The sequence below is a fragment of the Curtobacterium sp. 458 genome, assembly GCF_030406605.1.
In the GTDB taxonomy this organism is placed as follows: domain Bacteria; phylum Actinomycetota; class Actinomycetes; order Actinomycetales; family Microbacteriaceae; genus Curtobacterium.
In genome coordinates this window covers 2,103,639-2,218,981 of record NZ_CP129104.1, presented here as the reverse complement: position 1 = coordinate 2,218,981, position 115,343 = coordinate 2,103,639, and the positions used below count along the sequence as shown (strand labels likewise).

Sequence of the window (115,343 nt, the reverse complement as noted above, 5' to 3'; positions counted from 1 at the left end):
CTGGTCCGGCGCGCCGTTCGCGAAGTGGTTCGCCGACGGGGAGCTCAACGTGGCGGAGAACTGCCTCGACCGGCACGTCCGCGCGGGCAACGGCGACCGGGTCGCGATCCACTTCGAGGGCGCCCCGGGCGACACCCGTCGGATCACGTACGCCGAGCTCACCGCCGACGTGCAGCGGGCCGCGAACATGCTCAGCGACCTCGGCGTCGGCGAGGGCGACCGCGTGGTGGTCTACCTCCCGCTCATCCCCGAGGCCGTCGTGACGATGCTCGCCGTCGCCCGCATCGGCGCGATCCACTCGGTCGTCTTCGGCGGTTTCAGTGCGGAGAGCCTGCGCGCACGCATCGAGGACGCCGAGGCGAAGCTCGTCGTCACGGCCGACGGCGGCTGGCGTCGGGGCGCGGTCTCGGCGCTGAAGCCCGCGGTCGACGAGGCGCTCGAGGGCGAGGGCACCGACAGCGTCGAGCACGTCCTGGTCGTCAAGCGCGGCGGCAACGAGATCGCGTGGAACGACCGCGACCTCTGGTGGCACGACGAGTTCGCCAAGGCCGCCCCCGAGCACGAGGCGCAGGCGTTCCCCGCCGAGACCCCGCTGTTCATCCTCTACACCTCGGGCACGACCGGGAAGCCGAAGGGCATCGTGCACACCTCCGGCGGGTACCTCACGCAGGCGACGTACACGCACCGGAACGTCTTCGACATGCACCCGGAGAAGGACGTCTACTGGTGCACGGCCGACATCGGATGGATCACCGGACACTCCTACGTCGTCTACGGCCCGCTCGCGAACGGCGTCACCCAGGTGCTCTACGAGGGCACCCCGGACGAGCCGGAGCCGGGCCGCTGGTGGGACCTCGTCGACTCCTACGGCGTCACCGTGCTGTACACGGCACCGACGGCGGTCCGCGCGGCGATGAAGGCCGGCCGGCAGATCCCCGAAGCCCGGAGCCTCGAGACCCTCCGCCTCCTCGGCAGCGTCGGCGAACCGATCAACCCCGAGGCGTGGCAGTGGTACCGGCAGGTCATCGGCCACGACCGCACCCCGATCGTCGACACCTGGTGGCAGACCGAGACCGGCGCGATCATGATCTCCGCGCTTCCCGGCGTCACGAAGCTCAAGCCCGGCGCCGCACAGACCCCGCTCCCCGGGATCACCGCCGAGATCGTGGACGAGGACGGCCACCGCGTCGCACCCGGCGAGGGCGGCTACCTCACCATCGCCGACCCGTGGCCGTCGATGGCGCGGGGCATCTGGAACGACCCCGACCGCTTCGTCGAGACCTACTGGTCACGCTTCCCCGGTCGGTACTTCGCCGGCGACGGCGCGCGCCTCGACGGGCAGGGCGACATCTGGGTGCAGGGCCGCGTCGACGACGTCATGAACGTCTCCGGCCACCGCCTGTCCACGGCCGAGATCGAGTCGGCCCTCGTCGGCCACGAGGGCGTCGCCGAGGCCGCCGTCGTCGGCGCGGCCGACGAGACGACGGGACAGGCCGTCGTCGCGTTCGTGATCCTCACGGCGGAGGCCGCCGAGGGCGTCGACCGCGACGCCACGGCGAAGGAGCTGCGCGACTGGGTCGGCAAGCGCATCGGCGCGATCGCGAAGCCGCGACAGGTCGTGATCGTGCCGGAGCTGCCGAAGACGCGCTCCGGCAAGATCATGCGGCGGCTCCTCCGGGACGCGGCCGAGGGCCGCCGCATCGGCGACACGACGACGCTGGCCGACCCGACGATCATGGCGACCATCGCGGAGCTCATGTAGCAGGAACGACGCGAGCCGCGCCTCCAGGTCGACTGCCTGGAGGCGCGGCTCGCGTGACGTGCGCGGCTGACGGTCCGTCAGTCGGCCAGCTCCACGACCAACTCGACCTCGACGGGTGCGTCCAGCGGCAGGACCGCGACGCCCACCGCGCTGCGCGCGTGGACGCCGGCGTCACCGAAGACGTCGCCCACCAGGGTGGACGCACCGTTCGCGACGGCCGGCTGCCCCGTGAACGACGGGTCGGACGCGACGAACACGGTCACCTTGACGACGCGTGCGACGCGGTCGAGCGAGCCCGCGACCGACTGCACGGCGGCGAGGGCGTTGAGGGCGGCGGTGCGGGCCTCGGCGGTCGCGGTCTCCGGGTCGACGCCCGCACCGACCTTGCCCGTGACCGGCAGTGCGCCGTCGACGAAGGGCAGCTGCCCGGCGGTGTACACGTACCGCCCCGTGACGACCGCGGGGACGTACGCGGCGACCGGTGCGGCGACCGCGGGGACGGTCAGGCCGAGTTCGGCGAGGCGCTCCGCGACGCTCATGCGTCGGCCTTCGGACGCTTCAGGTACGCGACGAGTCCACCCTCGGGACCGGTGACGACCTGGACGAGCTCCCAGCCCTCGTCGCCGAAGTTGTTGAGGATCGCCGTGGTGTTGTGGATGATCAACGGCGTCGTGAGGTATTCCCAGCGGCTCATGCGGTTCCTTGCCAGCCTTTCAGTCGGCGGTGTCGTTTAGGCTGCATCCTATGTCTGCCCAGAAGACGTCTGCCTCGCGGACCAAACCTGTCTCCGCAGTCGGTGCCTTCGTCGGATTCGTCGGCTTCAGCGTGCTCGCCGGGCTCCTCGTGACGATCGGCGTGACCCCGGCCATCGCGGTGGCCGGCGTGACCACGACCTCGACGATCGGCGTCTTCGAGTCGCTCCCGGAGTACATCGAGATCGGTGACCTCCCGCAGCGCAACGAGCTCTACGCGTACCAGGGCGGCAAGAGCGTCCACTTCGCGACGGTGTACGACCAGAACCGTCAGGAACTCAAGTACGACCAGATCAGCGACAACCTGAAGAACGCCGCCATCGACGGTGAGGACAAGCGCTTCTTCGAGCACGGCGGCGTCGACATGACCTCGCTCGTCCGTGCGGGTGTCGGCAGCCTCGCCGGCGGGCTGGGCGAGTCGGGTGGTGGCTCGACGCTCACCATGCAGCTCGTCCGCAACATCAAGATGCAGCAGGCGCTCGAGCTCCCCACGGAGAAGGAGCGCCTCAAGGCGTACAACGAGGCCACCGAGACGACCATCCCCCGCAAGCTCGAGGAGATGAAGCTCGCGATCGGCCTGGCGAAGAAGTACTCCAAGAAGGAGATCCTCACCGGGTACCTCAACATCGCGTACTTCGGCGACCAGACGTACGGCGTGCAGGCCGCCGCACAGCACTACTTCAACAAGTCGGCGACCGACCTCACGCCGGCCGAGGCCGCGTCGATCCTGGCGATCGTGCAGTCGCCGAACACCCGCAACCTCTCGACGTCGAAGAACTACGAGGCGAACAAGGCCCGTCGCGACGTCATCCTCAAGTCGATGTACGCGCAGAAGCACATCGACAAGGAAGCCTTCGACAAGGCGATCGCGTCGAACCCGAAGGACTACGTCCGGCTGACCCAGCCGACCCAGGGCTGCCGCGCCTCGGTCGGTGACGGCTCGCAGTTCTTCTGCGACTACGCCGTGAAGGTCGTCAAGGGCATGTCGCAGCTCGGCGGCACGCAGAAGGAACGCGACACCGCCTGGCGCAACGGCGGCTACAAGATCCAGACGACGCTGGACATCGGCCTGAACGCCCAGCAGAAGCAGATCCTCAACACGTACGACAACAAGGCCGAGACGCGGATCGCCCTCGGCGCGACGCTCGACTCGGTCGAGGTCGGCACGGGTCGCATCCTGACGATGGCCCAGAACAAGGACTTCGATGAGGCGCTGAAGTCCGCGCCGACGTCGACCTCGCTGAACTACTCGGTGGACGACAAGTACGGCAGCTCCAAGGGCTTCCAGACGGGTTCGACGTTCAAGGCGTTCACGCTGCTCGACTGGATCAAGGCCGGGCACGGTCTGAACGAGACCGTCAACGGCACCGCTCGCGTCGTGTCACCGTGGACGATCTGTGGTCAGCAGGACTACACGCAGTTCGACGTGTCGAACGACTCCCCGGGCGAGAACGGCAACTACAGCGTGATCGGCGCGACCGCCGGCTCCATCAACGGTGCGTTCGCGTCGATGGCGCAGAAGCTCGACCTCTGCGACATCAAGACGATGGCCGAGAACTTCGGTGTGCACCGCGCCGACGGTACCGAGCTCCGCAAGAACCCCTCGTTCATCCTCGGGACGAACGAGATCGCCCCGCTGACGATGGCGGCCGCGTACGCCGGCATCGCGAACAACGGCACGTTCTGCGAGCCGGTGGCGATCGACCAGGTCACCGACGCCACCGGCAAGAAGCTCGGCGGCCAGCCGAAGGACTGCTCGCAGGCCGTCGACCCCGTCGTCGCCCAGACCGCGATCTACGCGATGAAGCAGACCATCACGAGCGGCACCGCCCGTGGCGCCCAGACGTACGACGGCACGCAGATGTTCGCGAAGACGGGTACCACTGACGAGGCCGAGCAGATCTGGCTCATCGGCGCCTCCACCCGGGTCGCCACCGCCTACTGGCAGGGCAACACGGACGGCAAGAAGCTCAACCTCCGGCACTACAGCAACGGCGTGAACGGCACCTACGCAGGGGTCCGCGCCGACGTCTGGCGGCAGGCGCAGACCCCGGTGAACGCGGCCTACCCCGGTGGGACGTTCACGGACCCGTCCTCGACGGCGATCCGAGGCAACAGCGTTCAGCTCCCGGACCTCGCCGGCAAGTCCGCCGATGAGGCACGGTCGACGCTCTCCTCCGCCGGGTTCACGTACGTGGACGGCGGCACCCAGCCGGGCGCCGGTGAGGCCGGACAGGTGTCGAAGACGTCGCCGGCTGCGGGCTCCTACCTCTCCAAGGGTGCGAGCGTGACGGTGTACACGAGCGACGGCTCGCAGGCCTCGGTGCCGAACGTCGCCGGGAAGAGCGTCGGCAGCGCCCGCTCGCAGCTCGAGTCGGCCGGTCTGAGCAACGTCTCGATCTCCGACCAGTACGAGAAGGGCGGCGGCTCCAAGGAGTGCAAGGTGGCGTCGACCGACCCCGCCGCTGACTCCGTCGTGGGCAAGGACTCCGCCGTGACCGTCAAGCTGTACGGCACGAAGGACGGCAAGGCGCCGAAGGACTGCAAGTGACGCGCGGCCGCGCCGCGCTCGGGATCCTCGCAGCGGGCGCGGCCGTCGGCGGCGCCACTGCTGCGTGGGGCTCCCTCGTGGAACGACGCCGGTTCGGCATCCGGTGGGAGACCGTCCCCGTCCTCGCGCCGGGCTCCCGCGACATCGTGGTCCTGCACCTGTCGGACATCCACATGGCGCCGTGGCAGGCAGACAAACAGCAGTGGCTGCGCGACCTCAGCCTCGTCGAGCCCGACTTCGTGGTGAACACCGGCGACAACCTCGGGCACGCCACGGCGAACTCCGCCGTCGAGTACGCGCTCGAGCCGTTCCGCGGCGTCCCGGGGGCCTTCGCGTACGGATCGAACGACTTCTACGGTCCGACGCCGCGCAACCCGTTCAAGTACTTCGGCGGGCCGAGCACGCACGGCGGCGGGGGTGCTCGTCCGGTCGAGCTCGACATCGACCGGCAGACGGCGTTCTTCGAGTCGCTCGGGTGGCTCGACGTGAACGACCAGGCCCACGCGATCGAACTCCGCGGCTCGCGGCTCGAGCTGTTCGGCACGTCCGACGCGCACCGTGACTGGGACCGTCTCGACCTCCTGCCGACGAACGTCGACGAGATGCGCAGCGACGTGCCGTGGTCCGAGGACGAGCACGGCCCCGCGCCGGTGTCGATCGGGATCACGCACGCGCCGTACCGTCGGGTGCTCGACGCCTTCGTGACCCAGGGTGCGGACGTCATCTTCGCCGGGCACACGCACGGCGGGCAGGTCCAGGTGCCCGGGGTCGGTGCGCTCGTCACGAACTGCGACCTCCCCCGTCGCTACGTCAGCGGGCTGCACAAGTGGGAGCACCGGAACCACTGGTCGTGGCTCGAGGTCTCCGCCGGACTCGGAACGTCGATCTACGCGCCCGTGCGGTTCTCGTGCCGCCCGGAGGCCGTCGTCGTCACGCTCACCGCCCGCACCGACTGACCGCGGGCCCGACGCGCCCGGGCGTCACGGAGATGGTCGTGAGCACACTCGATCATCCGGTAGACTTCTGGGGTTGCTCCGGTTCGGAGCGATCACACCGCGGGGTGTGGCGCAGCTTGGTAGCGCGCCTCGTTCGGGACGAGGAGGTCGCAGGTTCAAATCCTGTCACCCCGACAGTAAGGCCCTGGTCACACGACCAGGGCCTTCTTCGTTGCGGCGCCTTGCTCACCCAACGCCGTCCCATCCCCACGGGGTCGTGTCTCGATTCCCCCTGCGGGCGACGGCCTGCCGCGGTCACGACACCCCGCTCACCCGCGGCCAGTGGTCGCACAACGTCGTCCTGCGGCGCGCAGGACGACGAGCCGCGACCGCTCGGCATCACGCAGGCGGGGAGTCGTGACCGCCCGCCGTCGTCGGCGATTCGCATCGCACCGGTCCAGACCGCCCGGCTGCCGCTGCCCCCGCGCCGAGGTTCCACGACTCGCTGCGTGACGCCCGCCGAAGTTCCCCGCACGACGACGACGCCCGCCGAGACTCCACGATGCTGGAACCTCGACGGGCGTCGGGACCTGCGCAGGCTCGGCCGCGCGCACGCACCGGGGCTCAGGCGACCGCAGCCCCCGCCCGCGCGAGCCGCCCCTCCGCGTGCAACCGCGCCACGACGTCGAGCGCCTGGTGCCGGTACCGCGCCTGCGCCGCCCCCGGAGCCACGATGACACCGTCCGCGCCGGTGGACTCGACGAGGGCGTTGATCTTCGCCGCGACCTCGTCGGCGTTGCCGTACGCCTGGCGGGCCGTGCGGGCCTCGATGAACCGCCGCTCGAGGTCGGAGAACTCGTACGCCCGGGCCTCCTCCATCGACACCGGCTCGGGCTTCGCGCCCTGCCGCATCCGGATGAACGAGATCATCCCCGGCGCGGACTGCTCGGAGATCACCGCCGGGTCCTCGTCGGTGACGACCTGCACGCCGATGAGCGCGTTCGGCTCGGAACGGAAGCGCGAGGGCCGGAACGAGTCGCGGTAGAGCGCGAGCGCCGCCTCGGTGTTGTCCGACGCGAAGTGGTGGGCGAAGGCGAACGAGACACCGAGCGCCCCGGCCACCTGGGCGCTGTAGCCCGACGAGCCGAGCAGCCAGAACTCGGGGACGTCGCCGTACCCGGGCACGGCCCGGATGCGCGACAGCGGGTTGTCGGCGTCCATGCCGGTGAAGAAGCCGATGAGGTCGGCGAGCTGCTGCGGGAAGTCGTCGACGTCGAGGCGGTCGGTTCGACGGAGGGCCATCGCGGTCGCACCGTCGGTGCCGGGTGCACGTCCGATGCCGAGGTCGACTCGGTCGCCGTAGAGGGCGCGCAGCGTGCCGAACTGCTCCGCGATGACGAGCGGTGCGTGGTTGGGCAGCATCACTCCCCCGGAGCCGATGCGGATCGTCGACGTCGCGGCGCCCACCGCGCTCAGCAGCACCGCCGGGGCGGAGGAGGTGATCCCCGGCATCCCGTGGTGCTCGGCGACCCAGATGCGCTCGTAGCCGAGCTTCTCGGCGTGCACCGCCATGTCGATCGACCCCTGCAGGGCGTCGGTGTTGGACTGGCCGTACTCACGGGTGGCCAGGTCGAGGACGGACAGGTGCACGGATGCGTCGCTCATGTGGTCGCCAACGCCGGCCGGCCGGCGTGCATTCCGCACCGACTGTCGGCCGGGAGGCGCGGGGCGGGCCCGCCACGAGCCTCCAGACGGGTCAGTGGTGACCAGGCGCGGAGGCGACCGTCAGTCGCCGTCGAGGTGCCCGCCGGACTCCGTGAGGTAGCAGTTGGCGCAGAGGGACTCGTAGGTGACGTCCTCGCCGTCGATGGCGACCTGGGAGCCGTCGAAGACGAAGCGTCCGGCGATCAGCCGCGCGTTGAACACCGCCTTGCGGCCGCACCGGCAGATCGTCTTGAGCTCTTCGAGCGAGTGCGCGATCTCGAGCAGCCGCGCGCTGCCCGGGAACGCCTCGGTGCGGAAGTCGGTGCGGATGCCGTAGGCGAGGACCGGGATGCCGTCGAGGACCGCGATGCGGAGGAGGTCGTCGACCTGCTTCGGCGTCAGGAACTGCGCTTCGTCGACCAGCACGCAACTGACGGGCCGGACCATGCCGTCGAGCCGTCCGGACTCCGGGTCGGCCGCTCCGGCGGCGGACACGGCGGCGCGCACGTCGTCAGCCGGCGCGAACACCACGTCGACCGCACGTGTGACACCGAGGCGGGAGACGATCTCGTGGTCGCCCTTGGTGTCGACCGCGGGCTTCGCGAGCAGGACCCGCTGACCGCGCTCCTCGTAGTTGTACGCCGCCTGCAGCAACCCGGTGCTCTTGCCGCTGTTCATCGCGCCGTAGCGGAAGTAGAGCTTCGCCACTACGCGAGGAACCCGTCCTCCGCCGCACGACGGATGAGGTCGGACTTCTTCGACGCCGGGCGCCCGACCTTGCTGTACTTCTCGCGCACGCGGCGCAGGTACGTCTTCGCGGTCTCGTACTGCACGTTCATCTGCGCGGCGACCTCGTTCGTGGAGTAGCCGGACACGTACAGGCGCAGCGCCTCTTCCTCGCCGTGGCTGAGCTTCGGTCGCTGGTGCGCGTTCGCCCCGGTGGGCAGCGGCCGCCAGTCACGCTGCGGCGGGGTCTCGCGGGCGACGCCCATGATCTCCCGGGCGACGTCCATGACCTCGCGCATGGGCAGCGACTTCGACAGGAAGGCTGCGGCGCCGGCGGCGAGGGCGCGGTCGCGGGACTCACGGCTGTCGACGCTGGAGAGGACGATGACCTTCGCCCCGGCGGCGCGGCAGGTGCGGACGCGGGCCTCGATCGACACGGGCTCCTTGAGCTGGAAGTCGAGGAAGACGAGGTCGGTCGGGAAGCTGTCGCTGTGGACCATCTCGAGCCAGGTGTGCGCGGTGAGGGCCAGGTCGAAGTCGAACGCGTTGACGGCGATCCAGCTCGACAGGGAGTCGAGCAGCACCTCGTGGTCGTCGAGGATGGCCAACCGCACCCGGCGGGTCCCCGGGGTCGGGAGGACGGGACCGCCCTCCGAGAGCCGGTTCGGGTCAGTGCTGGTCATACGAGAACCTTAGTGCGAGGGCGGAGGGTCGGACCGCGACGTCGAGGTCGGGGAACGTGACCCGGAGGACGGCGAGGTACGGGTCGAACGTGCGGTGGATCCCGACGTCGGAGTCCGCGACGACGACGTCGACGGCGACCTCGACCCGGTCCCCCGGTGCCGGACGGGCACGGACGGTGAGGCCAGCCGGATCGACCGCGGCGGCGCGGAGCGTGGCACGGAGGAACGTCCGGACGACCGTCCGCTGGTCGACGTCGAGCGTCGCGAGCAGCCCGTCGGGGTCGTCGACGACGGACCGCCCGCCGCCCTCGGTCCTGATCGCGTGCTCGAACCACGTCCGGTCGGCGTCGGCGACCATCCCGCGGCGCAGACCGTCGGCGATCGCGCGGGCCCGGGCACGGTCGACGTCGGTGATGACGTCGCGGGTGCGGAGCTCGGCGAAGAACGGTGCGACCTCGTCGGCGAGGACGGTCGACCGGTCCTGCTGCACGCTCGCGGCGATGCCGTCCTGCTCGGCACGTTCGACCGAGTACGACCCGGCGCGGATCTGCACGCGCTCGGCGAGCCCGGAGAACGTCGACGCGAACACCGCGGACGCCCCGGTCAGCACGAGGGTGGGTGCCGCGGCCAGGAAGGCCGCGACCGCCACCGGGACCTGGTGCGGGAACACCGCGGCCCCCACACCCCAGGTGACGCCGTTCACTGCGGCGAGCAGGAGTCCACCGACCGCGAGGTCGGTCCACGGCCGGTACGGCGCCGCCATCACGATGCCGGTCGCGGTGAGGAGGCACATGAAGTCGTTGAGGGCGTTGCGGTCCGGCCCCCACTGCGCTGCGACGCTCGTCACCGAGGCCGCCGCGAGGAGCGCGACGTGCGCGACGAACGCACCGCGGGTGAACGGGGCGCGGAACGGACTCGAGGCAGCGATCACCACGGTCGCCGAGGCCGCGACCAGCAGCACCGTCAACGCGCTCAGTCCGGGGCTGCCGGCGACGTCGCGGTCGAACACGGACACCAGCAACGCCCACAGCGTCCCCACGGCGCCGATCACGACCGCGAACGGTCGCGATCCCATGGCGCCGAGCGGGTCGTACTGCTGGGCGGTCCGGCGGGCGGCCGTCACCGTGCACGCTCCGGTTCGTCGTCCTCGACCGAGCGTGCGGGCGCCACGCCGAGGTCCGACGGCGCCGCCACGGGGACCGTCATCATGATGCTCGTCCCGGCGCCCGGCGAGGACCACACCTGCACGGCGCCGCCGACCCGCTCGATGCGCTGCCGGACCGAGCCGCGGAGCCCCATCCGGTCCGCGCCCGTCGAGGACTCGTCGAACCCGCGGCCGTCGTCCACGACCATCACCGTGGTCGAGGCGCCGTCGTCGAACACGCTGACCTCGGCTGCGTCCACGCCGGCGTGCTTCCGGACGTTCGCGAGGCACTGCCCCACCGCGCGCACGAGGGCGTCGAGGGTGCGGTCGTCGAGGCGCTCGAGCGAGGTCTGCTCGCCGGTCATCGCGATCGCGAGGCCGCGGTCGCGCTCGTCCTCCAGCAGCTGCTCGAACGCGCGCACCGGGGCACTGGGACCGTCGGCCACCGATCCCTCGTCGGAGCCCGGTGTGGCGAGCCACTCCCGCCCGGTGAGGACCGCGATGTCCGCGTCCACCGTCCGGGCGAGCTGCCGGTCCATCGGGCCGTCCGGGGCGATCGCGATCGCGCCCAGGTGGTTGAGGACGGTGTCGTGCAGGATCGCCGCCGCCTCGGCCTCGACGCCGGCCCGGTACGCGGAGACGTGCTCCTCGCGTGCCGAACGCAGCAGTTCGGGCTGGACGCGGGTGGACCGGGCGGTGGCGCGGCTGGTGAACAGCACGAGGGCGACCACGAACGCGAGCGTCACCCACGCCAGCACGAGCGGCTGCGGGGTGCCGTTCGTCTGCACGAGGGCGATCAGCGCGGCACCGCGACCGACGAGGAACCCGCCGACCGACCACAGCACGACCCGTCCGGGCACCGCCCCTGCCCCACCGACCAACACGAGCGGGATCACCGCCAGGGACAGCAGGTACGACGCCACCCACGGCACCTCGACCTCGCGTTGCACGACCGTGGCGAACCACCAGACGCACACGCCGCCGACGACCAGGAACGCCACGGCCGACCGCCAGGTGCCGAACTGCACGTGCACGCCGATCATCCCGAGCATCGGCGCGAGCGCGAGCACGGCGCCGATCACCCGGGCGTCCGGGTCGCTCGCGCCGAGCAGCAGGAGCGCGATCGCCGCGGCGGCGATCGATCCCACCGCAGCCGCGTGGAAGGCGCGCACGGTCGACCAGGCATTCACGCGCGGCGCGAGGTGCGTGGGGATGCCGAGCACGGGCGGGTCGTCCTTCCGGGATGTGTCGCCGCCGTCCGTGTACCCCGAAACGAGGTGGCGACAGCGACCCGCCCGATGATACCGGCCCGCTCCGACATCGGGTGTCCCCCGAACGCGGAGCGGATGTCAGAACAGCGTCGGCGATGTCCTGGTCACGGTACGCCGCTCGGTGAAGTCCGGTGCCGCCCGCTTGAGCGGCATCACCCGCTTCCGGTCGACGCTGTGTCCCATCGACCCGGTGGCCGGGTCGACCGTGCCGAGACCGACGCCGTGCGCGCGCAGGATCGGTCGGATCCGCTCCCCCAGCCAGCGTCGGTAGTCCTTCGGGGCGTACGTGTTGTCGAGGTACATCGACCGGTACCGCTCGACGAGGTCGGGACGGTTCTGCCGCAGCCAGGCTGCCCACCACGGCTTCACCCCGGGCCGCAGGTGCAGCGCGGAGTACATGATGCTCGTCGCACCTGCCGCGACGGCACGCCCGACGGCGTCGTCGAGGTGCGCCTTCGTGTCCGTGATGTACGGCAGGACAGGCATGAGGAACACGGCGCAGTCGAGCCCGGCGTCCCGGATCGCGCGCACCGTGGCCAGGCGTGCGGTCGTGGTGGGCGTGCCCGACTCGACCGACTGCTGGAGGTCGTCGTCGTACACCGCGATCGACATCGCCAGGTCGACCGGCACGCGTTCGGCCGCCGCGGCGAGGAGCGGCAGGTCACGGCGCAGCAGCGTCCCCTTCGTGAGGATGCTGAACGGCGTTCCCGCGTCGGCCAGCGCCTCGATCACGCCGGGCATCAGGCGGTAGCGGCCCTCGGCCCGCTGGTACGGGTCGGTGTTCGTGCCGAGGGCGACCGGGTGCCCCGCCCACGTGGGCTTGGCGAGCTCACGCCGCAGGACGTCGGCCACGTTGGTCTTCACGACGATCTGCTGGTCGAAGTCGGCGCCGCCGTCGAACTCGAGGTAGGTGTGCGTCGGACGCGCGAAGCAGTACACGCAGGCGTGACTGCACCCGCGGTACGGGTTGATCGTCCACCCGTAGGTGCCGTCGCCGTCAGCGCTCGGCACCCGGTTGAGCGCGCTCTTCGCCAGGACCTCGTGGAACGTCACCCCGGCGAACTCCGGGGTCGTCACGCTCCGGACGAACCCGCTGTTCGACTCCATGCCCGGCAGCGCGTCGCCCCGGGACGCATCGACCGCCTGTCCACTCCACCGCATGCCGTCATTCGAACACACGTTCGAACGACGCGCAAGCCGTGGGCCAGCTCAGTGGTGCAGACCGAGCACCTTCGCGGTGCGCTCGAGCGTGCGGTCCGCCAGCTGCGGGTCGTCGCCGAGGGCCGTGCCGTAGGTGGGGACCATCTGCTGGACGGCGGGCTGCCAACCGGCCCAGCGGTCGGGGAAGCACCGTTCGAGGAGCTTCAGCATGATCGGCACGGCCGTGGACGCCCCCGGGCTCGCGCCCAGGAGACCGGCGATCGAGCCGTCGGCGGCCGTGATGACCTCGGTGCCGAACTGCAGCACACCGCCCTTGTCCGCGTCCGGCTTGATCACCTGGACGCGCTGCCCCGCCGTGATGCGGTGCCAGTTCTCCGGCTGCGCGGACGGCATGAAGTCACGGAGCGCATCGAACTTCGTCTGCTTCGAGGCGAGCAGCTGACCGATGAGGTACCGGACGAGGTCGAAGTTGGAGAACGCGACGCTCAGCATCGGGCGGAGGTTGTGCGGCCGGATGCTCTTGAACAGGTCGAGCACCGAGCCCTGCTTGAGGAACTTCGGGCTGAACCCGGCGTACGGCCCGAACATGAGCGAGGAACTGCCGTCGACGATGCGGGTGTCGAGGTGCGGGACCGACATCGGCGGCGCCCCGACGCTCGCCTTGCCGTACACCTTCGCTGCGTGCTTCTGCACGACCTCGGGGTCGTCGGTGCGGAGGAACTCGCCCGACACCGGGAAGCCGCCGTAGCCCCGGATCTCCGGGATGCCGGACTTCTGCAGCAGGTGCAGCGCTCCGCCACCGGCACCGACGAACACGAACTTCGCCGCGATGCGCTGCGTCGACCGCCCGATCTCGTTCCGGACGTCGAGCACCCACCCCTCGCTGATCTTGGAGCGGGTGACGTTCGTGACCTGGTGGGAGGACTCGAACTCGACGCCGTCCACCTCGAGCTGGTCGAAGAGCTGGCGGGTGAGCGAGCCGAAGTCGACGTCCGACCCGGCGGCCGAGTACGTCGCCGCGATCGGCTGGTCCTTCTTCCGCCCGGGGATCAGCGCGGGCGCCCACTGCCGGATCTGCGCCGGATCGTCCGAGTACTCGATCCCGGCGAACAGCGGGTGGTCCTTCAGCGCCTCGTACCGCTTGCGCATGTACTCGACGTTCTCGGCGCCCCACACGAAGGAGATGTGCGGCGTCGGGTTGATGAAGTTCGACGGCTCGGGCAGCGCGCCCTGCTCCACGAGGAACGACCAGAACTGCCGCGAGACCTGGAACTGCTCGTTGACCCCGACGGCCTTGCTGATGTCGACGCGTCCGTCGGCGAGCTCGGGCGTGTAGTTCAGCTCGCAGAGAGCGGAGTGCCCGGTCCCGGCGTTGTTCCACGGGTTCGAGGACTCCTGCGCGACACTGCCCAGGCGCTCGTAGACGCGGATCTTCCAGCTCGGCTCCAGCCGGTGGATGATGGCGCCGAGCGTGGCGCTCATGATGCCACCCCCGACCAGGACGACGTCGATCGGATCCACCTGCTTCACTGCCACCCGTCGATCCTACCGTCGCGCGGTGGGAGCGGGGTGACGACGGGACGGACGGGAGGCACGATGCGGACCCGCACCGTGCCTCCCGTCCGTCCCGTGGCGGCGTCCGGAGCAGCCGTCGCTACGCGGCGACCGCGCGGCGCGCGACGATCGCCTCGGCGATCTGCACCGCGTTGAGCGCGGCGCCCTTGCGGAGGTTGTCGTTGCTGACGAAGAGGGCCAGGCCGTGCCCCTCCGGCGCGGACTGGTCGGCTCGGATGCGGCCGACGAACGACGGGTCCTGCCCGGCTGCTTGGAGCGGCGTCGGGACGTCGGAGAGCTCGACACCGGGCGCGCTCGCCAGGATCTCCGTCGCGCGCTCGGGCGACAGCGGCCGGTCGAACTCGGCGTTCACCGAGATGGAGTGACCGGTGAAGACGGGGACGCGGACGCAGGTGCCCGCGACGAGGAGATCGGGCAGCTCGAGGATCTTGCGGCTCTCGTTCCGGAGCTTCTTCTCCTCGTCGGTCTCGCCGAGACCGTCCTCGACGATGCTGCCGGCGAGCGGCACCACGTCGAAGGCGATCGGACGGACGTACTTGACGGGCTCGGGGAACGTCACCGCGGCGCCGTCGTGCGTGAGCTGCGCGGTGTCCTGCTCGAGCGCGGCGCGTGCCTGGCCCAGCAGCTCCTCGACCCCGGCGAGCCCGGAGCCCGACACCGCCTGGTAGGTCGTCGCGACGAGGCGACGGAGCCCGGCCTCGGCGTCCAGCACCTTCAGGACCGGCATGATCGCCATCGTCGTGCAGTTCGGGTTCGCGATGATGCCCTTCGGGGCGTCGTCGATCGCGTGGGGGTTGACCTCGCTGACGACGAGCGGCACGTCGGGGTCCATGCGCCAGGCGCTGGAGTTGTCCACGACGACCGCACCGGCGGCGGCGAACTTCGGCGCGAGGGCGCGCGAGGCGGTGGCACCGGCCGAGAAGAGCGCGATGTCGATGCCCGACGGGTCCGCGGTCTCGGAGTCCTCGACGACGACCTGCTCACCGCGGAACGGGAGCGTCGTGCCGGCGGAGCGGGCGCTCGCGAAGAAGCGGACGCGGTCGGCGGGGAACGCGCGCTCCTCGAGCAGGCGACGCATGACCGCGCCGACCTGACCGGTGGCGCCGACGACGGCGACGGTGGGGTTGCTCATGGTGTGCTCCTGGTGGATCTGCGGGCTCAGCGGCCGGTGCCGGCGTAGACGACGGCCTCGTTCTCGCCGTCGAGTCCGAACGCCTCGTGCACCACGCGCACGGCGTCGTTGAGGGTGTCGGCGCGGGTGACGACCGAGATGCGGATCTCCGAAGTCGAGATCATCTCGATGTTGATCGAGGCCTCGTGGAGCGCACGGAACAGCTGCGCCGAGACGCCCGCGTTCGTGCGCATGCCGGCGCCGACGAGTGCGAGCTTGCCGATCTGGTCGTCGTACTGGATGCTCTCGTACCCGATGTCGGCCTTCGCGACCTCGAGCGCGGTGAGGACACCCTGCCCCTGGTCCTTCGGGAGGGTGAACGAGATGTCCGTGCGACCGGTCACGGCCTCCGACACGTTCTGCACGATCATGTCGATGTTCGCACCGGCGCGGGCCACGATCGTGAAGATCTCGGCGGCCTTGCCGGGGGTGTCGGGCACGCCGACGACGGTGATCTTGCCCTCGGAGAGGTCTCCGGCGATGCCGGTGATGATCGGTTCTTCCATGGTTTCCCCCTCTGCAGGGTTGTAGACGATGGTGCCCTCGGCGTTGGAGAACGACGAGCGGACGTGCAGGGTGACGCCGTGCCGACGGGCGTACTCGACGGCACGGATGTAGAGGACCTTCGCGCCGGACGCCGCGAGCTCGAGCATCTCCTCGCTCGTGATGCGGTCGACCTTGCGGGCGCGCGGGACGACGCGGGGGTCGGCGGTGAAGATGCCGTCGACGTCGGTGTAGATCTCGCAGACGTCCGCGTCGAGCGCTGCTGCGAGGGCGACGGCCGTCGTGTCGGAGCCGCCACGACCGAGCGTGGTGATCTCGCCCGTCGTGCGGTTGAAGCCCTGGAACCCGGCGACGATCGCGACGTGCCCGGCGTCGAGCGCCTCGCGCACGCGCTTCGGGGTGACGTCGACGATGCGGGCCTTGCCGTGCTGCGCGTCGGTCAGCATGCCGGCCTGGCTGCCCGTGTACGACGACGCCTCGACGCCGAGGCTCTTGATCGCCATCGCGAGGAGGGCCATCGAGATGCGCTCCCCCGCCGTGAGGAGCATGTCGAGTTCACGTCCGGCGGGGATGGGTGTCACCGAGTGCGCGAGGTCGACGAGCTCGTCGGTGGTGTCGCCCATCGCGGAGACGGCCACGACCACGTCGTTGCCGGCCTTCTTCGTCTGGACGATCCGCTTCGCCACGCGCTTGATGCTCTCGGCGTCCGCGACGGACGATCCACCGAACTTCTGCACGATCAAGGCCACGGGTTGGTACTCCTGGGGACGGGGCGGACGCGCGGAGCGCGCGGTTCCGACAATCGTAGAGGGTGTTTCGTGGATGTTGCGTCGGGGCGGCCCTCGACGCAACGATCCTGCGCGGGCGTCAGCCGCCGACGAGCCGTCGGCCCTCGAACGCGCGGCCGAGGGTGACCTCGTCGGCGTACTCGAGGTCACCGCCGACGGGGAGCCCGGAGGCCAGCCGGGTCGTCCGGATGCCCATCGGCACGAGCAGGCGGCTGAGGTACGTCGCCGTCGCCTCCCCCTCGAGGTTCGGGTCGGTGGCGATGATGACCTCGTCGACGGTGCCGTCGGCCAGGCGCGTCATCAGCTGCTGGATCCGGAGGTCGTCCGGCCCGACGCCGTCGATCGGGCTGATGGCGCCGCCGAGCACGTGGTACAGCCCGCGGAACTCCCGCGTCCGTTCGATGGCGGCGACGTCCTTCGCCTCCTCCACGACGCAGATGACGCTCGGGGACCGTCGCGGGTCACGGCAGATGCTGCACTGCACGTTCTCGGTGACGTTCCCACAGACCTCGCAGAACCGGACCTTCTCCTTGACCTCGGCGAGGAGCTCGGAGAGCCGCGTCGGGTCGAACGACTCGGTCTGGAGGATGTGGAACGCGATGCGTTGCGCCGACTTCGGGCCGATGCCGGGCAGGCGGCCGAACTCGTCGATGAGGTCCTGGACGATGCCGTCGTACATCAGGCACCGTCCTCGTGGAGGGCGGTCTCCTCGATGAACTGCGCACCGAGGATCTCGCGGACGACGGCCTCGCCGTAGCGACCGGCGACGGCGGTTCGGCGGACCTGCGGGGCGGGCGCAGCGGCCGTCCGGGCGGCCTGTTGCGGCGCCTGCTGCTGCGGCGCCTGCTGCTGCGGCGCCTGCTGCTGCGTCGGGGCCGCGGCGCGCTGCGCGGATCCACCGCTCGGGGCGCCGGACCCCGGGTCCGGGAAGGGCGCGCCGTCGTCGTACGGTTCGTCGTCGAGCGGGTAGTCGTCCATCGGGACGTCACTCGACGGCGTGGCCGCCGAGGTCGTGGCGGTGCCCGCGGTGGGAGTGCCAGCTGCGGTCGCCGTGACCTGGTCGGAGCTCGTGGCGGCGTCGTCGGTCGGGGCGGGCTCGACACCGCTGCCGGACGGAGCGGCACGAGGCGCCGGAGCCGAGAAGGACGATGCCGGGCGGAGCTGCGCGGCGAGCGCTGCGTCGGCCGCAGGGTCCGGGCGCTGCAGTTCTGCCGGTGCGACGGGCTCGTTCGGGTCGGTCTGCCCGAACGGGGCACCCCAGGTCGGTTGGACCGACTCGGGGACGGCACCCGCCGTCGGGTCCGTGGTGGGGATCGTGGCGACCGCCCACTCCGTGACGGGCGCACTCGGCTCGGCAGGCTGCTGTGCTCGCTCTGAGCGCTGCTCCTGCTGCTGTGGCTCCTGCTGCTCCGGCACTGGACGCTGCGGCCGCTGCGGCTCCGGCGCCGGCCGTTGCTGCTGCTGATCGGGCGCCGGCGCCTGCTGCTGCGCGGCCGGCCGCTGCTGCTCCGGGGCAGGACGCTGCTGCGGGGCAGGACGCTGCTGCGGCTGCTCCGCGGCCTGCCGCTGCTGCTCGGGCGCCGGACGCTGCTGTGCCCCAGCCGCCGCCGGACCCCGCGCGACGAACTTCACACGGATGCCGAGCACGTCCACGATGGCCGCACGGAGCAGCTCGCTCACGCTGGCGGACGGGTCGGACATCTCCTTGAAGGACGCGACGTCCTGCTGGCTCGGGAACGTCAGGGTCAGCACGTCGTCCCGCAGCGCCGTCACCTGCGCGGTCACGACGACGGACCACGCCGAACGCTTGGCACGCTGCACGTGCTCGACGACCTGCGGCCATGCGTCACGCATCTGCTGGAAGCCGACGACACCGACCGGCTGCACCGCGGGTTCGTCGCCGACGGCCGTGCCCTGCCCGGTGGACGAGGAGCTCACGGGCTCCGAGGGCCGTTCGGACTGCGGCGCGGCCGCGGACGACGGACCCGGGTCCTGCGACGGGCTCGGTGCGCTCGGCACCGCTGCTGCCCAGGACGCGGCGGCGTCACGGGCCGCGGTGCCCGGCGCGGTCGATGACTCCTGCCCCGGAGCGGCGACGGACGACGCGGGCGCACCGGCGGAGCGCGGCGGCTGCGCCGGACCACCGGTGGCCGGGGCGGTGGCGGCCGGAGCGACGGCGGCCGGGGCGGTGGAGGCCGGGGCGGTGGAGGCCGGGGCGGTGGGCGCGGCCTGGCGCGCGGGGGACGTCGTCGGTGCCTGGGTCGGCGTCGGAGCAGCGGGGGCCTGGCCTCGGCTCGACTCGGCACCGCCGGCAGCCCGCACGGGCTCGGCCTGGTGCCCACCGGCGTCACCGACACCGATGCGTCGCTCGAGCCGCTCGACCCGGGCGAGGGCGCCCCGCTGGGTGTCGTCGCTCTCGGGTACGAGGATGCGCGCCGTCATCAGTTCGAGGTGCAGGCGGGGCGAGGTCGCGCCGGTCATCTCGGTGAGCGCCCGGTTCGCGATGTCGGCCGCCCGGGAGAGCCCGGTCGCGCCGAACACGCCGGCCTGCCGGGTCATCGTGTCGAGCTCTTCCGGCGAGACCCCGCGGAGCACGGCGGCCGCGCTCTCGTTCGTGGCGGCGACGACGATGAGGTCACGGAGACGCTCGAGCAGGTCCTCCACGAAGCGCCGCGGGTCCTGCCCGGTCTGCACCACGCGGTCGACCGCGGCGAACGCGGACGCCGGGTCGGCCACGGCGAGCGCGTCCACGACGTCGTCGAGGAGCGCGGCGTCGGTGTAGCCGAGCAGGGCCACAGCGCGTTCGTAGGCGATCGCACCGTCCTCGCTGCCCGCGATGAGCTGGTCGAGCAGCGACAGGGTGTCGCGGACCGACCCCCCACCGGCACGCACGACGAGCGGCAGCACGCCGGGAGCCACCGACACGGACTCCTGCTGGCAGAGCTGCTCGACGTACTCGAGCATCGCGGCGGGCGGCACGAGTCGGAACGGGTAGTGGTGGGTCCGCGAGCGGATGGTGCCGATGACCTTCTCGGGCTCCGTGGTCGCGAAGATGAACTTGACGTGCTCCGGAGGCTCCTCCACGAGCTTGAGCAGGGCGTTGAAGCCCTGCGGCGTGACCATGTGGGCCTCGTCGAGGATGAAGATCTTGTAGCGGTCGCGGGCGGGGGCGAACACCGCACGGTCGCGGAGGTCGCGCGCGTCGTCGACGCCGTTGTGGCTCGCCGCGTCGATCTCGATGACGTCGAGCGACCCGCCGCCGCCGCGGGCGAGCTCGACGCAGCTCGGGCACACGCCGCACGGCGTGTCGGTCGGCCCCTCGGCGCAGTTCAGGCAGCGCGCGAGGATGCGCGCCGACGTCGTCTTGCCGCAGCCGCGGGGGCCGCTGAAGAGGTAGGCGTGGTTGACCCGGTTCGTCCGCAACGCGGTGCGCAGCGGATCGGTGACCTGGGACTGCCCGATCAGCTCGGCGAAGTTCTCGGGCCGGTAACGGCGATACAGGGCGGTGACCACGCGACCAAGGGTAGTCGGCACCGCCGACACCACCAGCCGTCTCCACAGGACCCGGCCGACCGACGGACGGGAGGCACGGTGCGGGCGTGCACCGTGCCTCCAGTCCGTCTCATGGTCGCGTCGCGACCGGCGTCAGCCCCTGCGGCGACGCACCCCGCGCGCGAGTCGCGACAGACCGAGGAGCAGGAACCCGAGCACCACGAGTCCGGCTGCCGCGCTCGCGAGCGGCGCCACGTCGGCCCCGGTGAAGGCGAGACCGCCGCCCGTCCCGACACCGCCGCCGCTGCCGGGCGCCCCCGGAGTGCCTGGAGCACCCGGAACACCCGGGGTGCCGGGCGTGCCCGGCGTGCCCGGCGTACCCGGCTCACCCGGCGTGCCCGGCGTGCCCGGCGTGCCCGGCGTGCCCGGCGTGCCCGGCGTGCCCGGCGTACCCGGCGTACCCGGCTCACCCGGCGTACCCGGCTCACCCGGTACGGACGGCGCCGCGTCCACCACCACGCGCACGGACTGCGCCGCGGACGTCGCTCCCGCGACCGTCTGCGTGACGCTGATCGTGTGCGGACCGACGAGCAGCCGGAGCACGACGCTCCAGGAGCCGTCCGCCCCCGCGGTGACCGTGACCGGCGCCCCGCCGTCGACCGACAGGGTGATGGTCGAGCCGGGGTCCGCCGTCCCGGTCACGCGCCAGTCGGTGTACCCGGCCGCGTTCGCCTGCTGGTGCGCCCCGGGCGTCGGGGCCGTGATCGCGAGCGGGTCCACCGCGGCGACCACGACCGCGACCGGCTCGGCCGCGGTGGCGACCCCGTTCACGCTCTCGGTCGCGCGGATCGTCCACTCGCCCTCCGGCACGCGGTCGAAGGTCACGCTCCAGGCCCCCGCGGCGTCCGCGGCCGTCGTCCTCGACTGCCCGTCGGACAGGGTGACGACGACGAGCGCGCGTGGTGTCGCGGTCCCGCGGACGGTGAACGAACCGGTGTCGCCCGTGCCCGTGGCAGGGATGAGCTGACCGGGCGTCGGGCTGGTGATCGTGATGCCCGTGGGCTGCGCGACGACCACGGTGACGCCGACCGTGACCGGCCGCGAAGTGACGCCGCCGACGGTCTCGGTGACCGCGACGGTGTGGTCACCCGCGGGCACGCCCGGCACCGTGACGGTCCAGGACCCGTCACCGCCGGCGAGGGTGGTCTGCGTGCGCCCGTCGATGTCCACGGTGACGCGCGCGCCGGGTTCTGCGGTGCCGGACACCGGCACGTCCGCGGTCCCGCTCGGGACCGTGAAGACCTGGCCGTCGACGGGGGTCCGGACGTCGACGCCGCTCGCTGCCTGCACGGTGAAGCCGACCGCCGGTGCGGACGACGACTCCGAGCCGATGCGCTGCGACGCCGTGACCGTGTGGGCCCCGGTGCCGACCGACGGCACGTCGACCGACCAGTCGCCGTCCTCGTCCGCGGTCGTGGTGACGGGGTCGCCGCCGTCGACACGGACGCTGACCGCCGCTCGCGGGGCCGCGGTGCCGCTCACGGTGACCGTGGTGGACCCGCCGACCACGCGGTAGACCGTGCCCTCGGCGGGGGCGGTCACGACGATGGCCTCGGCCGGTGCGACCTCGACGGTGTACGCGCGGTCGATCGGCGTCGACACCGTGCCGCCGACGACCTGCCGCACCTCGATCGTGTGGTCGCCCGGCTCCACGCCCGGGAGGGTCGTCGACCAGCGGCCGTCGCCGTCCACGAGGACCTCGATGGGCGCGCCGTCGTCGGCGACGAGGTGGACGGTCGCACCGGGGTCGCCCGTGCCGGACACGGGGACGTCGGTGGACGTCGTCCCGTTCGGCACCGTGATCGTGGCGTCCGCTGCCGGGCTGGTCAGCGTGAGCGCGCGACCGGCGGTGACGGTGAACGTGCTCGTGACCGCGGGCGAGGTGGACGCCCCGATCGTCTGGGTGGCGCGCACGGTGTGCTCGCCGGTGCCGACCGTCCCGAGGTCGACGCTCCAGGTGCCGCCCGTCGCGGTCGTCGTGACCGGGTCACCGCCGTCGATGGTCACACGGACGGTGGCGCCCGCGTCGGCCGCGCCGGCCGCCGTGACCGCGACCTGCGAGTCCGGCTGCGCGACCCGGAGCTCGGTCCCGTCGCCCGGTGTTGCGATCGTGATCGGGTCCGCGACGGCGACGCTCACCCGGACCTCGACCGGCTCGGAGACGGTGTCGCCGATCCGCTGCGTGACCCGGACCGTGGTGGGGTCGCCCGCCGGCACGTCCGGCACCGAGACCGACCAGTCGCCGTCCTCGTCGGCCGTGGTGGACTCGCTGCGGCCGCCGCCGAGGTCGACCACGACGGTGGCGCCGGGCTCGGCGGTCCCGGCGACGTCGACCGTGGTGGTGGCGTCCGGTCCGGCGACAGTGTACTCCTGCCCCGCCGTCGGCTCCGTCACCGTCACCGGGTCACCGGCCACGACGACGACGTCGCGCTCGACCGGTGTGGTCGAGGTGGAGCCGCCGACCGTCTGCGTGGCGCTGACCGTGTGCGTCGCGACGCCCAGGTCCGGGACGTCGATGCTCCACGACCCGTCCGTGCCCGCCGTCGTCCGCACCGGGTCGCGGTCGTCGACGGTGAGTTCGACGGTGGCGCCGGGCTGGGCGTCGCCCGCGACGGTGACGGTCGTGGTGGCGTCCGGTCCGGCGACCGTGACGGGGTCCGAGGGCTGCCGGATCGTGAGCACCGCCGCGGCCACGACCGAGACGGACCGCTCGACGGCGGCGCTCGTGGTGCCGCCGATCGACTGCGTCACCGACGCCGTCGACGATCCCACCGGGACGTCCTCGACGGTGGCGTCCCAGGTACCGTCCTGGCGCACGGGGGCCGTGGCGGTGCGGCCGCCACCGAGGTCGACGGTCACCTCCGCACCGGGAGCGCCGGTGCCGGCGAAGTCGACGTCGGTCGTCGCGTCCTCGTCCGCGACCGTGACGGTCGTGGCCCCGGCCGGGGTCCGGACGACGAGCGGCGCACCGGCGGCGACCGTCACGTCGACGGTCACCGGAGCGGACTGCCGCCCGTCGACCGACTGCGTCGCCGTGACACGGTGGTCCCCGACCGGCACGTCCGTGAACGTGTGCGTCCAGTCACCGTCCGCAGTGCTCGTCACCGTCTCCGACGCTCCCGTGGAGAGCCGGACGGTCACGTCCGTGTCCGGCTGCGCCGTCCCCGTCACCGTCACGTCGACGGTCCCGGTGGCGTCCGCGACGGTGATGGTCGCGTCGTCCTCGGGCTCGGTGATCGCGAGTGCCGCGGCTGCGCGCACCTCCACGGTCTGCTCCGGACTGGAGGCAGTGGTGCCGCCCACGGTCTGGGTCGCGACGAGCGGGTGGTCGCCCTCCGCCACGGCGGTGAAGACGACCGTCCAGTCGCCGTCGTCGTCCGCGGTGGTGGTCAGCTCGTCGTCGGCGAGGGTCACCCGCACCGGGGCACCGGGGTCGGCGGTGCCGACGACCGTCACCGGACGGGTGTCCCCGGCGTCCGGCACGTACAGGATCCCGGCGCCCGGCGACGTGATCTCCACGGGGTCGGCGGCCTCGAGCGTCACCGTCCGCTCCGCCGGCGTGGACGTCGCGCCCGCGACCTCCTGGGTGACCGACACGGTGTACGCACCGACGCCGAGGTCCGGCAGGGTCACCGACCAGGACCCGTCGCCAGCGGCGGTCGTGGTGCGGTCGTCCTGCTCGGGCACCGACAGGGTGACCGTCGCGCCGGGCTGCGCCGTGCCCGTGACGCGCACGTCGCGCGTGACGTCCTCGCCCGCGACGCGGATCGGGTCGGTCGTCGGTGCGGTGATCCGGACGGGCGCGGCCGTGACGACCTGGAACGTGGTCGGGATCGCGCTCGTGCTCACGCTGCCGACGGTCTGCGTCGCGTTGACGGTGTGCGTGCCGGTCGGTGCGATGCCGGTCGCGGTGACGGTCCACGCGCCGCTGGTCGGGTCGGCCGCCGTCGTGAGCGCCGTTCCGCCGTCCACGGAGACCGACACCGCGGCGCCGGGTTCGGCCGTGCCGGTGATCGGGACCGTCGCGCGGGCGTCCTCGTCGACGACGACGATGCGCGTGCCGACGGGCGGGGTCTCGATCGTGATGGCCGTCCCGGGCACGACCGAGAAGGCACGGGAGACGCTGTCGCCCTGCGTGCCGTTGACGGTCGCGACCGCGGTGACGGTGTGGTCGTCGGTGTCGAGCCGGACGCTGCCGGTCGCCGGTGCGGTCCAGCGGCCGTCCGGGCCCGCCGTGACCTCGATCGAGTCACCGTCGTCGAAGCGGACCGTGACGGTGGCACCGGGTTCGGCGGTGCCGGTGGCGACGACCGGAGCCGAGCCACCCGGGCCGGCCGCGATCTCGGCGTCGGCGACCGGTGTGTCGATGGCGACCGGGGCGCCGGCGATGATCGAGAAGTCCCGGTCGACGGGGTCGGACGTGGCGCCGCCGACGGTCTGCGTGATCCGCACGGTGTGGTCGTCGACGTCGACGTCGGGCAGGGTCACCGACCAGGTGCCGTCGTCGCCCGCGGTCGTCGTCACCACCGCGCCGCCGTCGAGTCGGACGTCCACGTCGGCGTCGGGCTCGGCCGCACCGGAGACCCTGACGTCGATCGTCGAGTCGGCGGTGGCGACGGTCGTGCTGCTGTCCTGCGTCGGCGTCGTGACGGTCAGTGCCGCGGCGGCCCGGACGGTGAGGGTCCTCGTGACCACCGGCGAGGTGGTGTCGCCGACCGTCTGCGTGGCACTGAGCGTGCGGGTCCCGACCGGCACCCCGGCCACGCTGAGCGTCCAGTCGCCCTCGTCGTCGGCGGTCGTGCTGGCCGTGAGCCCCGAGCCGAGGGAGACGTCCACGGTGGCGCCGGGCTGCGCCGTGCCGGTGACGCGGACGTCGGTCGTGTCGTCGGCGGTGAGCACCGTCAGCACGGCACCGTCCGCGGGCGCGGTCAGCACGAGGGGTGCACCCGCCGCGACGGCGAAGTCGCTCGACACGGGGTCCGACGTCGTGCCGGCGACCGTCTGCGTCGCGGTGGCGGTGCGCTCCCCCACGGGGACGCCCGCGAAGGTGGCGCTCCACCGGCCGTCGTCGCCCGCGGTCGTCGTCGCCGCGAACGCTCCGCCGATCGAGACCGACACCCGGGCTCCCGGAGCCGCGGTGCCGCGGACCGTCACGGGTGTGGTCGAGGTCGGGTCGGCCACACGGATCGTGCTGCCGTCCGCGGGAGCGGTGATCGTCAACCGCTCGGCGGCCGTGACGGTGAACGCGCGACGCACCGGCTCGCTCGTCGACCCGCCGACGGTCTGGGTCACGGCTGCGTCGTACGAGCCGGCCGGCACGTCGGGCACGGTCGCCGACCACGACCCGTCCGCCGCAGCCGTCGTCGTCGCCGTGCGGCCGCCGCCGAGGTCGACGTCGACCGTGGCCCCGGGCTGCGCCGTCCCGGACAGGACGACCTCGCGGGTGGTGCCGGCGAGCGGGAGGTCCTGCCCAGCGCTCGGCGACGCGATCGTCAGGTCGGCTGCCTGCACGACGCGGAAGGACCGGGTGACGGGTGCGGACGTCGAGTCCCCGACGGTCTGGGTCACGCTCGCGGTCCAGCTGCCGGTCGGCAGGTCCGCGACCGGGACGCTCCAGGACCCATCGGCCGCGACGGTCGCCGACCCCGTGCGCCCGCCACCGAGGTCGACGTCGATGCGCGCACCGGGCGTCGCCGTACCGGTGACCGTCACCGTGGTCGAGGCGCCCGCGATGGTGAACGTCTGTCCGGAGGTGGGTTTCGTGACCACGAGCGGCTGCTGTGCCACGACGGTGAAGCGCTGCGTGGCGGCGCCCGCGGCCGTGCCCCCGACGGTCTGCGTCGCGGTGGCCGTGTACTCGCCGGTCGGCACGTTCGCGACCGACGTCGTCCACGTGCCGTTCGCCGCGACGGTCGCGGTACCGGAGCGGCCGCCGCCGAGGTCGACGCGGATCGTCGCGCCGGGTTCGCCCGCACCGCTGACCGTGATGCTGCGCGTCGCGGCCGCGGCGGGCACGCTGAACTGCTGCCCCGCGGTCGGCGCGGTGATCGTCGGCGTCGCGAAGGCCGCGGCCCGGACGGTCGAGGTCGCGAGGTCGACGGTCGCCACGTTCGCGCCGGGCAGGACCGACAGCCGGAGGGCGTGCACGCTCCGAGCGCCGGTGTCGTAGCCGCGGCCGTCGCGGAAGCCGGTGCTCGTGTCCTGCGCGTTCACCGTGAGGTCGACGACCTGGCGGAGGAGCAGCACGACCGGTGCGAGCGTCCGCGCGACCGCGGTCGTCGTGGCCCGCAGTGCGGTCCCGAGGTCGTCGAGTGCGGTGCCGGTCACGAGCAGACGGACGAGCGTCTGCGCTGCCGGGATCACGAGCGAGGTGATCGCCGGGGTGAGGAGCGTGCCCAGGAGCGCCAGCCCGAGCGGGCCGCCCGTCGCGGTCGTCGTCGGCGTGCCGGGGGCGGTGCCGGCGAGCTGCCCGAGGGTCGAGTCCACCCGGATGGTGATCGGGTCGAGGGCCCCGACCGCGGTGCGGACGTTCGCCGCGACGTCGATGCGCACGGCGGTCGAGTTGATCGTGTTCACCACGGCCGTCCGCAGCGCCGTCGGCAGCTGGGTCCCGAGGATCGTGGCGATGCTCTGGTTGATCGACGCCACCGCCGCGTCCGTCAGCACCGGTGTGTTCGCCGGCTGGCCGTTGAGCGCCGTGAGCCTGTCGAGGTCGACGGTGATCGCGCCGGTCGACGGGGTGATCGTCACCGCGCCGTCGGTCAGGGGCTGGGCGAGCACCTGCGTGAGGGTGTCGTCGAGGTTGAGGTTCACCGACGCCTTGACCGTGGTGCCGTCGACGTTCACGAGCGGGCCGAGCGCGGTGGTCCGGAGGAGGCGTTGGAGTTCGGCCGTGAGACCGGTCGTGACGCCGGAGAGCGCCCCGTCGGCGCCGACGGTCGTGTTCACCGTGGTCGAGAACGACCGGAGGTCGCTCCGGAGCGACGTGCTCAACCCGGCGACCGCGGGGCTCGTGAGGTCGAGCCGTGCGCTGGCGATCCGGTAGTCGCTCGACGTCGTCACGGTCGCCCCGCGCGTCGCGGTGATCGTCGAGGCGAGCGCGCCGACCTGCAGCCGTCCGGTCGAGAGGACCGACGTGTCCGCACCCACGCGGGACAGCAGCGGACGCAGGTCGAGCGTCGCCGCGTTCGTGCCGGTCCCCGATCCCACCCCGATCGCACCGTCGTCGGTCAGGAGCCCGGCCGAGGCGGTCGCTCCGGTCGCCGAACTGCGGGCGTACTGCCCGTCCACGCCGAGCGTCAGGATGCCGTTCGACCCGAGCAGGTCGAGGTTGTTCCCGAGTCGAACCCCGAGCGCGTTCACGGCGGTGAGGTCGAGCGGCTGGCTCGTGGTGCCGCCCCCGCTCGTCGCGGCCCGGGCGGAGTACGCCCCGCCGAGCCGTGCGATCGAGTCGACGTCGACGATGCCCGAGCCCCCGAGCAGGACCCCCTCGGCCTCGGCGACGTCGGACTGCGCTGCCGTCGCCGGTTGGATCGCCACGGTGGCGGCGACCAGCGCCGTCACCGTGGCGACGACAGCACCGCGCAGCAGTGGGCGCCGGTCGCGCGGTGCTCGTCGTCGAGCACGCCTCCCGGCACCGTCGATCCGTCGTTCCCCGATGCCCGCCGCGACGGTACGCCGCGACGACACGTGCTCGCGCATGCGTGTCCCGTTCCTGGCGGGCGCACCCGCCACCTGATCCTCGGAACTCCCCCGCTGGTGAGGCGGTGGAGGGTCGGAACCCTGGTTGGGGGTTCCTGGGACCGATCTTCACACACGATCAGGAATCTGTCCGCGGGCCGTGACGAAACCGTCACCGAACCGCGCCGGGCACACGAAACGATCGGCGCACGGAGCGATCGGCGCACGAAAAGACTCCCCACGCACCCGCCAGAGCCCGGTTACCCTTGCTGCGTTTCCGCCCTGGGGGAGTTGGCCTGGATGGCGTCACGTGAGGAGCCTCCGGAAGTCTACCGGACGCGACGGGCAGTATCGGACACATGAAGATCGCCATCGCCGGGGGCCACGGGCAGATCGCCCTCCTCCTCGCCCGTCAGCTCACCGATGCCGGACACGACGCCGTCTCGATCGTCCGGAACCCCGCCCACGTCCCGGACGTCGAACAGCAGGGCGCCACCGCGCTCGTGGCCGACCTGGAGCAGCTCGACGACGACGAGCTCGCGCTGCGGCTCCGCGGCGTCGACGCGGTCGTGTTCGCCGCCGGCGCCGGTCCGAACAGCGGCGCGGAACGCAAGCTCAGCGTCGACCGCGACGCGGCACTCCTGCTCGCGGACGCCGCGGAACGCCTCGGTGTGCAGCGGTACGTGATGATCTCCGCGATGGCGACGGACCGCTACGACCCCGAGCGGGCCGTCGTCCCCGCGCAGAGCGACGCCGACGTGTTCCAGGTGTACCTGCGGGCGAAGTCGGAGGCCGACGCGAACATCCGGGCCCGCAACCTGCGGTGGACGATCATCCGTCCGGGTGCGTTGCTCGACACACCGCCGCAGGGCACGGTCGACGTCGGCCGGACGGTCCCGCGCGGCTCGATCCCCCGAGCGGACGTGGCGGCCCTCGTGGTGCACGCGCTCGTGGACGACCTCGCGGTGGGGGTGCAGTTCGAGGTGACGAGCGGGAACACCCCGATCCCTGCGGCGCTCGCAGCGCTCAGCTGACGCGCGCCGCGCAGCGACGGCCGGGTCGCGCCACGATCCCGACGTCGGACCAGGCACCCGGCCTGGTCCGACGTCGGGATCGCGGTTGGACGCCGGAAGCGCGCACACCGCGCCGGACCGCCGGTCGAGCGCGGCGACGCTGCGCGGCGCCGGGAGGGCGACGCTACAGCGCGACCGCAGCCGACTGCCGGGCGATCTCGAGCTCCTCGTTCGTCGGGATGACGAGCACCGCGACACGTGACGTGTCCGTGGAGATGCGTCGGGCCTCCCGTGAGGCCAGCTCGTTGCGGTCCGCGTCGATCTCGATGCCGAGGTGCTCGAGACCGGCGAGGACCCGTCGGCGGAGCAGGGCGTTGTTCTCCCCCACCCCCGCGGTGAAGACGACCGCGTCGAGCCCGCCGAGCTGCGCGGTGTAGGCGCCGACGTACCGGCGGATGCGGTGCCGGTACACGGCGAGCGCCGCCTCGGCGACCTCGTCGCCCTTGGAGGCGGCGTCCTGCACGTCGCGCATGTCGCCGTTGCCGGTGAGCCCGAGGAGTCCCGACCGCTTGTTGAGGATGTCGTCGAGCTCGTCGAAGTCGAGCCCGGCCTCACGGTGGAGGTGCACGAGGACCGCGGGGTCGAGGTCGCCGGAGCGGGTGCCCATCACGAGGCCCTCGAGCGGGGTGAGGCCCATCGACGTCTCGATCGACCGACCGCCGTCGATCGCCGCCGCGCTGGCCCCGTTGCCGAGGTGCAGCACGATCGTCTTCAGCTCGGACAGCGGGCGGTCGAGGAACGCGGCTGCCTGCTCGGAGACGTATTTGTGGCTCGTGCCGTGCATGCCGTAGCGGCGGATCCCGTACCGCTCGGCGAGGTCGGACGGGATCGCGTACGTGTACGCGTGCGGCGGCATCGTCTGGTGGAACGCGGTGTCGAAGACGGCGACGTGCGGCACGTCCGCGAACACCTGCTTCGCCGCGCGGATGCCCTCGAGGTTCGCCGGGTTGTGCAGCGGCGCGAGGGACGACAGGTCCTCGATCTGCTGCTCGACGTCGGCCGTCACCACGGTGGCGGCGTCGAAGGTGGTGCCGCCGTGCACGACGCGGTGCCCGACGACCGCCGGCGGGTGGTCCTCGAACGACGGTCCGACCTTCCCGAAGGCGTCGAGCATCGCCTGGAAGCCCGCGGCGTGGTCCGGCACGGACGCGGCGTCGTTCGACGAGGACTCCCCCGTGATCGCGTTCGTGTGCTTCCAGGCCCCGGCGGACTCGCCGATGCGCTCGACGAGGCCGGACGCGAGGGTCCGCTCGTCGTCGAGCTCGATGAGCTGGTACTTGAACGAACTCGATCCGGAGTTCACGACGAGGGCTGCGGTCACGGGGTGGTTGCCTTTCCGTTCGGACTGGAGGCGCGGTGCGCGGTGGTCGGTCGGCTCACGCCGCGGGGTGGGGTCGGCCGGGTCAGGCGGGCTCGGTCGCGGTCCCGGCCTGGATGGCCGTGATCGCGACGGTGTTGACGATGTCGCTGACGAGCGCTCCGCGGGAGAGGTCGTTGATCGGCTTGCGGAGCCCCTGGAGCACCGGGCCGATCGCGACCGCGCCGGCCGAACGCTGCACGGCCTTGTACGTGTTGTTGCCGGTGTTGAGGTCGGGGAAGATGAACACCGTCGCCTTGCCCGCCACCGGGGAGTCGGGCATCTTCGTGCTCGCGACCGTCGGATCGGCGGCCGCGTCGTACTGGATCGGGCCCTCGACGAGGAGGTCCGGGCGGCGCTCGCGGACGAAGGCCGTACCCGCCCGCACCTTGTCCACGTCGGCACCGGAGCCGCTGTCGCCCGTCGAGTAGCTGAGCATCGCGACCCGGGGGTCGATGCCGAACTGCGTCGCGGTCTCGGCCGAGGAGATCGCGATGTCGGCGAGCTGCTCGCTCGTCGGGTCCGGGATCACCGCGCAGTCGCCGTAGACGAGCACCCGGTCGGCGAGTGCCATGAGGAACACGCTCGACACGATCGACGTCTCGGGGCGGGTCTTGATGATCTCGAAGGACGGCCGGATGGTGTGCGCGGTGGTGTGCTTCGCCCCGGAGACCATGCCGTCGGCGAGGCCGAGCTGCACCATGAGCGTGCCGAAGTACGAGACGTCGGTGACGGTGTCGCGGGCGAGTTCGACCGACATGCCCTTGTGCGCTCGGAGTCGGGCGTACTCCTCGGCGAAGCGCTCCCGGAGCTCGGGGTCGAAGGGGCTGAGGAGCTGCGCCTGCTCGAGGTCGAGGCCGAGCTCGGTCGCGCGGGCCCGGATGGCCGCCGGTTCGCCGAGGATCGTGATCCGGCAGACCTGGCGCGCGAGCAGCGTCGACGCCGCGCGGAGGATGCGGTCGTCGTCGCCCTCGGGCAGGACGATGTGCTTGCCGTACCCGCGCGCCCGGTCGAGGAGGCCGTGCTCGAACATGAGCGGTGTGACCACCCCGGACGGCGTGACCTGGAGCCGGTCGCGGAGCTCGTCGGCGTCGACGTGCTGTTCGAACAGGGCCAGCGCGAGGTCGGCCTTGCGTGGCGAGTCGGCCGCGAGCCGCCCCCGGGTCTGGGTGATCCGGAGCGCCGTGTCGTACGTGCCGAGCGTGTTCTGCGCGATCGGCAGCGAACTCGACAGACCCTCGAGCAGTCGCGAGATCTGCGGGGCGGTCTCGAACCCGCCGTTGAGGATCACGCCCGCGAGGCTCGGGAAGGTCTCGGACTGGTTGGCGAGCAGCGTCGCGATGAGGACGTCGCTGCGGTCTCCCGGCACGACGACGATGCCGCCCTCGATGAGCCGGGGCAGCACGTTCTCCATGCTCATCCCGGCGACCACGGTGCCGAGGGCTTCACGGTCGAGCAGGGCCTCGTCGCCGCGGACCAGCGTGGCGTCGGTGGCCTCGAGCAGGGCACGGACCGTCGGCGCCACGAGCACCGGGTCCTCCGGGATCGCCCAGACCGGCACGCCGGCGTGGTCGTCGTGCACGGCGGCGCCGACGCTCGACACGATCTCGGCGAGCCGCTCGGGGTCCGCTCGGTTCACGACGACGCCGAGGAGCTGCGCGTGTGCCGCCCGGAGCTCGCTCGTCGTGACGTCCGCCACCTGGGCCATGGCCTCGGGCGTGCGGGCGCCGCGGTCGGCGGAGTCGCGCCCACCGAGCACGAGGAGCACGGGAGCGCCGAGGTTCGTCGCGACCTTGGCGTTGAACGACAGCTCGGTGGGGCTGCCCACGTCGGTGTAGTCCGAACCGAGGACCACGACCGCGTCGCACTGCTGCTCGACCTGGGCGAACCGCCGGAGGATCGTCGCGACGGCCGCGTCCGGGTCGGCGTGCACGTCGTCGTAGGTGACCCCGACCGCGTCGTCGTAGGAGATGCCGACCGCGGTGTGCTGGAGCAGGAGTTCGAGCACGTAGTCGGGCTCGTGCACGGAGCGCGCCACCGGCCGGAACACACCCACTCGGCCGACCGTGCGGGCGAGCGTCTCGAGGACTCCGAGGGCGACGGTGCTCTTGCCCGTGTGGCCCTCCGCGGACGTGATGTAGATGCGGGTCGACACGGATCCAGGGTAGCCGCCGGTCATGTCGCGACATCCGGGCGGATTCCCATCCGTGGATGCAGGTGGTCATCCACACCCTCGCGGACCTGTACCATGGGGTGTCGTCACCGCGAGGTGGCGCCTGGAGGATTCGCCTAGTGGCCTATGGCGCACGCTTGGAAAGCGTGTTGGGTGCAAGCCCTCAGGGGTTCGAATCCCCTATCCTCCGCCAGCACACGACGAAAGCGCGAGACCCCGGTCTCGCGCTTTCGTCGTTCACGGCTCGCGCGAGGTGCCTGGTCCCCCACCTGGTGGACCGCCCCGCACCCCGATCCGCGCACGGTGGCCAGGACACGCCGCCGCGGGGTGGAACGGGCTGTCCCCGGTACCCGTCGGTCGCCTATGCTGACCGGACGGCGTCCCCGGGACGGGACGCCACGGGACACGAGTGGCAGGGGCGTCGCTCGGCAGCGCGATTCGCTGTGCCCGCATCTCAGGAGGATCCGACGTGGGGGACATGACTGCGCAGGCGGCGGTACGGCCGCGCGTCCGGACCTACGACCTCGTCGTCCGTCCCCGCAGCGCGCTCGTCCGATCGACCGCGCTGAGCATCGCCTTCTCCGCGGTCCCCCTCGCCGTCGCCCTGGTCTGGGTGTCCTTCCCGTTCCGGCTGTGGGCGCTCATGGCCGCGATCGTCGTGCTCCTCGCCGTCGTCGTGGGCGCGGCGGTCGTCCGGCTCGGGACGGCCTACGTCGGTGTCGACGCCACCACGGTCGACGTGCGCGGCGTGCTCTCCTCCAGTCGTCGGATCCCCCGCGACACGGTCGACCGGGTCCTGCTCGTCGAGACCTACGGCGCATCGGTCGAACGGTCCGTGCGCGAACTCGTCGCGTTCGCCGCTGACGGGACGCACCTGTTCCGGTTGCGCGGTGACGTGTGGGGGGACGCCGGACTCGACCGCGTCGTCGACGAACTCGGCGTGACCGTCACCGAGGAGCCCAAGCCGGTGACCACCCGGGAGTTCGCGCGGCGCTGGCCCTCGAGCCGCGCGTGGTACGAGCGCTCCCGGGCGTTCCTCGTGGTCGGGCTGCTCGCGGTCCTCGTCGTCGGCGGCCTCCTCGTCGTCGAGACGGCCGGCCTCCTCTCCGCCTGACCAAGAGGGCAGCACGCCCACCGGGCAGCACGCCCACCGGACAGCACGCCCACCGGACAGCACGCCCACCGGACAGCACGCCCACCGGACAGCACGCCCGCCGAGCAGCACGCCCGACGGGCAGCACGCCCGACGGGCAGCACGCCTGCTCGGGCCTCAGCGACGCCGACGCAGCGTCGAGAAGATGCCCTGCACGACCTCCTTGGCGATCGTCCGACCCAGTCCGGACCCGAGCAGGTCCGACAGCGGGTCGTTCGCCTTCCGGGACGCCGTCGTCCGCGTGCTCGACCGCCCCGACCGCCGCGCCTCGGCAGCCCGCTCGGCCCGTTCGAACTCCCGCTGCGCCTTCTCGTACTCCTTCTGCGCCGCAGCCCGGTCGCGTTCCTCCTGCTTCGCCTTCGCCGCAGCCTCCTTCGCCGCGGTGGCCTGCGCCCGGGCAACCTCCTTCTCGGCCTCGGCAGCGGCCGCCGCGGCGGCCTTCGCCGCGTCGGCAGCGGCCGCGTCCGCGGCGGCGGCCTCCATGCGGCGGGCGAGCATCTCGTAGGCCGAATCGGGGTCGACGCGGGTGCCGTAGGTGGCGAGGAGCGGCGATGACTGCACCCGTGCCTCCAGGTCGGGTGCCGGCATCGGGTCCATCGAGCCCTGCGGAGCTCGGAGCCGGGTCCACGCCACCGGGGTCGGCGCACCCTTCTCGTTCATGACCGTGACGATCGCCTCGCCGGTGGCGAGCGAGGTGAGGACCTCGCCGAGGTCGTAGTCGCTCGACGGGTACGTCGACACCGTGGCCCGGAGCGCCTTCGCGTCGTCCGGGGTGTGCGCGCGCAGTTGGTGCTGGATGCGCGACCCGAGCTGCGCGAGCACGTCGTTCGGCACGTCCTTCGGTGTCTGCGTCACGAAGAAGATGCCGACGCCCTTCGACCGGATCAGCCGGACGGTGCGCACGATCTGGTCGGTGAAGTCCTTCGAGGCCCCGTTGAAGAGCAGGTGCGCCTCGTCGAAGAAGAACACGAGCTTCGGCTTGTCCTGGTCGCCGACCTCCGGGATCTCGTTGAAGAGGTCCGCGAGGAGCCACATGAGGAACGTCGAGAACACCTGCGGCTGGTCCTGCACGCCCGGCACCTCGAGCAGGCTGACCACGCCCCGACCGTCCGCGGCCGTCCGGAGGAACACCTGCGTGTCGATCTCGGGCTCGCCGAAGAACTGGTCGGCGCCCTGGTCGGCGAAGGTGATGAGCTCGCGGAGGATCACGCCGGCGGTCTGCTTCGACAACCCGCCGAGCTCGGCCAGTTCCTCCTTGCCGTCGTCGCTGACGAGGAACGTCAGGACGCTCCGGAGGTCCGAGAGGTCGACGAGCGGCAGCCCGGCCTGCTCGGCGTAGTGGAACACGAGCCCGAGCGAGGACTCCTGCGTCTCGTTCAGCCCGAGCACCTTCGAGAGCAGCAGCGGGCCGAACCCGGACACGGTCGCGCGGATCGGGACGCCGGTGCCCTGGCCGCCGAGGCTGTAGAACTCGGCCTCGCTCGCGACCGCCTGCCAGTCCTGCCCGATGCCGGCGGTGCGGGCGAGGAGCTTCTCGCTGCTCGTGCCCGGCACCGCGAGGCCGGACAGGTCGCCCTTGATGTCGGCGGCGAAGACGGGGACCCCGTTCGCGGCGATCTGCTCGGCGAGCAGCTGGAGTGTGCGGGTCTTGCCCGTGCCCGTCGCGCCTGCCACGAGGCCGTGCCGGTTGAGCATGCCGAGCGGGATGCGCACCTGCACGTCGGGCAGCGCCTCGCCGTTCACGAGGGCGCCGAGTTCGAGGGCGCTGCCGGTCACCTCGTAGCCGTCGCGGACCGCCGACACGGCGTCCGGCCCGAGCGGTCCGGTCGCGTCGGCGGGTCCGGTCGCGCCGGCGGGTCCGGTCGCGTCGGCGGGTCCGGTCGCGTCGGCGGGTGCAGTCGCGTCAGCGGGTGTGCTCGCCGGTGCACTGCCGGGAGGCGCGGTGCCGGTCCCCGACGACGACGCCGGCCCGTCGGTGGTCGCGGGGGTTCCGTCGTCCGCGGCCGGTGCAGGTGTCGGTGCGGGTGCGCCGGCGACGTCGGGTGCGTCCGCGTCGGGTGCCGCGTCCGCGGTGGGCACGGAGGCCGCGAGCGCCGCCGCGAGTTCCTCGGCCCGCGCCGCGGCCTCGTCCGCGAGGCGCCGAGCCTCGTCCGCCGCGGCCTTCGCCGCCGCTGCCGCCGCCCGGGCCTGCTCCACCGCATCGCTCATGCGCTCAGCATACGAACGGCGCGGACAGCCGGTTCGGTCCCGCTCGTGCCGCCGTCGGACGACACGGTCGACGTCGTCCGACAGCGGTCACGTCGTCCGACAGCGACAGCGACGGCTCGCGCACCGCGACGTCACCCGCCCCCGCGCGACGCCGCGCGAGCCGCCGCGCGACGCGTCAGTGCGAGAGCGCCGGCACCGTCCGCGGCCGCACGACCACCCAGAGCAGGGCGATCGCCACGGCCGACGTGCACGCCATCACGGCCGCCATGGGCGCCGCGGTGGTGATGCCGAGCCAGCCGACGATCGGCGAGATGAGCCCGGCCACGCCGAAGTTCAGGGCACCGAGGAGGGACGCTGCGGTGCCCGCCTCCTTGCCGTGGGCCGCGAGGCCGATCACCTGCACGAGCGGGAACGAGAACCCGCAGGCGGCGATGAAGAACCACAGCGGCACGAGCACCCCGACGAGCCCGGCGCCGAGCAGGTCGAGCACGATGATCGCCACGGCCGCGAGGAACAGCGTCGCGGTCGAGCACGCCAGGATCCACTGCGGGCCGACGCGCTGCGCGATGCGGGACGAGATCTGCACCCCGAGCACGACGCCGATCGAGTTCACCGCGAAGAGCAGGCCGTACTGCTGCGCGTTGAGGTCGTACACCTGTTGGAACAGGAACGGCGACGCGCTGAGGTACGAGAACAGCCCGCTGAACACCATCGCGCCGATGAGGGCCACGCCCACGAAGATCCGGTCGGAGAAGAGCGCCCGGTACCGCTGCCCGACGCTCGAGTGCCCGGCCTCGTGTCGACGTGCCGGCGGCAGGGTCTCGACGATGAGCAGCACCGAGGCGATCACCACGGCGAGGCCGTAGCAGGCGAGGAAGACGAAGATGCCGCGCCAGCTCGTGAACCGGAGCATCTGCGAACCGATGAGCGGGGCGAGGATCGGCGCGAGCCCGTTCACCATCGCCAGGCGGGACAGCATGCGCACGAGGGGCTTGCCGCCGAACAGGTCGCGGACGGTCGCCATCGCCACGACGCCTCCGGCCGAGGCCCCCATGCCCTGCAGCACCCGGAACAGCGCGAGCACTTCGACGTTCGGGGCGAGCGCGGCCCCGACCGAGGCCGCCACGTGCACGCTCGTCGCGATGATCAGCGGGAGGCGCCGACCGACCTTGTCGCTCCAGGGGCCGACGAGCAGCTGCCCGACGGCGAACCCGATCGTGGTCGCCGTCAGGGTGAGCTGGACCGTGCCGGCCGAGATCCCGAGGTCGCCCTCGAGCGACGGGAACGCCGGCAGGTACAGGTCGATGGTGAACGGCCCGAGCGCGGTGAGGGCCCCCAGGACGAAGACGTAGACGAGGCGCTGCCCGCGGGAGAGCGAGTCCCCCGGGTGCAGGACGACGCGGAGCGAACCGGTGGTGGCGGGCGCGGTCACGAGCAGGGTCCTTCGACGTGGGGAGGGGTGGTGGGAGGAGGGGTGCGGAACCGGGTCGAATCGATTCGGCCGCGGAACCATCCTAACCGCACCTGTGCGTCACCTGACATGCGGTACGTTCGGACTGCCCGGCGGACCGGGCGATCTGGACAGGAAGGGGGTGGGTGTCGTGGTGGACGCCCGGATCCTGCACACGACCGCGGCCCTGCGCGAGGCGATCCTGCGCCTCGCCGCCGATCGTCCCGTGTCGCGCATCACCGTCGCCGACGTCACGCGTGCCGCGGGCATCAACCGCGCGACGTTCTACTCGCACGCGGTCTCCCCCGGCTCGCTGCTCGCCGACGTGCTCACGCCGGAGCTCGACCGCATCCGCGACGACGACGCCGCGGCGCGTCGGGCGGCGTTCGAGCGCGGCGCCGGGCCGGACGAGCTCGAGGCCATCACCCGCCGCGGCATCGACGCCGTCGTCGAGCACGTCGTGTCGTACAAGGACATCTACGGCAAGGCGCTGCCCGACCCCGAGGACGGCTCGCTGCACCGCCTCCTCGTCGACCACTTCACGGTGTCGAGCGCGCAGCACATCCGGGAGCTCCCGGCCGAGGGTCGGCCCGAGCTCCTCGACGACGTCGCGGCCGGGTTCGTCGCCCAGGGGTTCGTCGGCGCGATCGAGGCGTGGCTCGCCGGCCCGCGCCGGTCGCGGAAGTCGCTCGTCCAGACGATCACCCTGTCGTTCCCGGCCTGGTGGCGCTGACGCGTCGCGCCCCGCGCGCGACCCAGATCGGACGGGAGGCCCGGTGCCAGCTGGCACCGAGCCTCCCGTCCGTCTCAGCGTCCGTCGAGGACGCGACGCGCGCTACCGCTGGGCCGCCCGCGTGAGTCCGCTGAAGGACACCGAACCGAGGCCGGTCACGTCGTCGTACCCCTTCGCGGTGGAGAGCGACGTGTCGTGGTCGAGGGTCACGAGGTAGTCCTTGCCGGACGTCGCGCTCGTGTAGGCCAGCGCGATCGGCGACCCCGGCGGCTGCACGTCGTGGAACGCCTTCGGCGCAGCCCGGTACGTGGCGTAGAGCGACGGGTTCGCGAAGCCGAGCCGCACGTGGGTCGACTGCTGCACGATCGCCATGAGTGCCGCCGTCAGCGGTGACGCGAGCGAGGTGCCGCCGTACGTCTCGTTGACGAAGTCGCCGGTGGCGAGGGTGCTGTCGTCCGTGATCGGGCGGATGCCGATCGCGAAGCCGGTGTACGGGTCGGCGAGTGCCGCGAGGTCCGGCGAGACGCGCTTGCCGTTCGCGAGCGACGACGGCACGACGCCCTTCTGGTAGGCGGGCTGGTCGAAGATGGTGCTCCGACCGCCGCCGGCACCGCCACCGACGAGGTCGCCGGGCAGCGGCGCGGCGTAGACGTCGCCACGGTCGCTCGACACGATCTGGTCGAGGACGTCGCCCCACCCGGTCTCGAAGGTCTTGCGGCCGTTCGCGCCGATGCCGAGGCTCGTCCCGCCGACCGCGGTCACCCACGGGCTGGAGGCCGGGAAGTCCGGCTGCGCGCTGCCGAGGGCGGCCGACTCGTCGCCGTTGTCCCCGCTCGAGAAGTACAGGCCGATGCCTTCGCCGGCGGCCTGGATGTGCAGGTTCTCCTGGCCACGGATGCTCGACAGCGGCACGTTCTCGCCGACGTCGCCGTAGCTGTTGCTGACGAGGTGCGCGAGGCCCTGGTCGAGGACCTTCGACATCGCGACGTCGAGCCCGCCGCCGCAGTTCGTGCCACCGACGTAGAGGATCTTCGCGGCCGGGGCGACGGCGTGCACGGACTGGACGTCGAGCGTCTCCTCGCCCTGCCACCCGCTCGGCTGCTGGCAGAGCACCTGGTCGGTGAACTGCGACGGCGACGGGATCCTCTGCGCGAAGGTGGCGCTCGTCAGGACGGGCTCGCCGTTCTGCTTCGAGTAGCTGTTGGTGTCCTGCACGATCGTCGGCGAGGCGTACGCGTCGATGATCGCGACGGTCTGGCCCTGGCCCTGGACGCCCTTCGCGGCGAGGCCGTCGACGCCGTAGGCCGAACGGATCTGCTTCGGGACGTAGCCGCAGGCGAAGGTACGGACCTGCGTCTGCCCGTAGGCTGCCGGCACGGTCGCGGTGTTCTGCCCGTCGTACTGCGAGCACTTCGCCTGGATGCCGGTCGGGCCGGTGGCCTGCTGACGGAGGGTGCGCGCAGGCGTCGACGTCGCGGGGGTCTGGCCCTGCTGGACGAGTTCCGGGTGTGTGAGGAGTCGTCCCTGGTCGACGCTGACCCCGCTCACGAGACCGGCGATGGAGGACGGCAGCGAGGGTGCGGAGGCCGGTGCGACGAGGGTCTTCCCGGCGTGCTGGTAGCGGTGCAGGCTCGTGCCGAGCACCGAACCGACGACCGACGCCGGCCCGCGGAACACCACGAACTCGTGGCTGGCCGGGACGGCCGTGATGGTGAGGCCCTGTGCGCGGAGGTAGCCGGTGACCTCGTCCGCGGACGCCTTCGTCGGGGCGTACTTCGCGATCCAGGCCGAGGGGCTGAGCGGCTTGCGGTACCGGGCGTTCCCCGGGGTGGACACCGCGGTGGCCAGGGCCTCGGCGCCCTGCTGGTTCCGCAGGGGCAGGTAGACCTCGCCCTCGACGTCGGTGCTCGCCGCCACGGTGCCGGCGTCGTTCGTGCTCGTCGCCCACGTGGGGACGGAGTCGGGGAGCGTGTGCCGGGTCGCTGCGTCGGCCGGTCCGGCAGCGAGGGCGACGGCGCCGACCGTGCACGCTGCGGTGGCGATCGCGACGAGCGCGGTCCGGGTCCTGTTGGGTTCGGTCCGACCGGGGGTCGGTGGGCGTCGTTGCACTTCGGGTCCTCTCACCGCGGAGCTGGGTGAGGCGAATGTAGTGAGGAACCGGAACGACCGGACAGTCGGTGGTTCCACCGACGAACGACGTCCCCCGTTCGTGGGACGCGGCCTGTCCCTCCGCTCAGCGGCGGACGGCGTCGTTCCGAGGCTCGGCGGGGCGATGCTGGGGAACCGCCGTGAGACGACGAAGCCCCCTTGTGTGGACGGCCTCAGCCGACGTCGGGCTTCTCGCCGCGCTGGAGCGACTCGACGACCGCAGTGGCCTTCGCGACCGTGGCCGCGTCCGAGTCGCTGCCCTGGACGCGGTAGTCCGCCGAGACTCCGTCCCCGCCGGTGCCCGAGGCCGGCAGGGGGTCCCCGACGGCGACGATCACCACGCCGGCGTCGTGCGCGACCTGCACCGCGCCGGCGAGCGACGCGGGGTCGGCGGCCTCGACCAGGACGGCCTTGGCACCGCGCTGCACGAGCGCCCGCAGTGCCGACTGCTGGTCCGCCGCGGCGTCGTCGGTACCGGCCACGCGCACGTCCGGCCGGAACCCGGCTGCGGTCAGGTCGTCGCGGAAGCGCGTCGCGAGCGGCACGCCGCCCGAGGTCGTCCCCGGGGTGGCCGCACTGTGCAGCAGGACGACGCCGACGACCGCGTTCTGGTCGAAGCCGCCGTCGGAGCTCGTCAGGTCGCTGCTCTGCACGGGCGTGGGCGCCGCCGACGTCGCGCCCTGGCACCCGGTCAGGGTGAGGACCGTCGCGAGGGCGACGGCTGCGGCGACGATGCGGGCGGACACGTCGGCCACGCTACCCGTCGGCCACGGGCGATGACGGCGGCGGCACCGGCCCGAGGCGGCGGACCGCTGCCCACGCGAGCAGCGACACGACGACCATGCCGCCGAAGACGAGCGGGAACGACACGTCGGTGTCCGCTCCGCCGGTCCCGACGAAGAGCAGCCCGGTGAGCGCGAGGCCCACCACGCTGCCGGAGGCGTCCGCGATCGTGAGCGCACTCGACGCGAAGCCGTCGTCGCCCTCCCCCGAGAACCGCAGTGTGAGCATCGACGTCCGCGGGTAGATCGCCCCCATGCCCGCTCCCCCGACGAACCAGCCGACGACGAGCACCCACCACGGCAGGTCGAACGTCGCGACCGCGAACGCGGCGAGCAGGCTCACGAGCACGAGGCCGAGGCCGACGGCGAACGTCCGTGCCGCGGTCAGCCGGGCCTCCCCGAGCCGTCCGTGCAGCCAGCTCGCACCGGCCCAGCTCAGTGCGGCGACGGTCAGCGCGAGCCCCGCCGTGGACGCGGACAACCCGTGCTTCGCCTGCAGGAGGAACGGGACGTACGCCTCGCTCCCGAAGAACGACGCGGCGACGAGGCCGCGGAGCAGCACGACCGACGGCAGGCCGGGCGCGGCGCGGAACGTGCCCGTCGGCACGAGCGGTCGGAGCGCTGCCCAGGTGCCGACGACGCCGATGACCACGGCTGCGACGCGGGCCCAGGCGCCGAGGTCCGGCGCGACGTTGAGGAGCAGGATCGCGACCGCCGCGGCGACCGACCACCCGATGCGGGCGCGCTGCCACGGTGCGCGCAACTCGGCGGCGGGCGGGTGCAGGCGACGGAGGGTCGGGACGAGGACGCTGAAGCCGACGACCGCGATGACGAGCGCCCCCGCGAAGACCCAGTGCCAGTTCCAGACGTCCGTGACGATGCCCGCGAGCGCCGGTCCGACGAGCGCCGGGAGCACCCAGGCCGCGGCGAACCCGGCGAACACCGGGCCGTGCAGCTCGTCCGGGAAGATCCGCGCCACGAGCACGTAGAGGACGACGTCGATCGCTCCGGCGCCGAAGCCCTCGACGAGCCGGCCGACGAGGAACACCTCCATCGTCGGCGCGGTCATCACCACCGCGGTGCCGACGGCGAAGAAGGCCGCGGACACCCAGGCGACGACGCGCCCGCCGGAGCGGTCGGTCCAGTTCCCCGCGAGGACCATGCCCGGCACACCGGCGGCGAGCGGCGCGGCGAAGGCGAGGGCGTACAGGGTCTCGCCGTCGAGGTCGCGGCTGATCTCCGGCATGACCGTCGTCATCGCCAGGTTCTGGAACGCCGCGACCGCCACGATGGCGACCATGCCGACCGTGGCGAGTGCGTAGCGCCCGCTGAAGATGCTGGTCCTCGTCGGCGCGGCGGTGCTCACCGCACCATCCTAGGAGCGGCCACCGACGGCCGTGGGGGCGGCACGGGTCGGCCGGGAGGCTCGTGGCGGCGCCGCCACGGGCCTCCCGGCCGACCCTCAGCGCGTCAGCGCGTCAGCGCGTCAGCGGGTGAGGGCCTGCTGCAGGTCCGCGACCAGGTCGCCGGCGTCCTCGATGCCGACGGAGAGCCGCACGACGTCGTCCGGCACCTCGAGCTCGGTGCCCCGCACCGAGGCGTGCGTCATCTCGCTCGGGTACCCGATGAGCGACTCGACGCCGCCGAGCGACTCCGCGAGCGTGAACACCTCGGTGGATTCGGCGAACCGCTTCGCCGCCGCGGCCCCGCCGGACAGCGAGAGCGAGAGCATGCCGCCGAAGCTGCGCATCTGGCGGGCCGCTACCTCGTGCCCGGGGTGGTCGGCGAGCCCCGGGTAGAACACGCGCTCGACACCGGGCGCACCGACGAGCGACTCGGCGACGGCCTGCGCGTTCGCCGAGTGCCGCTCCATCCGGACCGCGAGGGTCTTGATGCCGCGGGTGGTGAGGAACGCGTCGAACGGCGACGAGATCGCCCCGGCGCCGAACTGCAGGAACGCGACCTGCTCGGCGAGTTCCTCGTCGGCGAGCACGACCGCGCCGCCGACGACGTCCGAGTGGCCGCCGAGGTACTTCGTGGTCGAGTACACGACGGCGTCGGCGCCGAGCGCGATCGGCTGCTGCAGGTAGGGCGACGCGAACGTGTTGTCCACGACGACGAGTGCCCCGGCGGCGTGCCCGAGCTCGGCGAGCGCCGCGATGTCGGCGATCTTCATGAGCGGGTTCGTCGGCGTCTCGACCCAGAGCACGGTCTTCGCGGGCGCCCCCTCGAGCGCTGCCCGCACGGCGTCCTGGTCGCTCATGTCGACCACGACGAGCTGGACGCCCCACGGCACGTGCACCCGGTTCACGAGGCGGTGGGTGCCGCCGTACACGTCGTTGCCCATGACGACGCGGGCGCCGGGCTCGAGGTAGGCGCGGAGCAGGGCGTCCTCCGCCGCGAGGCCGGACGCGAACGAGTACGCCGCGACCCCGCCGTCGAGGTCCGCGAGCAGCGTCTGCAGACCGTCGCGCGTGGGATTGCCGCCGCGGGAGTACTCGTAGCCGGCGCGCATGTTCCCGATGCCGTCCTGCGCGTACGTCGACGTGACGTGGATCGGCGGGATGACGGCGCCGGTCCCGGCGTCGGGCTCCTGGCCGGCGTGGACGGCGCGGGTGCTGAACTCGGTCATGCTGGTGCTTCCTCGGTCGTTCGGGCGGACGTACGGTCGGTGGGCCGGTCGGGCGGACGGCCGGTCACTCACTCGGACAGGGACGTGAGCAGGTCGTGGCGGGTCAGGACCGTGACGGGCTTGCCGTCCTCGACCACCAGCAGGGCGTCGACGGTCTCGAGTGCGCGGCGGGCGGCGGCGACGGACTCGCCGATGCCGATCAGCGGGAGCGGGTCGCCGACGAACGGCGTGAGCGCGTCCGTCATCGACGCGGCGCCGGTGAACACCTGCTCGAGCAGGTCCTTCTCGGCGACGGCGCCGACGACCTCGCCGATGACGACGGGCGGCTCCGCGCTGAGGACCGGCATCTGCGAGACGCCGTACTTCGACATGATGTCGACGACGTCGCGCACGGTGTCGGACGGGTGCGCGTGCACGAGGTCCGGCAGGCGGCCGTCCTTGCCCGCGACGATCGACCCCACCGTGCGCGCGTCGTCGGTCTCGGCGAAGCCGTACGAACGCATCCAGCGGTCGTTGAAGATCTTGCCGAGGTAGCCGCGGCCGCCGTCCGGCAGGAGCACCACGACGACGTCGTCCTCGGTGAGGTCACGGGCGGCCCGGAGCGCGGCGACCACGGCCATGCCGCTCGAGCCGCCGACGAGCAGCCCTTCCTCGCGGGCGAGCCGCCGGGTCATCGCGAAGGACTCGGCGTCCGTGACGGCGATGATCTCGTCCGGCACCCCGGCGTCGTACGCGGCGGGCCAGAAGTCCTCGCCGACGCCCTCGACCAGGTACGGTCGGCCGGTGCCGCCGGAGTAGACGGAGCCCTCGGGGTCGGCGCCGACGATGCGGACGCGGCCCTCGGAGGCCTCCTTGAGGTAGCGACCGGTGCCGGAGATGGTGCCACCCGTGCCGACGCCGGCGACGAAGTGCGTGATCCGTCCCTCGGTGTCGCGCCAGATCTCCGGGCCGGTGGTCTCGTAGTGGCTGCGCGGGCCGTTCGGGTTCGCGTACTGGTTCGGCTTGTAGGCGCCGGGGATCTCCCGCACGAGCCGGTCGGACACCGAGTAGTACGACTCGGGGTGCTCCGGCGGGACCGCGGTCGGGGTGACCACGATCTCGGCGCCGTACGCGGTGAGCACGTTCTGCTTGTCCTCGCCGACCTTGTCCGGCAGCACGAAGACGCACCGGTAGCCACGCTGCTGCGCCACGAGGGCGAGCCCGACGCCGGTGTTGCCCGAGGTCGGTTCGACGATCGTGCCGCCGGGGCGGAGATCGCCGGACGCCTCGGCCGCGTCGATGATCCGCGTGGCGATGCGGTCCTTCGACGATCCGCCGGGGTTGAGGTACTCGACCTTCACGAGGACGGTCGCGTGGATGCCCTCGGTCACCCGGTTGAGCTTGACGAGCGGGGTGTCGCCGACGAGGTCGACGACGGAGTTCGCGTAACGCACGCGCCCGAGTCTAGGCGGGCGTCCCTCACGCTCCCCCGGACGTGACGCCCGGCTGCAGCTGACCGGCCCGGGCCGTGATCGTGTCCGCGACGTCCTGGTGCCGCCGGTCGATCACGGCGCCGATGTCCCGGGCGAGCTGCGGGTTCGACCGGACGATGGTGTCGATCGCCTCGACCGGGACGACGAGCACCGCGACCTCGGTCAGTGCCACCTGGAAGGTCTGCACGACCTCGCGGGTGAGCGACGTCTGCCCGACGTAGTCGCCGGCCTCGACCCGGGTCGCCGGGAGCTGCTCGTCGCCGAACGGCACCCGGAGCTCGACGCTGCCGGTCAGCACGAACCGGATCGCCGTCGGGACGACGCCCGGCCGCGAGATCACCTCGCCCGCCGCGTAGCGCTCGAGCGTCACGACCTGCCGGAGCGCCGCGACGTCGTCGGACGCCAGGTACAGCGTCGGTGCGATCGAGGCGAGGGCGGCGTCCCGGCGCTCGTCCGTGACGAAGTCGTCGGTGGTGTCGCCGTCGAGTCCGAGCCCGGCGCGACGAGCGGCGTACCAGAGCCACATCCGGAACTGTGCCAGCGCCGAGCCCTCCTGCGACGGGCCGCCGACCTCGAACGAGACGGTGTAGCCCGATCCGCCCGTCGGCTCGGCCGACGGGCTCGTGCCCGGCGCGAGCTGGGGCAGGCCGGACGCGACCCGCTGGAGCAGGGCGACCACCGCTGCCGGTGCGTCGTCCGTCGTGAAGGTGACCGACGTCGAGACCGGGTACGTGCCTCCCGTCCGGCTGAGGTTCGTGAACGACGCGCCCGCGAGCGAGCCGATCGGCGTGATGAGGATGCCGTTGCCCGTGTCGAGGTGCACGGACCGCCAGTTCACCTCGACGACCCGGCCCCGCGTGCCGCCGATGTCGAGCCAGTCCCCGAGCCGGAACGGCTGCTCGAACAGCAGGAACAGCCCGGCGACGATCGGACCGACGGCGGTCTGCAGGGCGAGGGCGATGACGAAGGACCCGACACCGAGCGCCGTGAAGATGCCGCCGATGTCGGTCCCCCACACGATGCGGAACACGACCGCGAGGCCGATCGCCACGAGGATGACCCGGGCGATGTCGACGAAGATCGACGGGATCTTCTCGCGCCAGCTGCCCTTCCGGGCGTTCGTGAACAGCAGGACGTTCATGCCGTTCAGGACGAACACGATCACGAGGAAGCCGAGCACCGTCGCGATCACCTGGGTCACGACCGGGCGGGAGGGGTCGACCGCCGCCGTGACCTGCACGCTCAGGACGAGGATCGCGATCACCGGGATGACCGCGTTGCGGAGCAGGCCGACCACCTTGTGCAGCGAGTTGCCACGGCGCTGCAGGTTCGACTGCAGCTCGGTGAGGACGAGGAGGACGACCGGGAGCCCGACGATGACGACGATCGCCGGCCAGAACCACGGCTGCTGCCAGAACGGGGTCACGACTGCACCTGCTCGAGCTTCCAGATGCGCTGCGACCCGGACTGCGTCTGCACCTCGCCCGCGTCGACGATGCCCGCGCGGTCGCCGAGCTTGTCGACGACCCGCTGCGTGGCGTACACCCCCGGGGACGGGGCGATGCCCTGCACCCGGTACGCGAGGTTCACGGCGTCGCCCCACATGTCGTACACGAGGCTCGCACGACCGACGAGGCCGCTCGTCACCTGTCCGGCGTCGATGCCCGCTCGGAGCCCGACACGGGAGCCGTGCTGCCCGTTGAACCGCTCGAGCACACGCTGGGACTCCTCCGCCCACTCGACCACGCGGCGGACGTTGTCGACCCGCGGGACGCTCAGGCCGCACGAGGCGAGGTACCCGGCGCGGGTCGTCCGCACCCGCTCGATGCCGTACCGACCGGCGGCCTCGTCGAGCGAGCGCCAGATGTCGTTCACGAGCGCGAGGCTCTCCTCGGCCGAGAGCCCCTTCGCGAAGTCGTCGAAGCCGATGAGGTCGGCGTACACGACCGCGACGTCCTGGTGGTCGGCCGCGATGGTGTCGTCGCCCTGCTTGTACCGCTTCGCCACGTCCTCCGGCATCATCGTCAGCAGCAGCGTGTCGTTCTGCCGGCGCTGCTCGTCGAGGAGGTCCTGCTTCACCTGCAGGCTCCGGCTCATGTCGTTGAACGCGATCCCGAGGTCGCCGATCTCGTCGCCGGCCTTCGTCTGCACCTCGACGCCGAGCTCGCCAGCGCTCACCCGGTTCACGGCCCGTTGCAGCCGTCGGATCGGACGGACGAAGACCTGCGCGAGCAGGAGCGACAGGAGCGAGACGAGCACGATGATCCCGACGAGCGCGAGTGCGAGGTTCCGCGCGAACACGTTCACCGGAGCGAAGGCCTCGGACGTGTCCATCTGCGCGACCACCACCCACCGCAGGCCGTCGACCTCGAGCGGGGCGTACGCCGCGAGGACCTCCTTCCCGCGGTAGTCGTCCGCGATCACCGTCCCCGTCTTCCCCTGCAGTGCGCGGCTGACCGGTGTCGTGTTCACCGACTGGAGCAGCACCGATCCCTTCACCTGCACCTGCCGCTCCGCGATCGCCGGGGCGGTCCCCGCCGCGATGACGTCCCGCTCGTACTGCCGCGGGTGCTGCAACAGCTGCCGCGGGTACGAGCGCATCAGACGGTCGTCGCCGACGAGGTACGACTCCCCCGTGTCGCCGAGGCCGTCCGCCTTCCACCCCTGGTCCCCGGTCATGATGTCGCTGATGAGTGCCAGCGGCACCTGCACCGCCATCACACCGATGATCTTGCCGTCCTCACCGACCGGCGACATCACCCAGAGCGTCGGGACGTTCAGGCTCGGGACGTACCGCTGGAAGTCCGTCACCACGAAACCGTCCGAGCTCGTCAGCCGGAGCGCGTCGCGGTACCCGGTCGCGAGGTTCGACTCACGGTACGGACCGTCGTCCAGGTTCGTGCCGAGGTCCGCCCCCGAGTACGCCGAGTAGACGACGTCTCCGTCCGTGTTCATGAGGAGCAGGTCCTCGTACCCGACCGTCTCCACCGCCTGCTTGAAGTACGGCTGGTACTCGGCGTGGGCCCTCGACCATGCGCTGCCGTCGCCGGCGTCGTCCTGCGCGATCGCCTCGTCGTAGTCGGTGAACGGCGCCGTGTACCGGGCCTGGAGGTACGCCTGCGGGTCGGACGTCGGCGCGAACTGCTGCGGGTCGGCCGTCCCACCGGACGCCTTGTCCAACTGCGGCACGAGGGTGTCTGCGTACCAGTCGTCGACCTTCTGCCGGTCGTCGTCCGACGCCGGACGGCGCTGCAGGTCGTCCCAGCCGGACTCGAAGGCCTTCGTCGCGCCGATGACGCTCGCGTTCCGGGTCTGCGCGACCACGGTGTCGGTGAACTGCGCGAACGACCGCTTGAGCTCGGTGATCCGGGCCTCCCGGAGCGAGGTCACCTGGTTGAGTGCGGCGGCCTGGAGGGAGTCGCGGCCGTTCACGTACCCGACAGCCCCGACGACGAGCGCCGCCACGACGCTCACCGCCAGGAGCATCACGAGGAGCTTCGACTGGACGTCGAGGGAGCCGCTCGTGAGGAACGCGCGGAAGCGTCCACTGCGCCGCGGGGTCGTGCCGCCCGTGTTGGTCCGTTCGCGGTCATGGTCGCGGGGGTCGCGCTGGTCGAGCGGGTCGCGCTCGCGGGCACCATCCGACGGTGGGATCGGGTCGGTCGGGGACGGGGCATCGGTCACGGAGGACTCCGTTCGGGCGGCGCGGATCAGGAGGCACTGCTCGGGTTCTGATCCAGAGCTACCACGCGAGGAAGCGTCGTGTCCGGCTCGGTCCGGTATCCGGTTCACGCGGGACGGGCACCGGGTGCGCGACGACACGTGTCGCGTTGTCGCGGCCTGTCCGGGCGCGGGCCGGCCCACGGCGGACGGGAGGCGCGGTGCCCGCCCGCCCCGTCGACACGCTCACGCCGTGGCGGACGGGAAGCACGGTGCCCGCCGGCGCGGCTGACGCTGTGACTGACGGGAGGCAGGGTGCCAGCCCGCCTCGCCGCCACGGCCGACGCCGTGGCGCAGTGCAGGCACGGTGACCGTCCGCTCCGCCGGCGCGGCCGACGCCGTGTCGGACGGGAGGCACGGTGCTCGCCCGCCCCGCCGGCACAGCTGACGCCGTGGCGGACTGCAGGCGCGGTGCCGGCCTGACCCGCCGGCGCGGCTGACGCCGTGGCGGACGGGAGGCGCGCTGCCCGCCCACGCCGTGCCTCCCGGCCGACCGCGCGGACGCGTGCTCCGGCACGCCCGCGGCGGTCAGGCGCCGACCGGCAGGTTCTGCTGGCGGTGGAGGGTCGCGTACGTCCCGCCGAGGTCGAGGAGTTCGTCGTGCGTCCCCTGCTCCACGATGCGCCCGTGGTCGAGCACGAAGATGACGTCGGCGTCCCGGACCGTCGACAGTCGGTGCGCGATCGAGATGGTCGTCCGGCCGGCGGCAGCGGTGTCGAGCGCCGTCTGCACCACCCGCTCGGAGATCGAGTCGAGTGCGCTGGTGGCCTCGTCGAGGACCAGGACGGGCGGGTCCTTCAGCAGTACGCGCGCGATCGCGATGCGCTGCTTCTCGCCGCCGGAGAGCCGGTAGCCCCGCTCGCCCACGATCGTGTCGTACCCGTCCGGGAACGACGCGATCGTCTCGTGGATGTTGGCCGCGCGGGCAGCCCGTTCGAGTTCCTCGTCCGTGGCGTCCGGTCTGGCGTAGCGGAGGTTGTCGCCGATCGACGCGTGGAAGAGGTAGGTCTCCTGGCTGACGATCCCGACGTGCCGCATCAGGTCCTCGTGCTCGATGTCGCGGACGTCGGCGCCCGCGAACCGCACACTGCCGTTCGTCGCCTCGTACAGCCGCGGGACCAGGTACGACACCGTGGTCTTGCCCGCCCCGGACGGCCCGACGAACGCGGCGAACTGCCCGGGCTGGAGTTCGAAGGAGACGTCCCGGAGCGTCGGGTTGTCGGGCTCGCCGTCCGGGTAGGCGAAGGTCACGTGGTCGAACGCGACGTGCCCGAGCCGGGACTCGTCGACCGGCTTCGCCGTCGGGGAGTCGGTGATCGCCGGTTTCAGGTCGAGGTACTCGAAGATCCGGGCGAACAGGGCGCCCGACGTCTGGAGGTCGAGCACCACGCGCAGCAGGCCGACCGTCGGGAAGAGCAGGCGGGACTGCACCGTCGTGAACGCCACGATCGTGCCGGCCGTGATCGGGACGTCGCCGATGATCAGCCAGGCCGCGACGACGTAGATGATCGCGGGGATGATCGACAGGAAGATCTGCACGATCGCGAAGAACCACTGGCCGGACATCTGCTGCCGGACCTGGAGCTGGATCTGGTTGCGGTTCTCGTCGCCGTACCGCTGGGTCTCGCTGCGCTGCTGGTTGAAGCTCTTCGCGAGGAGGATGCCCGAGACGCTGAGCGCCTCCTGGGTGATCGCGGTCATGTCCGACAGCGACTCCTGCGTCTGGGCGGCGATGCGCGCCCGGACCTGTCCCACACGGCGTTGGGCGATCACGAGCAGCGGGAGCAGCACGACCGCGACGAGGGTCATCTGCCAGCTGAGCAGCAGCATCGCCACGACGGCCGCGATCACCGTGACGGTGTTGCCGAGCACCGAGGAGATCGTGTTGTTGAGGACGCTCGCGACGCCGCCGACGTCGTTCTGCAGCCGCGACTGGATGATCCCGGTCTTGGTGCGGGTGAAGAACGCGAGCTCCATGCGCTGCAGGTGGCCGAAGAGCCGCATCCGCATCGCGCCCATGACCTTGTTGCCGACCGTCGCGGTCAGGTAGGTCTGCCAGACGCCGATGCCGGCGCTCGCGATCCACAGGCCGACCATGCCCGCCACCAGGGCGTAGAGGACCGGGAGGTCGGGACCTCCACCGCCCTTCGGGAACAGCCCCTCGTCGAAGGCGCGCTGGGTCAGGAGCGGCGGGATCACGGACAGCGCCGCGCCGACGAGGACCAGCACGACCGTCAGCACGATCGACGCACGGTGGGGCACGAACAGGCCGGAGATGCGGTGCAGCAGGTGCGGGATCCGGGGCGCCTCGGCGTTCGCGGCCTTCTGCGCGGCGTGGTCGCCGCTCGAGATCCGACCGCCCCCACGCGGACCCCCGCGAGCGCCGTGTCCCATGCTCATGCGCGCTCCTCCCGCTTCGATCCCTGCAACCGTACCGCCGCGCGGTGACACCCGCGCGGTGTCCCGGTTTGACCCCGCACGGGGGGCGTGCCACCATCGTGCGTCCCCGTCCTGCCACCCCGAGGTCCCATGTCGTCCGCGCAGTCCCCCGTGTCCCTCCGGCAGCAGCTCACCCGCCGCAAACCGATCGAGGACCTCCAGGCCGAGGCCGCCCAGGGCGTCAACGGTGAGCCGCTCCGCCGCTCCCTCGGGGTCTGGCACCTCACGATGATCAGCGTCGGCGCCACCCTCGGCACCGGGATCCTCGTCGTGCTCGGCACCGCGGTCCCGCTCGCCGGTCCCGCCGTCTGGATCTCGTTCGTCCTCGCGGGTGTCGCGGCGCTGCTCTCGGCCCTGTCGTACGCCGAGATGGCCGGTGCGGTGCCGACGTCCGGGTCGAGCTACTCCTACACGTACGCGACGATGGGCGAGGGCATCGCCTGGGTCTGCGGCTGGTGCCTCGTCCTCGAGTACGCCGTGTCGGTGGCGGCGGTCGCGGTCGGTGCGAGCGAGTACGTCGACGAGACCCTGCGCGTGTTCGGGCTGCACCTGCCCGCAGCGATCTCCTCGCCGCCGGGCGAAGGTGGCCTCGTCAACCTGCCGGCGGCGGTGCTGGTGCTCCTCGCCACCGCGATCCTGCTCCCCGGCGCCCGCGAGAGCGCCTGGGTGAACACCCTGATGGTGATCGTGAAGATCGCGCTGCTGGTGTTCTTCGTCGTGGTGGCCTTCACCGCGTTCCGGGCCGGCAACTTCGAGCCCCTCGCACCGATGGGCGCCGCCGGCGTCACCGCGGCGGCCTCGCGCCTGTTCTTCTCCTACATCGGCTTCGACGCCGCGTCGACCGCCGGAGAAGAGGCGAAGAACCCCCGCCGCGATCTCCCCCGCGCGATCATCGGCTCCATCGCCCTCATCACGGCCCTGTACATCCTCGTCGCGATCGCGGCGATCGGCGCTCGCACGTGGACGTCCTTCTCCGACTCCGAGGCGTCGCTCGTCCGGATCGTCGTCGAGGTCACCGGCCAGCCCTGGGTCGCGCTGGTGTTCTCGGTCGGTGCCGTGATCGCCATCGCCAGCGTCGTGCTCACGGTGCTCTACGGGCAGACGCGCATCCTCCTGACGATGGCGCGCGACGGCCTCGTGCCGAAGGTCTTCGGCCGGGTGTCACACCGCACGGGCACCCCGGTCGCGAACACGCTGATCGTCGGCATCGTCGTCACCGTGGTCGCCGCCCTCGTCCCGCTCGGTGAGCTCGCCGACGCGACGAGCATCGGCACGCTCGTGGCCTTCGCCCTCGTCAACGTCTCCGTGATCGTGCTCCGCCGCACGCAGCCCGGGCTCGAGCGCTCGTACCGGGTCCCGCTCTTCCCGGTCGTCCCCGTGCTCGGGACGCTGTGCTGCGTGCTGCTCGCGGTGTTCCTCGGCGCCGGCACGTGGATCGCGTTCGGCGTGTGGATGCTCGTCGGCGCCGCGCTCTACCTCCTCTGGGGCCGCCGCCACAGCAGCCTGCGCTGACGCGGCCCGCGGCCCGCGGCCCGCGGCCCGCGGCCCGCTAGCCCGAGTCTCGTGGTGAGCGACACCTCTCGCGCGTCGGAGCGCGAGACACGTCGCTAACGGCGAGACTCACCATCGCCACGCGGAGACTCGTCCCGCTGGCCCCGAGATCCGTCCACACCGCTGTCGTTCTCCGCGCCGTCCCCAACTCGGAGCGATCGCACCCGCGGCGCCCCCGGCGGCGAGACGCTACGTGCATGAGCACAGCACAACCTCGACTCCTCCGAGCCGACGACCGCGCACGATCACGCTCGCTGCAACGACGCCACCGTGCCGGGTTGCTCGTCCGTGTGACCGACGGCGTGTACGTCGATGCCCCGGCGTGGCACGCGATGACCGCGGTCCAGCGGCACCTTGCAACGGCGCGGGCGCTCGCTCCAGCGCTGCGGTCGACCGCGGCGTTCTCCCTCCTCACCGCGGCGATCGCCCTCGGATGGCCGCTCGTCGGCCGTCCGCCGGACCGCGTCCACGTCACGGATGCTCGGACGGTCCGGACAGAGCACCGCGCGCACCTCGTGCGACATGCAGGCGAATCGGCTCTCGATCATCGGGCCATGACCCTGGACGGTGTGCCGATCACCGGTGCGTTGCGGACGGCGGCCGACCTCGCTGCGACCGTCGAACCCGCGGTCGCGGCAGTAGCGATCGACCACGCAGTCCGCACACGACTCATCACGGTCGACGACTTCGTCGCGGCGTCGAGGCTCCGTCCGCGGTCGCACGGTGGCCGAGGCGCTCGACCCGCTCCACGAGTCTGCCGGTGAGTCGTACACAGCGACCCGGACGGTGGAGATCGGACTCCCCCGGCCCGTTGCGCAGCACGAGTTCCGGGTCGAGGGCGGCCACGCAGACCGCGTCGACTTCTGGTTCGAGGAGCTCGGAGTCGTGGTGGAGTTCGACGGCAAGCAGAAGTACGTCGACCGCGAGTTGCTCGGCGAGCGGAGTCCCGAGGAAGCACTCTGGAACGAGAAACTCCGCGAAGACCGGCTGCGCAGCGTCTCCCCGGTCCGGACCGTCGTGCGTCCGACGTGGTGGCACCTGGTCGATCCCGACAGACTTCGCGCGCTGTTCCGGCAGCACCGTGTGCACTGGTGAGCCCACGAGTCTCGCCGCACCGTGGGCGAGTCTCGCCGTGAGCGACACTTCTCGGGCGGATTGCCGCAAGAACTGTCACTCAGCGCGAGACTCGGCCAGCCGCGCACCGCACCGCCAGCCGCGCCCCGCGCACGACGAAGGCCGCCGCCCCGAGGGGCGACGGCCTTCGTGACCGAACGGTCGAGACTACGCGAGCTCGATCGTGGCGCCGGCGCCCTCGAGCGTCTCCTTCGCCTTGTCAGCGGTCTCCTTGTTGACACCCTCGAGGATCTTGGCGTCGGCGGTCTCGACGAGCGCCTTGGCCTCACCGAGGCCGAGCGACGTCAGGCCACGGACCTCCTTGATGACCTGGATCTTCTTGTCACCAGCGGACTTGAGGATGACGTCGAACTCAGTCTTCTCCTCAGCGGCCTCGGCCGGGGCAGCTGCACCGGGGGCGGCGGCAGCGGCGACCGGGGCGGCCGCGGTGACCTCGAAGACCTCTTCGAACTTCTTCACGAAGTCCGAGAGCTCGATGAGCGTGAGCTCCTTGAAGGCCTCGATGAGCTCGTCCTGCGAAAGCTTCGCCATGATTTTCTCCTACTTGCTAATGCGTGGTGTGGTTGTGGAACGCGTGCCTGATCAGGCCGCGGACTCCTGCTTCTCGCGGAGGGCGTCCACGGTGCGGACGGCCTGCGAGAGGGGTGCCTGGAACAGGTACGCAGCACCGAACAGCGAGGCCTTGAAAGCGCCGGCGAGCTTGCCGAGCAGCACTTCACGGGACTCGAGGTCGGCGAGCTTGTCCACCTCGGTCGCGGAGAGCGGGTTACCGTCGAAGTAACCACCCTTCACCACGAGCTCGGGGTTCGCCTTGGCGAATGCACGCAGCGACTTCGCGACGGCGACGGTGTCACCGTGGACGAAGGCGAGAGCGGACGGACCGGCGAGCTCGTCGTCGAACGACGAGATGCCGGCGTTGTTCGCCGCGATCTTGGTCAGCGTGTTCTTCACCACGGCGTACGTGGCGTGCTCACGGATCGAGTTGCGGAGCTCCTTGAGCTGCGCGACCGTGAGACCGCGGTACTCGGTGAGCAGAACGGCGTTCGAGCTCTGGAATGCTTCCGTGAGCTCGGCGACCGCAGCTTCCTTGTTCGCCATGGTTCTCCTTGGGGGTTTCTTGCCGGTAGCCCCAGGCCCACGAACGAAAAAAGCTCCGGCGCACAGAGGCTCGGAGCTGCCCCCACCGGAACGGCGGGAGTGGTTCGGAACACCTGCGCGGGATGCCTCACGTTGGAGGACCTTCGGTCACTGCGCGAGCGCAGCGACATCCGGCGGTCTTTGGCTTCGAGAACTGTAGCAGACGCCGTGGGCGTCACCAAACGACGGACTGGAGGCACGGGGCGGACCCGCACCGTGCCTCCCGGCCGTCAGGTTGTCGCGGGAGCGGCGTCGGGCGTCGCCGACCAGTCGGTCAGGTCGCCCCCGGCCGACGCGTCTGCCGCGCCACCGTCGGCCGCCGACGGCGGCGCGATCGGCAGGTGCACCGTGAACACGGTGTCGCCCGGCTCGCTCGTCACCTCGACCCGCCCGCCGTGCGCCTGCACGACCGCGTCGACGATGGCGAGCCCGAGCCCGGTCGACCCGACCGTGCGGGAGCGCGAGCTGTCGGCGCGGGCGAACCGTTCGAAGAGCTTCGGCAGGAACTCCGGGTCGATGCCCTGCCCGGTGTCCCGCACGGTGAGGTCCACGCCGTCGGCGGCCCGGGCGATCCCCACCGTGATGCGGGTGCCCTCGGGGGTGTGGGTCCTGGCGTTCGTGACGAGGTTGACGATCACCTGGTGGAGCCGTGCTGCGTCGCCGAGCACCTCGACGGGCTCGTCCGGCACGTCCACCTCGATGACGTGCCCCGGCGACGCGGCGTGGGCGTCGTTCACCGCGTCGAGCACGAGTCCGGTGAGGTCGACGTCGTCGAACTGGATCTCCCGGCCCTCGTCGAGGCGCGCGAGGAGCAGCAGGTCCTCGACCATGCTCGTCATCCGCTTCGACTCGGACTCGATGCGGCTCATCGCGTAGACGACGTCCTCGGGCAGGTCGGCGCCCATCCGACGGGTGAGCTCGGCGTAGCCCCGGACGGACGCGAGCGGCGTGCGGAGCTCGTGCGAGGCGTCCGCGACGAACTGCCGGACCTTCTGCTCGGAGCGCTCCCGGGCCTGCATGGCACCGCCGATGTGCCCGAGCATCCGGTTGAACGCGGCACCGACCCGACCGACCTCGGTGCGGGGGTCGGCGTCGGGGACCCGCACGTCCTGCAGGGCGTCGCTGCGCTCGAGGGGCATGCGGGCGACGGCGGACGCGGTCTCCGCGACCCGTTCGAGCGGCCGGAGCGAGCGCCGCACCACGACGGCGGCGACGACGGACCCGGCGACGAGGGCGAGTCCGACGACCACCACGACCACGAGGAGCAGCGACCAGACGCTCTCGTACACGGGCGACATCGGCAGCCCGACGACGAGCACGGCGTTGCCGACGACGGGGTTGTCGACCTGCACGGCCGCGACCCGGTACTTCCCGAGCGCACCACCGAGGTCCGTCGTCGCGGGTTCGACCCCGACCTTGACCTGCCCGAGCCGCTGCAGTTCGTCCGTCGTCAGTTGCGAGCGCGAGCTGTCCTCGTTGATGACGATGCCGGCCGCCACGCCGCCCGTGCCGTAGTAGGCGGTCAGCGTGCCCGCCGCCTGTCCGAGCGGTGCCAGGGCGTCGTCGTTCGGCCGCTGCCCGTTCTGCCCCTGCTGTCCCTGCCCGAACTTCGTGCTCGCGCGCTCGGTCGCCTTCGACAGCTGGGAGTCGATGGTGCCGGTCTGGATGGACGCGAGCGCGATGATGCTGCCCGCGCCGATCACCGCGCTGACGGCCACGACGAGGGCGACGATGCTGAGGACCAGCCGTCGGCGGAGGGTCACTGCGCCGGACCTCAGGACGTCGGCTTGATGACGTACCCGACGCCGCGCACGGTGTGGATCATCGGGGTCTCGCCGGCGTCGATCTTCTTGCGCAGGTAGGAGATGTAGATCTCGACGACGGAGCTCTTGCCACCGAAGTCGTACGACCACACGCGGTCGAGGATCTGCGCTTTCGAGAGCACGCGGCGGGGGTTCCGCATGAGGAAGCGGAGCAGCTCGAACTCGGTCGCGGTGAGCTCGATCGGTCGGCCGGCCCGCGAGACCTCGTACGACTCCTCGTCGAGCACGAGGTCACCGACGACGATGCGGGAGTCGCCCGCCTCGGAGATCGAGATCTGCGAGCGACGGATGAGGCCGCGCAGCCGTGCCACGACCTCCTCGAGCGAGAACGGCTTCGTGACGTAGTCGTCGCCGCCGGCGGTCAGGCCGGTGACGCGGTCCTCGACGGAGTCCTTCGCGGTGAGGAACAGCACCGGGGTGTCGTCGTTGTTCTGGCGCAGCCGGCTGAGGACCTGCAGGCCGTCGAGGTCCGGCATCATCACGTCGAGCACCATCGCGTCGGGCTTCCACTCCCGCGCGGTGGTCAGGGCGTCCTGTCCGCCGTTCGCGCTCTTGACGTCCCAGCCCTCGTAGCGGAGCGCCATGGACAGCAGGTCGGTGAGGCTGGCCTCGTCGTCGACGACGAGGATGCGCAACGGGGATCCGTCGGCACGCGTGAGGCGCGGGGCTGCGGCAGGCTGGGAGATGGTCACGTACTCGAGTATCGAGAGTTTCCTATGAGCGCTCTGAGATGCACCGATGCGCCGACTGTGGATCGCTGATCAGCCCGACAGCGCGGACCCGGACGCGCGCTCGGGGAACGCTCCGTACGGTGACGACGTGCTGCACTCCTCTGCTTGGTCCGCGGCTGCGCGCGACGTCGACGTCCGGGACGTGCTCCCACCGGCCTGGAGGCACGACGCGCCCCCGGCGGAGCGGCTGGCGGTCGCGCAGGCGGTCGCCGCCACCGCCCCGCTGCTGTCCGCGGGCACGGCGGGCCCGGCCTTCGCGGTGCTCGCGGGGCTCGCCGCGGTCGACGTCGCGCTGGCGCGCACCGTCGAGCCGCACCTCGACGCGCTCGGCATCCTCGCCCAGGCCGGCGTCGACGCACCCGAGGGGTCGACGTGGGGGGTCTTCGCCGCCGAGGCACCGGGCGTCCGGGTCACGGCGGACGTGACCGACGACGGCGTCGCCGTGCTGTCCGGGACGAAGCCGTGGTGCTCGCTCGCGTCGTCGCTCTCGCACGCGCTCGTCACCGCCCACGTCGGCGAGGAGCGGCAGCTGTTCGCGGTCGACCTCCGGCAGAGCGGGGTGACGGTGCACGATGAGGCCTGGGTCGCCCGTGGCATGCCGGACGTGCCGAGCGGGCCGGTCGACCTCGACGCGGTGCGGGCGACGCCGGTCGGGGCACCCGGCTGGTACCTCACCCGTCCGGGGTTCGCGTGGGGTGGCATCGGCGTCGCGGCGTGCTGGTGGGGCGGTGCGGTCGGGCTCGCCCGTGTGCTCCGGTCCCTCGCGGCGTCACGGCAGGACTCCGAGCTGCTGCAGGCGGAGCTGGGTGCCACGGTCGCCGACCTCGCGGACGCGGAGGACGCCCTCGCCGACGCGGCCGCACGGATCGACGCCGCGGCCGGTGCCGACTCGGCCGATGTCGTCGTGGATTGGTCGTTCGAGGCGCAGGTCGTGCGGTCTCGGGTCCGACGCGCGGTCGACGCCGTCCGACAGCGGGTCGTCGCGACCATCGGCCCGGCGCCGCTCACCGCCGACCCCGTGGTCGCGGCGCGCGTGGCGGACCTCGAGCTCTACGTGCTGCAGGACCACGGCGCGCGCGACCTCGCCCGGGTCGGCCGTGCGGTGCTCGACCGTGGCGGTGTCGCGTGGTGAGCTTCGACCACCGGGAGCCCGGGACCGACCCGGCGCGGTGGACGTCCTTCCTCGACACGGTCCGCGCCGAGCCGGTCGACCCGGGCCGGTTCGACGCCGTGCTCGTGGTCGCGCCGCACCCCGACGACGAGACCCTCGGCGCCGGCGGCCTCGTCGCGACCGCGGGCGACCGGGGGCTGCCCGTCGAGGTGCTGCTCGTCACCCGCGGCGAGCGCTCCCACCCCGACTCGCCCACCACCGGCGAACAGGACCTCGGCGCGCGTCGGGAGCGGGAGTTCCGGGACGCGCTGGCGGTCCTGGACCCGGCAGCGGCGGCGACGTCGCTCGCGGTGCCGGACGGCGGTGTCCGGGAGCACGCCGAAGTGCTCCGGGCGGCGCTCCACGAACGACTCACCGCCGCACCCGGACGGGTGCTCGTGGTCGCACCGTGGCGCGGCGATGGGCACCGCGACCACCGGATCGCGGGCGAGGTCACGGCCGCCGTCGTCGCCGACGCCCCACGGGCAGCCCTGCTGGAGTACCCGGTCTGGGCCTGGCACTGGGACGACCCGGACGCCTCCTCCGCACCCTGGGACCGTGCTCGCGCGCTGGCGCTGTCGTCGGACGTGCTCGACCGGAAGCGCGCCGCCCTCGCCGCCCACCGTTCGCAGACCCGGCCGCTCTCGCCGGCCCCGGGCGACGAGGCGATCGTGGACGAGCGGCACGCCGCGCACCACCTCCGGCCGACCGAGTGGTTCTTCGCGCCGGACGCCGCCCCGGTGTCCCGCTCGCGGGAGTCGTTCGACGCGCACTACGCCCGCAAGCCCGAGGGCTGGGACTTCGACGGCTCCTGGTACGAACGGCGGAAGCGGGCGGTGACGGTGGCCGCGCTCCCCCGCGAGCGGTACCGGTCCGCCCTCGAGCTCGGCTGTGCCACCGGGGTGCTCACCGCGGCCCTGACCGAGCGGGCCGACCGGGTGCTCGGCACGGACATCTCCGAGGCGCCGCTCGCCCGGGCGCGGGTCCGTGCGCCGGGGGCCCGGTTCGTGCGGGCCGCGCTCCCCGACGAGTGGCCGGACGGACGCTTCGACCTCGTCGTGCTCTCCGAGATCGGCTACTACCTCGCTCCGGCGGACCTCGACCGCACGATCGACCGGGTCCTGGGTTCGCTCGACGACGACGGGGTCCTCGTCGCCTGCCACTGGCGGCACCCGGACGACGGGGCGGTGTCCGACGGCGACACCGTCGACGCCCGGATCGCCGGACGCTGGCCCCGGCCAGCACTCGTCCGGCACGTCGAGGAGGACTTCGTGCTGAGCGTCCTGCCCGGTCCCGCGGTGTCCTCGGTCGCCCGTTCCGAGGGGCTCGTCCGGTGACGCGCCTCGACGTGGTCGTCCCAGCGCACGACGAGGAGGACACCATCGCCGCGTGTGTCGACGCGCTCGCGGCCGCGGTGCGCGAGCTCCACCGGGAGCGGCCCGCCGTCGAGGTCGGCGTCACGGTGGTCCTCGACGGGTGCACGGACCGCACCGCGGAAGCCCTGGGGGCTCGGACCGCGGCCGACCCGACCTGGCGGAGCACGACGCTCGACGTCGTCGTCACGGCTCCGGTCGGGGTGGGGCGGGCGCGCAGCACCGGCGCACGCCACGCCCTCCGTGCCGGCGGACCCGACGCGGAGCACTGGCTCGCGCACACGGACGCGGACTCGCGGGTGCACGGGGCGTGGCTCGTCCAGCAGGCCGACGCCCTCGCCGCCGGGGCCCACGTGCTCGTGGGTGCCGTCGTCCCGGAGCCCGACGACCTCGAACCGGCCGTGCTCGCGAGGTGGCGGCTCGCACACCCGCCGGGCGCGACGCTCGGTCACGTGCACGGCGCGAACCTCGGCGTGCGGGCCGATGCCCACCGTGCGCTCGGCGGCTTCGACCCGGTGCCCGAGCACGAGGACGTGCGGCTCGTGGAGCGGGCTCGGGCGCTCGGTCTCGACGTCCGGGCGACGACGGCGTTCCCGGTCGTGACGAGCGGACGGTTCGTCGGCAGGACGCCCGGGGGCTACGCGGAGCACCTCCGCATGACGTACGGCGACGCCGGCTGAGGCTTCATCGGATCTTCTTGGGATCCGGCAGCACGGCTCATCGACTGCCTCCCTACGGTCTCCTCGTCCCCAACACCGAGGAGAACCATGTTCCTGACCTACCTCAGGCGCGAGCTCACGAACCGCCGGAAGCAGACGGTCATCATCGCCATCGGCATGGCGCTCGCCATCGCCCTGGTCGTCATCGTGTCGTCGATCGCGAGCGGGGTGAAGACCGCGCAGTCGAGCGTCCTGTCGTCCGTGTACGGCGTCGGCACCGACATCACCGTCACGAAGACCGAGCAGCCGTCGTCGTCGAGCACCGGACGGCCGTCGTTCGACTTCGGCAGCCGCTCGGGGAGTGACAGTGGCTCGACCGACCTCTCACAGTCCCGGCTCGCGGTCGCCCGCGGGACGAGCACGTTGAACGCGTCGAACCTCTCCACGGTCACGTCGACGGCCGGGGTCAAGGCGGCCACCGGCGTCCTCACGCTCGAGAACACGACGTTCTCCGGCCAGGTGCAGCAGAACAGCAGCGGGAGCAGCTCGTCCGGCAGCAGCAGTGGTTCCGACGACAGCGGCACGCAGCAGGGCCCGCCGAGCGGCGGCGAGGGCGGTGGCTTCGGGGGCGGCTCGTTCAACGTCGACTCGTTCACCGTCACGGGCATCCCGGTCTCCGGCGAAACCGTCGGGCCGCTCACGAGCACCGAGACCACGAAGGGCCGGACGTTCACGTCGGCCGACGCCGGCAAGGACGTCGTCGTGCTCGACAGCTCGTACGCGAAGAGCGAGGACAAGACCGTCGGGGACACCCTCGAGATCGGCGGCACGAAGTTCACCGTCATCGGCATCGTGGCCTCGACCGGCTCGTCGAGCACCACCGGGTCGAACACGTACGTGCCGCTCGACACCGCACAGTCCCTCGCCGACCTCGACGGCAAGGTCACCTCCATCTACGTCTCCGCGGAGTCCTCGTCCGACGTCAGCACGATCAAGACCGCGCTGCAGTCCGAGCTGTCGAGCGCGACCGTCTCGACCGAGGCCGACCTCGCGTCGAGCGTCTCCGGCTCGCTGAGCACCGCGTCCACGCTCGTGTCGAACCTCGGCACGTGGCTGTCGGTCGTCGTCCTCGCCGCGGCGTTCCTCATCGCGATCCTCTTCACCATCTCCGGCGTCACGCGGCGCACGCGGGAGTTCGGCACCCTCAAGGCCATCGGCTGGTCGAACGGCCGGATCACCCGGCAGGTCGCTGGTGAGTCGCTCGTCCAGGGCCTCATCGGCGGAGTGATCGGCGCCGCTGCCGGGCTCGTCGGTATCCTCGTGGTGAACGTCATCGCCCCGACCGTCTCGGCGAGCGCCTCGACGTCGACGCGCGGCGGCGCCGGAGGCGGCGGGTTCCCCGGTGGTGCGGCGACCCAGGCAGCAGGCGGCGGGACCACCGGCGGCGCACCGGCCGGCGGCTTCGGCGGCGGCGGGACCACGGCGAGCACGTCGGACGTCGTGCTGCACGCGCCCGTGACCGTCGAGGTGATCCTCCTCGCCATCGGCCTCGCCGTCCTCGGTGGTCTCCTCGCCGGAGCACTCGGCGGTTGGCGCGCGAGCCGGCTCCGGCCCGCCGAGGCGCTGCGGAGCGTGGGCTGATGCCCGCGCCGCACACCGGCACGCACGCCGTCCAGCCCGCACCGCACACCGGCACGCGCGCCGTGCCGTCCGGACCGACACCGGCGGCCGCGCCGGCACCCGCCACCCCCGACCCGACAGGAGCCACCGTGACCACCACGACGACCGCAGCGTCCGCGACGGAGGCGAGCCGTGCCTCCCGGCCGATCTACCGCCTGCACAACGTGAGCAAGACGTACAAGCAGAAGCAGCGCACCGTCACCGCGCTGACGAACGTCGACCTGGAGATCCCGCAGGGGCAGCTCGTCGCGGTCCAGGGGCCGACCGGCGGCGGGAAGTCGACGCTCCTGCAGATGCTCGGCGCCCTCGACCGGCCGACCGCCGGGAGCGTCATGCTGGGCGAGCACGACGTGGCGAAGCTCGGCGACGGTGCGCTCACCGACCTCCGGGCGACCGAGATCGGGTTCGTGTTCCAGAACTTCAACCTCATCCCGACGTTGACCGCGCTGGAGAACGTCGAGACCGCGTTCGCCGGGGCGCTCGCGAACCGCTCGCGGTCCGAGGTGCGCGACCGTGCGACGGCGGCGCTCCGGGAGGTCGGCCTCGGCGAACGGCTCGACCACCTGCCGGCCGAGCTGTCCGGTGGGCAGCAGCAGCGCGTCGCGATCGCCCGAGCGCTCGTGAAGAACCCGTCCGTGCTGCTGGCGGACGAGCCGACCGGCGCGCTCGACGAGGGGACGCGCGACGAGATCATGGGCCTCATCGAGCGGCAGTGGAAAGAGCGCGGGTTGACCGTGGTCATCGTGACGCACGACTCGTGGGTGGCACGTCGCGCGGAACGCCGGCTGCACATCAAGCAGGGCCAGGTCCGCGAGGTGTAGCGGGCGCGGCCGCGGCGCGGGCCGGGCGCCGGCTGCGCGCACGGCCCGAGTCTCGGCCCAGCGGACAGTTTCGCGGTCCATCCGCCGCGGAACTGTCCGCTCAGGCGAGTCTCGGGCGACGGGGCGCGGCCCGCCCGCCGCGCTACCCGCCGACCGGGTAGTCGCAGTACGCGAACCACCGTGAGTCCGGCGACCACGGCGGCACGTTCACGGTCCCCTGGCCGCCGTCCAGCGTGACGAGCGTCTCCGGCAGCACGGCGATCCGCGCGCCCCGTGCGAGGACACCCGGCAGCAGCCGCAGCTCCACGCGGTGGTCGGCCGGGTGCCCCTGCACGCCCGGCTCGTACGAGAGGTACAGCAGGTGCGAACCGTCCGGGGACAGGTGCGGGAACCAGTTCACCCGGTCGTCGTTCGTGATCTGCACCGGCTCGTCCTGCCCCGGCCAGAGGCTCGCGAGCTGCGCGGTCCCCGGGGTGAAGCGTTCGGTGTTGAACAGCCAGGTGCCGCCGTCGGGCGTGATCGTGCACCCGTCGTCGGGGAACCCGTCGCGTGTCCGGAACGTCGGCTCGCCGGTCGTCGGGTCGACGCTCGCGACGTCGGTCGTCCACACGCCCTCGGGGCTGAGCTCACCGACGATGGCTGCGAGGGCGCTCCCGTCCGGCGCGATCCCGTGCAGGTAGAACTTCCGCGTCGTCGGGAGCACGGTCGTCGTGTCGGTGAGCTGCTCCGCGGAACCACCGTCGGGCAGCGGCACCCGGTAGAGCTCCCCGTTCCGTGCGCTCACCACGACCGAGCCGTCGGAGGGGTCGAGCACGTGGTCGTTGTTGATCTCCTCGACCCCGGGCATCGGCACCGGCACGAGTGCGCCCTCGTCGAGCACGCGGTCGTCGCCCGGGTCGGGCAGCCGCAGCAGCCAGAGGTCGCCGTTCCCGTTCAGCACCAGCGTGCCGTCGTCGAGGACGTTCGGTGCCTCGACGAGCACCGTCTTCGACTCGAACACGAGGCGGCTCGTCCGCGTCGCGACGTCGTACACGTGCACGCGGCTGGTCTGACCCGGCAGCAGCTGCCGTCCGCGGGGTTCGCTCATGGGTCCATCCTGTCGGGTCGGGTGGTGGAGGTCGCGGTGCCGGGATCGTGTCGCTCTCGCGAGAGCGACATGCTGCCGGCCTCCGCCGGCGGGCATCTGTCGCTTTCGCGTCCGAGCGTGGCGGCCGACTCACGAAAGCGACGGTCTGCGCGCCTCCGCGCCCACCGATCTGTCGCTTTCCGACAGCGACGGGCACCGCGGCACACGGACGGGAGGCGCGGTGCGGGTCGGACCCGCACCGCGCCTCCCGGAGTTGGTCGCGGCTACTTCACCGCGCCGGCGGTCAGGCCGGCCACGAACTGCCGCTGCACGATGAGGAACGCGACCACGACCGGAATCGACACGACGAGCGACGCCGCCATGATCTGGTTCCAGTACACGTTCGTCTGCGTGGAGTACTGCTGCAGGCCGACCGCGAGCGTCGAGCCGTTGCCGTTCGTCATGACCGAGGCGAAGAGGACCTCACCCCAGGCGGTCATGAACGAGTAGATCCCGACCGCCACGAGCCCGGGACGGGCCGAGGGCAGGATCACCCGGAACAGCGCACCCATCGGTCCGGAGCCGTCGACCATCGCGGCCTCGTCGAGCTCCCGCGGGATGGTCTCGAAGTAGCCCGCGAGCATCCAGATCGAGAACGGCAGCGTGAACGTCAGGTAGGTGATGATCAGGCCGAGCCACGACCCGACGAGCTGGATGCCGAGCGCGTTCCCGAGGTTCGTGAAGATGAGGAACAGCGGGAGCAGGAACAGCACGCCCGGGAACATCTGGGTCGAGAGCACCGCGGTGGTGAAGGTGCTCTTGCCCTTGAAGTTCCAGCGCGAGACGCCGTACGCCGCGAACGTGGCGATGATCAGCGAGAACACCGTCGCGACCGTGCACACCACGAGCGAGTTGATGAAGTACTGCCCCAGCGGCACCGTCGACCACATGTCGATGAACGGCTGGAAGGTGATGTTCGTGGGGATCCACGTGAAGTCGTTCTGCACGTCACCGAGCGGCTTGATCGCCGTCGTGATCATGACGTAGAGCGGGACGACCGTGAACAGGGTCAGCAGGACCAGGGTGACGATCTTGAAGGACTTGGCGCCGACTGTCTCACGCACGGACGGACCTCCGGTTGGTCACGGCGAGGTAGATGCCCGTGACGATGAGCAGGAAGATGAGGAGCAGGACGCTCATCGCGGCACCGGAGCCGAAGTTCCAGGTGATGAACGACGCGTTGTAGATGTGGAAGCTCAGCAGGTCCGCGGCCGGGGGCTGCGCGGTCGAGCCGAACAGGACGAACGGCGTGTTGAAGTCGTTGAACGTCCAGAGGAACATCACGAGCACGAGCGTCACGTTGACCGGACGCACCATCGGCAGTGTGATCGAACGCCACTGGCGGAACGGCTTCGCACCGTCCACCGAGGCGGCTTCGTACACGTCGTTCGGGACGGACTGCAGCCCGGCCATGAGCATGAGGAACGCGAACGGCCAGGTCTTCCAGATCGCCACGACGACGACCGAGATGAAGGCGTTCGACCCGATGAGCCAGAACGGCCCCTGCCCGCCGAACAGCCCGAGCTGGTCGACCAGGACGTGGTTGATCGCACCGGAGTCACGCTGGAACATGAACTTCCAGGTGATGATGCCGGCGTACATCGGCAGCGCGTACGGCACGAGGAAGAGCGTGCGGAACAGGCCACGGCCCTTGAACGGCTTCTGCAGCGCGACCGCAGCGGCCATGCCGAACGTCCACGAGAGTCCGACCACGAGCACCGTGAAGCCGCACGTGATGAGGAACGAGTTGAGGACGCCCTTGCCGATCGCCTGGTCGAAGTCGACGACGACCGAGTAGTTCCGGAAGCCCGCGAACGGCGCGGCACCCCAGTTGGCGATGAAGTACTTGGTGAGCTGGATGAACGAGATCCAGATGCCCACGAGCATCGGGACGATGTGGATGAGCAGCTCGAAGAGGATCGCCGGAGCCACGAGGGCGTACGGCAGCCAGTGGCGCTTGGGCTTCCGACCCGGTTGGGGCCCCGACAGGGTCGGCGCCTTCGTGTGGGTCAGGTCGATGCGCTCGGATTCAGGCAGGACCGAGGTGGACATGCGGGGCCTTTCGGCGAGGTGGAGGATCGGGTGCGCCGCGCGGGCCGGGGCAGCGGCGGGGAGGCGCGGCGTGCGTGAGCCGATCGGCTCACCCCCGGCGCGTGGCCGGGGTGGGAGGCGCTGGCGCTCGCGTCACGGGGTGGACGCGAGGGGTGGAGGCCCGGGCGCGTCCTGACGGACGCGACCCGGGCCTCCAGGCGGATCAACCGGCAGCCTGGGACACCTGGTCCTGGGCGGTCTGGAGCGCCGACTTGATGTCGCTGTCGGAGACCGTTCCGCCGGTCGCGATCTTGGCGAACATGTCGTTCATCGCCTTGCCGACCGTCGACTCGAACTGGTCCTCGGCGGGCACCAGCGGGAGCGGCTTCGCCTTGTTGTTGTAGATGTCGAGGAACGTCTTCGTCTGCTCGTCGGTGACCGAGTCAGCAGCGGAGGCGAGCACCGGGAGGGCCGAGTACGGCTTGTCGAGCGTGGCCTGCGTGTCCGCGCTCGTCATGTACTTGACGAACTTCAGGGCGCCGTCCTTGTTCTTCGTGTTCTTGAAGATGGACAGGTTGATGCCGGCCGGGAACGACGCGATGTCCTTCTCGCCCTGCGGTGCCGGGAAGGGCACCACGCCGAAGTCGTCCTTCGACATGCCGTTCGACGTGATCGTGCTGTTCGCGTTGTTCTGCGTCAGCATCATCGCGGCCTTCTTGTTCGCGAAGTCCGAGACCGCCTGGGTGCCGTTGTCGTACTGCGCGTTCGAGGTGTTGACGACCTTGTCCGACTGCATCAGGTCGAGGTAGCGCTTGATGCCGTCGACGTTCGCCTTCTGCGTGAAGGTCGGCTTGCCGTCCTTGTCGAACCACTCGCCGCCGTTCTGCGCCGAGTTGATGAACGCGAAGTGCGAGTTCTCGGTGTACGAACCACCGGCGATGGTGAAGCCGTACTTGCCGCCCGTGGTGAGCTTCTTGGCGTCGGTGACGAGGTCCTCCCACGTCGTCGGTGCCTCGAGGCCGGCGTCCTTGAACATCTGCTTGTTGTAGTACAGGCCGTACGCGAGGCCGTAGAGCGGGACGCTCGTGACGGTCTTGCCGGGCGCGCCACCGGTGGAGAGCGCGACCTTGCCGAACTTGTCGGCACCGCCGATCGCCTTCATCTCCGAGTCACCGAACTCCTGGAAGGCGCCGGTGGCCTGGAGCGAGGTCGCCCACGTGTTGCCGATGTTGACCACGTCCGGGCCCTGGCCCGAGGTGACGGCGGTCTGGATCTTGTTCTGCAGGTCGTTCCAGCCGATGACCTGGAGGTTGACCTTGATCCCGGTCTCCTTGGTGAACTTCTCGAGGACCGGGGTGAGCACCTCCTTGTCGTTCTGGAGGGACGTCCCCTGGTTCGACGCCCAGTACGTGAGCGTCTTGGAGTCGCCGGACGAACCGGAGCCTCCGGAGGAGCAGGCCGCGAGGCCGGTCACGGTGAGTGCCGCGGCCGCGGTGATGGCCAGTGCGCGGATGGCAGTGCGCATGACTCTCTACTTTCTCGTCGTTGAGATGGTGCAGGGATGGTGCTGTCGGGTGCTGCTGTGTGCGGGGTGTCGCCCGGCCGTCAGGCCAGGGTCGACTCCGCGGGGTCCCAACCCTCGGGGAGGGTCGGGGAGGGGTCGACGGTGCTCTCGACGAGCACCGCCTCCCCACGTTCGGCGCTCTCGGCGATGGAGACCATCACGTCGAGGACGTGGAAGGCGAGGGCACCGGGGACCCGGTTGCCGACACCGGCGCGGACGGAGCGGGCGAGGTCGACCACGCCCGTGCCGCGCGAGTAGGTGGAGCCGACCGCGGGGATCGTCTCGGGCTCGTCGGCGCCGGCCGCGTACAGCTCGGTGTCGCCGTCGAAGTTGTTCGGGTCCGGGAACACGATCGTGCCCGTCTCCCCCGCGATCTCGACGAAGCCGGTGCGACCGCGGGTCGACTCGAACGAGAAGACGCTCTGCGCACTCCCGCCGTTCTCGAACTCGATGAGCGCCGAGTGGTTCGTCGGGACCTCGACGGGGAACTCCGTGCCCGCCTTCGGCCCGGAGCCGATGACACGGGTCGCACGGGCCTTCGACGCGGTGGCCGTGACCTTCGAGACCGGGCCGAACACCTGCACGAGGGTCGTGAGGTAGTACGGGCCGATGTCGAACAGTGGGCCGGCGCCGACCGCGAAGAGGAACTCGGGGCTCGGGTGCCAGGACTCGGGGCCGGGGCTCTGGAACAGCGTCAGGCCGTTGAGCGGGGTGCCGATGCGGCCCTCGCGGACGGTCCGGAGCGCGGTCTGGAGGCCGGCACCGAGGAAGGTGTCGGGCGCGACGCTGACCGTCGTGCCGGCGGCGACCGCGGCGTCACGGAGCCGGGTGGCGCTCTCGCGGTCGAGGGCGTACGGCTTCTCGCCCCACACGTGCTTGCCCGCGGCGAGGATCTGCAGGGCGACCTCGACGTGGGCGGCCGGGATCGTCAGGTTGACGACGATCTCGATGTCGTCGTGCGCGAGCAGCTCCTCGACCGTGCCGGAGCCCGGGACCCCCCACTTCTCGGCCTGGGCGGCTGCGCGCGGCAGGTCGATGTCGGCGATGAAGTGCACCGCGACGTCCGGGAAGACCGTGAGGTTCGAGAGGTACTGGTCCGAGATGACGCCGGCGCCGATGACCCCGACGCCGACCGGGCCGGTGCGGCGGGTGGCGCCGGCGGCCGTCGTGGTGTCGGTGCCGGTGGTTGCGGTGCCGGTGCTCTCGGTGCCGGTCGAGCTGTCGGTCATGCGCGGGCCCCCTGCAGGAACGTGTACGAGTCGGCCACGGCCTGGAACACGTCGCCCTCGTGGCCGTCGAGCTCGACGACGTGCAGCGCGTCCGGCGCCGCCGCGAGGATCTCGCGGACCGGCATGATGCCGTCGCCGACCGCGACCTGCTTCTCGTCGTCGTGCGAGCCGTCGCCGTCCTTGACGTGGAGGAACTGCACCTTGTCGCCGTACTTGCCGATGACCGCGACCGGGTCGTCGCCGCCGACCGTCACCCAGTAGGTGTCGAGCTCGAGCACGACGTCGTCGGACAGCGCGTCCGCGAAGACCTCGTAGGCACTCGTGCCGTCGATGCGGTTCGAGAACTCGAACGCGTGGTTGTGGTAGCCGAGGGTCAGGCCGTGGTCGGCGGCGCGGGGCGCGAGGGCGCTCAGCTCGCGGGCGATCGCCTCGACGTCCTCGCGGGTGGTCCAGCGGGACTCGTCGATGTGCGGGTCGATGAGCGTCGTCATGCCGGCGGTGACGCTCGCGTGGAAGATCGCCTCGAGGTCCTGCTCGCCGGCGTCCAACAGTCGCGCGTGTCCGCTCGGCGCGGCGAGCCCGGCGGCAGCGAGCGCGTCGCGCAGCTCCGCGGCACGGTCGACGTAACCGAAGAGTTCGACGTTCGTGTAGCCGATGTCGGCGATGCGCTGCAGCGTGCCGGGCAGATCGGCCGAGAGGGCGTCGCGGACGGTGTAGAGCTGGACCGAGAGCGGTTGTGTCACCAGGGGTTCTCCTCGTCGAGACGGTGCGGTCGTCACTGACCGAGCGTCACACTATGACCACTTCTGACGGCGGTCAAGCAAAAGTCCCGAACACTTCGACGCACTTCGTTGCGTGTCCTGTTCGATGTGTGCTCTACTCGCCGCATGGTCGACTTGACTCGGACGGCAGCGTCGCCTCCGGTCGGGACGAGCGAGCTCTTCCAGATCCTCCGTGACGGCGTGCCACGGACCCGGGCCGAGCTCGCCGCCCTGACGGGGATGGCACGCTCGACGATCGGCGTGCGCCTCGATGCCCTCATCGAGGTCGGACTCGTCGGACCGGTGGAGACCGCCGCCTCGACCGGTGGACGGCCGCCAGCGCAGGTCGCCCTGGTGCCCCGCGCCCGGCTCGTGGTCGCCGCGGACCTCGGCGCCTCGCACGGACGGGTCGCCGTGACCGACCTCACCGGGGCGCCGCTCGCCTCCCGGGACGCGCGCATCGACATCGCCGCCGGACCCGTGCCGACGCTGTCGTGGCTGGTCTCCGTGATCGACGAACTGCTCGCCGAGGTCGGACGCACCCGCGACGACGTCATCGCCATCGGCATCGGCGTGCCCGGACCCGTGGAGTTCTCCACCGGACGCCCGGCGAACCCCCCGATCATGCCCGGATGGGACGGCTTCGACGTGCCCGGGTGGCTCCGGCAGCACGTCGCCGCCCACGTCCTCCTCGACAACGACGTCAACATCGCCGCGCTCGGCGAACGGCAGCGCGGCTGGACCGACGTCGACCACCTGCTCTTCGTGAAGGTCGCCACCGGCATCGGCTCCGGCATCGTCTCCGACGGCGTCCTGCAACGCGGTGCCCAGGGCACCGCGGGCGACATCGGCCACGTCCGGGTCGGCCGGGCCGAGGACATCCCGTGCCACTGCGGCAACACCGGCTGCCTCGAGGCCGTCGCGTCCGGTCCGGCGATCGCCCGCGCGCTGCGCGCCAAGGGCCGCGAGGTCCACACGAGCGGGGACGTGATCGACCTCGTCTCGCGAGCCGACCTCGACGCCATCGCCGCGGTCCGGCAGGCCGGGCGGGACATCGGCGAGGTGCTCGCCACCTGCGTGTCGCTCATGAACCCGTCCGTGATCGTGCTCGGCGGGTCCGTCACCCGCGCCGGCGAGCACCTCCTCGCCGGTGTCCGCGAGGTCGTGTACGCCCGGTCGATGCCGCTCGCGACGGAGCACCTCGTGATCGCGCAGTCCCGGGCGGGCTCGCACGCGGCGCTGCACGGGGCGGCGGCGCTCGCGATCGACTACGCGCTCTCCCCCGCGGGCGTCGACGAGCTCGTCGCGTTCGCCGAGGGACGCGCACTGGTGTCCTGACCGCGCGTCGGTTTCCGTCGCGTCGGTGGGCGGGGTGAGAATCGTCGGGTGACGATCGTGCAGCCCACCCTGTGGGGCGACCTGGACCCCGGACTGGAGGCGGAGCTCGCCTCCGCCGCGCCGGCGCCGGGTGCGCGGACGGCCGGTCCCGGCTCCTCGGCACATGCGGTGGGCGTGCAGCACGACACGTTCACGGTCCTGCGGGGGCACACCGAGCGCATCGTCGCGCACTCCTCGGACCGGATGGCGTGGCTCCGCGCGCGGGCCATGGGCATCACGGCGACCGACGTCGCCCGGCTCGCCTCGCTCCGCGCGGTCCACGCCGTCGTCGCCGACAAGCGCTACGGCTCCCGGTTCTCGGGCAACGTGTACACCGAGCACGGCCGGGAGCGCGAGCCCGTCATCGCTGCCTGGGTCGCTGCGACGCACGGCATCGAGCCGTCCGCACACCTCTTCCACGCCGCCGCGAACCGTGCACACCTCGCCACACCCGACGGCGTCGGACACGACGGTGACGGGCGACTCGTGCTCGCCGAGATCAAGACGACCGCGAAGGGCTGGCGGAGCATCCCCCGGCACTACCTCCGGCAGATCTGGTGGCAGCAGTACGTGCTCGGGGCCGACCGCACCCTGTTCGTCTGGGAGCGCCACGACGACTTCGTCCCCGCGCACGACGCGCCCGAGTGCCGCTGGGTCGACCGCGACGACGACCAGATCCGGGTCCTCATCGACCTCGCCGACCGGGTGCTCGACACCCTCCGCCGCGACCGGGTCTAGACCTTCACGATCCGGAGTCGGCTCATCCCCACGACGAGCACGCCCATCAGCGCGATGAAGACCGCGACGCCGAGGCAGTACAGCGCGATGACGCCGTACCCGAGCGACGGGTTCAGGAACGGGTACGGCACCCACCCGTCGGTCGCGCCGCGGACCAGGACGACCACGAGCCAGACGGCAGGGTAGATCAGGAACCACCACACGTGCCGGAGCAGCAGCCTGCCCCGGTCCGAGAAGAGCAGCCAGTCGAGCACGGCGTAGAGCGGGATCCACTTGTGGAGCACGTCGTTCGACCACGGCACGGTGTTCTCGACGGCGGCTCCGGTGAGCAGCGTGTTGTACACGACCCCCGTCGTCGCGATGTAGACCGTGGCGGCCCCGCGGAACACCGACAACCGGAGCGGCTCACGCTTCGACCGGAACGCCACGACGAGCGTCACGGCGAGGGCGACCGCGATGACGATGTTCGACTGGATCGTGAAGTACCCGAAGAAGTTGAACGGGTTGTACTCCGGCGACCGGGAGCTGACGAGCCACTGCGCGAGGATCGCGGAGGCGGTGGCGATGACCGCGATGAGCCGGAGGGCGTTGACGAGCGTGCGCACGTCGCCACGCTATCGGGACATCGCCCCGGACGACGAGAAGACCCGCACCGAACCGGTGCGGGTCTTCTCGGACTGATCAGCGGATCAGATGCTGTCGACGTCGAACGGGATGCCGTGTGAGCACCGCGCCGAAGGTCGTCAGATGCTGTCGACGTCGAACGGGATGCCTTGTGAGCACCGCGCCGAAGGTCGTCAGATGCTGTTGACGTCGAGCGGGATGCCCGGGCCGAAGGTGGTCGCGACGGACCCCTTCGTGATGTAGCGGCCCTTCGAGGAGCTCGGCTTGAGGCGGACGATCTCCTCGAGCGCGGCCGAGATGTTCTCGTCGAGCTGCTCCGGCGTGAACGAGGCCTTGCCGACGACGAAGTGCACGTTGGCGTGCTTGTCGACGCGGAACTCGATCTTGCCGCCCTTGATGTCGTTGACGGCCTGCGCGACGTTCGGGGTCACGGTGCCGGTCTTCGGGTTCGGCATGAGGCCACGCGGGCCGAGCACCTTGCCCAGACGGCCGACCTTGCCCATGAGGTCCGGGGTCGCGACGGCCGAGTCAAAGGCGGTGTAGCCGTCGGCGACCTTCTGGATGAGCTCGTCGCCACCGACCTCGTCGGCACCGGCGGCGATGGCGGCCTCAGCAGCAGCACCGACCGCGAAGACGATGACGCGGGCGGTCTTGCCCGTGCCGTGCGGCAGGATGACCGTGCCGCGGACCATCTGGTCCGCCTTGCGCGGGTCGACGCCGAGCTTGAGCGCGACCTCGACGGTGGAGTCGGTCTTCGCCGAGCCGGTCTCCTTCGCGAGGGCGACGGCCTCGGTCGGGGTGTAGAACTTGTCGGCCTCGATCTTCGCGGCCGCGGCCTGGTAGGCCTTGGACTTCTTCGCCATGGTGTTCTCCTCTGGGAGCTACGTGGTTGACGAGCCGGCGAGGCTCTCCCACGGAAGGGTGTTGGGGGTGTGGATCAGGCCTCGACCGTGATGCCCATCGAGCGCGCGGTGCCGGCGATGATCTTCGCGGCCTGCTCGATGTCGTTGGCGTTCAGGTCGGCCTGCTTGGTCTCGGCGATCTGACGGACCTGGTCCATCGAGATCTTGGCGACCTTGACCGTGTGCGGGGTCGCGGACCCCTTCTGCACACCCGCAGCCTTCTTGATGAGCTCGGCGGCCGGCGGGGTCTTGAGGACGAACGTGAACGAACGGTCCTCGTAGACGGTGATCTCGACCGGCACGACGTTGCCACGCTGCGACTCGGTCGCGGCGTTGTACGCCTTGCAGAACTCCATGATGTTCACGCCGTGCTGACCGAGCGCAGGACCGATCGGCGGGGCCGGGTTGGCGGCGCCCGCGTTGATCTGCAGCTTGATCAGGCCCGTGACCTTCTTCTTCGGTGCCATGACTTGTTTCCTCCTGGAATCGAACGCACGGGGATCCGTGCACTCTCCCGCGGGCCCGGCCGTTCCGGACCGCGGTGAAGCCCCACACGCTCAGCGTGCGGGGCCAAACCTCGGTAGCTTACTACAGCTTGGTGACCTGGTCGAAGCTGAGCTCGACCGGGGTCTCGCGCTCGAACAGCGAGACGAGGACCGTGAGCTTGCCGCTCTCCGGCTTGATCTCGGAGATCGAACCCGGCAGGCCCGCGAACGAGCCTTCCTTGATGGTGATCGTCTCGCCGATCTCGAAGTCGACCTCCGCCTGCGGCTGGGCCTGCGCGGCACCGCCGGACTTCGCGCCGCCCTTGGCCGGAGCGGCCTCGGCGACCTGGACGAGCGACTTCAGCATGCCGAAGGCCTCGTCGAAGCGGAGCGGGGTCGGGTTGTGGGCGTTGCCGACGAAGCCGGTGACACCCGGGGTGTGGCGGACGACCGACCACGAGTCCTCGTTGAGGTCCATGCGGACGAGCACGTACGAGGGGATCCGGACGCGGGTGACCAGCTTGCGCTGCCCGTTCTTGATCTCGACGACGTCCTCCATCGGGACCTCGACCTGGTAGATGTAGTCCTCCATCGACATCGAGACCATGCGGTTCTCGATGTTCGACTTCACGCGACGCTCGAAGCCCGCGTAGGAGTGGATGACGTACCACTTGCCGGGCTTCATCCGCAGCTCGGCCTTGAAGGCCTCGTACGGGTCGACCTCGGCGGGCTCGTCGGCGGCGAGGGTCTCGTTCGCCTGCGCGGCGGACTCCTCCTCGAGCTCGACCTCTTCCTCGTCCTCGACCGCTTCGACGGCGGCCTCGGCCTCGTCGGCGGAGTCGATCTCGAGGGCGTCGTCCACGACCGCGTCGGCCTCGGGGTCGCGCGACTCCTGCAGGGCGGTGAGTGCCTCGTCGAGTCCGGCGTCGACCGTGCCGTCGTCGGGCTCGTCGCTCAGACCGAGGGACTCGTCGTCGGCGTCCTCGACCGAGATCGCACGCTCCTCAGCGGACTCGGCAGCGAGCTGCTCGCCGGTCTCGACGTCGCCTTCCTGGTTCTCCTCGACCTCGGAGGACTGCTCGGCAGCCGTCGCGAGGTCGATGTCGTCGCGGGAGTTGTCAGACAATGTCGATTCTTTCCGTTCGGTGGTGCGGATCGGGTTGGCGAGCGATCAGCCCGGCCTGCGGTCGGTCGGACCGGATCAGGCGGTCGGACCGTTGCCGAAGACGTAGCCGACGCCGTACCCGAACACGAAGTCGAGGACCGACACCAGGACCATCATCACGATCACGAAGACCAGGACGACGCCGGTGTAGCTGAAGAGCTCCTTGCGGGTCGGCGTGACCACCTTGCGGAGCTCGCCGATGACCTGACGGATGAACAGGGCGATGGCAGCGAACGGCCCGCGACGCGATGCGCGGTCCTGCTTCGCCTTGGCGACGACGTCGTCCGCCGTCGCTTCCACGTCTTTGCTCGCCACTTCTACCCTTCCAGATGTGCAGGGCGGACAGGACTCGAACCTGCAACCTGCGGTTTTGGAGACCGCTGCTCTACCAATTGAGCCACCGCCCTTCGGAACCCGGTTCGTCACCGATCCGCGTTCCGGTGGTCGAGTGTACGGGAGTCCGTCACACGGTGTCCACTTGACGGATGCTCCGGCGTGCCGCGCCGATAGGCTTGGCCCCGTGAGCACCGCAGCCGAAGGCCCCGAGTCCACCGCCAACCCCGCCGCCCCGCAGCAGCGCATCGCGTCGCGCATCGCAGCCATCGCCGAGTCCGCCACCCTCAAGGTCGATGCGAAGGCAAAGGCGCTCAAGGCCGCGAGTCGGCCGGTCATCTCGTTCGCCGCGGGTGAGCCCGACTTCGCCACGCCGCAGCACGTCGTCGACGCCGCCGTCGCCGCCGCGCAGGACCCGAAGAACCACCGCTACACGCCCGCCACGGGACTGCCCGAGCTGAAGCAGGCGATCGCCGCCAAGACCGCTCGCGAGTCGGGCGTGTCGGTCGACCCGTCGCAGGTCATCGTGACGAACGGCGGCAAGCAGGCGGTCTACCAGGCGTTCCAGACGATCGTCGACGAGGGCGACGAGGTCCTCCTCCCGGCCCCGTACTGGACCACCTACCCGGAGGCCATCCGGCTCGCGGGCGGGGTCCCCGTCGACGTGTTCGCCGGCAGCGACCAGGACTACCTCGTGACCGTCGAGCAGCTCGAGGCCGCGCGCACCCCGAAGACCAAGGCGCTGCTGTTCTGCTCGCCGTCGAACCCGACCGGCTCCGTGTACTCCGTGGAGCAGACGAAGGCGATCGGCGAGTGGGCGCTCGAGCACGGCATCTGGGTCATCAGCGACGAGATCTACCAGGACCTCGTGTACGACGGCGTCCGTTTCACGGGCATCCTCGACGCGGTCCCGGCCCTCGCCGACACCACGATCCTCGTCAACGGCGTCGCCAAGACGTACGCGATGACCGGTTGGCGCGTCGGCTGGCTCATCGGCCCGCTCGACGCCGTCAAGGCCGCCTCGAACCTGCAGTCGCACCTGTCGAGCAACGTCTCGAACGTCTCGCAGCGGGCAGCGATCGCCGCACTGGACGGCCCGCAGGAGCCCGTCGCGGCGATGCGGGAGGCGTTCGACCGCCGTCGTCGGGCCATCGTCGACGGCCTCAACGCGATCCCGGGCTTCGTCACGCCGACGCCGAAGGGCGCCTTCTACGTCTACCCCGACGTCACGGCACTGCTCGGCCGAGAGTGGGCCGGCTCCACGCCGACGACCACGCTCGAGCTCGCGGACCTCATCCTCGAGCACGCCGAGGTCGCGGTCGTCCCCGGCGAGGCCTTCGGCCCCTCCGGCTACCTGCGGCTGTCGTACGCGCTGGGCGACGACGACATCGCCGAGGGCGTGTCGCGCCTGGCGAAGCTCTTCGGCTAGTCCCGGACACGACGACGGCCCGCCTCCGAGGAGGCGGGCCGTCGTCGTCCTGGAGGCACGGGTCGGCTCGGGCGGTCAGCCGGCGGCGAGCAGGTCCCCCACCACCACGGGCTCGGGCACGAGCGTGACGCCGAAGCGGTTGAGCACCGTGATCTGCACGTAGCGGGCCAGCTCTGCGACCTGCGCCGCGGACGCTCCCCCGCGGTTCGTCAGCGCCAGCGTGTGCTTCGACGAGATCGCCGCGCGTGACCCGGGGACCGCGTACCCGCGGTGGACGCCGGCTTGCTCGATGAGCCACGCGGCGCTGAGCTTCACGTCGTCGCCGGCGGGCCAGCGCGGAGCATCGGCGGGCAGGGTCTCGGCGAAGGCCGCGGAGACGATCGGGTTCGTGAAGAACGACCCGGCACTCCAGGTGTCGTGGTCGTCGCCGTCGAGCACCATGCCCTTCGACCCGCGGAGGCGGAGGACCTCGTCGCGGACGGTCGCCGGTGCCACCCGGGCGCCGAGCTCGACCCCGAGGGACCCGGCGAGCTGTGCGTAGCGGACCGGGACGCCGTCGTCGGACGCGGCGCCGAGCCGGAACTCGACCGTGAGCACCACGCCGCGTCGTCCGTGCTTCAGGGTCGACGAGCGGTAGCCGAGCGCGAGCTCGGCCGCGGGCACCCACGCGCGCTCCCCCGTCGACGCGTCGAGGAACTCGATGCGGGTGAGCACGTCGGACAGCTCGACCCCGTAGGCGCCGATGTTCTGCACGGGGGCGGCACCGACCGTGCCCGGGATGCCGCTCAGTGCCTCCAGGCCGGTCCAGCCGTTCGTCACCGTCTGCGCGACGAAGGCGTCCCACGGTTCACCGGCCGCCACGCGGACGGTGACGCCGTCGACGTCGATCTCGTGGTCGATGCCGCGTGTGCGGACGAGCACGACCGTGCCGTCGAAGCCCGGGTCGGCCACGAGGAGGTTGCTCCCACCACCGACGACGAGCCAGTCGTCGTCCTGCCAGGCGGTGCGGGTGTGCTCGACGAGCTCCTCGGTGGTCGTCGCGGTGAGCAGGGTGCTCGCAGGACCGCCGACGCGGAGCGTCGTGAGGTCGGCGAGCAGGGCGTCCGTCACGGTCAGCGGAACGCCACCGTGACCTGCGCCTTGCCGAGCACGGTCTGCCCGGCGGCGGTCACGGTGAGGTCGATGCGTTGCGGGCGCCCGTCGTCGTCGACGGTGCCGACCTTCGCGACGACGCCGACGGTCGCGCCGTCCTGCGGGTCGACGACCACGGGACGGGTGAAGCGGACGCCGTACCGCGTCACCCAGCCGCGGTCGCCGAGCCACTCGGCGACGGGCTGGACGGCGAGGCCCATCGTGAGCATGCCGTGCGCGAGGACGCCCGGGAGCCCGACCGACGCGGCGACGTCGTCACGGTAGTGGATCGGGTTGAAGTCGCCGGAGGCACCGGCGTACCGGACGAGCGAGTCGCGCGTGAGGTGCACCTCGCGCTCGGCGACGACGGTGCCGACCTCGAGCGAGGTCGCGGGTGCGGTGGTCATGCGTCGTCTCCTCGGACCACGAGGGTGGAGGTCGCCGTGACGACGTGCTCCCCCGCGGCGTCGTTCATCGTGCTCTCGGCGGTGACCATGGCGTTGCCGCCGAGGGTCTTCACGCTCGTCACGGTCAGCGTGGCGGTCAGTTCGTCGCCGGCCACGATCGGGCGGTCGTACGTGAAGGCCTGCTCCCCGTGCACGACCCGCGAGAAGTCGATCCCGGCGTCCGGCTCGGCGAGGAGCTGGGCGAGCGTGGCCTCCTGCACGACGACGGCGAAGGTCGGCGGTGCGACCACGTCGTCGTAGCCGGCGGCACGGGCGGCCTCCGGTTCGTGGTGGATCGGGTTCGTGGCGAAGACGGCGCGGGAGAACTCGCGCACCTTCTCGCGACCGACCAGGTAGGGCTGGGCCGGCGGGAACGTCCTGCCGACGAGCTCGGGGTTCACAGACACGTCCGGCAGTCTACCGAGCGCGGTCCGACACCGGATGTCCATGAGGATGCATCGGCTATGCTGCAGGAGCGACGTCGGGGGGTGTCGCGCGAGCTCGGGGAGGGAGCAGCCATGGAGGCACGGACGGAGTACGCCGTACACACCGGGGACCGGCGAGCGGCGATGGAGGTCGCGAGCGCGGCCCTGCGCCGGAGCGGACACGAGGTGACGACGACCGGTGGGACGATCACGGCACGGAGCGGGAGCCGCTTCCTCACGACGCTGCTCGGTGCGCTCGTCCACCCCTCGCGGCAGTTCCGGCACTACGAGCTGTCGACGACGGTGACCGGAGCATCCACGACGATCACGGTGCGTCCGCTCCACCACGGCACCGCGGTAGCGGGCGGGGCGATCGGGGCGGAGCGTCGGCGCGCTGCGTGGCGGCAGGTGACGAGCGCGGTCGAGGGGGCCCTGCGCTCCGCCGGGGTGCTCGTCGACCGGACGGACCACGGCGCGCACTGAGCCGGCGCGCGTCGACCGGACGGACCACGGCGCGCACTGAGCCGGCGCGCACTACGGCGGCGAACGCCGGGAACAGGAGAGGCCCGACGCGAACGCGCCGGGCCTTGCTGTAGCGAGGGCGGGACTTGAACCCGCGACACCACGATTATGAGCCGTGTGCTCTAACCAACTGAGCTACCCCGCCGGAGATCCGGAGGCGACACTCGCTCCGGGTCGGAGCCCCGAGTCAGGATTGAACTGACGACCCCTTCCTTACCATGGAAGTGCTCTACCACTGAGCTATCGGGGCGATGTGCCGCGAACGGCACCACACGAGAGTAGCAGACTCGCGACGGTGGTCCGGAACCGGGCTCGACGCCCGGGCGTGCCGCCGCGGAGGCCGCTAGTCCGCGTTCTCCTCGAGCCAGGTCAGCGGGTCCACCGGGATGCCGTCGACGTGGATCTCGAGGTGCAGGTGGGGGCCGGTCGAGTTGCCGGTGCTGCCCACCTCGCCGAGCTCGTCACCGACCGAGACCTGCTGCCCGGTGACGACCTTGAACGTGTTGTCCTTCATGTGGCCGTAGACGCTGACGAACTGCTTGCCGTCGACGTCGTGGGTCACCCAGACGTCGTTGCCGAAGCCGCCGTCGTTCGCCTGGACCTTCGTCACGACGCCGTCCGCGATGACCCGGATCGGGGTGCCCTCACCCGGCGCGAAGTCGACGCCCATGTGGTTCGTCGAGCAGAACGAGCAGCCGGCGACCTGGCGTCCGCCGAAGCCCGAGGTGATCGGGACACCGGTGAGGAAGGGCCACTGGATCGTGCCGTCGGCGTCGTTCGTGAACGCCGACGCATCCGTGTTGGCGTACTGCGTGGCGTCGGAGACCGTGTACTGGTCACGCGTGGTCGAGCCGTCCGCGGCCTGCCCGACGCTCATCGACTGGGCACTCCCGGAGGCGGCGGACCGGGCCGAGGTCGAGCCGGCCTCCGGCGTGTAGAGCGCCTGCGCCGGGAGGGAGGTCGAGACCACCAGTCCGGCGACGAAGAGCAGGGCTCCGACCGCGGTGACGCGCGAGGCGGTGCGACGGAACGCCGCGCCGGCAGGGGCAGGAGCGGCCGTCGCTGCCGGGGCGGCAGGACGGCGGGCCGGACGCACGCGGGCGGTGGCCCCGCCGCGGCGCGACGAGGCGGGAGCGGTGGTGGACCCGGCGCGGCGCGAGATCCGGGACGGCGATGCCGGAGCGGCGCGCTCGGCGGCCGGCGCGACGACCGGAGACGTCGGCGCGGGCGGGGTCGCCGGCCCAGCGTCGGCGACGGGCAGCACCGGCGACGTCGGCGCGAGGTCGACCGGGGACGCGGGCGCGCGGTCGACCGGCGACGCGGGCGCGCGGTCGACCGGGGACGCCGGGGCGACCGCGTCGACGGGGGCGCCGACGATCGCGGCGAACTCCTCGGTCCTGCCGATCGGCGTCGTACGTGCAGCGGCTCGCTCGGCCTCGATGCGCGCTCGTCGGGTCAGGTGGACGACCGGGGTGGGTGCGTCGACGGTGACGTCGGTCGGTGCGGACGTGGTGGAGGCGTCGGGCATGCGTTCGGTGCTGATCCTGATCGGGGGAGGAGTGGGGCCGTTGGTAACGAGCCGGTAACGGAACCCCTGAACGGTAGCAAAGGACAACACTGCCCGCCAGTCGTGTCCCCCGGCTCGGCGCTCCCCCAGTCCGAGGGCTGCACGCCGCTCAGGCCGGTGTGACCCCGAGGGCTGCGGCCTCGGCGCGGTGCAGCAGGGCCTCGAGCTCGTCGGCCACCGCGGCGCTCGCGAACAGGAACGACCGCGTGTCCCCCGCCTGCCATGAGCGGACCTCGGCCCCGGCCGCCGCGGCCACGATCGACCCGGCGGCCATGTCCCACGGGTTGATCCCACGTTCGTAGTAGGCATCGACGGTGCCGTCCCCCACCGCGCAGCAGTCGAGCGCCGCCGATCCCCCACGACGGACGTCCCGGACGCTCCCGATGAGCTCCGCGAGCACGGCGACCTGGCCGCGGCGACGCTCCGCCGTGTACGCGAACCCGGTCGACAGCAGCGTCTCGGCGAGCGAGTCGGGCGACGCGGCCACGATCGGCGCACCGTCCCGGGTCGCGGGACCTCCGGCGACGGCGCGGAACACCGTCCCGGTGGCCGGTGCGACGACGACGCCCGCGATCGGCTCCCACGTCGCGGGGTCCGGAGCACCGCGCACGACGCCGATGCTCACCGCGTAGTCGGGGCGTCCGTAGAGGTAGTTGACAGTGCCGTCGATCGGGTCGACGACCCAGGTGACGCCGCTCGTCCCGTCCGTCCCGCCCGCCTCCTCGCCGAGGACCGCGTCGTCCGGGCGTGCCTCGGCGATCCGGCGGCGGACGAGGTCCTCGACCTCCCGGTCCGCGGCGGTGACCACGTCGACCACGCTCGACTTCCGGTCGGCGACCTCGACCCCCTCGGCGCGTCGGCGGGCAGCGAGCGCGGCGGCCTCACGGGCGATGGACTCGGCGAGGTCGGCGAACGCGGACGGCGTGGGTTCAGGAGCCATGCACCCATCTTGCCGGGGAACGACGAAGCCCCCTCCGAGGAGGGGGCTTCGATCACGTGGCAAGTGAGGGATTCGAACCCCCGAAGGCTACGCCGGCTGATTTACAGTCAGATCCCTTTGGCCGCTTGGGTAACTTGCCATCGCGCACCCAGCCCGTGTGATCACCAACCGGAGGCGCGCAGAACAGCATAGCCGATGCGCGGGGGTGGTCGTGACCACCCCGTCGAGCCGGGCCGGTCCGCGGTCCTGAACCGCGCCTCCCGGCCGCCGATAGGCTGTCCGGCATGGCAGACAGTTCCTTCGACGTGGTGAGCAAGGTCGACAAGATGGAGGCGGAGAACGCCGTCAACCAGGCGGCCAAGGAGATCGAACAGCGCTACGACTTCAAGGGCGCCGGCGCATCGATCGCGTTCAGCGGTGACGACGTCCTCATCAAGGCGAACTCCGAGGAGCGGGCCCGCGCCGTCCTCGACGTGCTGCAGTCCAAGGCGATCAAGCGCAGCATCAGCCTCAAGAGCCTCGACGCCGGCGACCCCTTCCCCTCGGGCAAGGAGTTCCGCATCGAGGTGAAGTTCAAGAACGGCATCGAGCAGGACGTCGCGAAGAAGATCGGCGCGTTCCTCCGCGCGCAGGCGCCGAAGAGCGTGAAGAGCCAGATCCAGGGCGACGAGCTCCGGGTGTCCTCGAAGAGCCGCGACGACCTCCAGAACACCATCCAGCTGCTGAAGGGCGAAGAGTTCGACGTCCCGCTGCAGTTCGTGAACTTCCGCTGACGCCCGCGTCCGCCTGACCCGACACCGACGACGTCACCGTGGAGCACTGGCTCTCCGTCGCGATCACGATCCTGCTGGTCCTGCTCGACCTCGCGATCCGTGTGTTCTCGATCATCTACGTCCCGATCAACCGGAAGCCGCAGACCGCGACGGCGTGGCTGCTCGCGATCTTCCTGATCCCGTACATCGGGTTCATCGTGTTCCTGGTCATCGGGTCGACGAAGCTCCCACGTGACCGCCGCGACAAGCAGGCGGAGATCAACCAGTACATCCTCGACCAGACCGAGGGCATGGACCGCGTCCGCAAGGACCATCCGTGGCCTCCGTGGCTCGAGAGCATCGTCACGCTGAACCGCGGGCTCGGGTCGATGCCCCTCGTCGGCGGCAACTCGGCGGAGCTCTACCCGGACTACGAGGAGTCGTACGCCGAGATGACGCGCGCGGTCGACCAGTCGCGTCGGTTCGTGCACGTCGAGTTCTACATCGCGACGCTCGACGACACGACCCGACCGTTCTTCGAGGCCCTCGCCCGTGCGCAGTCCCGCGGCGTGACCGTGCGGTTCCTCCTCGACCACTGGGCGAGCCGCGGCTACCCGGACTACAAGGACACGCTGGCGTTCCTCGACCGCGCCGGCATCGAGTGGCACCTCATGCTGCCGCTCAAGCCGCTGCAGGGGAAGTTCCAGCGCCCCGACCTCCGGAACCACCGCAAGATCATGGTGATCGACGGCTCGGTCGCGTTCACGGGGTCGCAGAACCTCATCGACAAGTCCTACGACCTCGAGTCGCACAAGAAGCGGCACATGGCCTACAAGGACCTGTTCGCCCGGTTCGAGGGGCCGGTCGTCGCGGGGCTCAACGCCCTGTTCGTGACGGACTGGTACAGCGAGACCGACGAGCTGCTCCTCCGCGAGAGCGACCCGGTCCAGCGCGCTGACCGCGGCGACGCCCTCGACTGCCAGGTGGTGCCGTCCGGTCCGGGCTTCGACGGCGAGAACAACCTGCGCCTCTTCAACGCGCTGCTGTACTCGGCGCAGCAGAAGGTGTCGATCACGTCGCCGTACTTCGTCCCCGACGACTCGATGCTCTACGCCATCACGACGACGGCCCAGCGCGGGGTCGAGGTGGAGCTCTTCGTCGGCGAGATGGGCGACCACGCGATGACCTGGCACGCGCAGCGTTCCTACTACGAGGGGCTGCTCCGCGCCGGGGTGAAGATCTGGCTCTACCGGGCGCCGACGATCCTGCACGCGAAGCACTTCACGATCGACGACGAGGTCGCCGTGATCGGGTCGAGCAACATGGACATGCGGTCGTTCAGCCTCAACCTCGAGGTGTCGGTGATGGTCCGCGGCAGCCGCTTCGTCGACGCACTCCGCCGGGTGCAGGACGCCTACAAGGAGCACAGCTTCGAGCTGACGCTCGACTCGTGGGTGGACCGGCCGCGCCGGTCGAAGGTGCTCGACAACGTCGCGCGGCTCACGGCGGCGCTCCAGTAGGCACGGCCGGGAGGCACGGGTCGGCCCCTGTGGGTCGGCCCGCCCCGGTGCGCGGTCGCGAAGGGCACTTCGGTACGTCGAACCGCGGAAGCGACGTCGAACCGCGTCCGGGTCCTGGTTCGACGTCGGGTTCGTGGTTCGACGGCGGCCGGGGGGCGGTGGTTCAGCGGGTGAGCGGGACGGTTCCGGTGAGTCGGGCGAGCAGGCGCTCGAGCGGCCCGCGACCGAGGAACGTGCGCCACGTCATCGCGAAGAGCACCGAACCGATCGCGAACCATCCCCAGGCGGCGGCGCTCTGCGGGTAATCGGGCAGGAACGCGATCACGACGAGGTGGAAGGCGTACACCGACAGGGGCATCGCGCCGACGGCGACGAGCGGGAACGCGATCCGCTGCACCGTCCGGCCGCGACCGTCAACGAGCAGGCAGCACAGCGCCGTCACCGCGACGGCGACTCCGGCGGTCGCGACGACGTCGACGACCGAGGAGGAGTGGTCCCGCGGCGACAGGAACTCCTGCGCGAGGGCCTGTGCCGGCGTGCTGCCCTGCGGTGCGTACGGCACGCCGGGGAACGACGCCCACGGTGCATCGGCGGGCACCGGCGCGAGCACGGTCCCGATGACGTAGGCCGCGACGGCGACCAGCGCGCCGGACGCGAGGAGCGCGACCTGGGTGACCCGTGCCTCCAGACCGCCGGCCCGGGCGACCGCGAGCCCGACCAGGACGTACGCCAGGAAGGTGATCACCGGGTAGACCAGACCGAGCTGGACCTCCCACATGCCCGCCTCCGCGTACAGGGGCAGCACCGCGAGCGCGGCCACGGGCGAAGCGACCGCGCACACGCCCGCGAGGGCGAGGAGCCAGCGGGCGCGCACCCGGAGCACCGGGATCGCGAGCAGGAAGAGCACGCCGTAGGTCGGGAGGATCACGTACACGGGCGTGCCCAGCGCCATCAGCAGGAGGCCGATCCCGACCACCGCGACGGCGCGGATCGCCAGACGGGCTCGCACCCGACCGATGAGCGGCGGACCTGGCGGGCGGGTCCGACCGCTCGTGAGGCCGATCGACACCCCGGCGAGGACGGCGAAGAGCGACGAGGACCGGCCGTGCGCGACGGCGACCCACGTCGACGGGTCCGACCAGTCGACCCCGTCCGGGACGTCGCCGACGTGCGTGGCGATCATGCCGAGCAGGGCGATCGCCCGGGCGACGTCGACACCCTGCAGTCGGGGCCCCGACGCGGGCACGCCCCGCACCGCGTCGGGCGGTACGGGGCGTGCTGCGGTGGTCACGGCGAACGGTCCGTCAGCTGGTCGGGGCGGCGGCCCGGCCGAGCGAGACGTCGACCATCTCGTCACGCGGGACGACCTTGATGCGCTCGCGGCCGACCGCTGCGCCGAGCGCGAGCTCGTGCTCGTCGAGGTTGTGCCAGCCGTCGAGGTCCGTGTAGGCGACGCCGCGCTCGCGGAGCAGGGCCGGGACGGCCTCGGCGGAGGGGTCCTCCGGGGTCCACCACGAGGCCTGGTCGTTGACGATGTGCTGCACGGTCTCCATCGCGTCGGACTTCGTGTGCCCGATGAGGCCGACCGGTCCGCGCTTGATCCACCCCGTCGCGTAGACGCCGGGGAGCTGCTGACCGTCCTCGCCCAGGACCTGGCCCTCGCGGTTCGGGATGATGCCCTGGCGCTCGTCGAACGGCAGGCCGGGGAGTGGCGAGCCGAAGTACCCGACCGCGCGGTAGGCGGCCTGGACCGGGATCTCCCGGATCTCCCCCGTGCCCTCGACGCCGCCCTCGCCGTTCGGCCGGGTGCGCTCGTACCGGATCGCGGCGACGTGCCCGTCCGCGTCACCGACGAGCTCGAGGGGCTTCGCGTAGAAGTGCAGGTGCAGACGACGGCTGGCCTGCCCGACCTCCCGCTCGCGCCACTGGTTCAGGACGCGGTTGATCACCATGACCTGCTTGTTCGTCTGGATCGCCGCGAGCGAGGCCTCGTCGTGGTCGAAGTCCTCGTCGTACACGACCATGTCGACGTCGCGGACCTCGCCGAGCTCGCGGAGCTCGAGCGGCGTGAACTTCACCTGCGCCGGACCGCGGCGGCCGAACACGTGGACGTCGGTGACGGGGCTCGTCTTGAGTCCCTCGTACACGTTGTCCGGGATCTCGGTGGGCAGGAGGTCGTCGGCGTGCTTCGCCAGGATCCGCGAGACGTCGAGGGCGACGTTGCCGTTGCCGATCACCGCGACGCTCTCCGCCGTGAGCGGCCACGTGCGCGGGACGTCCGGGTGGCCGTCGAACCAGCTCACGAAGTCGGCGGCGCCGTACGAGCCCTCGAGGTCGATGCCGGGGATGTCGAGGTCGGCGTCCTTGATCGCGCCCGTCGAGAACACGACCGCGTTGTAGTGCTTCTTGAGGTCCTCGAGGGTGATGTCCTCGCCGAAGCGGACGTTGCCGAACAGCCGGACGACGCCGCGGTCCAGCACGTCGCGGAGGGCGTTGATGATGCCCTTGATGCGGGGGTGGTCCGGCGCGACCCCGTACCGGACGAGCCCGTACGGCGCGGGGAGCTGCTCGAAGAGGTCGATCGACACGTCGTGGCCGTGCGCCTCGCGGAGCAGGATGTCCGCGGCGTAGATGCCGGCGGGGCCGGCGCCGACGATGGCGAGTCGGAGGGTGGGCACTGATCGTCTCCAGTTCGTTCGGGTGGGGTGCTCCCGGGGTCGTGCGGCTCGTCGGTGCCGGTGGGCACCGTCGAGCGGTTGTCAGCGGCTGCGGTCGACGACGGACTCCGCGAACCGGGTGAGGGCCTTCTTCACGGTGCCGTCGGGCAGCGGAGCGAGCGCGTCGACTGCCTCCTCGGCCCAGCGGACCGCGACGGCCCGGGTCGTGGCGGTCGCCTCGTGGTCGCGGAGGGCGGCGACCGCGGACTGGTAGGCCTCGGTGTCCACGGCGTCGTCGTCGGCGTCCCGGACGTCGTCCTCGATCCGTCGGAGCACGGCCGCGGCGTCGGGGTCGGTCGCAGCGAGGGCCCGGAGGTGGAGCAGCGGCAGCGTGTCGACGCCGGCACGGAGGTCGTTCCCCGCGATCTTGCCGGTGCGGTCGCCCGCCGGAGCCAGGTCGATGACGTCGTCCACGAGCTGGAAGGCCACGCCGACCTTCTCGCCGAAGACCGCGACCGGCTCGAGGTAGGCCCGGTCCGCCCCGGAGAAGAGGACACCAGCGCGCGCGGCGGTCGCGATGAGCGAACCCGTCTTGTCGCTGAGCACCTGGATGTAGTGCGCGACGGCGTCCTCGCCCTCGCGCGGGCCGGTCGTCTCGTGCAGCTGCCCCAGGCAGAGCCGCTGGAAGGTCTCGGCCTGCATCCGGATGCCCTCGACGCCGAGGTCGGCCGTGATGAGGCTCGCACGGGCGAAGAGCAGGTCCCCGGTGAGGATCGCGACGTTGTTGCCGTAGGTCACGTGCGCCGCGGGGACCCCGCGACGGACGGGCGCCTCGTCCATGACGTCGTCGTGGTACAGCGACGCGAGGTGGGTGGTCTCGATGCTCACGGCGGCCTTCACCACCTCGTCCGTGACGCCGCGGCCGAGCTGCGCGATGAGGAGCGTGAGCGTCGGCCGGATGCGCTTGCCACCGGCGGCGAGCAGGTACCGGCTCGTGGTGTCGGCCAGCGTGTCGGCCGAGTGCATCGCGGCCTCGAGCGCGTGCTCGACGACCTCGAGCCCGTCGTCCACCGCGGTGATGAACCGTCGGTCGGCGGGGGACGCGAACAGCCGTTCGCCGATGCCCAGCGAGGCGCGGAGACTCGGTGCGCGACGTGCGACCGGGACGCTCGGGTTCAAGTGCTGCTCCGTACTCGGGGAGGGGATGGTTCAGCCGTCGTGGTCGGCGGCGTCGGTGCCCGGCTGGACGCGCGGCTGCTCGCCGGTGACCTGGTGGTCACGGCGGGCCTTCGCGCGACGAGCGACCGAGGCGCGGACCGTGCCCGCGACTGGCTTGCGGCCGCGGTGCAGTGCGACGATACCGGCCGTGAGGTTCCGGTAGGCGACCATCGTGAAGCCGACGCCGCGGAGCCACTGGCTGAGCACCTGCTGCTCGGGCCACGCGTCGATCGACTCCGCGAGGTAGCGGTAGGCGGCGGGGTTGCTCGACGACAGCTTCGCGACGCCGGGCAGCACCCGCTTGAGGTAGGTGCCGTACCCGAAGCGCAGGAGCGCGAGCGGCGGCGTGGAGAACTCGCAGATGACGACGCGGCCGCCGGGCTTGAGGACGCGGAGCATCTCGCCGAGCGCCTGCTGCGGGTCGTTGACGTTTCGGAGGCCGAAGGAGATCGAGACGGCGTCGAACGTGTCGTCGTCGAAGGGCAGCTGCTCGGCGTCCCCCTCGACGAACGTGATCTCGGGGTGGCGCTCACGGCCGACGCGGATCATGCCGGCGGACAGGTCGAGCGCCGTGACCTCGGCACCCTTCTTCGCGAAGGCCGCCGAGCTCGTCCCGGTGCCGGCGGCGATGTCCAGCACCTTCTCGCCCGGCTGCGGGTCGACCGCCCGGACCGTCGCGACGCGCCACAGCGGGGCGTTGCCCGCGGAGAGGATGTCGTTCGTGAGGTCGTACTTCGCCGCGACGTCGTCGAACATGGCCGCCACTTCGTCCGGCCGCTTGTTCAGGTCCGCTCTGCTCACCCGACCAATCCTAGAGGTCCGTGCCGGTGCGTTCCCGTGAGCGTGCGTCGCGTGGCCCGGACGCGACCGGCAGGGGTGCTGCGCGTACGATCGGTGCGTGCCCCGAACCACCACGGCCGCCCCGCCGCTGACGGTCTCGACCCGGATCCTCGACGACCCGGGCGACGTCCTCCGCCACACCCTGCACGACGCCCCGCTGGCCTTCGTCCGTGGTGGTGACGGGATCGTCGGGATCGGTGAGGCGCTGCGGTTCGAGTTCACGGGGCCGTCCCGGATGCGCGATGCCTCGGCCCTCTGGCGGGACGTCGTCGCGTCGGCCGAGGTCGACGACCCCGTGCAGCTCCGCGGCTCCGGCCTCGTCGCCTTCGGTGCCTTCGCGTTCGCGGACGACTCCGCCGACACGAGCGTGCTCATCGTCCCCCGCGTGGTCATCGGCCGTCGTCGCGGCAAGGCCTGGCTGACCGCCGTCGACACGACGCCCGACCCGGCACCGCTGGCGTTCCGCCGGACCTCGGTGCCGGTCCCCCGCGTGGGCGGTCACGTCCGGGTGGCGCTCACGCCGGGACGCATCGACGAGGACGCCTACGCCCGCTCGGTCGCCGAGGCCGTCCGCCGCATCGGCGCCGGCGACGCCCGGAAGGTCGTCCTCGCCCGTGACCTCGTCGGCACGCTGCCGGAGGACGCCGACCAGCGCGCGCTCCTCCTCGACCTCGCCGAGGCGTACCCGCAGTGCGTGACCTTCGCCGTCGACGGGATCGTCGGAGCGACGCCCGAGACGCTCGCCCGCACCGACGGCACGCGGGTGTCCGCGCGGGTGCTCGCCGGCAGCGCCGCACGCGGTGACGACCCGGTGTCGGACCGCGCCGCCGCCGAGGCCCTCGCGTCGAGCACGAAGGACGTGGAGGAGCACGCCTTCGCGATCGAGAGCCTGCTCGCCGCCCTCCGTCCCCTCGCCACCGACCTCCGCGCCGACCCGGAGCCGTTCCGGTTGCAGTTGCCGAACCTCTGGCACCTCGCGACCGACGTGCAGGCGACCCTGCCCGCGGGGACGACGTCGCTCGACGTCGCCGACGCCCTGCACCCGACCGCAGCCGTCGCGGGCACCCCGACCGACGTCGCCGTGCGACTGGTCTCGGAGCTGGAGGGCGTCGACCGCGGACGCTACGCCGGGCCGGTCGGCTGGCTGGGCGCGAACGGCGACGGCGAGTGGATGCTCGCGCTCCGCAGCGCCCGCATCACCCCGGACCGGACGGTGCGGGCCTGGGCCGGTGCGGGCATCGTCGCGGGGTCGGTCCCGGAGCGCGAGGTCGCCGAGACCGCGTTGAAGTTCCGCCCGATCACCGACGCCCTCGCCTGACGGCCGCGCCACCCGCCGGACGGGAGGCGCGTGGCGGGCCGGCGCCGTGCCTCCAGGCCGTCACGACCAGCGCCCGACGGACGCGACCAGCGAGACCACGCGGCCCACGCCGCTCAGTCGGCCAGCGGCACCTCGATGACGATCCGCTCGGTCGGGTCCGTCAGCACCTGCTCCAGGTCACCCCACGTCGCGGCACGCCGGTACTGCCACCCGAGCCCGGTGACCACCCGCTCGACGTCCACGTGCTGCGGCGTGCTCATCATGCGGGTCATGTCGGCCTCGGGCGTGGTGGCCGCGACCTCGAGCCCCCGGAAGATCGCCCCGCCGCCGTCGTTGCCCACGACCACCTGCACCCGGTGCGTGCGCTCCGCGGTCCCGGTGACGAAGGCCCCGAGGTCGTGCAGGAACGTGAGGTCCCCGACGAGCACGCGGGTCGTCCCGATCGAGGCGGACGACCGTTCGAGCGCCGCCGCGATGCCGAGGGCGGTCGACACGGTGCCGTCGATGCCCGCGAGTCCGCGGTTGGCGTGCACACGCAGCTTCTTGCCCGGGACCCGTCCGTCCGCGACGCGGATGAGCTGTGACGCGCCGAGCACGAGCCGGTCGTGCGGCCAGGTGACGCCCCACACGGCCTCGGCGAGCATCGCTCGGTCGACGGGGCGTCGGCGGAGCGCCACCTCGTCGCGGAGGAACCGGTTCCGCTCGGCGCGGTCGGGCGACCGCTTCGCGTCCAGGTCGGGCGCGGCGTCACCCTCGCCGAGCAGCGCGCGGCTCGCGACCACCCAGCGGCCCACCCACGCGCGGTGCGCCGGGGTGGTGCGGCCCGTGACGCGGACGCCGGACACGACCGTGGTCGCCGCGTCCGGCCGGGAGGCACGGGCCGGGTCGTAGACGTCGGCTCCCGGTGCGCGGACCACGATCGTCTCGACGTCGGCCCGCTGCAGCAGCGTGGGGACCTCGCGGCTGAGCGTGGGGTGTCCGAGCACGACGGCGCGACGGACGGCGCCGCCGAACGCCGGGTCCTGCAGGAGTTGCCGGTAGGCGACGACGAGGTGCCGACCGAAGTGGGCCCCGCTCGACACCTCGGCGATGAGCGGTGCCCCGAGCTCCCAGGCGATCCGTTCGGCGTCCTCGCCGGCGTCGTGCCCGGCGATGACGACGGTCGCGGGCTCCTCGTCCGGTGTCAGCTCGGCGACGGGCAGGCCGGTGTGCTGTCGGCGCGCGGCGTACGCGGTGTCGACCTCGTCGTCGGGCACGGCCGCGACCGCACCGTCGGCGAGCCCGGCGGACAGGGGCTCGCGGAGGGCGACGTTGAGCTGCACCGGTCCGGGCTGGCCCTCGTGCCCGGACGCGGCGGCGACGGCCTGTCGGGCGAGCTCGCGAGCCGTGCGGTGGAGTTCGTCGGCGGGGGTTTCGGCGACCGGAGCCTGCACGTCACGGACGAACGACACCGCGGGCCCGAAGATCCCCGGCTGGACGGTCGTCTGGTTGCTGCCGATGCCGCGGAGCTCGTCCGGGCGGTCGGCGCTCAGGACGATCATCGGGACGCCGGAGTGGTGCGCCTCGAGGACGGCCGGGTGCAGGTTCGCGACCGCCGTGCCGCTGGTCGTGACGACGGCGGCGGGGCGGCCGGTCTCGACCGCGAGGCCGAGCGCGAAGAACCCGGCCGTGCGCTCGTCGAGCCGCACGTGCACGGTGGTGCCACCGGCGCGCTCGAGTGCGACGGCCGCGAGCGCGAGGGCCTGCGACCGAGAGCCGGGGCTGACCACGACGTCCGTGACACCCGTACGCGCGAGTTCCTGCAGGAGCGCGACGGCGAAGTCGGTCGCCGGGCTGCGGCGCACGCCGGCGGTGTCGGCCGGCGTGCTGCTGGCCGGGTGTCGCTCAGCCGTTCTGGCGTCCGTCGTCGTCCCGGGCGTCCCGGTCGTGGAACTGGTCTTCGAGGTCTCGGAGGGTTGCGTCGTCCTGGTCCTTGTCCGTGCGGGACCGCTCCGGGGGCGTGGGTCCGCCGCCGAGGAAGTCCGGGTCGTCTTCGGGTCCACGGTACCGCTGCGCGGGGCCCGGACCGGCGGGTGCCCGACCGAGCAGGAGCCAGAGGACACCGCCGACGACGGGGAGGACGATCACGAGCAGGACCCACACGCCGCGGCTCAGGGAACGCACGCGCTGGCGGGGCATCGTGGCGCAGTCGATCGCCGCCCACACCGTGAACGCCACGGCGGCGACGACGACGACGAGCCACAGTCGGACCATGCACGGAGTCTAGGCACGGCGCCTGTACAGCACCTGCCATCCGGAGCTTCGTACACTTGTCGCGTGAAAGCGTGGCTCCTCTACACCCTGGCCCGTCTCGGCGTCTTCGCGGCCGCCCTCGTGCTGCTGCTCGTCCTGACGCCGATGCCCTGGTACTGGGCCACGATCGTCGCCGCGCTCGTGGGGCTGCTGGTGTCGTACATCGCCCTCGGGAAGCTCCGCCACCGGGTCGCGCTGAGCCTGGCCGAGCGTCGACCGGGGCCGGCACACGACGCCGACACCGACTTCGAGGACGACTTCGTGGACGCCGCCGACGGTGAGGCCCCGCGCGAGCAGCCCGTCTCCGACGCCGATCGGCACGCCACGCGTCGCGACGACGCCTGACGCGGCGACGCCTGACGCGGCGCGGCGGCGCGGGCGCGCCGTGTTCAAGGTGCGAGCGCCGTTCGCCCAACCGGAGTCACCCCGAACCGCGCGTTCCGCTGGTTCGGGGTGACTTCGGTTGTGCAGCCGCAAATCGCGTCGCGGCGGGCGCACCCGCCGCTGCCCGGCTACGGCTGGACGGCGAGCGTGATGCCGAGCACCACGCCGTACGCGAGCGACGCGAACGACGAGAGCTGCAGCGCCGTGATCAGCTCGCGCGGCTTCCGCGTCGAGACCCCGATCACGAGGGCCGGGAGCGCGAGCAGCAGCGAGAAGTACGTCAGCCCGGTGCGGAAGTAGAGCAGCACGAACCAGAGCAGCACCACGTACGGGAGCATCAGGAACAGGCCGTACAGCGTGCGCGCGACCGTCCGGCCGAGCACCACCGCGAGGGTCCGTTTGCCGGCCGCCCGATCCTCGTCGATGTCGCGGATGTTGTTCACCATGAGCACGGCGCAGGCGAAGAACCCGGCAGCGACGGCCGCCGCCCAGCCGCTCGTCGTCACCTGCTGGATCTGCGTGTACTGCGTCCCGAGCACGGCGACGAGGCCGAAGAACACGAACACGAACACCTCGCCGAGGGCGTTGTACCCGTAGGGCCGCTTGCCGCCGGTGTAGAACCAGGCGGCGACGATCGCGGCCGCCCCGACGAGCAGGATCCACCAGAGGCCGGTCAGCACCACGATGACGAGTCCAGCGACGGCAGCGAGGCCGAAGAACGTCAGCGCGACGGTCAGCACCGTGCGGGGCTTCGCGATGCCCGCTCCGGTCAGTCGAGCGGGTCCGACCCGGTACTCGTCCGTCCCGCGCACGCCGTCGGAGTAGTCGTTGCTGTAGTTCACGCCGATCTGCAGGAACAGAGCCACGGCGAGGGCGAGGATGGCGATCGCGAGGTGCCCGTCCTTCGTCAGGTAGTCCCCGAAGTCGCCGGGGTCGCCGCTGTCCACGAACGCGACGGCCGTGCCGAGCACCACCGGGACCACGCCGAGCGTCAGGGTCCGCAGACGGGCGCCGCCGATCCAGTCGCGAGCGGTCGCCTTCCGCTGTCCGCCCCGCTGCAGGCCTGCGGCCTTCGCGGGGTTGCCACTCCGGCCCTTGGGACGGCTCTGCTGCTTCGATCGTGCCACGGCCGATCATCGTACCGGCGATCACCATGAGGACGACGACCATCCGTGCGCCGACGGCGTGGGTACCGAACGGGAGGCACGGATCGCCGGACCGGGTCGACCCGCCCGATCAGGTGGCCGGGTCGACGAGCGCGCGGAGCGCCCGGCGGTCCGGCTTGCCGGTCGCGAGCATCGGCAGGCGGTCGACCACCACCACGTCGGCCGGTCGGGCGGCGCGGCCGAGCACGGCGCCGACGGCTTCGCGGACGGTGTCGAGGTCCAGCGGACGCTCGGTGACCACCACCGGCACCTCGCCCCACTCCCCCGAGGTCCGTCGTGTGACGACCGCGCCGTCCTGGCCCGGCAGTCCGCGGACGATCCGTTCGACGGCGCCGAGCGGGACCTTCTCGCCGCCGGAGATCACGACGTCGTCGAGCCGACCGGTCACGCGGACCCGACCGTCGACCACCGCCCCGGCGTCGCCCGTGCGGTACCAGCGCTGCCCGTCGAGCTCGGTGAACGCCCGGGACGTGCGCTCCTCGTCGCCGAGGTAGCCCTCGGCCAGCACGGGTCCCGCGAGCAGCAGTTCGCCGTCGTCGACCGTCGTGTGCACGGGGCCCAGCGGCGTGCCGTCGTACACGCACCCGCCGCTCGTCTCGCTCGCGCCGTAGGTCGTCACGATACGCACCCCGGCGGACCGGGCACGCTCGCGCAGCGGCTCGGGCGTCGCCTGCCCGCCGACGAGCACCGCGTCGAACCCCGCGAGGGCCGCGGTGGCCCGCTCGTCGTCGAGCACCCGGGCGAGCTGGACCGGCACGAGCGAGGTGTACCGGTTCGGAGCCGAACGGTCGGTCACGAGCCGGTCCGCGGCGTCGGCGAAGGCCGCCGGGTCGAAGTGCCCCGGAGGCACGAGGACCGGCGTCGTCCCCGCGGTGATCGACCGCGTCAGGACGTTGAGCCCGGCGATGTAGTGCGTCGGGAGGGCGAGCAGCCAGTGTCCCGGTCCGCCGAGCGCCGCGTCGGCGGCTGCTGCCCCGGCGAGCAGTGCCTCGGACGACAGCGCCACCCGCTTGCCCGTGCCCGTCGATCCGCTCGTCTCCACCACCAGGGCGACCCGCCTGGGGACGTCGGCCGGAGGCGGCGTCGGCAGCGCTGGAGCACCTTCGGCGACGGGGAGCAGGGCGGGGCCGCCGGCGAGTGCTGCCTCCAGGCCGCGCAGCACCGCGGAGGGGTCGGACGTGCCGAGCGCGACCAGCGGGCGGGGCATCAGTAGTGCCAGGGGAAGGAGGTCCACTCGGGCTTGCGCTTCTCGAGGAACGAGTCGCGGCCCTCCACGGCTTCGTCGGTGCCGTAGGCGAGGCGCGTCGCCTCGCCCGCGAACACCTGCTGCCCGACCATGCCGTCGTCGACCGCGTTGAACGCGTACTTGAGCATCCGGATCGCCGTCGGGGACTTGCCGAGGACGATCTCGCCCCAGCGGATCGCCTCACGCTCGAGGTCCTCGTGCGGGACGACCGCGTTCACGGCACCCATCTCGTACGCGCGCTGGGCGGAGTACTCCTGGGCGAGGAAGAAGACCTCGCGGGCGAACTTCTGCCCGATCTGCTTCGCGTAGTAGGCGCTTCCGTACCCACCGTCGAACGAGCCCACGTCGGCGTCGGTCTGCTTGAACCGGCCGTGCTCGGCGCTCGCGATCGTGAGGTCGCAGATCGCGTGCAGGGAGTGCCCGCCACCGGCTGCCCAGCCGGGCACCACCGCGATGACGACCTTCGGCATCATGCGGATGAGCCGCTGGACCTCGAGGATGTGCAGCCGGCCCATCGACGCCTGCGCCGCAGCCGGGTCGACGCCCTCGGGCGGGGCGCCCTCGTCGCCGACGTACTGGTAGCCGCTCCGACCTCGGATGCGCTGGTCACCGCCGGAGCAGAACGCCCAGCCGCCGTCCTTCGGGCTCGGGCCGTTGCCGGTGAGCAGCACGACACCGACCCGAGGGTCCTGCCGCGCGTCGTCGAGGGCACGGTAGAGCTCGTCGACCGTGCGGGGGCGGAAGGCGTTCCGGACCTCGGGACGGTCGAACGCGACGCGGACGATCCCCTGCGAGACGTGCTTGTGGTACGTGATGTCGGTGAAGTGCTCCGCGATCGGAGCCTCGGTCCAGACGTCGGGATCGAACAGGTCGGAGACAGGGGCAGGCATGCGTCCAACGTACCGCCGGGCTGCCGGTGCGCTGCCGGTGCTTCCCGGTCAGGTCGCGCTGCCGCCCATGTCCGTGAGGAGCTCCGGCGCCACGACGACGATCAGGACGATGAGGATCACCGGGTTGGCGAGGAACGCCACCACGACACCGATCGCCCCGTACCAGCGGCCGAGCGAGCCGACCGCCGCGATGAACCCGAGGACCGCGGCGACGAGGGTCAGGAACACCGTCACGAAGCAGATGCCGAACGCGAAGGTCGTGTCGCCGCCGACGAACACGGCGAAGGCGCTCGCGTCGATGGCGGCGCAGACCACGGCGATGCCGAGGGCGATCTTGCCGACCAGGGGGTTGCGACGACGACGGGTGGCACCGCGGGCGTTGCGGACGTCCACGGTGTTCCGCTGCATGAGCCGGGCGAACTCGTCGGTCTGACCGGTCGAGCGGGCGGCTCCGGCCGAGCGGGCCTGGACGGCGCCGCCCCGCTGCTGCTGGGTCTGCGTCCGGGCGGCGGTACGGGCCTGCGCTGCCCGCTGTTGTTCGGCTGCTCGGGGTTGCGCTGCCCGTTGCGGCTGCGCTGCCCGCTGCTGCTGGGCCGTCCGCTGCTGCTGGGCCGTCCCCTGCTGCTGCGCTGCACGCTGCTGCGCTGCGGTGGCGCGCTGCTGCGGAGTCGCACCGCGTGGTGCTGCTCCTCGCTGCGGATCCGGCGACACCGAGCCTCCCTCTACGTCGGTCGTCCGGCGGGCTCGGGCCCCGCCGACGTCTGCGCCGACCGTGGCCGACCGTCGCATGCTAGTGCGCTGCGCTGGCGGTCCCCTCCGAACAACCGTGGGGCACCCTGGACGCTCCTGGGAGGATGGTCATCGTGCTCCCCGACCTCGCTGAACTCCTCGCCGACGCCCACGTGGTGTCCCTGCCGATGCGCGTCCGGTTCCGCGGGATCACCACCCGCGAGGCCGTCGTCCTCCGCGGCCCCGAGGGGTGGACGGAGTTCTCGCCGTTCGTCGAGTACGACGACGCCGAAGCAGCCGCGTGGCTCCGTGCCGCCGTCGACTTCGGGTGGACCGCGCACGAGGCAGCGTCCGACTCCGTGCCGGTGAACGCCACCGTGCCCGCGATCGGTGCCGCGCAGGTCGCCGAGCTGCTCGCGCGGTACCCCGGCTGCACGACCGCCAAGGTCAAGGTCGCGGAGCCCGGCACGACCCTGGACGACGACGTCGCACGCGTCGCCGAGGTCCGACGGGTGATGGGCCCGGACGCCGCCGTCCGGGTCGACGCCAACGGCCTCTGGTCCGTTGAACAAGCAGCCGTCGCGCTGGAGCGGCTCGCGGTGTTCGACCTGCAGTACGCGGAGCAGCCGGTGGCGAGCGTCCCGGAGCTCGCCGAGCTGCGGTCGCGCATCGACGGCCTCGGCGTCCGGATCGCGGCGGACGAGAGCGTCCGCAAGGCCTCCGACCCGCTCGCCGTCGCCCGGGCCGGGGCCGCCGACGTCCTCGTGGTGAAGGCGCAGCCGCTCGGTGGCGTGACGGCCGCTGCTGCGATCGTCACCGATGCCGGGCTCCCCTGTGTGGTCTCGAGTGCGCTCGACACCTCGGTCGGACTCGGGATGGGTGCGTTCCTCGCGGCGCGCTCGATGGCACCCGTGTTCGCGGCCGGACTCGGGACGGCGGCGATGTTCGCGGCGGACGTCTCGGCGGACCCGCTGCTCCCCGTCGACGGGCGGATCGCGGTGCGGCGGGTCGACGTCGACCGGGGCCTGCTCGAACGGCACGCGGCGTCGCCCGAGCGGACCGCGTGGTGGCTCGACCGCGTCCGTCGTGTGCACGCCGTGCTCGCCGCTTGACCGGCACGCGGCTCGCGGGGCCGGTCACGACACCCCGCTCACGCCCGACCACCGGTCGCGGAACGTCGGTGTCCGGACGCCGGGGCGACCGTTCGTGACCGCGTGAGTGCGCGCAGCCGGGGAGTCGTGATCGGATCCCGCCGACGGCCAGACTCAGCACGCCGAACGCACGCACAGGACGACGGGAGGCGCGGTGCCAGCTGGCACCGCGCCTCCCGTCCGGTCGTGGCGCGTCAGCGCCCCAGGCTCACAGGCCCGAGTAGCTGTGCAGGCCCTTGAAGAAGACGTTGACGACGGAGAAGTTGAACATCACCGCACCGAAACCGATGAGCGCCAGCCACGACGAGCGCGCGCCACGCCAACCGCGGGTCGCCCGAGCGTGGATGTAGCCGGCGTAGAGGACCCAGATGATGAAGGTCCAGACCTCTTTCGTGTCCCAGCCCCAGTAACGGCCCCAGGCCCGCTCGGCCCAGATCGCGCCGGCGATGAGCGTGAAGGTCCAGAGGACGAAGCCGACGAGGATGACCCGGTAGCTCAGGACCTCGAGCCGGTCGGCGTCAGGCAGCGTCTCCATGAAGCGCAGCTTCTTCGAGACCGGACGGCCCTGGCGGTAGGTCTGCACGAGCTGCGACACCGCGAGCCCGGCGCCCAGGGCGAAGAACCCGGTGCCGGCGATGGCGACGAACACGTGGATGACGAGCCAGTACGACTGGAGCGCGGCCACGAGCGGGACGACGGGGACGTAGTAGTTCACCGTCGCGACGCCGAGCAGGATGAGCGTGAGACCGGAGATGAACACGCCGAGGAACTTGAGGTTCTGCCAGAGCTGCACCCCGAGGAAGATCAGCACGATGAGCGCCGTCCCCGTGAGGGAGAACTCGAACATGTTGCCCCACGGCACGCGGTCGGCGGCGATGCCCCGGAGCACGACGGCGCCGATGTGCAGGATGACCCCGAGGATCATCATCGCCATGCCGACGCGCTCGAACTTCGTCCCGCGCTTCGTCGGGTCGGCCGGGGTGCCGGCGTCCACCTTCTCGAGCACGACCGTGCCGCCGCGGACCGTCGCGACGGTCTCGGCGGGGGCAGCGGTGGACGGTGCCGCAGCGGTGGTCTCACCCGCTGCGACGTTGCCCGCGCGCTTCGCCATGTCGAGCGCGAACGCGATGAACGCGATGACGTAGACGGCCATCGCCGAGTACGTCAGGACGACCGAGTAGCTGGCCAGAGTCGCGGTCATGTTCACTGGGGCATCCTAACGCCGAGGTCTGACACGTGCCGCTTGGCGATCTCCGCGACCGCACGTTCGAGGTTGGGGTCCTCACCGCGGGCGAGCCCCGCGTACTCGAGGTCGTACTCGCCGTGCTCGGCGCCCTTCCGCGGGACGGCCTTCACCCACACGCGGCGGCGGGGCACGAACAGCGAGGTGAGGAGGCCCAGGGTCGAGAGCAGCGCGAAGCCGCCGACCCAGAGCTGCGACGGGTCGTGGTGCACGTCGAGGGAGACGTAGCGCTTCACCCCGTCGAACGTGATCGACCCGGCGCCGTCCGGGAGCTGCTTCGTCTGGCCCGGCTCCAGCTGGACCGAGGCCGTGTCCGCGCGGGTGCCCGCGATCTCCTTCAGCCCGCTGGTGTCGAGCGTGTAGACGCTCTGCGGGACGCCGTCGTCGAGACCGAGGTCGCCCGTGTAGACCTGCAGGCTGAGCAGCGGGTTCTCGGTGTCCGGGTAGGTGCTGGTGAACGCGCCCGTCGACATCTCCTGCGCCGTCGGGTAGAAGAAGCCCTGGATCCCGAGCTGGTCCGGCTTCGCGTCCGGCACCTTGATGACGCCGACCGACGTGTAGTTCGCGTCCTGCGGCAGGAACGGCACGACGTCCTTGAACGCCACGTTGCCCTTGCCGTCCCGGACGGTCACCTGCATCGCGTAGCCGTTGCCGAGCAGGTACACGTTGGTCCCGCCGATCGAGACCGGGTCGTTCACGCCGAGCCGCTGGGTCTTCGTCTGGCCGCTCTTCGTCGTCGTCGTGACGGTGGCGTCGTAGTCGAGCGCCTGTCCGAGGGCGTTGAGGTTCTTCTCCTCGTACTTCGTCACGAACTTGTCGAGCTTGAGGTTGTAGCCCTGCAGGTCGGACTGCTGGAACCAGCGCCCCGGGTTGAACGAGTCGTAGGCCACGAGGCTGTTCGAGAACGTCTGCCCCTCGACGAGCAGGCGCTGACCGGTGAACCCGAAGCCGCCGCCGACGCCGACGGCGAGCAGCACCCCGACGAGGGCGGCGTGGAAGACGAGGTTGCCGGTCTCACGCAGGTAGCCGCGCTCCGCGCTGACGGAGTCGCCGAAGCGCTCGACGCGGTAGCCGGAGCGCTTCAGGATCGCCGCGGCGCGCGTCACCGCGTGGTCGACGGACGGGAGGCCCGTGGCGGCGTCCGCTCCGTCGGCCCCGGTCCCGACGCTGGTCGCGTCCACCGGCACCGACTGGAAGCCCGCGAGTCGGCCGAGCCGGACGGGGGTCTTCGGCGGCCGGGTGCGCAGCGCCTGCCAGTGGTGCTTCGTGCGCGGGACGATGCACCCGATCAGCGACACGAACAGGAGCAGGTAGATCGCCGAGAACCACACGGACGTGTAGGTGTCGAAGACCTGGAGCTTGTCGAGCACCGGGTAGAGCGCGGGGTGGTCGGACTTGTACTGCACGACGCCGTTCGGGTCGGCGGTGCGCTGCGGGACGAGCGAGCCCGGGATGGCCGCGAGCGCGAGCAGCATCAGCAGGAACAGCGCCGTGCGCATGCTCGTCAGCTGGCGCCAGAAGAACCGGAGGTACCCGACGAGGCCGAGCTTCGGCTGCGCGACGTCGGCGCCGCCCGGGGCGATCCGCTCGCGCGGCGCGGGGGCACTGTCGACGTGGTCGGACGGCCGCTGCGGGTCGGAGACGAGGTCGGTGCCCTCCTGCGCGTCGGTCGCCGCGTCCTGCGCGTCGGCGCCGTCTTGCGCGTCGGCGCCGTCCTGCGCTGCCGTGCCGTCGTGGTCAGACTGCCGGGACAAAGCTCTGGATCACCGCCCCGAGGCTCGACATGACGGCCGACCAGATGCCGGTGACCATGAGCAGACCGATGACGATCAGGATCGCTCCTCCGATGATGTTGACGGTGCGCATGTGGCGCTTCACGGCCCGGATCGCCCCGGTCGCCCAGCCGGCGCCGAGCGCGACGAGGACGAACGGGATGCCGAGGCCGAGGCAGTACGCCACTCCGAGCCACATGCCCTGCCAGGCGCTGCCGGACTGCACGCTGAGCAGGTTGATCGCGGCGAGGGTCGGGCCGAGGCACGGCGTCCACCCGAGGCCGAACACGATGCCGAGCAGGGGCGCGCCGACCAGCCCGGTGGCGGGCGTCCAGCTCGGCTTGATGGTGCGCTGCATGAACGTGAAGCGCCCCACGAACACGAGGCCCATCAGGATGACCAGGACGCCGAGCACCTGCGTGATGAGGTCGCGCCACCGGACGAGCCAGAACCCGAGCGCGCCGAACACCGTCGTGTACGCGACGAAGACGGCCGTGAAGCCGAGGATGAACAGCAGCACACCGAGGACGACCCGCCCCTTGCGCTGCCCGCCCTCCGCGACGCCGCCGACGTACCCGAGGTAGCCCGGGACGAGCGGCAGGACGCACGGCGAGAGGAACGACACGAGTCCCGCGAGCGCCGCCACGGGCAGCGCGACCGCCATCTGGCCGCTGAGGATCGCGTCGGCGAAGGGGTTGCTGGCCACGGTCAGGAGGCCTTGGCCTTCCCGGTCAGCTCGTCGCTGACCAGGGTGTCGAGGATGCCGGGGCCGTCCACCGCGCCGAGGACGCGAGCGGCGACGCGGCCCTCCTTGTCGAGGACGATCGTCGCGGGGACCGCGTTCGGCGCGACCTGACCGGACATCGCCAACTGCATGGAGCCCGTGCCGGCGTCGAGCACGGTCGGGTAGTCGGTCCCGAACGTGCGCTCGAACGCCTCGGCCGTGGCCTGCTCGTCGCGGACGTTCACGCCGATGAACTGGACCTGGTCGGTGGAGTACTTCGCCTCGACCGTGTTGAGGTACTTCGCCTCGGCACGGCACGGCGGGCAGCTGGCGTACCAGAAGTTGACGACGACGACCTTGCCCTTGAGGGCCTTCGACGACAGTCGCTCCCCGGTCATGCTCTTCACGTCGAACGAGATCGGGTCGGTGCGCTTGTCCACGGCGACCTCGGTCACCGCGCCGTTGCCGGAGATGTAGTTCTGCGTGGTCCCGTTGCCGTACTGCTTCGTGAGCGCGTCGTTGCTCGACGAGCACCCGGCGAGGGCGAGCGCGGCGATGACCGCCGTCGCCGCCACCGTCGCGAGTCGCTTGCTGGTGGTCCTCACACTGCTCCTTCGTCGATCGCGGTCTCCCGGAGCCGTTCGGCAGGGTCCGCGTACCCGACCTCGGCGAAGCGACCGGTCGGCGTGGCTGGCACACGCTCGAGGGTCGTGATGCTGGAGAGGTCGCACCGCCGCTGCCGCGGGTCGTGCCACAGGTGCTCCCCGGCGAGACGACGGTGCACCATCCAGATGGGCAACTGGTGACTGACGAGGACGACGTCCCCCTCGTCGACGCTCTCCCATGCCGTGGCGACGGCCGCGAGCATGCGGTTGGCGATGGACTCGTAGGCCTCGCCCCAGCTCGGGCGGAACGGGTTCGCGATCCACGGCCACTCGGCCGGACGCCCGATCGAGCGCTTGGTGAACCCCGGGGGCTGCCCCTCGTACCGGTTCGTCGGCTCGATGAGGCGCTCGTCGAGGGCGACCTCGAGCCCGTAGGCGTCCGCCCAGGGCGCCGCGGACTCCTGCGTGCGCTGCAGCGGTGAGGCGACGATGCGCCGGACGTCGACGCCGGCATCGTGCCACGCCGTTGCCGACGCGGACGCCATCTGCTTGCCGAGGTCGCTCAGTCCGAAGCCCGGGAGCCGACCGTAGAGGACACGGCCGGGGTTGTGCACCTCGCCGTGACGGACGAGGTGGACTCGGGTCGCGGGCATGACCTCCAGTCTAGGTCGCCCGGACGCTCCCACCCCCCGCCCAGGGGATTCACGGCTGCGGGGACCTTCAGCCGAGCGTTCAGCCGAGGTGGCCGGACAGACGCCCGTGGATGGCGACCGAGCCGGTGTTGAGGTTCTCCACCCGGACGGTCGAGCCGTGCTGCGCGTACCGCTGTTCGACGCCGTCGAGCGCGGCCACGGTGCTCGCGTCGAACACGTGCGCGTCGGTCATGTCGACGACGACGTGCTCGGGGTCCTCGGCGTATGAGAACCGGGTCACGAGGTCGTTCGAGCTCGCGAAGAAGAGCGCGCCCCGCACCCGGTACCGGACGGTGCGCTCGTCCACGGGCTCGCGGACGACCGACACCACGTGGGCGGCTCGGCGGGCGAAGACCAGTGCGGCAGCCACGACCCCGACGAGCACGCCCGTCGCGAGGTTGTCCGTCACGACCACGACCACGACCGTGAGCGCCATGACGACGGTCTCGCCGAGCGGCATCCGGCGCAGGGTGTTCGGTCGGATGCTGTGCCAGTCGAAGGTCGCGACGCAGACCATGACCATGACCGCGGTGAGCGCCGCCATCGGGATCTGCGCCACGAGGTCGTGCAGGACGATGGTCAGCACGAGCACGGAGACGCCCGCGACGAACGTCGAGATCCGGGTCCGTGCGCCGGCGGTCTTCACGTTGATGACGGTCTGGCCGATCATCGCGCAGCCGCCGGTCCCGCCGAAGAACGCCGACGCGATGTTCGCGACACCCTGCCCCCACGACTCCCGCCACTTGCTCGACCCGGTCTCGGTGATCGCGTCGACGAGCTGGGCGGTCAGCAGCGTCTCGATCAGCCCGACCACCGCCATGCCGACGGCGTACGGCGCGATGATCTGCAGCGTCTCGAACGTGACCGGGACCGTGACGCCGTTGAACCCGGGCAGCGCCGTCGGCAGGGCACCCTCGTCGCCGACGGTCGGCACCGCGACGCCGAACACGATCGTGATCGCGGTGATCACGACGACCGCGACGAGGGGCGCGGGGACGGCCTTCGTCAGGAACGGGAAGCCGACGATCACCGCGATGCCGAGGGCCGTGAGCGGCCACACCACGAACGGCACGTCGTGGCCGAACAGGTTCGGCAGCTGCGCGGTGAAGATGAGGATCGCGAGGGCGTTCACGAACGCCACGTTCACGCTCCGCGGGATGAACCGCATGAGCCGCGCCACCCCGAGCAGACCGAGGACGATCTGGACGACGCCGCCGAGGAGGACCGCGGGCACCAGGTAGGCGATGCCGTGGTCGCGGACGAGCGGAGCGATGACCAGCGCGACCGACCCCGCGGCGGCGGACACCATCGCCGGTCGGCCGCCGACGATCGCGATCACGACGGCGATCACCACGCTGGAGAACAGACCGACCGCCGGGTCGACACCCGCGACGACCGAGAAGGAGATCGCTTCGGGGATGAGGGCGAGCGCCGTCACGACGCCGGCGAGGACCTCACGGGTGAGCAGGCGTGGGGAACGGAGTGCCCCGAGGACGGTGGCGGGCGTCGGGGCGTGCGTGATCGCGGACATCGTCGGCAACCCTACCCTCACGTGAGGGTAAGGTCGGTACGCTGGTTCCGTGGAGACGATGCACATCGGGGAGCTGGCCGACCGGGCCGGCATGTCCCTGCGCACGATCCGGCACTACGACGAGGTCGGGCTGCTCGTGCCGAGCGGACGCACCACGGGTGGGTTCCGCGTCTACACCGCGGAGGACCTCGAACGGCTGCTGGTCATCCGTCGCATGAAGCCCCTCGGGTTCACCCTCGACGAGATGGCAGAACTGCTGCGGGTCGTCGATGCGCTCCGCGCCCGGACGGCCGACGACGAACCGGCCCTGGCCGCACGGTTGGACGAGTTCCTGGAGGACGCGCGGGCCCGACACGCGAAGCTCGTCGAGCGCGCCGGCATGGCCGAGGAGTTCATCGGCACGCTCGGTTCACTCCGCGCTTCGCTCCCCTGACCCGGCGACCGCGTCACCCTCGGCCAACACCCTCGCGCGCATCGCACGACGTGCCAGGTCCATCCGGAGCTCTCCCTCCTCGACGTGCAGTTGCCATTCGATCGAGCGTCGCTGCGCCCACTCCCACAGGTCCTCACCCGGGTCGGGTCCGACGCGAGGACGCGGGTCTGCTCCGGTCCGCGGCTCCGGCCGGACCAGTTCGCCCCACGCTCGGCGTAGTCGACCGGTCACCTTCGTCCCCTTCCGTCGATCAAGAGTTCCTCCAACACCTTCGCAGCCGGTTCCTCGCCGCGAGGCACCTTCTGCATTTCGTACATCGCCTTCGCGAGACCTCGACCGATCTCGCGCCGTCCCACCTCGCGGTCCGAGATGAGCTCGAACACCACCGTGAGTCGACTCCAGTAGCGGTCACGCTCTTCTCGCGCGACGTCCCGCCGCCACCGCAGGACGACCCAGACGCCACCGACCACCGCGACGACCAACGTCAGCCCGGTGGTCACGACCGCCGCGACCACCGTCGCCACCGCCGCAGGCGGCCAGGCCGCGAGCCCCTCCGTCCCTGCCGTCATGGGACCTCCCCCGAACTCGCGACCCGGCCACGTCGACGACGCTACGGATCCGCACGCGGCGATCCGTGCCTCCCGGCAGACCTGTGGAGGGAACGAGCCGGCGCACCCACTGTGGAGGAGCGGCCGCGGAGCGAGCCGGTTAGACTCGACCCCCGTGATCGAACGCACCCGCATCGCCGAACTCGCCGCGCTCCCCGACGGCCCCGTCTCCGTCGCCGGATGGGTCGAGACCGTCCGAGACCAGAAGAAGGTGCAGTTCGTCGTCCTCCGCGACGAGACCGGCGCCGCGCAGCTCGTCAACCCCGCCACTCGTGAGGCCGAGGACGGCGACGCCGCCGCGCAGGCAGCACTGGCGATCACGAACGAGATCTCCGGGCTCGCCCACGGCACGTTCGTGCACGTCCAGGGCACGCTGAAGCACGACGAGCGCGTCAAGCTCGGCGGGCTCGAGGTCAAGGTCGGTTCCCTCGAGGTCGTGAGCGCCGCCATCCCGGAGACGCCGATCGCGGACGACTCGTCGCTCGACAAGCGGCTCGACTGGCGCTTCCTCGACCTCCGCAACCGCAAGCAGAACCTCATCTTCCGCATCCAGACGACGATGGAGCACGCGTTCCGCTCGTACTGGGTCGACCGCGACTACATCGAGATCCACACGCCGAAGCTCATGGCCTCCGCCTCCGAGTCGCGCGCCGAGCTCTTCCAGCTCGAGTACTTCGAGACCACCGCGTACCTGGCGCAGTCGCCGCAGAACTTCAAGCAGATGGCCCAGCCGGCCGGGTTCGGCGCCGTGTTCGAGATCGCCGACGCCTTCCGCGCCGACCCCTCGTTCACGAGCCGGCACGCGACCGAGTTCACGAGCGTCGACGCCGAGATCTCCTGGGTGGAGTCGCACCAGGACGTCATGGCCATGCACGAGGAGGTCCTCGTCGCCGGGTTCACCGCCGTCAAGGAGAAGTACGGCGCGGAGATCGAGGACGTCTTCGGCTTCGAGTTCGTCGTGCCGACAGCTCCGTTCCCGCGCGTGACCCTGGCCGAGGCCCGCAAGATCGTCGCCGACAGCGGCTACGACGTGGTGCGCGCCGACGGCGACCTCGACCCCGAGGGCGAGCGACGCGTGAGTGCCTGGGCGAAGGAGACGCACGGCTCCGAGTTCGTGTTCGTCACCGACTACGACGCGTCGATCCGGCCGTACTACCACATGCGCCACGAAGACGACCCGACGCTCACGAACAGCTACGACCTGCTCTTCAACGGCGCGGAGATCTCCACCGGCGCCCAGCGCGAGCACCGGGTCGACCGGCTCGCGGCCCAGGCCGAGGAGAAGGGTCTCGACACCGCCGAGATCGACTGGTACCTCGACTTCTTCCGCTACGGCGTCCCGCCGCACGGCGGCTTCGGCATGGGCCTCGCCCGCGTGCTGATGCTCGCGCTGCACGAGCCGTCGATCCGCGAGGTCACGTACCTCTTCCGCGGACCGACGCGCCTCACCCCGTAGGCGGAGCCGCCCGCGCGGACGCTGCACACGAGAACGGCCCCCTCCCGATCGGGAGGGGGCCGTTCCGGTCCGGAAGGGTCGGCGCGATCAGCCGGGAGGCGCGGCTCAGCTCCGCCAGTCGATGGCGGCCCGCCCCGTGACCAGTCCGCGGATCTCCGCTGCCGCGGCCTGGTGGTCCGGGTGGACCTGGTACGCGTCGAGCCCGTCGAGGTCGTCGAAGGTCGCGACCACGGCGAGGTCGGAGTTCTTGTCGGGGTAGGCGACGTTCTCGACGACCTCGAGCGAGCGGATCGACGACACGGTGCCGACGAGCCCCGTGAGGAGTTCCCGGACGCGAGCGATCGAGGCGTCGCGGTCGACGTCCTCGCGGAGGGTCCAGGCGACGACGTGGTGGATCATGCGGAGGCCTCTGCCTTCTCGAGGGCACGGTGCAGCCGATCGGCGTCGACGTGCCAGTTGCTGTGGACACGCCCGTCGACCAGGACGACCGGGATGTCCTCGGCGTACTCCTCGCGGAGGGCGTCGTCGTCGAGGATCGACCGTTCTTGCAGCGTCACGCCGGGATGTTCGGCGACGACCCGCTCGACGATGGGTCTCGCGTCGTCGCAGAGGTGGCATCCGGGTTTCGTCAGGAGGGTCACGGCGGGCATGGGGTCAGCGTACCGGCCTGCGTCCGAAGCCCTCCGGCGTGCGCGGCGTACGCGGGCCCGCCGTGTCGTGCCGTGCCCGGGGAACACGAAAGCCCCGGCGGACCGGGGCTTCGGGTGCAAGTACTGGACTTACTTCTTGTTGCGACGCTGGTGACGCGTCTTGCGAAGGAGCTTGCGGTGCTTCTTCTTCGCCATGCGCTTGCGGCGCTTCTTGATGACAGAACCCATAGTGGACCTCGCTCGGAACGATGCTGATGTGTGGACACCGCGCCCGTCGGGACCGCGGAAAATCAACCCGGCCGAGTCTAGCGGAGCGCGCCGGTCCTGTCGAACACAGCGGCCGCACCCGGCGCGGTGGGGTGCTCAGCCGACGTCGGCGATGCCCCCGCGCAGGACGTCGGCGACCGCCGACTCCGGGACGCGGAAGGACCGACCGAAGCGGATGGCCGGGAGCTCCCCGGCGTGCACCATGCGGTAGACGGTCATCTTCGAGACGCGCATCATCTCCGCGACCTCGGCCACGGTGAGGAAGCGCACGTCGTCGAAACTGCCGGTCATGATCCGCCTTCGGGAGACTCGTGCGGGACGACGGGCGTCGGACGCACGGGTTGGGTGTGACCTGTGTGGTCTCTGATCACTGTAGAGGCCGGTGGGAACACCTGTCCAGGCACACGGTCACGACTCGGCCACGGACGCCGACGAGCGGGCGGCACGGACGCCGACCAGCGGGCGTGCTCAGTCCTCGTCGCCGCGACGGGTGAAGCGCTTCCGGCCGCGGTCGACCACGCGCTCCCAACCCTGCTGTGCCCCCGTGAGCGCCGCCGAAGCCCGGTAGGACGCCTCGGCCATCACGCGGCCGAGCTCCGTGCCGACCTCGACGGTGGCCTTGCCCGCGGCTCCGTTCCGTCGCACCGAGACCGGTTGTCCGTCCGGCGTCCACGCGGTCGTGGCCGGGGTGCCGTCGGCGTCGACCGCGCCCGTGAACGACAGCACCCACTCCTCGACCGGCAGCAACGGCTCCGGGTCGAGACGGTAGAAGCGGTGCTGCCCCTCCTCGCGACTGGACACGAGGCCGATGTCGCGGAGGACCCGGAGGTGCTTCGACACGGTGGGCTGGCTGACGCCGAGCTTCTCGACGAGCTGACCGACGCTGAGCTCCCCACCGGTGACGTCGGAGCCGTACGCGGCGAGGAGTGCTCCGAGCAGCTCGCGTCGGGTCGGGTCCGCCACGACGGAGAAGATGTCGGCCATGGGACAAGGCTATCCGCCCCGTCCCGGATGTACCATGCCATCCGACCCGCCCATGTCCCCGGAGGCATACGACGATGCTGGACCACACGGAAGAGTTGCGCGTGGGCCCGTCGACCTCGCGGCGTCGCCTGAGCCAGGTCGGAGCGGTCCTCCGAGCGAGTCCGTCGCGGCTGGCGATACTCGTGTTCCTGGCGCTGATCTTCGTCTTCACGTCGCTCTTCATGACGCCGTGGGCCGCCGCGGACGGGCGCCCCACGCACTTCTCCGACGCGCTCTTCACGGCGGCGTCCGTGGTGTGCGTCACCGGGCTCGCGACCGTCGACATGGCGACGCACTGGTCGGTGTTCGGCAAGGTCGTCATCGTCGTCGGCACCCAGATCGGCGCGGTCGGGGTGCTCACGTTCGCATCGATCCTCGGCCTCGTGGTGACCCGGCGTCTCGGTCTCCGGGCGAAGCTCATGGCCGCCGGGGACTCGAACCCGCTCCGCACCCACCACGGCGCCGTGCCGGAGGGGCAGGCCGTCCGGCTCGGGGAGGTCGGCACGCTGCTCGCGACGGTCGCGGTGAGCACGCTGACCATCGAGATCGCGGTCGGCCTGCTGCTCCTGCCGTCCGTGCTCGTCGCGGGCTACCCGTTCTGGACCGCGGTCGGCGACGCGTTCTACTACGCCGCGATGGCCTTCACGAACACCGGCTTCTCCCCCAACGCCGAGGGACTGGCGCCGTTCGCGAACGACTACTGGTTCCTGACGCTCATCATGATCGCGGTCGTCGCGGGCTCGATCGGGTTCCCGGTCATCCGGACGATCACCAAGCAGTTCCGCACGCCGCGCCGCTGGTCCCTGCACGTCAAGCTCACCCTCGTCACGAGCGCCGTGCTGCTCGTCGTCGGCGCGGTCGTCTACACGGCGCTCGAGGCGTCCAACAAGGCGACACTCGGCGAGGCCGGTGCCGGCCACACGGCGTTCCAGGCGCTGTTCTTCTCGACCATGACCCGCTCGGGCGGCTTCGCCACCATCGACGTCGAGCAGATGCACGGTGCGAGCCTGCTCGTCACGGACATGCTCATGTTCATCGGCGGGGGCTCGGCCTCGACCGCCGGCGGCATCAAGGTGACGACGCTCGCGGTGCTGTTCCTCGCCGCGGTGGCCGAGGCCCGTGGCCGGCAGAGCATGGAGGCGTTCGGCCGTCGGATCCCGAGCGACGTGCTCCGTGTCGCGGTCGCCGTCGTGCTCTGGGGTGCGACGATCGTCGCCGTCGCCACGATCGCCCTGCTGCAGATCACACGCGACTCGCTCGACCGCGTCCTCTTCGAGGTCATCTCGGCGTTCGCCACGTGCGGGCTCTCGTCCGGCATCTCCGCCGAGCTCCCGGAGGCGGGCAAGTACGTGCTCGCCGCCACGATGTTCCTCGGTCGGGTCGGTACAGTGACGATCGCCGCAGCCCTCGCCGCCAGCCAGAGCCGGCAGTTGTTCCGCCGTCCCGAGGAGAGGCCGATCGTTGGCTGACCGCACCCGCGCACCGTTGCCGTCCACCCACCCGCTCGCCGGCGCCGTCAGCCACGACGCTCCGGTCCTGGTGATCGGGCTCGGTCGCTTCGGTGCCGCGACCGCGGGGCAGCTCGAGCGGCAGCACCGCGAGGTCCTCGTGGTCGACACGGACGCGGGGCTCGTGCAGAAGTGGTCCGACCGGGTGACGCACGCGGTCCAGGCGGACGCCACCGACATGGATGCGCTCCGGCAGATCGGCGCGCAGGACTTCGCGATCGCCGTCGTCGGGGTCGGCTCCGACCTCGAGTCGAGCGTGCTCATCACGGCGAACCTCGTCGACCTCGGCATCCCGCAGATCTGGGCGAAGGCCATCAGCCGCTCGCACGGCGTGATCCTGTCCCGCATCGGCGCGAACCACGTCGTCTACCCGGAGCGCGAGGCCGGAGAGCGGACGGCGCACCTGGTGTCGGGCCGCATGCTCGACTTCATCCAGTTCGACGAGGACTTCGCCGTCGTCAAGATGTTCCCGCCGCGGGCCGTGCGCGGGAAGGACCTCGCCACGACGGTCATCCGCACACGCTTCGGTCTCACGGTGCTCGGCATCAAGACGCCGGGTCAGGCGTTCGTGCCCGCCACGCCCGAGAGCATCATCGGCGAGGACGACGTCATCATCGTCTCCGGCGCGACGGCCGACCTGGAGCGTTTCGCAGCGGTGGAGTGAGCTGGTCGGGTCGCGGTGCGTCGACCGGTCCCGTGACGGCCGGGAGGAGCGGGGCGGGCCCGCCACGCGCCTCCAGGCCGATGTCTGGTCGCGACCACGGCACCCGCCTCAGCCGGCCGCGATCTCCTCGGCCCGCGCGATCGCCGCGCGCGACGCGCGCAGCAGCGTCGCCGAGAGGTCGGCGTCCTGCAGGACGGCGACCGCGCGCTCGGTGGTCCCCTTCGGACTCGTCACGGCGCGGCGGAGTTCCGCCGGGGTCCGGTCGGACGACTCGAGGAGCGCGACCGCCCCGCTGAGCGTGCCCTGCACCATGGTCGCGGCCTGCTCGGGCGTGAACCCGAGCTCCTCGGCCGCTCGCTGCCACTGCTCCACGACCAGGAACACGTAGGCGGGGCCGGACCCGGACACCGCCGAGAGCGCGTCGAGCTGCGACTCCGGCACCTCGATCACCGAGCCCGACACGGAGAAGACCGACGAGGCGAGCGCGACGGCGTCCTCGTCTGCCGAGTCGCCCGCGCTGATCCCGGTGACGCCGCGCCCGACACCGATCGGCGTGTTCGGCAGGGCCCGCACGACCCGGACCCCCTCGGGCACCGCAGCCTCCATGCTCGCGATGGTGGTACCGACGGCGACGCTGACGAGGACCGTCCCCGGCGCGAGGTCCTCCGCGACCTCGGCGAGCAGGTCGGCGATCATGTACGGCTTCACCCCGATGACGACGAGTCCCGCACCGCGGACGGCAGCACGGTTGGCGTCCGGCTCGGTGTCGCTCGCGTGTGCGTCGAGACCCCGCGAGCGGTGCGCCGCCGCGGACTCCTCCGACTTCGTCGTGAGGACGACGGTCGACGGGTCGAGACCGGCGGCGAGGAGCCCGTCGAGGACCGCGCCGGACATGGAGCCGACGCCGAGGAGAGCGGTGCGGGGCAGTTCGATGGTCATGACCCCCGACCCTACCGACGGCCTAGGATCGTCAGTCAGGCCAGGACTGAAGGGGTACCCGTGAGCGCTTCCGGAGGCACGAAGGCGATCCTCGCCGCACTCGGTGCGAACGTCGGCATCGCGATCGTGAAGTTCGTCGCGGCGGCGATCAGCGGCTCGGCGTCGATGCTGGCGGAGGGCGTGCACTCCCTCGCCGACTCCGCGAACCAACTCCTGCTGCTGCTCGGCGGCCGCCGTGCCCGACGGGCCGCGGACGAGGAGCACCCGTTCGGCTACGGCCGCGAGCGCTACGTGTACGCGTTCGTCGTGTCGATCGTCCTGTTCTCGGTCGGCGGCGTGTTCTCGCTCTACGAGGGCATCGAGAAGCTGCGGAACCCGCACCCGCTCGAGAGCTGGTGGCTCCCCCTGCTCGTGCTCGTCATCGCGATCGGCCTGGAGGGCTTCTCGCTCCGGACCGCACTCCGCGAGGCACGGCCGAACAAGGGCTCGCTGTCGTGGGTGCAGTACGTGCGACGGGCGAAGGCGCCGGAGCTCCCGGTCGTCATGCTCGAGGACACCGCGGCGCTGACCGGCCTCGTCTTCGCGCTGTTCGGCGTCGGCCTGACCGCGATCACCGGCAACGGGGTGTTCGACGCGATCGGCACGATCCTCATCGCGGTGCTGCTGATCGCCGTCGCGCTGGTGCTCGGCGTCGAGACGAAGAGCCTGCTCGTGGGCGAGGGCGCGACCGCAGCCGACGTCGCACGGATCAAGGAGGCCGTGCTCGACGGCCCCGAGGTCGAGGCGATCATCCACATCAAGACGCTGTACCTCGGCCCGGACGAGCTCATGGTCGGCGTGAAGGTCGCGGTCGACGGCGACCGACGGCTCGGTGACGTCGCGGCGGGCATCGACACCGTCGAGCACCGGGTCCGGCAGGCCGTCCCGATCGCCCGGGTGATCTACGTCGAGCCGGACGTGCTCCGGACCGGGCCGCGCCCACCGACCGAGGCGATCGTCCTCCGCGCCGCCGACTGAGCGGGCTCGTCGACTGAGGGTGCCCTTGCTGGCGGCCCGAATGTCGGATGTTGCACGATGGCTGCATGACCGCGCTGCGTGACGTCCTGCTCATCCTCCACTTCATCGGCCTCGCGGCGGTGATCGGTTCGTTCCTGTTCCAGGTGCGGCGCAAGGGCGGCTTCGAGACGAACTGGATCGTGATCGGCCTCGTCGTGCAGCTCGTCACCGGCCTCGGCCTCATGGGGCTCATCGACGCGACGACGGACGGCGGCGCGAACCACGCCAAGCTCGGGGTCAAGCTCGTCATCGCCCTCGTCGCGCTCGTGCTCGCGTTCGTCGCGCGTGCCCGTCAGAAGCGGGCCGATGCGGGGCAGGCGAAGGACAAGGCCGCCCTGCCGTTCTTCCACTCCGCGGGTGCGCTCGCGATCGTGAACGTCCTCATCGCCGTCATCTGGTGACGACCTGACGACCTGACGGCCCGACGGCCCGACGGCCCGCTGGCCCGGCGGGCCGGTGTCAGCGACGCGCGCCGAAGAAGTCGTCCAGCAGGGCCGCGCACGGTGCCTCGAGCACCCCGCCGACGACCTCGGACCGGTGCGGCAACCGACGGTCACGCGCGACGTCGTAGACGCTCCCCGTCGCGCCGGCCTTCGGGTCCCACGCGCCGAACACCACGCGGGGCACCCGAGCGGCGAGGACCGCCCCGGCGCACATGACGCACGGCTCGAGCGTGACCACGAGCGTGCAGTCCTCGAGGTGCCAGTCCCCCGTCACCGCGGCCGCTGCCCGGAGCGCGAGCACCTCGGCGTGCGCGGTCGGGTCCTGCCGGGCCTCGCGCTCGTTGCGCCCGGTCGCGACGACCGCCCCGGCGGCGTCCACCACGACCGCGCCGACGGGGACGTCCCCGGTCGCCAGGCACGCGCGGGCCTCGGCGAGGGCGGCCTCCATCGCGGCGGCCCACGGGCGGGCGGCGGGTGCTTCCACGGGACCTCCAGGCAGTCGGCAGCACGGTAGGCTCGACCCTATGCGAGTCCACGTCGCCGACCACCCGCTCATCACGCACAAGCTCTCGGTGCTCCGCGACCGGACGACCCCTTCGCCGACGTTCCGCGCCCTGACCGAGGAGCTCGTCACGCTCCTCGCCTACGAGGCCACCCGGAACGTCCGGGTCACCGCCACGCCGATCGACACCCCGGTCGCGCACACCATGGGCGTCGCCATCGCGAAGCCCCGCCCGCTCGTCGTCCCGATCCTCCGCGCCGGGCTCGGCATGCTCGAGGGCATGGTCAAGCTCGTCCCCACGGCCGAGGTCGGCTTCCTCGGCATGGCCCGCAACGAGGAGACCCTCGAGCCGCAGACCTACGCCGAGCGGCTGCCGGACGACCTCTCCGGCCGGCAGTGCTTCGTGCTCGACCCGATGCTCGCGACCGGTGGCACCCTCGCCGCCGCGATCGACTTCCTCTTCGACCGCGGAGCGGAAGAGGTCACGTGCGTGTGCATCCTCGGCGCTCCGGAGGGCCTCGCCGCCGTCGAGCAGGCCGTCGGCGACCGCAACGTCTCGATCGTGCTCGGCGCGCTCGACGAGAAGCTCGACGAGAACGGCTACATCGTGCCGGGCCTCGGCGACGCGGGCGACCGCCTCTACGGTCTGGCCGAGTAGACGACCCCGGTCGCATCCGCGACCGATGGACGGACTGGAGGCACGGTGCCAGCTGGCACCGTGCCTTCAGTCCGTTCCCGGTTCACGGACGCGGAACGCACCGTCCGGTCGGACGGTTGACACCGCGTTGGTATCCCACCCATACTCGATCCATGACTGCAACCGTGTCCGCCCGCGTCCTCATCGAGGCGCGCTCCACCTCTGGAGCAGTGGGGACCGTCGGCATGATGATGCCGATGATGTCGGTCATGCG

Annotated in this window: 100 protein-coding genes, 6 tRNA genes and 1 other RNA gene (1 of these 107 only partly in view); 32 read left to right on the top strand and 75 right to left on the bottom strand. The window is 71.8% G+C overall.

The window, feature by feature from the left end; genetic code table 11:
* Positions 1-1,762: the 3' portion of an acetate--CoA ligase gene (acs, locus tag QPJ90_RS11025; RefSeq protein WP_290131272.1), read on the top strand. 194 nt of this gene lie to the left of the window's left edge; only the last 1,762 of its 1,956 coding nucleotides appear in the window; its start codon lies off the left edge, out of view; its stop codon occupies positions 1,760-1,762.
* A 77-nt stretch (positions 1,763-1,839) separates the two neighbouring features.
* Here acs and QPJ90_RS11020 read toward each other — a convergent pair whose 3' ends face one another.
* Together QPJ90_RS11020 and QPJ90_RS11015 are read right to left on the bottom strand one after the other, a co-directional pair.
* Positions 1,840-2,301 (bottom strand): RidA family protein, encoded by a 462-nt coding sequence (locus QPJ90_RS11020; RefSeq protein ID WP_290131271.1) that lies wholly within the window; start codon positions 2,299-2,301, stop codon positions 1,840-1,842.
* Positions 2,298-2,456, bottom strand: a complete 159-nt coding sequence (locus tag QPJ90_RS11015; RefSeq protein ID WP_022903105.1) for a hypothetical protein — start codon at positions 2,454-2,456, stop codon at positions 2,298-2,300. The genes QPJ90_RS11020 and QPJ90_RS11015 overlap by 4 nt, the downstream gene beginning before the upstream one ends.
* A 50-nt stretch (positions 2,457-2,506) precedes the next feature.
* Between QPJ90_RS11015 and QPJ90_RS11010 the strand changes: the two genes are divergently transcribed.
* The 3 genes from QPJ90_RS11010 to QPJ90_RS11000 all read left to right on the top strand — a co-directional run bounded on the left by QPJ90_RS11010 (position 2,507) and on the right by QPJ90_RS11000 (position 6,195).
* Positions 2,507-5,065: a transglycosylase domain-containing protein gene (locus QPJ90_RS11010; protein WP_290131270.1), complete on the top strand. Its 2,559-nt coding sequence runs from the start codon at positions 2,507-2,509 to the stop codon at positions 5,063-5,065.
* The gene (locus QPJ90_RS11005) at positions 5,062-6,021 is read left to right on the top strand and encodes a metallophosphoesterase (RefSeq protein ID WP_290131269.1); all 960 of its coding nucleotides are present in this window, start codon (positions 5,062-5,064) and stop codon (positions 6,019-6,021) included. The genes QPJ90_RS11010 and QPJ90_RS11005 overlap by 4 nt, the downstream gene beginning before the upstream one ends.
* Before the next feature lie 100 nt (positions 6,022-6,121).
* Positions 6,122-6,195 (top strand) — tRNA-Pro (locus tag QPJ90_RS11000).
* 429 nt (positions 6,196-6,624) lie between these two features.
* On the opposite strand, the gene QPJ90_RS10995 is transcribed toward QPJ90_RS11000, so the two are convergent.
* The 13 genes from QPJ90_RS10995 to ffs all read right to left on the bottom strand — a co-directional run bounded on the left by QPJ90_RS10995 (position 6,625) and on the right by ffs (position 28,282).
* Positions 6,625-7,665 (bottom strand): LLM class flavin-dependent oxidoreductase, encoded by a 1,041-nt coding sequence (locus tag QPJ90_RS10995; RefSeq protein ID WP_290131268.1) that lies wholly within the window; start codon positions 7,663-7,665, stop codon positions 6,625-6,627.
* Between the two features lie 120 nt (positions 7,666-7,785).
* Positions 7,786-8,412 carry a thymidine kinase gene (locus QPJ90_RS10990; RefSeq protein ID WP_290131267.1) on the bottom strand — a complete coding sequence of 209 codons (627 nt, stop codon included), beginning with the start codon at positions 8,410-8,412 and terminating at the stop codon, positions 7,786-7,788.
* Positions 8,412-9,113: a response regulator gene (locus QPJ90_RS10985; protein WP_242863021.1), complete on the bottom strand. Its 702-nt coding sequence runs from the start codon at positions 9,111-9,113 to the stop codon at positions 8,412-8,414. Before QPJ90_RS10985 ends, QPJ90_RS10990 begins: the two co-directional genes overlap by 1 nt.
* On the bottom strand, positions 9,100-10,236 hold the full coding sequence (locus tag QPJ90_RS10980) for a hypothetical protein (RefSeq protein WP_290131266.1): 1,137 nt from the start codon (positions 10,234-10,236) through the stop codon (positions 9,100-9,102). The genes QPJ90_RS10985 and QPJ90_RS10980 overlap by 14 nt, the downstream gene beginning before the upstream one ends.
* A complete protein-coding gene (locus QPJ90_RS10975; RefSeq protein WP_290131265.1) occupies positions 10,233-11,480 on the bottom strand; it encodes an ATP-binding protein in 1,248 nt (415 codons plus the stop codon). The genes QPJ90_RS10980 and QPJ90_RS10975 overlap by 4 nt, the downstream gene beginning before the upstream one ends.
* A 126-nt stretch (positions 11,481-11,606) precedes the next feature.
* Positions 11,607-12,689 (bottom strand): Rv2578c family radical SAM protein, encoded by a 1,083-nt coding sequence (locus QPJ90_RS10970; protein ID WP_290131264.1) that lies wholly within the window; start codon positions 12,687-12,689, stop codon positions 11,607-11,609.
* 48 nt (positions 12,690-12,737) lie between these two features.
* Entirely contained in the window at positions 12,738-14,225 is a 1,488-nt protein-coding gene (locus QPJ90_RS10965) for a malate:quinone oxidoreductase (RefSeq protein ID WP_290131263.1), read from the bottom strand.
* Between the two features lie 118 nt (positions 14,226-14,343).
* On the bottom strand, positions 14,344-15,396 hold the full coding sequence (locus QPJ90_RS10960) for an aspartate-semialdehyde dehydrogenase (RefSeq protein WP_290131262.1): 1,053 nt from the start codon (positions 15,394-15,396) through the stop codon (positions 14,344-14,346).
* Positions 15,397-15,422: 26 nt separating this feature from the next.
* Positions 15,423-16,688, bottom strand: coding sequence for an aspartate kinase (locus tag QPJ90_RS10955; protein ID WP_290131261.1), 1,266 nt, complete (start codon positions 16,686-16,688; stop codon positions 15,423-15,425).
* A 118-nt stretch (positions 16,689-16,806) separates the two neighbouring features.
* Complete coding sequence (gene recR / locus QPJ90_RS10950; RefSeq protein ID WP_058725994.1) at positions 16,807-17,406, bottom strand: recombination mediator RecR; 600 nt, start codon at positions 17,404-17,406, stop codon at positions 16,807-16,809.
* Positions 17,406-20,240, bottom strand: coding sequence for a DNA polymerase III subunit gamma and tau (locus tag QPJ90_RS10945; protein ID WP_290131260.1), 2,835 nt, complete (start codon positions 20,238-20,240; stop codon positions 17,406-17,408). The genes recR and QPJ90_RS10945 overlap by 1 nt, the downstream gene beginning before the upstream one ends.
* Positions 20,241-20,372: 132 nt before the next feature.
* Positions 20,373-27,980, bottom strand: a complete 7,608-nt coding sequence (locus QPJ90_RS10940) for a choice-of-anchor G family protein (RefSeq protein WP_290131259.1) — start codon at positions 27,978-27,980, stop codon at positions 20,373-20,375.
* A gap of 205 nt (positions 27,981-28,185) precedes the next feature.
* Positions 28,186-28,282: signal recognition particle sRNA small type (gene ffs, locus QPJ90_RS10935), an RNA gene on the bottom strand.
* A gap of 36 nt (positions 28,283-28,318) precedes the next feature.
* On the opposite strand from ffs, the gene QPJ90_RS10930 reads away from it, so the two are divergent.
* A complete protein-coding gene (locus tag QPJ90_RS10930; protein WP_290131258.1) occupies positions 28,319-28,993 on the top strand; it encodes an SDR family oxidoreductase in 675 nt (224 codons plus the stop codon).
* 163 nt (positions 28,994-29,156) lie between these two features.
* Here QPJ90_RS10930 and QPJ90_RS10925 read toward each other — a convergent pair whose 3' ends face one another.
* Together QPJ90_RS10925 and pta are read right to left on the bottom strand one after the other, a co-directional pair.
* A complete protein-coding gene (locus QPJ90_RS10925; RefSeq protein ID WP_290131257.1) occupies positions 29,157-30,353 on the bottom strand; it encodes an acetate kinase in 1,197 nt (398 codons plus the stop codon).
* Positions 30,354-30,435: 82 nt separating this feature from the next.
* A complete protein-coding gene (pta, locus tag QPJ90_RS10920) occupies positions 30,436-32,544 on the bottom strand; it encodes a phosphate acetyltransferase (RefSeq protein ID WP_290131256.1) in 2,109 nt (702 codons plus the stop codon).
* Positions 32,545-32,667: 123 nt separating this feature from the next.
* Here pta and QPJ90_RS10915 point away from each other — a divergent pair.
* Together QPJ90_RS10915 and QPJ90_RS10910 are read left to right on the top strand one after the other, a co-directional pair.
* A tRNA-Ser gene (locus QPJ90_RS10915) sits at positions 32,668-32,755 on the top strand.
* 276 nt (positions 32,756-33,031) lie between these two features.
* On the top strand, positions 33,032-33,676 hold the full coding sequence (locus tag QPJ90_RS10910; RefSeq protein WP_290131255.1) for a hypothetical protein: 645 nt from the start codon (positions 33,032-33,034) through the stop codon (positions 33,674-33,676).
* A gap of 156 nt (positions 33,677-33,832) precedes the next feature.
* Here the strand turns inward: QPJ90_RS10910 and QPJ90_RS10905 are convergent, their stop codons facing one another.
* Positions 33,833-35,923 (bottom strand): helicase HerA-like domain-containing protein, encoded by a 2,091-nt coding sequence (locus QPJ90_RS10905; RefSeq protein ID WP_290131254.1) that lies wholly within the window; start codon positions 35,921-35,923, stop codon positions 33,833-33,835.
* 175 nt (positions 35,924-36,098) lie between these two features.
* Positions 36,099-37,355: a multidrug effflux MFS transporter gene (locus QPJ90_RS10900; protein ID WP_290131253.1), complete on the bottom strand. Its 1,257-nt coding sequence runs from the start codon at positions 37,353-37,355 to the stop codon at positions 36,099-36,101.
* Positions 37,356-37,515: 160 nt separating this feature from the next.
* On the opposite strand from QPJ90_RS10900, the gene QPJ90_RS10895 reads away from it, so the two are divergent.
* The gene (locus QPJ90_RS10895; protein ID WP_290131252.1) at positions 37,516-38,106 is read left to right on the top strand and encodes a TetR/AcrR family transcriptional regulator; all 591 of its coding nucleotides are present in this window, start codon (positions 37,516-37,518) and stop codon (positions 38,104-38,106) included.
* 102 nt (positions 38,107-38,208) lie between these two features.
* On the opposite strand, the gene QPJ90_RS10890 is transcribed toward QPJ90_RS10895, so the two are convergent.
* The 8 genes from QPJ90_RS10890 to QPJ90_RS10855 all read right to left on the bottom strand — a co-directional run bounded on the left by QPJ90_RS10890 (position 38,209) and on the right by QPJ90_RS10855 (position 51,254).
* Entirely contained in the window at positions 38,209-40,215 is a 2,007-nt protein-coding gene (locus QPJ90_RS10890) for a S53 family peptidase (protein WP_290131251.1), read from the bottom strand.
* A 212-nt stretch (positions 40,216-40,427) separates the two neighbouring features.
* Positions 40,428-41,000: a substrate-binding domain-containing protein gene (locus QPJ90_RS10885; protein ID WP_290131250.1), complete on the bottom strand. Its 573-nt coding sequence runs from the start codon at positions 40,998-41,000 to the stop codon at positions 40,428-40,430.
* A 10-nt stretch (positions 41,001-41,010) separates the two neighbouring features.
* Positions 41,011-42,402 (bottom strand): MFS transporter, encoded by a 1,392-nt coding sequence (locus tag QPJ90_RS10880; RefSeq protein WP_290131249.1) that lies wholly within the window; start codon positions 42,400-42,402, stop codon positions 41,011-41,013.
* Positions 42,403-42,522: 120 nt separating this feature from the next.
* The gene (locus QPJ90_RS10875; RefSeq protein WP_290131248.1) at positions 42,523-43,668 is read right to left on the bottom strand and encodes a cystathionine gamma-synthase; all 1,146 of its coding nucleotides are present in this window, start codon (positions 43,666-43,668) and stop codon (positions 42,523-42,525) included.
* 68 nt (positions 43,669-43,736) lie between these two features.
* A complete protein-coding gene (locus tag QPJ90_RS10870) occupies positions 43,737-45,101 on the bottom strand; it encodes a cystathionine beta-synthase (RefSeq protein WP_290131247.1) in 1,365 nt (454 codons plus the stop codon).
* Between the two features lie 25 nt (positions 45,102-45,126).
* A complete protein-coding gene (locus QPJ90_RS10865; protein WP_290131246.1) occupies positions 45,127-46,566 on the bottom strand; it encodes a mechanosensitive ion channel family protein in 1,440 nt (479 codons plus the stop codon).
* On the bottom strand, positions 46,563-48,824 hold the full coding sequence (locus QPJ90_RS10860; RefSeq protein WP_290131245.1) for an adenylate/guanylate cyclase domain-containing protein: 2,262 nt from the start codon (positions 48,822-48,824) through the stop codon (positions 46,563-46,565). The genes QPJ90_RS10865 and QPJ90_RS10860 overlap by 4 nt, the downstream gene beginning before the upstream one ends.
* Positions 48,825-49,388: 564 nt before the next feature.
* A complete protein-coding gene (locus QPJ90_RS10855; RefSeq protein ID WP_290134213.1) occupies positions 49,389-51,254 on the bottom strand; it encodes an ABC transporter ATP-binding protein in 1,866 nt (621 codons plus the stop codon).
* A gap of 135 nt (positions 51,255-51,389) precedes the next feature.
* Here QPJ90_RS10855 and QPJ90_RS10850 point away from each other — a divergent pair, with 135 nt between their 5' ends.
* From QPJ90_RS10850 to QPJ90_RS10840, 3 genes are all read left to right on the top strand, one after another.
* A complete protein-coding gene (locus QPJ90_RS10850) occupies positions 51,390-52,811 on the top strand; it encodes an amino acid permease (protein WP_290131244.1) in 1,422 nt (473 codons plus the stop codon).
* A 236-nt stretch (positions 52,812-53,047) separates the two neighbouring features.
* Complete coding sequence (locus QPJ90_RS10845) at positions 53,048-53,614, top strand: hypothetical protein (protein WP_290131243.1); 567 nt, start codon at positions 53,048-53,050, stop codon at positions 53,612-53,614.
* Positions 53,615-53,636: 22 nt separating this feature from the next.
* The gene (locus QPJ90_RS10840; RefSeq protein ID WP_290131242.1) at positions 53,637-53,945 is read left to right on the top strand and encodes a hypothetical protein; all 309 of its coding nucleotides are present in this window, start codon (positions 53,637-53,639) and stop codon (positions 53,943-53,945) included.
* Positions 53,946-54,131: 186 nt separating this feature from the next.
* On the opposite strand, the gene rplL is transcribed toward QPJ90_RS10840, so the two are convergent.
* The 4 genes from rplL to QPJ90_RS10820 all read right to left on the bottom strand — a co-directional run bounded on the left by rplL (position 54,132) and on the right by QPJ90_RS10820 (position 57,636).
* Positions 54,132-54,515 (bottom strand): 50S ribosomal protein L7/L12, encoded by a 384-nt coding sequence (rplL, locus tag QPJ90_RS10835; RefSeq protein ID WP_290131241.1) that lies wholly within the window; start codon positions 54,513-54,515, stop codon positions 54,132-54,134.
* 51 nt (positions 54,516-54,566) lie between these two features.
* On the bottom strand, positions 54,567-55,082 hold the full coding sequence (gene rplJ, locus QPJ90_RS10830; protein WP_290131240.1) for a 50S ribosomal protein L10: 516 nt from the start codon (positions 55,080-55,082) through the stop codon (positions 54,567-54,569).
* A 269-nt stretch (positions 55,083-55,351) separates the two neighbouring features.
* Positions 55,352-56,884 (bottom strand): HAMP domain-containing sensor histidine kinase, encoded by a 1,533-nt coding sequence (locus QPJ90_RS10825; RefSeq protein WP_290131239.1) that lies wholly within the window; start codon positions 56,882-56,884, stop codon positions 55,352-55,354.
* 11 nt (positions 56,885-56,895) lie between these two features.
* A complete protein-coding gene (locus QPJ90_RS10820) occupies positions 56,896-57,636 on the bottom strand; it encodes a response regulator transcription factor (RefSeq protein WP_290131238.1) in 741 nt (246 codons plus the stop codon).
* A gap of 127 nt (positions 57,637-57,763) precedes the next feature.
* Between QPJ90_RS10820 and QPJ90_RS10815 the strand changes: the two genes are divergently transcribed.
* The 5 genes from QPJ90_RS10815 (at position 57,764) to QPJ90_RS10795 (ending at position 63,358) form a co-directional block, all read left to right on the top strand.
* Positions 57,764-58,807, top strand: a complete 1,044-nt coding sequence (locus QPJ90_RS10815; protein ID WP_290131237.1) for an acyl-CoA dehydrogenase — start codon at positions 57,764-57,766, stop codon at positions 58,805-58,807.
* The gene (locus QPJ90_RS10810; RefSeq protein ID WP_290131236.1) at positions 58,801-60,162 is read left to right on the top strand and encodes a PIG-L family deacetylase; all 1,362 of its coding nucleotides are present in this window, start codon (positions 58,801-58,803) and stop codon (positions 60,160-60,162) included. Before QPJ90_RS10815 ends, QPJ90_RS10810 begins: the two co-directional genes overlap by 7 nt.
* Entirely contained in the window at positions 60,159-60,878 is a 720-nt protein-coding gene (locus QPJ90_RS10805; protein ID WP_290131235.1) for a glycosyltransferase, read from the top strand. The genes QPJ90_RS10810 and QPJ90_RS10805 overlap by 4 nt, the downstream gene beginning before the upstream one ends.
* An 87-nt stretch (positions 60,879-60,965) precedes the next feature.
* On the top strand, positions 60,966-62,498 hold the full coding sequence (locus QPJ90_RS10800) for an ABC transporter permease (RefSeq protein WP_290131234.1): 1,533 nt from the start codon (positions 60,966-60,968) through the stop codon (positions 62,496-62,498).
* 185 nt (positions 62,499-62,683) lie between these two features.
* Positions 62,684-63,358, top strand: coding sequence for an ABC transporter ATP-binding protein (locus QPJ90_RS10795; protein WP_290134212.1), 675 nt, complete (start codon positions 62,684-62,686; stop codon positions 63,356-63,358).
* A 142-nt stretch (positions 63,359-63,500) separates the two neighbouring features.
* On the opposite strand, the gene QPJ90_RS10790 is transcribed toward QPJ90_RS10795, so the two are convergent.
* The 6 genes from QPJ90_RS10790 to QPJ90_RS10765 all read right to left on the bottom strand — a co-directional run bounded on the left by QPJ90_RS10790 (position 63,501) and on the right by QPJ90_RS10765 (position 70,051).
* The gene (locus QPJ90_RS10790; protein ID WP_290131233.1) at positions 63,501-64,445 is read right to left on the bottom strand and encodes a biopolymer transporter Tol; all 945 of its coding nucleotides are present in this window, start codon (positions 64,443-64,445) and stop codon (positions 63,501-63,503) included.
* A gap of 263 nt (positions 64,446-64,708) precedes the next feature.
* Positions 64,709-65,548 (bottom strand): carbohydrate ABC transporter permease, encoded by an 840-nt coding sequence (locus QPJ90_RS10785; RefSeq protein WP_290131232.1) that lies wholly within the window; start codon positions 65,546-65,548, stop codon positions 64,709-64,711.
* Positions 65,541-66,536 carry a sugar ABC transporter permease gene (locus QPJ90_RS10780; RefSeq protein ID WP_290131231.1) on the bottom strand — a complete coding sequence of 332 codons (996 nt, stop codon included), beginning with the start codon at positions 66,534-66,536 and terminating at the stop codon, positions 65,541-65,543. The genes QPJ90_RS10785 and QPJ90_RS10780 overlap by 8 nt, the downstream gene beginning before the upstream one ends.
* Before the next feature lie 202 nt (positions 66,537-66,738).
* Positions 66,739-68,040 carry a sugar ABC transporter substrate-binding protein gene (locus QPJ90_RS10775; protein WP_290131230.1) on the bottom strand — a complete coding sequence of 434 codons (1,302 nt, stop codon included), beginning with the start codon at positions 68,038-68,040 and terminating at the stop codon, positions 66,739-66,741.
* An 80-nt stretch (positions 68,041-68,120) separates the two neighbouring features.
* Positions 68,121-69,308: a Gfo/Idh/MocA family oxidoreductase gene (locus QPJ90_RS10770; RefSeq protein ID WP_290131229.1), complete on the bottom strand. Its 1,188-nt coding sequence runs from the start codon at positions 69,306-69,308 to the stop codon at positions 68,121-68,123.
* Entirely contained in the window at positions 69,305-70,051 is a 747-nt protein-coding gene (locus QPJ90_RS10765; RefSeq protein ID WP_290131228.1) for a sugar phosphate isomerase/epimerase, read from the bottom strand. Before QPJ90_RS10765 ends, QPJ90_RS10770 begins: the two co-directional genes overlap by 4 nt.
* A gap of 144 nt (positions 70,052-70,195) precedes the next feature.
* On the opposite strand from QPJ90_RS10765, the gene QPJ90_RS10760 reads away from it, so the two are divergent.
* A complete protein-coding gene (locus QPJ90_RS10760; protein ID WP_290131227.1) occupies positions 70,196-71,407 on the top strand; it encodes an ROK family transcriptional regulator in 1,212 nt (403 codons plus the stop codon).
* Between the two features lie 48 nt (positions 71,408-71,455).
* A complete protein-coding gene (locus QPJ90_RS10755) occupies positions 71,456-72,184 on the top strand; it encodes a YqaJ viral recombinase family protein (RefSeq protein WP_290131226.1) in 729 nt (242 codons plus the stop codon).
* Here QPJ90_RS10755 and QPJ90_RS10750 read toward each other — a convergent pair.
* The 6 genes from QPJ90_RS10750 to QPJ90_RS10725 form a co-directional block, all read right to left on the bottom strand.
* Positions 72,181-72,789, bottom strand: a complete 609-nt coding sequence (locus tag QPJ90_RS10750) for a Pr6Pr family membrane protein (RefSeq protein ID WP_290131225.1) — start codon at positions 72,787-72,789, stop codon at positions 72,181-72,183. The two genes, QPJ90_RS10755 and QPJ90_RS10750, sit on opposite strands and share 4 nt — an antisense overlap.
* A gap of 192 nt (positions 72,790-72,981) precedes the next feature.
* Entirely contained in the window at positions 72,982-73,671 is a 690-nt protein-coding gene (rplA, locus tag QPJ90_RS10745; RefSeq protein WP_022834225.1) for a 50S ribosomal protein L1, read from the bottom strand.
* Between the two features lie 74 nt (positions 73,672-73,745).
* A complete protein-coding gene (rplK, locus tag QPJ90_RS10740) occupies positions 73,746-74,177 on the bottom strand; it encodes a 50S ribosomal protein L11 (protein WP_022906459.1) in 432 nt (143 codons plus the stop codon).
* A 121-nt stretch (positions 74,178-74,298) separates the two neighbouring features.
* Positions 74,299-75,321: a transcription termination/antitermination protein NusG gene (gene nusG, locus QPJ90_RS10735; RefSeq protein ID WP_290131224.1), complete on the bottom strand. Its 1,023-nt coding sequence runs from the start codon at positions 75,319-75,321 to the stop codon at positions 74,299-74,301.
* 75 nt (positions 75,322-75,396) lie between these two features.
* Positions 75,397-75,675, bottom strand: a complete 279-nt coding sequence (secE, locus tag QPJ90_RS10730) for a preprotein translocase subunit SecE (RefSeq protein WP_290131223.1) — start codon at positions 75,673-75,675, stop codon at positions 75,397-75,399.
* A gap of 19 nt (positions 75,676-75,694) precedes the next feature.
* A tRNA-Trp gene (locus QPJ90_RS10725) sits at positions 75,695-75,767 on the bottom strand.
* 113 nt (positions 75,768-75,880) lie between these two features.
* Between QPJ90_RS10725 and QPJ90_RS10720 the strand changes: the two genes are divergently transcribed.
* The gene (locus tag QPJ90_RS10720) at positions 75,881-77,122 is read left to right on the top strand and encodes a pyridoxal phosphate-dependent aminotransferase (protein ID WP_290131222.1); all 1,242 of its coding nucleotides are present in this window, start codon (positions 75,881-75,883) and stop codon (positions 77,120-77,122) included.
* 75 nt (positions 77,123-77,197) lie between these two features.
* Here QPJ90_RS10720 and QPJ90_RS10715 read toward each other — a convergent pair whose 3' ends face one another.
* The 3 genes from QPJ90_RS10715 to QPJ90_RS10705 are packed head-to-tail and all read right to left on the bottom strand — an operon-like array spanning position 77,198 to position 79,106.
* A complete protein-coding gene (locus tag QPJ90_RS10715; protein WP_290131221.1) occupies positions 77,198-78,232 on the bottom strand; it encodes a UDP-N-acetylmuramate dehydrogenase in 1,035 nt (344 codons plus the stop codon).
* Positions 78,233-78,234: 2 nt separating this feature from the next.
* Positions 78,235-78,660 (bottom strand): MaoC/PaaZ C-terminal domain-containing protein, encoded by a 426-nt coding sequence (locus QPJ90_RS10710; RefSeq protein WP_290131220.1) that lies wholly within the window; start codon positions 78,658-78,660, stop codon positions 78,235-78,237.
* Entirely contained in the window at positions 78,657-79,106 is a 450-nt protein-coding gene (locus QPJ90_RS10705) for a MaoC family dehydratase N-terminal domain-containing protein (RefSeq protein ID WP_079236588.1), read from the bottom strand. Before QPJ90_RS10705 ends, QPJ90_RS10710 begins: the two co-directional genes overlap by 4 nt.
* Before the next feature lie 111 nt (positions 79,107-79,217).
* On the opposite strand from QPJ90_RS10705, the gene QPJ90_RS10700 reads away from it, so the two are divergent.
* Entirely contained in the window at positions 79,218-79,607 is a 390-nt protein-coding gene (locus tag QPJ90_RS10700; RefSeq protein WP_290131219.1) for a hypothetical protein, read from the top strand.
* Positions 79,608-79,717: 110 nt separating this feature from the next.
* Here QPJ90_RS10700 and QPJ90_RS10695 read toward each other — a convergent pair.
* The 5 genes from QPJ90_RS10695 to QPJ90_RS10675 form a co-directional block, all read right to left on the bottom strand.
* Positions 79,718-79,791: transfer RNA gene (locus QPJ90_RS10695), tRNA-Met, on the bottom strand.
* A 33-nt stretch (positions 79,792-79,824) separates the two neighbouring features.
* A tRNA-Thr gene (locus QPJ90_RS10690) sits at positions 79,825-79,896 on the bottom strand.
* A gap of 93 nt (positions 79,897-79,989) precedes the next feature.
* A complete protein-coding gene (locus QPJ90_RS10685) occupies positions 79,990-81,174 on the bottom strand; it encodes a M23 family metallopeptidase (protein WP_290131218.1) in 1,185 nt (394 codons plus the stop codon).
* A 148-nt stretch (positions 81,175-81,322) separates the two neighbouring features.
* Positions 81,323-82,153, bottom strand: a complete 831-nt coding sequence (locus QPJ90_RS10680) for an inositol monophosphatase family protein (RefSeq protein ID WP_290131217.1) — start codon at positions 82,151-82,153, stop codon at positions 81,323-81,325.
* A 57-nt stretch (positions 82,154-82,210) separates the two neighbouring features.
* Positions 82,211-82,292 (bottom strand) — tRNA-Tyr (locus QPJ90_RS10675).
* A gap of 145 nt (positions 82,293-82,437) precedes the next feature.
* Between QPJ90_RS10675 and QPJ90_RS10670 the strand changes: the two genes are divergently transcribed.
* Together QPJ90_RS10670 and cls are read left to right on the top strand one after the other, a co-directional pair.
* Positions 82,438-82,926 (top strand): YajQ family cyclic di-GMP-binding protein, encoded by a 489-nt coding sequence (locus tag QPJ90_RS10670; RefSeq protein WP_290131216.1) that lies wholly within the window; start codon positions 82,438-82,440, stop codon positions 82,924-82,926.
* 38 nt (positions 82,927-82,964) lie between these two features.
* On the top strand, positions 82,965-84,425 hold the full coding sequence (gene cls / locus QPJ90_RS10665; RefSeq protein WP_290131215.1) for a cardiolipin synthase: 1,461 nt from the start codon (positions 82,965-82,967) through the stop codon (positions 84,423-84,425).
* Between the two features lie 163 nt (positions 84,426-84,588).
* Here the strand turns inward: cls and QPJ90_RS10660 are convergent, their stop codons facing one another.
* From QPJ90_RS10660 to QPJ90_RS10645, 4 genes are all read right to left on the bottom strand, one after another.
* A complete protein-coding gene (locus QPJ90_RS10660; RefSeq protein ID WP_290131214.1) occupies positions 84,589-85,716 on the bottom strand; it encodes a heparan-alpha-glucosaminide N-acetyltransferase domain-containing protein in 1,128 nt (375 codons plus the stop codon).
* Between the two features lie 13 nt (positions 85,717-85,729).
* On the bottom strand, positions 85,730-87,103 hold the full coding sequence (locus QPJ90_RS10655) for an FAD-dependent oxidoreductase (RefSeq protein ID WP_290131213.1): 1,374 nt from the start codon (positions 87,101-87,103) through the stop codon (positions 85,730-85,732).
* 81 nt (positions 87,104-87,184) lie between these two features.
* A complete protein-coding gene (locus QPJ90_RS10650) occupies positions 87,185-88,261 on the bottom strand; it encodes a polyprenyl synthetase family protein (protein ID WP_290131212.1) in 1,077 nt (358 codons plus the stop codon).
* 30 nt (positions 88,262-88,291) lie between these two features.
* Positions 88,292-89,101 (bottom strand): demethylmenaquinone methyltransferase, encoded by an 810-nt coding sequence (locus QPJ90_RS10645; RefSeq protein WP_290131211.1) that lies wholly within the window; start codon positions 89,099-89,101, stop codon positions 88,292-88,294.
* 97 nt (positions 89,102-89,198) lie between these two features.
* Here QPJ90_RS10645 and QPJ90_RS10640 point away from each other — a divergent pair, with 97 nt between their 5' ends.
* Positions 89,199-90,458, top strand: coding sequence for an isochorismate synthase (locus tag QPJ90_RS10640; protein ID WP_290131210.1), 1,260 nt, complete (start codon positions 89,199-89,201; stop codon positions 90,456-90,458).
* A 113-nt stretch (positions 90,459-90,571) separates the two neighbouring features.
* Here QPJ90_RS10640 and menD read toward each other — a convergent pair whose 3' ends face one another.
* Both menD and QPJ90_RS10630 read right to left on the bottom strand, forming a co-directional pair.
* Positions 90,572-92,302 (bottom strand): 2-succinyl-5-enolpyruvyl-6-hydroxy-3-cyclohexene-1-carboxylic-acid synthase, encoded by a 1,731-nt coding sequence (gene menD / locus QPJ90_RS10635; RefSeq protein ID WP_290131209.1) that lies wholly within the window; start codon positions 92,300-92,302, stop codon positions 90,572-90,574.
* 40 nt (positions 92,303-92,342) lie between these two features.
* Positions 92,343-92,711: a PLDc N-terminal domain-containing protein gene (locus tag QPJ90_RS10630; protein WP_290131208.1), complete on the bottom strand. Its 369-nt coding sequence runs from the start codon at positions 92,709-92,711 to the stop codon at positions 92,343-92,345.
* Between the two features lie 63 nt (positions 92,712-92,774).
* Between QPJ90_RS10630 and QPJ90_RS10625 the strand changes: the two genes are divergently transcribed.
* Entirely contained in the window at positions 92,775-93,095 is a 321-nt protein-coding gene (locus QPJ90_RS10625) for a DUF4229 domain-containing protein (RefSeq protein ID WP_290131207.1), read from the top strand.
* 167 nt (positions 93,096-93,262) lie between these two features.
* On the opposite strand, the gene QPJ90_RS10620 is transcribed toward QPJ90_RS10625, so the two are convergent.
* From QPJ90_RS10620 to QPJ90_RS10605, 4 genes are all read right to left on the bottom strand, one after another.
* On the bottom strand, positions 93,263-94,261 hold the full coding sequence (locus QPJ90_RS10620) for a 1,4-dihydroxy-2-naphthoate polyprenyltransferase (protein WP_290131206.1): 999 nt from the start codon (positions 94,259-94,261) through the stop codon (positions 93,263-93,265).
* 109 nt (positions 94,262-94,370) lie between these two features.
* Positions 94,371-95,507, bottom strand: coding sequence for an AMP-binding protein (locus tag QPJ90_RS10615; RefSeq protein WP_290131205.1), 1,137 nt, complete (start codon positions 95,505-95,507; stop codon positions 94,371-94,373).
* Positions 95,507-96,436, bottom strand: a complete 930-nt coding sequence (locus tag QPJ90_RS10610; protein ID WP_290131204.1) for a 1,4-dihydroxy-2-naphthoyl-CoA synthase — start codon at positions 96,434-96,436, stop codon at positions 95,507-95,509. The genes QPJ90_RS10615 and QPJ90_RS10610 overlap by 1 nt, the downstream gene beginning before the upstream one ends.
* 48 nt (positions 96,437-96,484) lie before the next feature.
* Positions 96,485-97,147, bottom strand: a complete 663-nt coding sequence (locus QPJ90_RS10605; protein ID WP_290131203.1) for a hypothetical protein — start codon at positions 97,145-97,147, stop codon at positions 96,485-96,487.
* A 143-nt stretch (positions 97,148-97,290) separates the two neighbouring features.
* Between QPJ90_RS10605 and QPJ90_RS10600 the strand changes: the two genes are divergently transcribed.
* The gene (locus QPJ90_RS10600; RefSeq protein WP_290131202.1) at positions 97,291-98,277 is read left to right on the top strand and encodes an o-succinylbenzoate synthase; all 987 of its coding nucleotides are present in this window, start codon (positions 97,291-97,293) and stop codon (positions 98,275-98,277) included.
* Between the two features lie 247 nt (positions 98,278-98,524).
* On the opposite strand, the gene ccsB is transcribed toward QPJ90_RS10600, so the two are convergent.
* From ccsB to QPJ90_RS10570, 6 genes are all read right to left on the bottom strand, one after another.
* Positions 98,525-99,517 (bottom strand): c-type cytochrome biogenesis protein CcsB, encoded by a 993-nt coding sequence (ccsB, locus tag QPJ90_RS10595; protein WP_290131201.1) that lies wholly within the window; start codon positions 99,515-99,517, stop codon positions 98,525-98,527.
* Between the two features lie 2 nt (positions 99,518-99,519).
* On the bottom strand, positions 99,520-101,142 hold the full coding sequence (locus QPJ90_RS10590; RefSeq protein WP_290134211.1) for a cytochrome c biogenesis protein ResB: 1,623 nt from the start codon (positions 101,140-101,142) through the stop codon (positions 99,520-99,522).
* A gap of 154 nt (positions 101,143-101,296) precedes the next feature.
* Positions 101,297-101,995, bottom strand: coding sequence for a cytochrome c biogenesis protein CcdA (locus QPJ90_RS10585; protein ID WP_290134210.1), 699 nt, complete (start codon positions 101,993-101,995; stop codon positions 101,297-101,299).
* A 44-nt stretch (positions 101,996-102,039) separates the two neighbouring features.
* Positions 102,040-102,660, bottom strand: coding sequence for a TlpA disulfide reductase family protein (locus QPJ90_RS10580; RefSeq protein WP_290131200.1), 621 nt, complete (start codon positions 102,658-102,660; stop codon positions 102,040-102,042).
* Positions 102,657-103,313 (bottom strand): histidine phosphatase family protein, encoded by a 657-nt coding sequence (locus QPJ90_RS10575; RefSeq protein WP_290131199.1) that lies wholly within the window; start codon positions 103,311-103,313, stop codon positions 102,657-102,659. Before QPJ90_RS10575 ends, QPJ90_RS10580 begins: the two co-directional genes overlap by 4 nt.
* A gap of 79 nt (positions 103,314-103,392) precedes the next feature.
* Positions 103,393-104,883 carry a SulP family inorganic anion transporter gene (locus QPJ90_RS10570; RefSeq protein WP_290131198.1) on the bottom strand — a complete coding sequence of 497 codons (1,491 nt, stop codon included), beginning with the start codon at positions 104,881-104,883 and terminating at the stop codon, positions 103,393-103,395.
* A 58-nt stretch (positions 104,884-104,941) separates the two neighbouring features.
* On the opposite strand from QPJ90_RS10570, the gene QPJ90_RS10565 reads away from it, so the two are divergent.
* Entirely contained in the window at positions 104,942-105,316 is a 375-nt protein-coding gene (locus QPJ90_RS10565) for a MerR family transcriptional regulator (RefSeq protein ID WP_290134209.1), read from the top strand.
* Positions 105,317-105,543: 227 nt separating this feature from the next.
* Here the strand turns inward: QPJ90_RS10565 and QPJ90_RS10560 are convergent, their stop codons facing one another.
* Complete coding sequence (locus tag QPJ90_RS10560) at positions 105,544-105,885, bottom strand: hypothetical protein (protein ID WP_290131197.1); 342 nt, start codon at positions 105,883-105,885, stop codon at positions 105,544-105,546.
* 154 nt (positions 105,886-106,039) lie between these two features.
* Between QPJ90_RS10560 and aspS the strand changes: the two genes are divergently transcribed.
* On the top strand, positions 106,040-107,380 hold the full coding sequence (gene aspS / locus QPJ90_RS10555; RefSeq protein WP_290131196.1) for an aspartate--tRNA(Asn) ligase: 1,341 nt from the start codon (positions 106,040-106,042) through the stop codon (positions 107,378-107,380).
* A gap of 105 nt (positions 107,381-107,485) precedes the next feature.
* Here aspS and QPJ90_RS10550 read toward each other — a convergent pair whose 3' ends face one another.
* From QPJ90_RS10550 to QPJ90_RS10530, 5 genes are all read right to left on the bottom strand, one after another.
* Positions 107,486-107,779 carry a Dabb family protein gene (locus QPJ90_RS10550; RefSeq protein ID WP_290131195.1) on the bottom strand — a complete coding sequence of 98 codons (294 nt, stop codon included), beginning with the start codon at positions 107,777-107,779 and terminating at the stop codon, positions 107,486-107,488.
* Positions 107,776-108,030 (bottom strand): glutaredoxin family protein, encoded by a 255-nt coding sequence (locus QPJ90_RS10545; protein WP_290131194.1) that lies wholly within the window; start codon positions 108,028-108,030, stop codon positions 107,776-107,778. Before QPJ90_RS10545 ends, QPJ90_RS10550 begins: the two co-directional genes overlap by 4 nt.
* Before the next feature lie 129 nt (positions 108,031-108,159).
* On the bottom strand, positions 108,160-108,258 hold the full coding sequence (locus QPJ90_RS10540) for an AURKAIP1/COX24 domain-containing protein (RefSeq protein ID WP_003792170.1): 99 nt from the start codon (positions 108,256-108,258) through the stop codon (positions 108,160-108,162).
* A gap of 135 nt (positions 108,259-108,393) precedes the next feature.
* Positions 108,394-108,588, bottom strand: a complete 195-nt coding sequence (locus QPJ90_RS10535) for a helix-turn-helix domain-containing protein (protein WP_022902482.1) — start codon at positions 108,586-108,588, stop codon at positions 108,394-108,396.
* Positions 108,589-108,765: 177 nt separating this feature from the next.
* A complete protein-coding gene (locus QPJ90_RS10530; protein WP_290131193.1) occupies positions 108,766-109,281 on the bottom strand; it encodes a metalloregulator ArsR/SmtB family transcription factor in 516 nt (171 codons plus the stop codon).
* 101 nt (positions 109,282-109,382) lie between these two features.
* Between QPJ90_RS10530 and QPJ90_RS10525 the strand changes: the two genes are divergently transcribed.
* Together QPJ90_RS10525 and QPJ90_RS10520 are read left to right on the top strand one after the other, a co-directional pair.
* Positions 109,383-110,789: a potassium transporter TrkG gene (locus QPJ90_RS10525; protein WP_290131192.1), complete on the top strand. Its 1,407-nt coding sequence runs from the start codon at positions 109,383-109,385 to the stop codon at positions 110,787-110,789.
* Between the two features lie 16 nt (positions 110,790-110,805).
* The gene (locus QPJ90_RS10520; RefSeq protein ID WP_290134208.1) at positions 110,806-111,492 is read left to right on the top strand and encodes a TrkA family potassium uptake protein; all 687 of its coding nucleotides are present in this window, start codon (positions 110,806-110,808) and stop codon (positions 111,490-111,492) included.
* A 108-nt stretch (positions 111,493-111,600) separates the two neighbouring features.
* On the opposite strand, the gene proC is transcribed toward QPJ90_RS10520, so the two are convergent.
* Entirely contained in the window at positions 111,601-112,431 is an 831-nt protein-coding gene (proC, locus tag QPJ90_RS10515; protein WP_290131191.1) for a pyrroline-5-carboxylate reductase, read from the bottom strand.
* A 60-nt stretch (positions 112,432-112,491) separates the two neighbouring features.
* Here proC and QPJ90_RS10510 point away from each other — a divergent pair, with 60 nt between their 5' ends.
* Positions 112,492-113,448 (top strand): cation diffusion facilitator family transporter, encoded by a 957-nt coding sequence (locus tag QPJ90_RS10510; RefSeq protein ID WP_290131190.1) that lies wholly within the window; start codon positions 112,492-112,494, stop codon positions 113,446-113,448.
* 65 nt (positions 113,449-113,513) lie between these two features.
* Complete coding sequence (locus tag QPJ90_RS10505) at positions 113,514-113,888, top strand: hypothetical protein (RefSeq protein ID WP_290131189.1); 375 nt, start codon at positions 113,514-113,516, stop codon at positions 113,886-113,888.
* 58 nt (positions 113,889-113,946) lie between these two features.
* On the opposite strand, the gene QPJ90_RS10500 is transcribed toward QPJ90_RS10505, so the two are convergent.
* Positions 113,947-114,378, bottom strand: a complete 432-nt coding sequence (locus QPJ90_RS10500; protein WP_290134207.1) for a nucleoside deaminase — start codon at positions 114,376-114,378, stop codon at positions 113,947-113,949.
* Positions 114,379-114,454: 76 nt separating this feature from the next.
* On the opposite strand from QPJ90_RS10500, the gene upp reads away from it, so the two are divergent.
* A complete protein-coding gene (upp, locus tag QPJ90_RS10495; protein ID WP_213147038.1) occupies positions 114,455-115,090 on the top strand; it encodes a uracil phosphoribosyltransferase in 636 nt (211 codons plus the stop codon).
* The last annotated feature ends 253 nt before the right edge of the window (positions 115,091-115,343 follow it).

Excerpts from the sequence above, each read along its gene's own strand:
- QPJ90_RS10985 (WP_242863021.1), bottom strand. The coding sequence starts at position 9,113 with ATGACCAGCACTGACCCGAACCGGCTCTCGGAGGGCGGTCCCGTCCTC.
- QPJ90_RS10600 (WP_290131202.1), top strand. The coding sequence starts at position 97,291 with ATGGTCATCGTGCTCCCCGACCTCGCTGAACTCCTCGCCGACGCCCAC.
- rplJ (WP_290131240.1), bottom strand. The coding sequence starts at position 55,082 with ATGGCGAACAAGGAAGCTGCGGTCGCCGAGCTCACGGAAGCATTCCAG.
- QPJ90_RS10500 (WP_290134207.1), bottom strand. The coding sequence starts at position 114,378 with ATGGAGGCCGCCCTCGCCGAGGCCCGCGCGTGCCTGGCGACCGGGGAC.
- QPJ90_RS10565 (WP_290134209.1), top strand. The coding sequence starts at position 104,942 with ATGCACATCGGGGAGCTGGCCGACCGGGCCGGCATGTCCCTGCGCACG.
- QPJ90_RS10505 (WP_290131189.1), top strand. The coding sequence starts at position 113,514 with ATGACCGCGCTGCGTGACGTCCTGCTCATCCTCCACTTCATCGGCCTC.
- QPJ90_RS10610 (WP_290131204.1), bottom strand. The coding sequence starts at position 96,436 with ATGCCTGCCCCTGTCTCCGACCTGTTCGATCCCGACGTCTGGACCGAG.
- QPJ90_RS10790 (WP_290131233.1), bottom strand. The coding sequence starts at position 64,445 with ATGAGCGAACCCCGCGGACGGCAGCTGCTGCCGGGTCAGACCAGCCGC.
- QPJ90_RS10585 (WP_290134210.1), bottom strand. The coding sequence starts at position 101,995 with ATGGCGGTCGCGCTGCCCGTGGCGGCGCTCGCGGGACTCGTGTCGTTC.
- recR (WP_058725994.1), bottom strand. The coding sequence starts at position 17,406 with ATGTACGACGGCATCGTCCAGGACCTCATCGACGAGTTCGGCCGCCTG.
- QPJ90_RS10550 (WP_290131195.1), bottom strand. The coding sequence starts at position 107,779 with ATGATCCACCACGTCGTCGCCTGGACCCTCCGCGAGGACGTCGACCGC.
- QPJ90_RS10775 (WP_290131230.1), bottom strand. The coding sequence starts at position 68,040 with ATGCGCACTGCCATCCGCGCACTGGCCATCACCGCGGCCGCGGCACTC.
- QPJ90_RS10560 (WP_290131197.1), bottom strand. The coding sequence starts at position 105,885 with ATGACGGCAGGGACGGAGGGGCTCGCGGCCTGGCCGCCTGCGGCGGTG.
- rplA (WP_022834225.1), bottom strand. The coding sequence starts at position 73,671 with ATGGCGAAGAAGTCCAAGGCCTACCAGGCCGCGGCCGCGAAGATCGAG.
- QPJ90_RS10970 (WP_290131264.1), bottom strand. The coding sequence starts at position 12,689 with ATGCGGTGGAGTGGACAGGCGGTCGATGCGTCCCGGGGCGACGCGCTG.
- rplK (WP_022906459.1), bottom strand. The coding sequence starts at position 74,177 with ATGGCACCGAAGAAGAAGGTCACGGGCCTGATCAAGCTGCAGATCAAC.
- ccsB (WP_290131201.1), bottom strand. The coding sequence starts at position 99,517 with ATGACCGCGACTCTGGCCAGCTACTCGGTCGTCCTGACGTACTCGGCG.
- QPJ90_RS10845 (WP_290131243.1), top strand. The coding sequence starts at position 53,048 with ATGAGCACAGCACAACCTCGACTCCTCCGAGCCGACGACCGCGCACGA.
- QPJ90_RS10630 (WP_290131208.1), bottom strand. The coding sequence starts at position 92,711 with ATGGTCCGACTGTGGCTCGTCGTCGTCGTCGCCGCCGTGGCGTTCACG.
- proC (WP_290131191.1), bottom strand. The coding sequence starts at position 112,431 with ATGACCATCGAACTGCCCCGCACCGCTCTCCTCGGCGTCGGCTCCATG.
- QPJ90_RS10540 (WP_003792170.1), bottom strand. The coding sequence starts at position 108,258 with ATGGGTTCTGTCATCAAGAAGCGCCGCAAGCGCATGGCGAAGAAGAAG.
- QPJ90_RS10960 (WP_290131262.1), bottom strand. The coding sequence starts at position 15,396 with ATGAGCAACCCCACCGTCGCCGTCGTCGGCGCCACCGGTCAGGTCGGC.
- QPJ90_RS10570 (WP_290131198.1), bottom strand. The coding sequence starts at position 104,883 with ATGTCCGCGATCACGCACGCCCCGACGCCCGCCACCGTCCTCGGGGCA.
- QPJ90_RS11020 (WP_290131271.1), bottom strand. The coding sequence starts at position 2,301 with ATGAGCGTCGCGGAGCGCCTCGCCGAACTCGGCCTGACCGTCCCCGCG.
- QPJ90_RS10855 (WP_290134213.1), bottom strand. The coding sequence starts at position 51,254 with ATGGGACACGGCGCTCGCGGGGGTCCGCGTGGGGGCGGTCGGATCTCG.
- QPJ90_RS10700 (WP_290131219.1), top strand. The coding sequence starts at position 79,218 with ATGGAGGCACGGACGGAGTACGCCGTACACACCGGGGACCGGCGAGCG.
- QPJ90_RS10940 (WP_290131259.1), bottom strand. The coding sequence starts at position 27,980 with ATGCGCGAGCACGTGTCGTCGCGGCGTACCGTCGCGGCGGGCATCGGG.
- QPJ90_RS10680 (WP_290131217.1), bottom strand. The coding sequence starts at position 82,153 with ATGGCTCCTGAACCCACGCCGTCCGCGTTCGCCGACCTCGCCGAGTCC.
- QPJ90_RS10760 (WP_290131227.1), top strand. The coding sequence starts at position 70,196 with ATGGTCGACTTGACTCGGACGGCAGCGTCGCCTCCGGTCGGGACGAGC.
- QPJ90_RS10615 (WP_290131205.1), bottom strand. The coding sequence starts at position 95,507 with ATGCCCCGCCCGCTGGTCGCGCTCGGCACGTCCGACCCCTCCGCGGTG.
- QPJ90_RS11010 (WP_290131270.1), top strand. The coding sequence starts at position 2,507 with ATGTCTGCCCAGAAGACGTCTGCCTCGCGGACCAAACCTGTCTCCGCA.
- upp (WP_213147038.1), top strand. The coding sequence starts at position 114,455 with ATGCGAGTCCACGTCGCCGACCACCCGCTCATCACGCACAAGCTCTCG.
- QPJ90_RS10710 (WP_290131220.1), bottom strand. The coding sequence starts at position 78,660 with ATGACCACCGCACCCGCGACCTCGCTCGAGGTCGGCACCGTCGTCGCC.
- rplL (WP_290131241.1), bottom strand. The coding sequence starts at position 54,515 with ATGGCGAAGCTTTCGCAGGACGAGCTCATCGAGGCCTTCAAGGAGCTC.
- QPJ90_RS11015 (WP_022903105.1), bottom strand. The coding sequence starts at position 2,456 with ATGAGCCGCTGGGAATACCTCACGACGCCGTTGATCATCCACAACACC.
- QPJ90_RS10905 (WP_290131254.1), bottom strand. The coding sequence starts at position 35,923 with ATGAGCGATGCGGTGGAGCAGGCCCGGGCGGCGGCAGCGGCGGCGAAG.
- QPJ90_RS10670 (WP_290131216.1), top strand. The coding sequence starts at position 82,438 with ATGGCAGACAGTTCCTTCGACGTGGTGAGCAAGGTCGACAAGATGGAG.
- QPJ90_RS10780 (WP_290131231.1), bottom strand. The coding sequence starts at position 66,536 with ATGTCCACCTCGGTCCTGCCTGAATCCGAGCGCATCGACCTGACCCAC.
- QPJ90_RS10535 (WP_022902482.1), bottom strand. The coding sequence starts at position 108,588 with ATGACCGGCAGTTTCGACGACGTGCGCTTCCTCACCGTGGCCGAGGTC.
- QPJ90_RS10930 (WP_290131258.1), top strand. The coding sequence starts at position 28,319 with ATGAAGATCGCCATCGCCGGGGGCCACGGGCAGATCGCCCTCCTCCTC.
- QPJ90_RS10995 (WP_290131268.1), bottom strand. The coding sequence starts at position 7,665 with ATGAGCGACGCATCCGTGCACCTGTCCGTCCTCGACCTGGCCACCCGT.
- QPJ90_RS10545 (WP_290131194.1), bottom strand. The coding sequence starts at position 108,030 with ATGCCCGCCGTGACCCTCCTGACGAAACCCGGATGCCACCTCTGCGAC.
- QPJ90_RS10800 (WP_290131234.1), top strand. The coding sequence starts at position 60,966 with ATGTTCCTGACCTACCTCAGGCGCGAGCTCACGAACCGCCGGAAGCAG.
- QPJ90_RS10770 (WP_290131229.1), bottom strand. The coding sequence starts at position 69,308 with ATGACCGACAGCTCGACCGGCACCGAGAGCACCGGCACCGCAACCACC.
- QPJ90_RS10850 (WP_290131244.1), top strand. The coding sequence starts at position 51,390 with ATGTCGTCCGCGCAGTCCCCCGTGTCCCTCCGGCAGCAGCTCACCCGC.
- QPJ90_RS10685 (WP_290131218.1), bottom strand. The coding sequence starts at position 81,174 with ATGCCCGACGCCTCCACCACGTCCGCACCGACCGACGTCACCGTCGAC.
- QPJ90_RS10875 (WP_290131248.1), bottom strand. The coding sequence starts at position 43,668 with ATGACCGAGTTCAGCACCCGCGCCGTCCACGCCGGCCAGGAGCCCGAC.
- QPJ90_RS10575 (WP_290131199.1), bottom strand. The coding sequence starts at position 103,313 with ATGCCCGCGACCCGAGTCCACCTCGTCCGTCACGGCGAGGTGCACAAC.
- QPJ90_RS10530 (WP_290131193.1), bottom strand. The coding sequence starts at position 109,281 with ATGGCCGACATCTTCTCCGTCGTGGCGGACCCGACCCGACGCGAGCTG.